The following is an 83904-nucleotide window of genomic DNA, read 5'->3' as shown; positions in this document are numbered from 1 at the left end:
TGCCCTGCACACCGTGCGGAATCAGCTTGCCCGCGTCGGACTTGTCGGCCTGCACCACCGCGGCCGGCTTGGCATCCACAGGGGTGGCGGCGTGCGCGGCGACGGGCCCGGCGAACACACCACCGGCGAAGGCGAGACCAGCAACGGACAGCATGCTCTTACGGATGATCGTGTTCATGGGGGTAGCTCCTTCGGGGGTAGGAAACACCCACACACCAATTCGGGGGTAACAGCGTGTGGGGTCAGCACCTCGTCCGGCGCTTGCGTTCAGAGGGAGGAAGTCTTGGTGACCTGCGGGCCACGGGCCGAGGCCTCTCGTGGCGCCGGGTCTGTAACGACCGTCGGGCCGGGGTCATTCCGGGGGCCGGGCCCATCCGCGAGCACCCCTGGGAAGCGGGTGCTGGTGCGGTCGTTCGGGGTGGTGTAACGACCGAGCGGGGGCCGGCATTCCGGGGCCCGGGGGCCGGGGAAGCGGCCAGCCGTCGGGGGGCCGGCCGTGCTGCGATCGTCAGGGTATGTAACGACGGCCGGCCGGCCCCGATTCCGCCACGAGGATGCCACCGGTCACAGCCCAAAACGCCCACACCGGGCGGTGAGTGCGGGCCGGACCGGAAACCTGACCTCGCATACCGGACACACCGACCAAACGGGGCCGACCGCAAGACCCGGCGGTGATCCACTCGGCTTCCTGCAAGTCGGGGCATCCCCGCCACCCGGACACCCCGACATCAAGGAAACCGAGTCGATCATGGGGACCGGTCGCCAAGCGCCAACCGGTGCGCCGGGCGCAGTACCCATGCCTGGGCGATGCCGGCGCCCACGCGACGCACCTGCTGACCAGACGTAACGCCGACCACCGACCACCTTCGGTCACCGCACGGCACCCAGCACCGTAAGGGGTGGGGCCCGCCCTGCCCGGCGTAGGGATCAAGCCTGACCGCCCGGAGCCGGGCACGGCGGGCCCCACCCCGCCCCCGATGCGCCGGCCGGTCGATGCCCCGCCGGAAAGGGGTCGGGCGCTGCCGCATTCCCGTCGATGCCGGCGATACCTCGCCATCGGCCCAGCCGCGACAGGCGGACCGGAGGAGACATCGACCGGATCACCGGTGCTGCTCCGGCCGTCGGGGCCTTTCCGCAGCTCTCCCCGCCTTCGGGTGGACACGTGACGGCAACGAGGATTTCTCATTTTCACCGGATCGAGGCCCCAACGCACCTAGTGTTGGGCACACCGGTGCTAGTCACGGAGTTGGCCACCCGAACGACGTCCCACGCAGTCAGCGGACGAAAAGTGAGGGAAGACGCGTATGAAGGCTAAGACAGTTCTCTGCTCGGCGGCGCTCGGCGTGGGCCTCGGCACGCTCCTGCTGCCAGGCGCCGCACTGGCCGACACCACCGTGTCACCGGCCAGCACGCCGGTCGGCGGGACCGTCGTGCTCACCGCGACGACCTGCAACCCGAAGTCGGGCGACGCCATCTTCCGGGTCACCGGCCCCAACCGCGACCAGAACGTCCGGTCCACCACGGCCGCCGCCGGCGGCGGCCTGAGCGCCGAACTCTTCACCGCCGGGTTCACCCTGGGCACATACACGGTGACAGCCACCTGCGGCGACGGGAGTTCCGCCGGCAGCGCGACGTTCACCGTCACCGCGATCGGCGGCGCACCGGCCGGCGCCCCGGCCGGCGCCCCCGCTGGCGGCGCCCCCGCTGGCGGCGCCCCCGCCGGCGGTCCCCCGGTCGGCGGCGCACCGGCCGGCTCCGGCGGCAGCACCCGCGACAACGGGACGCTCGCCGCAGGCGGCACGCTGCTGGGCACGGCGGCGCTCGGAGCGGTCGTCCTGTTCCGCCGCCGACGCCCGGCGTCCATCGTCGCCTGACCGGCGGCTGCTCCATCCCTGAGGACGGGTGCCCGCACCGGTGACACCGGCGCGGGCACCCCGACTGACCATGTACGGAGGTGGGCTCGTGTGGCGGCGTACCGGACCGGCCGTGGTGGCCCTGCTCGCCGTGACCGGGCTGGGGCTGATCACCGCCGGCCTCACCACGACACCGGAGCTTCCGCCGCAGCCGCCGCCGGCCGCCGCGCCCACGCGCACAAGCGCGGCACCGGATCTGCCGCCGCTGCCCCGGGCCGCGCCCGTCGCGGTCCGGATCCCGGCCATCGGCGTCCGCGCCGAGGTGGTGCCGGTGGGCGTGGACGCCGCCGGGGTGCTGGAGGTGCCACCGCTGGACCGGCCCACGATCGCCGGCTGGTACCGGCACGGGGTGAGCCCGGGTGAGACCGGCAATGCCGTCCTCGTCGGACACGTCGACTCCCCCGCCGGCCCGGCGGTCTTCTTCGACCTCGGCCGGCTGCGACCCGGTCAGGAGATCCACGTCACCCGCGCCGATGCGCGGATCAGCACCTTCACTGTGGACGCCGTCAGCGCGTACCCGAAGGACCGCTTCCCCACCGACCTGGTCTACGGCGCGGCGGACGTCGCCGGCCTGCGGCTGATCACCTGCGGCGGCCGATTCGACGCGCGCAGCGGCAACTACGTCGACAACGTCGTGGTCTTCGCCACCCGCACGGCCTGACCCGAGCCGTGGCACGATCCCCTCCGGACGCCGTCAGTGGGGCGCGCGCCGACGGCGGAGGTGAGCGGTGGATCGGCGAACCGAACGGAACCCGGCTGGCCTGCGTGCCCTGGCCCGCCGGCTGCTCGGTCGCGAGGAGGACGCGCACTCCCCCGCACCGCGCCGGTCCAACCCGGACGCCGTGGTCGACTGCGCGGTGTACGTCAACGGCCGGCGCGAGCCGGGCCACCCGCACTACGCCGACGCGTACGCCCGCAGCCGGCGCGGTCGCAACACGTTCGTCTGGCTGGGGCTGCACGAGCCGGGCCCGGCGGTGCTGGCCGGCGTCGGCCGGACCTTCGGCCTGGACGAACTCATCGTCGAGCAGGCGCTCGCCGACGGGCACCGCCCCGCGGTGCAACGGCACGGGTCGGTGACCCTGCTGGTGCTGCGTACCGCCGGTTACGTGGAGCACGTCGAGCTGACCGACACCTCCGAGGTGATCGACACCGGGGACGTCATGGTGCTGCTGGGCGACCGGTTCGCGATCACGGTGCGCCACGGCGCGGCCGGGGCGCTGCGCAGCGTCCGCGCCGACATCGAGCGCCGCCCGACGCTGCTGGCCGAGGGCCCGTGGGCGGTGGCGTACGCGGTCTGCAGCCGGATGGTCGACCTCTACCTGGAGGTGGCCGGGCACGTGGAGCGGGACCTGGAGCGGGTGGAGGAGTTGGTGTTCGCCCGCGAGCGCTCCGCCGACATCCAGCACATCTACCAGCTCAAACGGGAGGTGGTGGAGTTCAAGCGGGCGGTACTGCCGTTGCAGGCGCCGCTGCGCACGCTGCTTGACCCGGGCACCGACGGGCCGCCACGCACCCTGCACCGCTGGTTCGCCGACGTGGACGGCAGGCTGAGCCGGGCGGTGGACCGGGTGGCCGCGTACGACGACCTGCTCACCTCGATCGTCCAGTCCCGGCTGGCGCAGCTCGCCGTAGAGCAGAACAACGACATGCGCAAGATCGCCGCCTGGGCCGCCATCGCCGCGACCCAGACCGGCATCGCCGGCATCTACGGCATGAATTTCGCCGACCTGCCGGGGCTCAACTGGCGCTACGGCTACGCGATGGCGCTGGCCCTGATGGCCGTCACCGCTCTCGTGCTGTACCGCCTCTTCCGCCGCTCCGGCTGGCTCTGAGGCACCTCGCCCGCCGCACCCCGATCGCGGTGCGGCTAACCTCGCTCGCGTGATGTGGCAGCGGTACGTGGCGATCGGTGACAGCACCACCGAGGGGCTCGACGATCCGGACGACAACGGCGGCTACCGGGGTTGGGCCGACCGGTTCGCCCTGGCGGTGGCCCGCGCCCAGGGTGGCCTGGAGTACGCGAACCTGGCCATCCGTGGCCGCACCACCGCCCGGATCCGCGCCGAGCAGCTGCAACCCGCCCTGGACCTCGCCCCCGACCTGGCCACCGTGGTCGCCGGCATGAACGACGTGCTGCGCCCGTCCTTCGACGCGGACGCCGTCGCCCGCGACGTCCGGGAGATGCAGCGGGCCCTGGTCGGGCAGGGCGCCACCGTGCTGACCTTCACCATGCCGGACCCGGTGCCGGTGATGCCGCTGGCCCGCCCGTTGCGCGGCCGGCTGCTGGCGCTCAACGCGGCCCTGCGGGAGGTCACCGAACGCACCGGGGCCACCCTCGTCGACTTCGGCGCATACCCGGTCGCCTCCGACCCTCGGCTGTGGAGCGACGACCGGCTGCACGCCAACAGCGCCGGGCACGAGCGGATCGCGGCGGCGCTGGCGTACACCGCGGGTCTGCCCGGCACCGACGACTCCTGGACCCGGCCGTTGCCGCCGGCGCCGCGACGGCGCCGCGGTGAGGTGCTCGGCGCCGAGCTGGCCTGGACCCGCCGGCACCTGCTGCCGTGGGTGGCCCGGCACCTGCGTGGCCGGTCGTCCGGCGACGACCGGGTCGCCAAGCGGCCGGTGCCGCTGCCGGTCGAGCTGGACTGATGCGGCAGGATGGGGTCGTGGGCAAGGCTGCGGGGCGACGGCGGGCCAGCGGGGACACGCGGGCCTGCCCGTGCGGCTCCGGCCGGGCGTACGCCGACTGCTGCGCCCCGCTGCACGGCGGCGCGGCGCAGGCCCCGACCGCCGAGGCGTTGATGCGCTCCCGGTTCAGCGCCTTCGCCGTCGGCGACGCCGGTTACCTGCTGCGCAGCTGGCACTCCTCCACCCGCCCGGCGCGCCTCGACCTCGACCCGGGGCAGCGGTGGACCCGGCTGGAGATCGCCGACACCGAGCGGGGTGGCCTGCTCGACAGCACCGGCACCGTGACGTTCCACGCGCACTACCGCGACGCCGGCCGGCCGGGCACGCAGAGCGAGCGCAGCCGGTTCGTCCGGGAGGACGGCCGCTGGGTCTACCTCGACGGCGAGCGACCCTGACGCGGGCTCCCCGAGGAGCACTGCCGGGCGTAGGATGGCTTCGGCGTAGTCCTGCGCCACACCTCCCTCCCGGTGCCCACGCCACCGGCCTCGCGGAGGCAAAGGGGGCCTGAGCCCTCGGGAAATGTGCCACATGCCCCACTCCGGCGGGGTCGACGGGAGCGTGGGTTCCTGCGACCGTGCCGTTGACCGGGAGCATGCGATGACCAACCAGAGATCGTTCAAGGCCCGGGTCCGGGCCCGGATGGGCAAGACCGGCGAGAGCTACACCACGGCGCGTCGGCACCTGCTGGCCCGCGCCACGAGCGAAACCACCGCACCGCCGGCCCAGGCCGCTACCACCGTGGCGTCCACCGGCGCCGCCGAGCAGACCGAGCGGATCGCCGACGAGTTGCTGCGGGCGCGTACCGGCCGCGGGTGGGCCGACTGGTTCGCCCTGCTCGACGCGTGGGACGCCACCTCCCGCACGCACACCGAGATCGCCCGGTGGCTGGCCGGCGAGCACTCCGTGCCGGGGTGGTGGGCACAGACCATCACCGTCGGGTACGAGCAGGCCCGCGGCCTGCGGGCGCCCGGCCAGCGGCGCGACGGCGGCTACTCGGCCAGCGGCAGCCGGACGGTGGCGGTGCCGGCGCCGCGGCTGTTCGAGGCGTTCGCCGACGAGGCGATCCGCGCGCGCTGGCTGCCGGACGCCCAGGTGCGGCTGCGGACGGCCACCGCGCCGCGCAGCTACCGCGCTGACTGGGCCGGTGGACCCAGCCGGATCGTGGTCGGGTTCGACGCGGTCGGCGAGTCGAAGTCCCGCGTCAGCGTGCTGCACGAGAAGCTGGGCGGGGCGGAGCAGGCGGCCGAGTTGAAGGCGTACTGGCGGGAACGGTTGGCCGCGCTGAAGGCGTTCCTCGAGACGGACGGAGACTCCCGGTGAACCCCACGACGTTCATCAACCTGCCGGTGCGCGACCTGCTCACGGCCGCGGAGTTCTACCGGGCACTCGGCTTCACCACCGACCAGCAGGACCTCGGCGCCGGCACGCTGCTGCTCACCGTCAACGACAGCACCCGGCTGATGCTGCACGTCCGGTCGGCCTTCGAGGCGTACACCGGGGTGGCGGTGACCGACACCGCGACCAGCCGCGAGGTCATCGTCGGCCTGGCCGCCGACACCCGGGAACGGGTCGACGACCTGGTCGACCGCGCGGTGGTGGCCGGCGGCGAGGCGCTCGGCCCGGGGATGGAGACCGGTCCGCTCTACATGCGCGGCTTCCGGGACCTCGACGGCCACCAGTGGTCGTTCCTGCACCTGGGCGGCTGACCCGGGCCCTCGGCGGCGGTCGGTCCGACCGCCGCCGAGGCCGCCGCCGTCAGCGCGGGCGGACGGCCGAGCGTCGACGACCGGCCAGCAGCACCAGGGCGAGGATCAGGTACGGCACGGCCGCCACCGCGAACGCCACCGCGTTGCCGGCCGCCGTGGCGACCAGCCCGTACCCGAGGTAGCCGAGGATGATCGTCACGTCGGTGGCCATGCCGGCCAGCGAGGTGACCGTGGCGCGACTGGTTCCGCTGATCCGCGCCTGGAGCCGGGCGTCGGCCAGCACCGTCGCCAGTTGCGCGGCGCCGAACGCCACCGCGAGCACGACGAACCCGACCGGGTGCCCGGCCAGGGCACCGGCGGCCAGCCCGACGGCGACCAGCCCGAGCAGTCCGGCGTACCCCCGGCCGCCCAGCCGCTCCCCTGCCGGGGCGAGCAGCCCTCCGACGGTCACCGCGGCACTGAGCAGCAGGAGCAGCAGCGGCACGGCCGCCGCGCCGACGCCGGTGTCCCGGGCCAGCAGCGGGGTGTACTCATCCAGGGCACCCCAGTCGGCGGCCACCAACGCCACCAGCAGCACGGCGGCGCGGACCGGGCGGCTGATGCGCACCTGCGCCACCCCGGCCCGCAGGTTGCCCCACCAGCCGAGCTCCGCCTCGTCGTCGACGGGTGGCGGCGCACCGTCCCGGAGCGCCGGGGCCGCGCGGTGCTCCGGGAAGCGGGCGGCCACCGCCGCGGCGAGCAGGCAGGCGAGCACGCTGGCCGCGCCCACCGCCGGGTAGCCGCCAGCGGCGAGCACCGGACCGGCCGCCGCGCCGGCGACCAGCACACCCAGTACGCCGGCCGTCTTCGCCCGGCCGAGCAGCCGGGCGTACCGGCCGGCCGCGCCGACGCGGTCCAGTTCGGTCCAGACCAGCGCCTCCAGCGCGCCGGAGACGAGCGCCCCGCCGGCGCCCCAGAGCAGGAACCCGACCGCGAACGCCGGGTACGAGGGCAGCAGCACCCAGAGCGCGTACCCGGCGGCGGTCACCAGCGGCGCGAGGCGCAGCAGCAGACGTCGGGACACCGCGTCGGCCCAGGCGCCCGAGGGCACCTCGAGCAGGATGCCCCCGACCGACCAGATGACGAAGAGCGAGGAGATCTGCCCGACCGACAGGCCGGTGTCGGCGAAGAGCAGCGCGTACACCGGGTAGAGCAGGACGAGGTCGCTGAGGAACGCGTACCCGTAGAGGGTGGTCGCCAGCCGGCGGACCCCCTGGTCGGACGCGCGTGGGGCGATCTGGGTCATGGGGCCTTCCCGTGTGGGTCGAAACGGACACCGGACGTGCGGTGCCCGCGGCGGCCCACGGGAGCGGCCTACGGCGCTGGATCAATGTCGCCAGGTCATGCCGCGATGTTAGACCCGCCGATGGTCGGCGGCCAGCGCTTTGGACGCGGCCGTACGGCGGACGCCAACGGGGCGGGATCCGTACGGATCCCGCCCCGCTGAACGCGCGGTACGTCAGCGCCGGTCGCCCGGCGGGATGACGGTGGTGGTGTCCTCGCTGTCGTCGCCGGTGCGCTGGCTCGGCGCCGGGGTGGCGCGCGGGATCGCCCGGGTGGTCGCGTCCGGGTCGGTACGGGTCGTCACCGCCTGCGTGACGTCCGCGCCGCTGCTGACCACCTGGGTGGTGTCCGAGTCGGCGGGCCGGGTCACGACCTGGGTGGCCTCCGGATCGGAGGACGGGGTGACCACCTGCGTCGTGTCGTCGGTGGACCGGGGCACCACCTGCGTCGCCTCCGAGTCGGACGATCCGCCGGGCACCCGGGTGGTGTCCGGGTCCAGCGGCCGGAACACCACCTGGGTGGCGTCCGGGTCGCCGCCGGCCGTCGACGGGCGGGCCATCTGGGCCTCGGCGTCGCGACGGCCGGCCCGGTAGGCGCGGGCGTGCGTGGCGATCACCTGCGACTCCTGCTCGGCGCGGGTCAGCCAGGACTCCCAGCGGCTCTGCATCGGGCGGATCAGGCCGCCACCGACCCCGACGACGAAGATGCCGCCGATCGTGGCCAGTACGGCGATGAGCACCGGCGTGGTCACCGCGGTGGCGACCCCGATCTGGGTCAGCGCGGCGATGACGCCGAGGCCGAGGATGAACACCGAGGCGGTGGTGGCCAGCACCCGGCCGTACGACAGGCCACCCAGGGCGCCGCCGATGATGTCCTTCACGGCGTTGGCGATGGCCGCCGCGACCACCACGATCACGATTGCCACGAACGCCCGGGGCAGCCAGGCGATCACTCCGGCGATCAGGTCGGAGACCGGGTTCGGGCCCCAGATGCCGAAGGCGATCTGGAGGGTGACCAGCAGCAGGCCGTAGTAGGCGAGCTTGGCGACGATGTCGCTGGCGTCGTACCGGGAACGGCTCAGCGCCCGGCGGATGCCGCCGCGCTCGACGGCGCGGTCGAAGCCCACCCGCTCCAGGATCTTGTCCACGATCTTTCGCACGGCCTTGGCGATGAGCCAACCCGCCACCAGGATCGCCACGAAGGCGACCGCCTTGGGCAGGAAGAGCATCACCGAGCGCAGGGCGTCGCCCACCGCGTCGCTGACATTGTCTTTCATCGGGTTTTCCTCCACGCGAGGCAGCCGGGACGGTCGGCTCCCGACCTACCCCCGGCGCCGCGTGCGGAAACGCCGCCGCTCAGCCCTGCGGCGCCTCCCGGTCGCGGTCAACCGGCTCGGCGGCGGCCGCCACGGCCTCGGCCACCGGCCCCAGGTCGGGTGCCTCGGTCGCGGCCGGTGCCCCCGGCGCGGGGGCACGGCCGGCCATCTGGTCGAAGAAGCGCAACAGCTCCACCGGGAACGGCATGACCAGAGTGCTGTTCTTCTCCGCCGCCACGTCCACCACGGTCTGCAACAGCCGCAGCTGGTACGCGCCGGGCGTGGCCGCCATCGCCCGGGAGGCGTCGGCGAGCCGGCGGGACGCCTGGAACTCGCCGTCCGCGGCGATCACCCGGGCCCGGCGTTCCCGTTCCGCCTCGGCCTGGCGGGACATCGACCGCTTCATCCCCTCCGGCAGCGAGACGTCCTTGACCTCCACCCGCTCGATCAGCAGGCCCCACGGCTTCTCGGTGGGCGCGTCGATCACCGACTTCAGCTCGGCGTTGACCCGCTCCCGGTCGCCCAGCACGGTGTCCAGGTCGGCGCGGCCGATCACCGAGCGCAGCGCGGTCTGCGCCACCTGGAGCACGGCGGAGGGGTAGTCGTGCACGTTCACCAGCGCCTTCACCGGGTCGACGACCCGGTAGTAGACAACCGCGTCCACGGTGAGCGTGACGTTGTCCCGGGTGATCGCGCCCTGCGGCGGTACGCCGATCACGGTGGTCTGCATGCTAACCCGCACCATCCGGTCCGCGACCGGGATGATCAGTTGCAGGCCGGGTTGGCGAACCCCCTCCAGCACCCGGCCGAACCGGAACACGATGCCCCGCTGGTACTGCTGCACCAGCCGGACGCTCAGCGTCAACACCAGCAGCACGACCACGATCACGATGACCAGGCCGAGGACGATGGCGGCTCCCATGACATCCCGCTCCCCCGGAGGCGCCCGCCTCCCGCCGGCGCCGGGTACCCGTTGCGTCGGCGACCATGCCACCGAGCCGGTCACCCATCGGCCGAGTGCCGGCGGGCACATTCCGCGAAGATGGGCGGTACGCGTGGCGGGCTACCGGCGCCACGGCGTCCACCGGCGCCGCTCACCGGCGTCGTCGAGCGGCAGGACGACATCGACCACGGTGCCGGCGCCGGGGGCGCTGGTGATCGTGAGCGTGCCCCCTACCTCCCGGACCGCCTCACCGAGCAGCCGCAATCCGAGGTGGTCCGGCTGAGGGGGATCACCCGGGTCGAAACCGACACCGTCGTCGGCGATGGTCAACCGGACCTGAGCATCGACGGCCTCGACGGCAACGTCGATCCGGTCGGCTTCGGCGTGCTTGTCGATGTTGCGGAATGCCTCGCGGGCGCTGCGGTAGAGCAGTTGACGGACGCGGACCGGCAGCTCGTTCGTCTCGGCGACGCGCACATGACAGACCTTTCCCGTCGTGCGCAACGGTGCCGCCAGCTCGTCCAGAGCGGCCGGAAGCCCGGTCACGGACAGGTCCGGCGGCTGGATGTCGACCATGGCCCGCCGCAGCGCCCGCACATCCCGCTGGACGGTGGCGGCGAGCCGACGCACGTTTGCGCGCAGGGGCTCCAACGCGCCGGACAGGTGCAGCTCCACCGCCCCCAGCGAGTAGCCCACCCCGGCCAGGTCCTGGATGACCTCGTCGTGCAGGTCGCGGGCGATCCGTCGCCGTTCGAGGTCGGAGGCGGCGATGGCGTGTTCCAGCAGGCGCCCCCGTTCGCGGTGGGCGTCGTCCAAGCGGCGGGCCAGCACCAGGGCGAGCGGAAGCTGGAGCAACTGCAGGGCGACAATCGTCAGCAGCGCCAGCGGTGCGAGCCCCCGGCCGATGTACCGCGCGTCGGCCTCCAGCCGGTCCGCCGGAAAGTACGCCTCGAACAGCACGGGTTCCCCGTCGGTGCCCCGCAGGCTCAGGTAGACCTCGACGAGCCGATCGGTCTGCCGTTCGTACTCGTGCTCCGCGCGGTCCAGATCGCTGATCTCCGCCGACACCCGGTCGGTGCCGGCGAGCGCACGGTCATCCGCGGAGAGCTCATAACGGCGTCCGATCAGCTCGGACTGGTCGGAGTAGAGCACCCGTCCGTCGAAGCTCCACACCTTGACCCGGATCACCGAGCCGTCCCGCATCCGGGGTCGCACCGCCTCGTCTAGCGCGCGCAGCGCCGCCGGATCGCCGGTCCGCAGGCTCGACGTGCAGTGGGGAGCGATCAGCCACTCGGCCATGCCACGCGCGCTGCGCTCGGCGAAGTGCACCGCCTGTTCCCGCGCCAGATGGACGCTCGCCAGAGACACCGCGACGGCGACCGCGATGATGGCGAGCGCGTTGAGGCAGAGGAAGTAGCGGACCGCCCGACGCAGTTCGGGCCGCGGCGTGGATCGGCGCTCCGCGCGGCGCACGGTCAGGACACCGCGGACAGGGCCGGTCGGGTGGGGGTTTCGGCCAGCTCCGTCGCCTCCGTCAGCAACTGCACCAGTCGGTGTGCCGAGGTGCCGGCGCCCTCGCCGACCGCCCGCAGGTCACCCACCATCGCGAGTTCGCGTGCCACGGCCCGGATGGCGGCCACGGTCCCGTCCACGCAACCGGCGGGCGCGTCCTGCCGGAGCAGCTCGAGGAAGAGGTGCCGCAGCTCCGCTGACGGCTCCACACCGAGCTCCTGGCCCAGCAACCGCCGGCACTCGTCGTACGCGCGGAGCGCCGCGGTTCGGTCGCCGTCGGCCCGGTGGGCCGCCACCCGCAGGTGCCAGCCGCGCTCCACCAGGGGGTCCCACAGCAGGGCCCGCCCGGCGAACTCCAGCGCGGCAGGGGCATCGCCGACAGCGAGGGCGTGACTCGCGGCGCCGAGCAACGCGTCGACGACCCTCTTGCGGTATCGCTCACGGGCGTCCACGGCCCAGGTGGCCCACGGTTCGTCGGCCAGCAACGGCTCATTGGCCAAGGTCAAGGCGTCTCGCAGCAGAGGCAGGGCCTCGGCAGGACCGCGCCCGGCGGCGGCGGCGAGCAGGGCGTCGAAGCGGGCCACGTCGACGCTGACCCGGCCATCGTCGAGGCGGTACCCGCCGCTGCGGGTGAGGATCACCGAACGACGCGGCGAACCCTGCGGTTCGAGACGGCGCCGCAGCACGGAGACGTAACTCTCCAGGGTGGCCACGTGGTTCGCCGGAGGACGGCCCTGCCAGAGCAGCTCTGCCAGCTCGTCCTTGTGCAGGACGCTCCGCAGGGCGAGCAGCGCCAGGATCTGGCGGGGCTTCACACCCCCGAAGTCACGGCCCGACAGCACAGCTCGGCCGGCCCGCACCCGGACCGAGCCGAACAACTGGATCTCGTCCATCAACCCTCCCCCCACCCCGTGGCCCTTCCCACCATGACTGTGCAGGTCGGCGACTACCCGGCGGTAGCCACTTACGTCGCCAGTGGACCCCCGAATCTGCGGGGGGTGTCGTGACGGCTCGGCGCCGGCCGGCCATCGCTCAGCCGGCATCTCACGCCGGTCGGGCTCGCCTGCGAGACCGACCGGCGTCGGCGGTGCCGGATGGGAGACGACGCTGGCTCCCGGACATCATCCAGCCGTCACCGTCCGGTCGAGAAGGGCAGGCCGTTAGGACGGACCGACAACGTCATGTCAATTTCTAGACTGCAGGCGTGGAGGAACACGGGGCGGTGCGCAGCGGGGGGGAGGCCGGGATGTCGCCCGTCGGGTCGTCGGGGCCCGAATCCGACCCGGCGATCCGGGTGCTGGTGGTCGACGACCACCAGACCTTCGCGGACCTGCTCGCCCTGGCGCTCGACGGGCAGCCCGCCCTGACCTGTGTCGGCCGCGCCAGGACCGCCGAGGACGCGCTGCGTCTGGTTGACGAGCTCCGACCGGACGTCGTGCTCATGGACGTCGGGCTGCCCGATCTCGACGGCATCTCGGCCACCGAGCGCATCCACCGGCGGCATCCGGACGTGCGGGTGGTGGTGCTCACCGCGCGTACCGAGCCCGCGCTGCTGGGTCAGGCGATGGCGGCCGGCGCCGTCGGCTTCCTGGCCAAGGACGGCGCGCTCAATGACGTGCTGCACGCGCTGCGGGCCGCGCACCACGGCACGACGACCGTCTCCGCCCACCTGCTCGCCGGCCTGCTCGCCACCGCGCCGGCCCCGGCTCCGGAGGCCGCCGCACCGGGAGGGCTGACCGGCCGGGAGTACGAGGTGCTGCGGCTGATGAGCCAGGGTCGCGACGTACGGGCCATCGCCCGGGCACTGGGCATGACCCCGCACACCTGCCGGGGCCACGTGAAGCGGCTGCTGTCCAAACTGGACGCGCACAGTCAACTCGAGGCGGTGGCCATCGCGACCCGCCGCGGAATGCTGCCTCCATCCGGGTCCGCCTGACCCTGGGCCGCCCGCTAGGACCCCGCCGACCAGGACCCTGAACGCGTGGTGGATTCTGCGCTCCACGTGGCAGGGCCCGGGCCGGCGGGGCTGGTTCGGCCAAGCGGCGCCTATCCTGCCGTCACGGCGTAGTTGAGCACTCGGGAGCCGGCCTCGCTGACCGCGTCGATGCGCAGGTTCGCGGCGTTGCCGGTCACTCCGGCGGGAAGCGCTCCGCGGTACTGCCAGTCCCCGAACTGGTCGACGGGGACCGGGCCGAGGGTCCCCGACGCGCTGGTCGCCGTGTTGCGGACCGTCAGCGTGACCTTGTTGGTGCCGGTAGTCACGCTCGAGGTGCCCCGCACCCTCAGGTCGGGCGCACCGTACGCGGCCGAGACGATGGCCAGGTTGTCCACGACCTGGAAGACCTGCACGGTGACGTAGTGCGTCGTGCCGTCACCACCGCTGACGACCAGCCGGAAGTTCAGCGGCACGTTCGGGTCGGGCAGCCGCGGCATGGTGAACGTTGCCTTCGCCGAGAGCGAGTTGGCGAGGGTCACTGTCGGGTTGCTTCCCATCTGAACCTGCACCCACCGGTAGCGCACCACGTTGAGGCTGCCGGAACCGTCGAGGGTGACGGTGCTGCCGATCTGCCCGTCGAGGCGGCCGACCGCGACCGCCAGCGGGGCGGCGGGGGCGTCCACCGCCACCTGGAACCGGACCGTGGCGTTCAACCCCGTCTGGTCGGCGACCTTGAGTGCGAGGTGGACCGTGCCGGGATTGAGCGGCGCGAGGAAGCTCGTCACGGGCTCGGACGGTGCGGCGATGACGACCCGGTCCTGGCCGAGACCGGTGCGGAACGGCGTGCCGTCGGCGTTGACCTGGGACCAGGCGTAGGTGAGCGCGCCCATTCCGATCGACCTGGTGGCGTCGAGTCCCACCGAGGCGCGCGGCTGCACGTTGGTCGGGTGGATCGGCGCCGCGGTGGGCGGGAGGATCGGCGTCGGGACGACCGTCGCCTTCACCGGTGCCTCGATCGAGCCGCCCTTGTCGGAGCGTACGGTGACCTTCAGCGGTGGGGCCTTCAGGTCGAGGATGCGGGCCAGCCCGGTGGAGTCGACGGCGGCCGTGGTGCCGGCGGGGCCGTGGACGGTGAGCTTGGCCACGGGGTCGGTGCTGCCCGCGCGTACGGAGAGGACCGGCCGTCCGACCGCGTTGAGCATCCAGGTCGCTGCGGTGACGGTCACCCCGTCGACGACCTTGACGGTACGGGTGGCGACCGGAGTGTCGCTGAGGTTGCGGATGGTCAGCGTGGCCGGTGGGGCCTGCCCGGCGTAGGACACGTTGGCGACGTAACGGCCGTGGCTGCCGTACATCTGCCGGCGGGCCACGTGCCCCGGGTCGCCGAGGGCTCCGTTCTCCACCACGATGGCCTCGCCGTCGTCGGAGGTGGCGTGGACGAGGATGGTTCCGCCGTCGGTGCCGTCGGTGTTGCGGGTGTAGATCGCCGACTCCGGCGCCACGTCGGCGTTGACCGCCTTCCTGCCCATGATCGACCACTGGGCCTGCTGGACGCAGTCGGTGGCCGCGACCCCGACCGGCAGGGGGTCGCACAGCGCGTTCGACGGCGCGCCGGCCGCCACGTTCGGCCCGATGAGCTGGAAATAGTTGGTGTTGTAGGGGCTGCCGGTGAACGTGTGCTCGACGTTCGGGTCACCGATGTACCCCTCCGGTGGGGCCGGGTTGCGGGTGTCCCAGCGCAGGAAAGGCCCGAGCCGGCTGTTCAGCGCGCCGCTGAAGTTGTTGGTTCCGACGCCGATGTCCTCGGTGAAGTTGATCTCCTCCTCGATGTTGCTGAACACCTCCTCGCCGTACGGGTGGATGACGCGGTACGTCTGCCCGCTCTGCAGCCCGTCGACCCGGATACGGATCCGGCCGAACGTGATCTGGTCGCCCGCCCGGACCGGCCCCGTCGAGAACGCGCCCTCCAGGGCCGCCTCGACGGTCGCGGTTATGCCACCGCTCTCCAGCTCTCCCACGCCGGCGCTGTAGAAGAACTCGTCCGGGAAGTGGTCGGGCATGGACGGTGTGCCGCTGAAGCCGTTGGCCAGCAGCGTGCACAGGTCGGCGGGGGCGGTGTCCAGACACGGTTCCAGGCGCAGGCCGGTCTTGTCCGAGTACCAGGCGGGGAAGCCGTGCTCCGCGATCGGACCCATCGCCTGCAGGCCGGCGTTCTCCGGCACCGCCGCGCTGGCCGGCACGGTGAGCAGGGCGGCTGCGGTGAGTGCGGCTACCGCGGCCCCCAGTGCCTTGCGTCGTCGATTCATCGTCATCCTCGTTTCTCGGTGGCGGCCGGGGACGCGGCAGTCGGTCCGTCGTGGCCGGCGGGGCCGTGGCCGGCGGGACCCGTTTCGTGACTGGCGGGAGTTCCGGCCGCCTCGGGCGGCAGGACCACCTCGGTGTTGCCGCCGCCGTCGTAGGCGAGCACGCCGGTGGCGGCATCGACGGGTACGTCGAAGATGAGCGTTCCCGACAGCTGGGTCCCCGCCGGCAGGCGCGTGCCGGGTAGGACCGACCGGTGCGGTTTCCGGGCCTTCCCGCCGGGGACCGCCAGGGAGAACCGGTCGACGGCGTACGCCTGCGGCTGGTCCGCCGACGCCCGCAGGGTGACGTCGATCGACACGCGGCGGTCCCCGTCGGCGACCGGGTCGGCGTCGGTTCCCATTCCCGGCATGGCGTGTGCGGGTCGGGCGGCGGAGAGGACCTGGCCGACGGCGACCACGCCGCCGTCGGGCAGAGCGAGCCGGCCGGGCCCGGCATCCGCCGGCGGAGCGGAGGCCACCGCCCATGCCGCGCCGGCGAGTACCGCGACCACACCGGCCGCGACGGCGGTCAGCCGCACCAGGCGCCCCATCATCGGTTCACCGCCGTCACCGTGAGCTGGTCGACCGACAGGTCGAACGGGTACGCCAGGTCGCCGATCACCCGGATCCGAACCGTTCCGTCCGCCGCGACGGCACGGGCCGGTGCGGCGAGGTCGACGTCCACCCGGGCCTCGTCCAACCCCTGGGTGTACGTCCCGAGCACACGCCAGGTCGTGGTCGCGGCGTCGTACCACTGCAACCGGACCCGGGTGTTGCGCATGCTCGAACGAAGGGACACCGACACGTTGAGCGCTGCGGCCGACCGCAGGTCGGTCGGTACCGGCACCGTCGCCGTCACGTCCGACGTCGGACGCCCCGCCACCGGGGCGGACGCGACGACCAGGTAGCGCCCGTCGTCGGCCGCGGTTTCCGCCACGTCGCCACGGACGCTGCCGGTGGTCGCCGACCAACCGGACGGTGTGAGCACCGCTGTCCGGCCGGTCCACGGCAGGTCGTACGCGACCGCGAGGTCGGCCGACACGTTGCCGGCCGCGTCGATCGCCACGGCCCGCAGCACCCGGTCCATCGAGATCCGCACCGGAGCGGTGTAGAGCATGCCTCTGGTGGCCGTCGGCGTCGTGCCGTCCAACGTGTACCGGATGCTGGCGCCGGCCTCGGCGGTCAACGTGACCGAGGTCGGGTCCGCCAGTGCGCCGGCCCCGGGGTTGGCGCTGGGCGGTTGCGGCGCGGTGCGGTCCACGGTGTGGTAGTGACCCACCTCGACGCTCGCCTGGCCGCCGTCGGCCGGCGCGGTCACCGGCACCCGGGCGACGACGGCGCCGTCGGCGACCGGGCCGGTGACCCGCCAGCCCGTCGGCACCGACACCTCGACGCCGTACCCGGTGCCGGCCTTCGCCGGGAAGGCCACCCGGCCGGTGCCGTCGGTGATGGCGGTGCCCAGTACCTGACCGGCGGTGTCGAACAGCCGGACGGTCCGCTCGGCGAGGGGATCCTCGCCGGCCTCCTGCACGCCGTCTGAGTCATGGTCGTGGAACACGCCCACCGAGACCGAGCCGGGCTGAACCCAACCGCCCGCCGCGCGTGCGTTGCGGGCGCGGGTGACCTCGACGTCATAGCTGCCGTCGGTGTTCACCCAGGCGACCGACGACACGGGCGGCATCGGCATGATCTCGTACCGTCCGGGCGGCACGACGGCACCGGCGCTGCCGGTTTCGTCGGTGGTCGTGCGCGCCACCTCGACGTGCTTGTCGGCGGTCACCACGGCGACCGGCCAGTCGGCGAGGGGTGCCTCTCCGGCGTCGCGCCGGCCGTCCCGGTCGGCGTCGTCGAACAGCGTGGAGGTGATCACCCCGTCGGCGAACCCGCCCAGCACGACGACCTCGGTCGCGCCCGCGGGCACCTCGACGGCCCCGTCCGGTCCGCAGTCCACCGGGGTCACCCCCGCGGGGGTGGTGACGAGTGCCTTCGCGCACCGCCACGGAAGGCCCGAGTCGGGGCGCAGCACCTGGATCCGCGCGGCCGCGCCCGCCGGGTCGACCACGGCGCCGTCGTCGGCGGTCCTGGCCGAGGCGATGCGGTCCCCAGCCGTCAGCTTCACCATCAGGCCGCCGATGGTCGGCTCGCCATCGTCCGCCGCGGCGTTGCCGTTGGCGTCGTCGACCGGCCGAACCAGCAGGCCGGGCACGCGTGCGGCGCCGATCGCCACGCTGACGGGGCCGGTGCCGACCGTCACGGCGGCGGGCAGCGCGGTGGTCGTCCGCCAGCCGGTACGCGGCTGCAAGCTGGCCGACCAGCCACCGGCGGTCACGCCGGTGAAGGTCGCCGCACCGTCGGCGCCGGAGGTGACCGGTGCCAGGGCGCTGGCACCGTCGAGCGTGACGGTCCAGCCGGGCAGGCCGATCTCGCCGGAGTCACGGACACCGTCGGCGTCCTGGTCGTCGAAGACCAGGGCCTGCACGGTCGCGAGCGCCGAGAGACCGACGGCCACCTCCGCCCGTCCGTTGTCCTCCGACAGATCGATGCGCCGCTTGGCGAGCCCCACGACCGCCGTGCCCGAGGGTGCCTCGACCACGACGTCGTACGCGCCGGAGGCCGGCGAGAACGTCACGGTCCCGTCGGCGGCAGTGGTCGCCGCCGCGACCTCGGCGCCCGCCGGAGTGAGCAGGCGCACCCGCACACCCCGTCGGGCCGGCTCGCCCGCGTCCCGCACCCCGTCGACGTCCGCGTCGTCGAACACCCGCACCGCCGCGTAGCTGCGCTCCAGGGGCATGAGCGGCCAGTACGACGCCGCGTACGGGTTGTCGCGCGGCGCGCGCGGGCTCGGCTGGAAAGCGGCGTCGGCCGGCCGCTTGGCGTAGACGCGCGCCATGCCCCAGATCCCGTCCGGCAGGGCCATGCTGGTCGGCGAGGACCACAGGTGGTCGCCGACGGCGGGCAGTCGTACGTGGGCGTTCACCGCCTTGCCGGCGGCGATCCCGCCCTGGACGCCCACGAGTTCGGTCTGCGCGTCGTACGGCTCCTGCCGCCAGAGCGCGCCGTCGAGCTGGAAGCCGGTCTGCCGCGGCTTGCTGCCGCCGAGCACGCGCACCCGCACCTGGTCGTTGGCGTAGGCGCGGATGATCGGGGTCTTCGGATCGCCGTAGGTGACGGAGCTGAACACGTTGGCCCAGCCGGAGCTGGTGGCGCCGGTGGCGAAGCCGCCGGGGGTGGCGCCGAGGCGTCGGTGCAGCGGGGCGTTGGTGTAGTTCACGCCCTTCTCACCGCCGTCCTCGGTTTCGCCGGCGTACACGTCACCGCCGTCCGGCTCCGGGAACGGATCGGCGCCCGCCGCCTCGTCCGGCTTGTCCTTGATCTCCGCGCCGGTGACCGTTCGCAGGTCCATCCCGTCCTGGTAGATCAGCGCGGAGTCGCGGAAGTCCTCCCGGCCCGGCACCCGGATGTCGGCGGCGGTGCCGCTGCGGATCTCCGCGCCGCTCACCGGGTCGTGGTAGGTGGCGTACCGCGGCTCGACGATCAGAGCGCCGGCCAGGCCGTGCTGGCGGTGCCCGCGCACGTCGCCGTAGTCGACCAGGTTCGTGGCGCCCAGCTCGCTGTCGGCGAACCACTCGTAGCTGACCGTCTGCCCGATCCCGGCGGTCGAGTCAGGGTTGAACCCGATCGCCGCACCGTCGGACAGCCGCACATCGTGGCGGAGCAGCTGCGGGTGCATCGACACGCGGGTGCCCATCGGCGTGCCGGTACGCGGTTCGAGGATCTGCGGCACGTCACCACCCACGCCGTTGCGGTGGTTGGCGTACTCGGGCGGCAACGCGTTGCGCAGGTTGACCCGCACGCAGTCCCCGCTGTTGGCCCGGATCACCAGCGGCTCGGGCTTCTTCATCCCGGACCGCACGGCCTGCTCGTCCTCGGCGAGGACGTACATGAGCGCTTTCGGGTCGTTGTCGCCGTACTCGTTGTAGGTGACACCGCGGTTCAGCGCGACCACGTCGAAGGTCCGCACGGGAGCGGTGGGCGGGCAGGCGACGCCGGGCCGCTGCGCGGGCGGCGGCGCCTGCCGCGACGCCGGGGCAGGCGCCGGGCCGGCCGTACCGGTCGGCTGGTTGTCGGGCAGCGCGCGCAGACCCGGGACGGGCGCCCCGTGTACCCGCATGATGCCCCACATGCCGCGCCACAGGTCATCGACGGAGGTGCCGCCGTACAGGTAGTCACCGCGGCACGGAGTGTCGGTGCTCTTGCAGTCGAACCCGGGCAGCTCGGCGTTGAACGCCTCCGAGATGCCGATGGTCTGGGCGTTGACCAGCGGGGAGTCGGGGTCGTCCGGCTCCTCGCGCCAGCGCAGCCCGTTGACCTGGAACAGGTGCTGCTCCTCCTGCGAGCCCTGAATGACCCGCAGCTTGACGTTGTCGCGGGCGTAGCCTTGCAGCAGCGGAGTCATCGGGTCGCCGAAGACCCACGAGCTGAACCTGTGCGCGGGATCGACGGGTCTACCGTCCCGGTTCTGCCGCTCACTCAGCGGGGCGTTGCGGTAGTTGATGGCGAACGTGCCGGGATCGCGGTCCGGGTACGCTTCCGGCGCGCCGGGCGCGTTCACCACGTCGTGCGAGTTGCGCGGATCGCCGCCCTTCTTCACCAGGGGCACGAAGTCCGCGATGGCGATGCCGTACTCGCGGTAGTCGTCGTTGGCGCCCGGGCCGATCAGGTCGACGCTCTCCCCGACCGCCCCGCCGACGCAGCTGGCTCCGCACGGGGTGCCGTGTGCCGGGTTGTTGATGGGCTGCACGAACTGGCCGGTGGCCGGGTCCCGCACGTCGAAGCCCTGGGGCTCGACGATGAGCGCGCCGTAGTGCCCGCGGTGCTGCACGATGGCCGGGAAGTGGTGGTCGTGGGTGAAGGCCGTCCGCAGCTCGTAGTCGGCGTACCAGCGCTCGTGCAGGGTCTGGCCCCACAGCCCGCTGGAGTCGGCCGGTGGTGTCCACTCGTGCCGTTCGTCGATGCGGCAGCCGGTGCTCTGCCCGCCGAAGAAGGTGGCGCTCGGTTTGCAGGCCACCTCGCCGGACGCCTGCCTGGCGGTGAGCGCCGCCTGCTCGGAGGTGAAGGCGGCCTGCTGGTAGTTCCAGCCGTTGGAGCCGCCGTCGGAGGCGGTGACGTCGAACTTGACCAGGTGGACGTGCCCACCCGCCATGTTCGTCTGTTCGACCTGCTGGAAGGCGTCCCCGCCCACCCAGTTGGGTGCCATGTTGGTCAGCGAGAAGTTAATGCAGTCGCCGGCGTTGACCCGGATGAACAGCGGCTCGACCTTCTTGCGTCCCGCGAGGATGTCCGACACGTCCTTGGTCAGCACCATGACCCGGGCCTGCGGATCGTGGTGGCCGACCTCGTTGTAGACCAGGTCGCGTTGCAGGACGGTGACGTCGTAGTCGATCTCGCGTGCGCCGTCCGGGCAGGGGTCGGCGTACGGCGCGCCACGAGGGGCCGTACCGCCCCCGTTGTGTCGCGCGATCACGGCGCGCTCGACGGCGAGCTTCGCCTCCTCGATGGTCCTGCCGCCGACCAGCCGGGGTGCGGCCCGCTCCGGGGTCCCGTCGACGCCGCCCTCGGTCACCGAACCGGGTGGCTGCGGCGCGCGGAATCCGTACGTCCCCGGGATCATGCCGGGGAAGCCGGGGTTGTCCGCGGTCGGTGCGGGCGGGGTGGGCCTGCCCTGCAACGGGATCAGCGGCCGGACGTTCACCCCGTCGGGCGTGGCGGTGGAGCCGTCCAGGCGGACGTCGTGCGTGCGCATGATCGCCCAGTAGCCCTCCGCGAAGTGCGGGTAGAGGTGGCAGTGGAAGATCGAGTCGCCGAACGTGCGGTTCTGCGACCCGGCACCGTAGAGCAGCTCCGCGGTGTAGGCCTCCCCCGGCCCGTAGCTCTGCGAGTCGAGGGTCGACGAGCCCGGCTTGTAGCCCGGCCCCTCGCCACTGGCGCCGTCCTCGCGTGGGTCGGCCAGCCACTGATGGGCGTGCAGGTGGAAGACATGGGTCTGGGTGACCCCGGCCAGGCCGAAACGGATCTTGGTGGCGTCCCCGGCGTAGGTGTGGAAGACGTTGGACACGAAGCACGACTCGGGTAGGCCGCAGTCCTCGGCCTCCTTACGGTCGCCGCTCCCCCTGGGCTGCCACGGTCCCCTGCCGCTGGCCAGCTTGATCAGCGCCGGGTCGCCGTACGGCCACGACGACAGCCACGTCTCCTCCCCGATGCAGTCCGGGCACGCCTTGGCCTCCCGGTCCTCCATCGGCTCCGAGCCGTAGTTGAAGCCCATGCCGATGGTCGGGATCTCGTCCTGGGCGAGCTGGATGCTCTCCCGGAACGAGGGCGCGCCCGGCGGGTGGATGTCGGCCTCGACGTACAGCTCGCCGCTCTGGTTCCTGGCGGCGGTGTAGGCGGTGCTGGGGTTGCCGTTTCCGGACAGCACGGCGCCGCTGCGCGGGTCTGTCCAGACCGAGCCCTTGGGCTCGACGGCGAGCCCGCCGTAGAGCCCGATTCCCCGGGAGCCGGCGTCATGCTCGGCGCCGGCCGGGGTGGCCATGTCCTGGAACATGAACAGTCCCTCCTGGGCCGGAACGCGCCAGAAGTAGGTGATCGACTGCCCGATGCCGATGGTCGGGTCGGCGTTGTAGCCCACCCGCGCGCCGCCGTCGCCGCGAACGTCCAGGACCACACCGGTGGCCTGGATGCCGACCCGCGGCGCGGCGGGCAGCCCGTGAACGGGGTCGGACGAGAGCTTGTTGGTGAGGGTGACCCTGACGCATTCGCCTTCGTTGGCCCGCAGCACCAGGGGACGCGGGCGCAGCCGGCGGTTGCCGGCGGGATCGTCCGCCGCATTCGCCGCCAGCGGCCGCCACCAGTTGGTGATGGCGGCGACGTCCTGGTCGAGGGCGAAGACGCGGGCGCTGCGCAACGTCTTCCCCCACCGGTTGAACGGCACGTCCACAGTGATCGCCGACATCGCGTAGTTGCGCTGCTGCTGACCGGCGACGCAGGGGGCGACCTCCGCCGGGTCCGCGGCGGCCGCCGGCTGCGCGGGCACCCCCAGCAGGCCGCCGACCACCACGGCGGCCAGCGCCGGGCGCGACGCGGCACGGATCAGCCGTACCGGCCTCGGCCGCCGCCAGCGGGCCAGCGCGGCCCCGGTCACCACCAGCATTGCCGCCGCGGCCTGCACCGGCACCTGTCGCAACGCCCCCGGCACGGACACGCCGGCGGCCCACGCCAGTGATGCGGCGGCCGCGCTGCCCGTGGCGAGGACCGCGGCGGCCGCGGCCAGCCCCGCCGGGATCGGACGCGGTGTCCGCCACGACAGCAAGGCCGCCAGCGCGACGGCCGTGACGGCGACCGGGACGGCCGCCAGCAGCCGCGGCATCCAGGGCAGGCCGCCACCGGAGAATTCCGGGACCACGGCCAGTGCCAGCCCCGCCGTCGCCGCCGTGACGGCCAGCGCGGCCGGCGACGGCCGATGCGAATGGACCATGCTCTTCATTCGTTCTCCCCGTGCATTCAGGGTGGCGACGTGGACGGTTGCGGACGCAGCACCGGGTTTCACGGCGGTGGCGCCGAGACGAGCAGCGCCGCGGCGAGGACGGTCGCGACGCCGAGGACGACCTCGAGAGAGACCACACCGAGCAGCGCCGTCGCACGGTCGTCCAAGCGGGCGCGGGACCTGGCCCGGTCCAGCCGGCCGATCAGCACGTAATGGTTCGCCACGCCGGCCGCGACGATGACCAGGACGAGCAGGAGCTTCGTCACGGCGGCGGCGCCCCAGGTGGTGCCGGGCAGCGACCGGAGGTCGACGTCGGCGACGAAGGGCTGCGCGACGCCGGTGACGACGGCGATCGCGACGGCCAGGACGGCGAGTCGGGAGAAGGCGGCCGCGCACGACAGCAGTACCTGGCGGCGCCGGTCGGCGGTTCCGGCGCGCAGCGCGAGGGGAACGACGACGGCGAGGGCCAGGACGCCGGCGAGCCAGACCGCTCCGGATGCCAGGTGCAGCAGGTCGACAACGATTCCGAGGGCGTTGGTGACGCCGGCGTGGCTGGTCATCGGCAGGCTGACGGCCAGTACGACGGCCGGCGCCGCCCAGCTGAGCCAGCCGGCCGACGAGGGTGCGGTGAGGGCGGTGGCGACCACGAACCAGAGCACGACGGCCGCCGGTACGCGCATGGCGGTCCAACTGCCGACCTGACTCGACAGGGCCTGCCGCACGGTGTCACCCGCGTCGTTGGTGCCGGAGGCGGCTTGGAGCTGGTCGGCCAGGTGCCAGACGGTGAGCACCGCCGACGCGCCGACGGCGACGGCGGCGCACCGCAGGATCCGGCGGAGGCGGACGAGCGCACGCGGGACGTCCCGCTGCGCGGCGGCCCCCAGCGACCGCAGGAACAGCATCGACACCGGCAGCGCGCCGAGCAGGAGCAGTGCGGACCCGAGGGTGATCGACCGCAGGGCGAGATCGACGGGCAGCGAACCGATCATGATTCGTCCCTCATCACTGCGGGAGGGCCGCGGCGGCGGCCGGCGAGCACCGCCGAGCCAGCCCCGAGAAGCACGACAGCCAGGGCCACCAGAACGCCGGCCGGAACCATCCCGCGCTCCGACGAGACAGTCACACCCGCCTGCTGCGGCCCGGTGACGTCAGCCGCGGCGGCGACGCTCGGGCTGTTGTCGGGGCCGGCGGACGGCGGGGCGGACGCGGCGCAGGTGGCCGTACCGGCCACGGTGAAGGGCACCTCGCCGGAGATGGCGTGCCCGTCCGAGCTCACCGCCCGCCACCGGACGGACCACGAACCGCTGGCCCGTGCCTGCTCGCCGGCCCGAAGCGTGGCTCGCAGGTCGCGCTTTCGGACAGTCAGCTCGGCCGGCACGGTGCGATCGCACCCGTCGGTAACGGTCAACGACGCCGACAGGATGCCGCGACCGAAGACCAGCGACACGGAGGCCGGCGCGGCATCGTTCACCGAGCCGGCTGCCGGGCTGGCGGACGTCAGCGCGCTGTGAGCGACGGCCGGGGCCGATCTCACCACGTCCACAGCCAGGAACGCGACCATGACCATGGCCGAGATGAGCAGGCCCGGCACAGAGCCGGCCGCACGCATCCGCGCTACGCCGAGACGACTGTTCCCCAATGTCCTCATCCCCCAGGTGTGCTGGTACGCAGAACGGTGCAGGGCCGACCTTGGGAAAAGCTTGGGAACCACGTCGATCAGGGCCGTCCGGGCGGGGGCCAGGGGGTGGGGATTGGTCGTCGCAGGGGTGCGGGTGGACGGCCCTACGATGGCGGCCCGGGCGGTCCGGGCGGGGCTGGAGAGGGGGTCGAGATCGGTCTGCCGGTGTTCAGCTACGGCAGTTGTCCGCTGGGGCCACTGCGGGTGGACGCTCACGGGTCGGCGGTGTCGGCCAGCGCCCGGGTCGGCGATGACGAGGTGGGTCGGGGCGACGTGGTGTTCGGTGACGACGACGGGGTGCTGTTCGTACCCGCCGAGCAGGTCGGGCCGGTGCTCGCCGCGGCGGCGGAGATCCGCCGGGTGGAGCGGGACCAGGCCGCGCGGATCCGGGCCGGTGCGACGCTGCGCGAGCAGACGTCGTTCGTGGACTACCTGGCCCGGCGCGACGCCGATCCGGCGTACACCTTCCGTCGGCAGCTGCGGCGGGTCGGCGGTGCGATCGAGGAGTGAGGACCCTCTAGCGCCGGACGGTGTCTTGGCAATATCCTCCGGAGCACGTGCGGCCATTGGAGCTAGTTTTCACACCCCCCCCACCGCCGCGGCCGCAGAAGGAGAAGCCATGCACGTCGACCATTCCGAAGTGGATCGCCGGACGCTGCTGCGGGCCGGTCTCGGCGCCGCCACGGTCGCCGTGGTCGGGAGCCAACTGGCGTTCCCGGGCGCCGCGCAGGCCGCGCCGGGCGCCGACCTGGACTGGATCATCAGCTGCGACGAGTGGGCCGCCCGCCCGCCGAAGGACCCGCTGTCGATCAGTGCCATCGCCACCAACAAGATCATCGTGCACCACATGGCGTTCCCGAACGTCACCGACTACTCCCGGGAGCAGGCGGTCAAGCTGGCGCACGACTGCCAGGACTTGCACATCGACGGCAACGGGTGGTCGGACACCGGCCAGCACTTCACCGTCAGCCGGGGTGGCTACGTGCTGGAGGGGCGCCGGGGCAGCCTGGAGCGGCTGGAGGCCGGCGACCGGCAGATGATCTCGGCGCACTGCCCGGGTGAGAACGGGCGGGCCATCGGGATCGAGAACGAGGGCACCTACGTCACCGAGACGCCGCCGGAGGCGCTCACCGACTCGCTGGTCAAGCTCTGCGTCACCATCTGCCAGCAGTACGGGCTGCACGCGCACGACATCTTCGGCCACTGGGACTTCCGCACCACCCAGTGTCCCGGTGCCGCCTTCTACCAGCAGTTCCCCACGCTGCGCCGCCGGGTGGCCGCCGCACTCGACACCGACCTCGCCGACGTGCCGGCGCGCCGCTGGCCGGACCTGTGGCGCTTCGTCAGCTCCCCGTCCGTGCGGGTGGTGCAGTACCTGCTCGCGCACCGCGGCTACCCGGTGACGGTCACCGGCGCGTTCGACGCCGCGACCGTGGCCGCCGTGCAGGACTGGCAGGCCCGCAACGGCATTCCGGTGGACATCGACGCCACGCTCACCCCCGCCACCTGGGAGACCCTGGTGCCGGAGCTGGACCAGCACGCTACCGGCCTGCCGGTCAGCGCGGTGCAGGAGATCCTCAACTTCAAGGGGTACGCCGACGTCGCCGTCACCGGCACCTACGACTACGCCACCCGTAGTGCGGTGAAGCACGTCCAGGCCCTGCACGGCCTGCCGGACAACGGCAAGCTCAGCACGAGCACCTGGTGCACGATCGTCGGCGGCGTGGTGCGGCAGTCGTTCCGCGACTGATCGACGGCGGCCGCCAAGGTGGTGGCGAGGCGGTGGCGGGGGGCGCCCCCCGCCACCGCCTTCGCACTGCTTCACCGGGAGCAACAGTGTCGGGCCGTTTGCGTTGCGCGGGTTGAAGCAGAGCGAAGATGGCCCGACGGGTACGGCACCAGGGGAAACGCGGGCGAGTTCGTTGTCCACCCTCCGTCGGTCTGCGACGATGGCGACGGCCAACGACGAGGGGGCGGCAATGACGTCGCAGCTCAACCCGTACCTCAACTTCTCCGGCAACGCCCGCGAGGCGATGGAGTTCTACCACCAGGTGTTCGGCGGCGACCTGTCGCTCACCACGTTCCGCGAGTTCGGCACCGAGGACCCGGCGATCGCCGACCAGATCATGCACGGCCTGCTCCGCACCACCAGCGGCTACGTGCTGATGGCGTCGGACATGCCGCCCGGCGAGGAGCTGCGGCGGGGGAACGACAACACGATCAGCATCAGCGGAAACGACGGCGACGAGCTGCGCGGCTACTGGCAGCGGCTCTCCGAGGGCGGCATCGTGTCGATGCCGCTGGAAAAGCAGATGTGGGGCGACGAGTTCGGTATGTGCGAGGACCGCTTCGGCGTCCCCTGGATGGTCAACATCACCGAGGCCCAGCTCTAGCACGCGACGGACCGGTTTGGCCGACGACGCGGGCGGAAAGAGTGGCGGGCATGAGATGGGCCCGTGGAGCCGTACCCGTCGCCGCGGCCGCCGTGGCGGCGCTCGCCGCGCGCGACCTCCTGCAACGCGACCACGCGCTGCTGCGCAACTTCCCGGTGCTCGGGCGCGCCCGGTACCTGCTGGAGGCGATCGGCCCGGAGCTGCGGCAGTACATCGTGGCCGGCAACAACGAGGAACGGCCGTTCACCCGCGACCAGCGCCGCTGGGTGTACGCGTCGGCGAAGCAGGAGAACAACTACTTCGGCTTCGGCACGGACAACGACATCGAGTACACCCCCGGCTATCCGATCATCAAGCACCGCACGTTCGGTCGCGCCGTGCCGCCGTCGGCACCCGGCGCCGGGCACGACGTCCGGCTGCCCTGCGCCAAGGTGCTCGGCGCCGCCCGCGGCCGGGCCGGCGCGTTCCGGCCGGAGTCGGTGGTCAACATCTCCGGGATGAGCTTCGGCTCGCTCTCCGGCAACGCCATCACCGCGCTGAACCGGGGGGCGGCGCTCGCCGGCTGCCTGCAGAACACCGGCGAGGGCGGGCTGTCGCCGTACCACCGCAACGGCGGTGAGCTGGTGTTCCAGCTCGGCACCGCGTACTTCGGCTGCCGGGACGAGCGGGGTCGGTTCAGCCTGGAGCGACTCAAGGACCTGGTGGCCGGCGCGCCGGTGCGGGCGTTGGAGATCAAGCTCAGCCAGGGCGCCAAGCCCAGCCTCGGCGGGCTGCTGCCGGGGGCGAAGGTCTCCGCCGAGATCGCCGCCACCCGCGGCATTCCGGCCGGTGAGGACTGCGTGAGCCCGTCCCGGCACGCCGAGTTCTCCGACTGCGACAGCCTGCTCGACTGGGTGGAGCTGCTGGCCACCGAGACCGGCCTGCCGGTGGGCATCAAGTCGGCGGTCGGCGAGCTGGGGTTCTGGCAGGAGCTGGCCGAGCTGATGCGCGACACCGGCCGGGGCGTCGACTTCGTGACTATCGACGGCGGTGAGGGCGGTACCGGGGCCGCGCCGCTGATCTTCACGGACTCGGTGTCGCTGCCGTTCCAGCAGGGCTTCTCCCGGGTGTACAAGGTCTTCGCCGGACGCGGCCTGCACGAGCAGGTGGTCTTCGTCGGCGCCGGCAAGCTCGGCCTGCCGGACAACGCGATCGTGGCGTTCGCCCTGGGCTGCGACATGGTCAACGTGGGCCGGGAGGCGATGCTGTCGATCGGCTGCATACAGGCGCAGAAGTGCCACACCGACACCTGCCCGACCGGTGTGGCGACCCAGAACGCCTGGCTGGCCCGCGGGCTGGACCCGGCCCTGAAGTCGGTACGGGCGGCCAACTACCTGCGTACGTTGCGCCGGGACCTGATGAAGGTGGCCGAGGCGTGCGGGGTGGAGCACCCCGGTCTGATCGACACCGGCGCGGTCGAGATCCTCGACGGCCGCACCGGCTCGACCCCACTGCACGAGGTGTACGGCTACCGGCCGGAGTGGGGGCTGCCGGCACCGGCCGACCGGGCCGAAATCGTCCGGTTGATGACCGGCGAGGTTCCGCAGGGTGGCAGCGCCCCGCCCTCCCCCACCGCGGTCGGGTGACCAGAGCCGGTCACCGGGCCGATAATCCGTGGAGGCGACGTCGGGAGCCACCGTATCGTGGCGCGGTGCTGATCAGACGTGAGACAGCCGCCGACGTCGACGCCATCCGCGCGGTGCACGCCGCCGCCTTCACCCCGCCGGACGCCGGTGGCGTACCCGTCGAGGCGACACTGGTCGACGCGCTGCGCGCCGACGAGGGCTGGCTGCCCGCGTACTCCCTGGTCGCGGTCGCCCCGGACGGCCAGGTGGTGGGGCACGTGGTGGCGACCCGCGGTCGGGTGGCCGGCGAGCCGGTCGCGCTCGGCCTCGGACCGCTCGGCGTGCTCCCGGGCTGGCAGCGGCGCGGCGTCGGCTCGGGGCTGATGCACGCGGTGCTCGGCGCGGCCGACGCCCGCGACGAGCCGCTGGTGATCCTGCTCGGGCACCCCGACTACTACCCGCGCTTCGGGTTCCGGCCGGCCGTCGAGGTGGGCGTCACCCCGCCGCAGCCGTGGGGGCCGCGGTACTTCCAGGCCCGCCCGTTGAGCGCCTGGCGGGAGTCGATCCGGGGCGAGTTCCGCTACGCGGCCCCGTTCGAAGGGCTGTGAGCCCGCCACACGTCCGCCGTCGACGGCCCGCCGACCTCGACGGGTGCGTCACGGCACTCGCCCTGGTGCACCGGGCCGACCGCTATCCGCTGAACTGGCCGGCCGACCCGCAGCGGTGGCTGCGCGACGCCGAACCGGCCTGGGTGGCCGTCGACGACGCCGCGACGATCGTCGGGCACGTGGCCGTGCGCCCGCTGCCCGCCCCGGCGGACGGCCCACCCGCCCGCCCGTCGGCCGAGGTGAGCCGGTTCTTCGTGGTTCCGACCGCCCGCGGGTCGGCGCTGGGTGGCGTGCTGCTGGCCGAGGTACGCCGGTGGGCCGCCGAGCGCGGTCGCGACCTGATCCTCGAGGTGGTCGCCGAGAACGCCGCGGCCATCGCCCGCTACGAGCAGGCCGGTTGGCGGTACGCCGGCACCACCACCGCCGACTGGACCGCCCCGGACGGCCGCCCGGTGGCGCTGCGGCACTACCGGCAACCGGCGGACCCCGCGCCACCACGGTAGCCGCCCGGACGTACCGGTCACGCACGTCCGCCCAGGTCAGTGCGCTGAGGTTGGCCGCCATGCGAACATGTGTTCGTGTCGACCGAGGCCACCATCCTGCACGCCGACCTGGACGCCTTCTACGCGTCGGTCGAGCAGCGCGACGATCCTCGGCTGCGCGGTCGGCCGGTGATCGTCGGCGGCGGCGTGGTGCTGGCGGCCAGCTACGAGGCGAAGGCCCGAGGGGTACGCAGCGCGATGGGCGGCCAGCAGGCGCGGCGGCTCTGCCCGGACGCGATCGTGGTGCCGCCGAGGATGTCGGCGTACACGGCGGCCAGCCGCGCGGTGTTCGAGATCTTCCGGCGGACCACCCCGCTGGTCGAGGGGCTCTCCATCGACGAGGCGTTCCTCGACGTGGGCGGTCTGCGGCGGCTGGTCGGGGCTCCGGTCGGGATCGCCGACCGGCTGCGCCGCGAGGTACGCGAGCAGGTCGGCCTGCCCATCACGGTCGGGGTGGCGCGGACGAAGTTCCTGGCCAAGGTGGCCAGCGGGGTGGCCAAGCCCGACGGGCTGCTGGTCGTCGCGCCCGAACGCGAACGGGACTTCCTGCACCCGCTGCCGGTCGAGCGGCTGTGGGGCGTCGGGCCGGTCACCGCCGCCAAGCTGCGCGAGCGGCGGATCCACACCGTGGGCGACGTGGCGCGGCTGGGCGAGGCGGCTCTGGTGTCGCTGCTCGGCGGGGGTGCCGGCCGGCACCTGCACGCGCTGGCGCACCACCGCGACCCGCGGTCGGTGCAGGTGGGCCGGCGGCGCGGGTCGATGGGCGCACAGCACGCGCTGGGCCGTGCCCCGCACACGTCGGCCGACCTGGACGCCACCCTGGCCGGCCTCGTCGACCGGGTCACCCGCCGGATGCGAGCCGCCGGCCGGTCCGGGCGCACGGTGACGCTGCGGCTACGGTTCGGCGACTACGCCCGGGCCACCCGCTCGCACACCCTCGTCAAGGCCACCGCGGACACCGTGCCGCTGCTGGCCGCCGCACGGGCGCTGCTGGGGGCCGCGCTGCCTGACATCGACCGGCGGGGCGTCACGCTGATCGGCGTCTCGGTCGCCAACCTCGACGACAACCCGGTCCAGCCGGAGCTGCCCTTCGACCGCGATCCGGGCGCCGAGCTGGACGCGGCGGTCGACGCCGTCCGGGACCGGTTCGGCTCGGCCGCGCTCACGCGCGCGGTACTGCTCGGCCGGGACCCGGGCGTCGAGATGCCGCTGCTGCCGGACTGACGCACATCCACGGCCCCGGCACACCGGCGGCGACCTGAGCTGAAAGGCACATCACAGCAGGTGGCGGGTTTAGCCCCGGGCATGTTGGGTGACTGTGCAGGGAATCAGCCTGACAGGGGGGACCACCATGTCCGAGGACAGCAGCAATCGACCGAGCCGCCGCACCGAGCGTCCCGCGGACGTGACGGACCCGCTGCTCTGGCAGCTGGCCGTGGACGTGCTGAGCGCCCACGAGCCGGACGAGAACGGCGCCTGCCGCAACCTGCTGTGCGCCGGCCAACCCTGGCCGTGCGCCGCCCGCAGCAGCGCCGAACAGTCGCTCCGGTTGGCACGCGGCTCGACCGAGACACCCGCGACGGCCGACGGGGGCGAGGGCGCCGCCACCGGCTCCGGCTGGTCGGCGGAGTCGGTGCCGGCGGCACGACGCAACCGGGCGGCCGGCTCCGCGTCGTCGCGTCGCGGGTCCGGGGCGACCGCCTCGGCGGCCTGACGCCGCAGACCGCGCCCACCACACGGGCGCGTCCGACGTCGTCGCACACACGAAACGCCCGACCGGTATCCGGTCGGGCGTCCGTGTGCCGTGCGTCAGAGGCTGAGCCGCTGACCCGGGAAGATCAGGCCCGGGTCGGCGCCGATCAGCTTCTTGTTCTGCTCGTACAGCGCCTGCCAGCCGCCGGCCACCCGCTGCGCCTGAGCAATCTGCGACAGGGTGTCGCCCGGCTTGACCAGGTACGTCGAGCCGCCGGCCGGCGCGGTGCGCCGGTGACTGCGGGTCGCCGGCTGGTCGTCGCGCGAGGACCGCTCCTTCGGCTTCGAGGTCGAGCCGGACTTCGACGTGGACTTCGACGACGAGCCGGAGCTGGTCGACGACCTACCGGACGAGCCGGACGTCGACCCGCCCTTCTTGCCGCAGGTCGGCCAGGCACCGATGCCCTGCCCGTCGAGCACCTTCTCGGCGATCGCGATCTGCTCGCCACGGGTGGCCAGGTCGGCCCGGGCGGCGTACTTCTTGCCGCCGTAGCCGGCCCAGGTGCTCTGCGAGAACTGCAGACCGCCGTAGTAGCCGTTGCCGGTGTTGATGTGCCAGTTGCCGCTGGACTCGCACTGGGCGATCGCGTCCCAGTTGACGCCCGCCTGGGCCGGGGCGGCCGGGCCGAACAGGGCGACGGCGCCGGTGACCGCGCCGACGGCCAGGGCACCGACGGCGACGCGGCGGGTGGTGACCCGTCGGTGACGGGGAACGTATTCAGTTGCCATCTGAGCTTCCTCCACGCCGGCGAGGTCAGCTGTCGGGTTCGGGCCGAGGAGCCCGGCCGCGCGATGGCGGCTTCACCCCGAGGTGACGTGCACCGAGGAACTTGGGTCCCCCGCTCCTGCCCGGTTGACTGGGTTCCGACGGCCGGCGGCAGGATTTGGCGTTACCGGTCGCGGTGTCCACGTTGGCGGACCCGACCGACGTTAGGCACCGTCGGTGACGGTCGCCCACTGCCTGTGAACTTCTTCACCAGCCCCCGCGCGGAGCCCGGCGTAGCGGTTGCGGACCGCGCGGGACTGTGCAGTGACCACGATGGACCGATTCTGATCAGGCCCGCTGCGGCCCACCCGTCCGTCGTCGCGGAGGCGTTCCGGTTCACCCGACCCGGGCACGAGAACGTCGCCGGAGTGCGCCACCTGGCCCGCCGTCGAGGGCTCCGGCCGAGTTGGCATCGGCCGGCGGGAGGCGCTCCCCCGCCGGCCGATACGTCTGGATCAGAGGGTGCGGGCCAGCCGGTCGGCGAGCGCCCGGGTGAACCGGGCCGGGTCGGTCAGCTCGCCGCCCTCGGCGAGCACCGCCAGCCCGTAGAGCAGCTCGGCGGTCTCGGTCAGCGAGCCGGTGTCACCGCCCTGCTCGTGAGCCTTGCGCAGGCCGGCGATCAGCGGGTGTCCGGGGTTGACCTCCAGGATGCGCTTCACCTGCGGGATCTCGTGGCCCATCGCCCGGTACATCTTCTCCAGGGTCGGGGTGAGGTCCTGCGCGTCGCCGACGACGCAGGCCGGCGAGGTGGTCAGCCGGGACGAGAGACGGACCTCCCGGACCCGGTCGGCCAGGGCGGTGCCGAGCCAGCCGAGCAGCTCGGCGAAGTCCTGACGCTGCCGTTCCCGCTCGGCCTCGGCCTCCTGCTTCTCCTCCGCGGTGTCCAGGTCGACCTCACCCTTGGCGATGGAGCGCAGCGGTCGGCCCTCGTACGCGCCGACGCGCTCGACCCACACCTCGTCGACCGGGTCGGTGAGCAGCAGCACCTCGTGGCCCTTGGCGCGGAACGCCTCCAGGTGCGGGGAGTTCTCGATGGTGGTGCGGGACTCGCCGGTGGCGTACCAGATGTCGCTCTGGCCGTCCTTCATCCGCGCGACGTAGCCGGCCAGATCGGTGGGCTCGGCCAGGTCGTGGGTGGAGGCGACCGACAGGATCTCCAGCAGGGTTTCCCGGTTGTCGGTGTCGTCGATCAGCCCTTCCTTGACCACCGCGCCGAACTCGGTCCAGAAGGTGCGGTAGCGCTCGGGGTGGTTGGCCTTCAGGTCCTTGACGGTGGTGAGGACCTTCTTCACCAGGCGACGGCGGACGATCTGGATCTGCCGGTCCTGCTGGAGGATCTCCCGAGAGATGTTCAGCGACAGGTCGTGCGCGTCCACCACGCCCTTGACGAAGCGCAGGTAGTTGGGGACCAACGCCTCGCAGTCGTCCATGATGAACACCCGCTTGACGTAGAGCTGCACGCCGCGGCGGCCCTGCGGGGAGAACAGGTCGAGCGGGGCGTGGTTGGGGAGGAACAGCAGCGCCTCGTACTCGAAGGTCCCCTCCCCCTTCATGTGCACGATCTCCAGCGGGTCGGCCCAGTCGTGGCTGACGTGCTTGTAGAACTCGTGGTACTCGGCCTGGTCGACCTCGTCGCGGGGCCGCGCCCAGAGCGCCTTCATCGAGTTGAGCGTCTGCACCTCGCTGGTGGCGTCCGCGCCGTCGGCGCCGGGGCGCTCGACGCGCATCCGGATCGGCCAGGCGATGAAGTCGGAGTACCGCTTGACGATCTCCCGGATCGTCCACTCGGCGGTGTAGTCGTGCAGGTTGTCCTCGGCGTCGGCCGGCTTGAGGTGCAGGGTGACGGCCGTGCCCTGCGGCGCGGTGTCGACCGCCTCGATGGAGTACGTGCCCTCGCCGGTGGACTCCCAGCGGGTACCGCCGCTCTCGCCGGCCTTGCGGGTCAGCAGGGTGACCCGGTCGGCGACCATGAACGCGGCGTAGAAACCGACCCCGAACTGGCCGATCAGCTCCTGCGAGGCACGGGCGTCGGCGGACTCGCGCAGCTGGCGCAGCAGCTCGGCGGTGCCGGACTTGGCGATGGTGCCGATCAGCCCGACCACCTCGTCGCGGGTCATCCCGATGCCGTTGTCCCGCACGGTCAGCGTGCGGGCGTCCCGGTCCACCTCGATGGCGACGTGCAGGTCGTCGGTGTCGGCGGCGAGGTCCTTGTCGACCATCGTCGCCAGCCGCAGCTTGTCCAGCGCGTCGGACGCGTTCGAGATGAGTTCCCGCAGGAAGACGTCCTTGTTCGAGTAGATCGAGTGGACCACCAGCTGGAGGAGCTGACGCGCCTCGGCCTGGAACTCCAACGTCTCGGTCCGGTTGCTCACACCGTCTCCCTTCTCGGCTCATGCGGATGTTCGCGGAAAGGATACGAGCCGTCACGGGGTGGGTCGCGTCCGCGTCCGGGTCGTATTCCCGATCCGGGTCGCACGACGGGTGATCTGGCTGACTTTGCTAAACAGAAGTCAGACGGATACGGTTCCGGTCATGAAGATCGCTGGAACCACCGCCCTCGTCACCGGCGCCAACCGTGGCTTCGGCCGGCACCTGGCCGCCGAACTCCTCGCCCGCGGCGCGACCGTCTACGCCGGCGCCCGGAACCCGGACAGCGTGGACCTGCCCGGCGTGACGCCGGTGCGACTGGACATCACCGACCCCGCCTCGGTGGCCGCCGCCGCCGCGCTCGCCGGGGACGTGACGCTACTAATCAACAACGCCGGCACCGAGACCGGAACCGACCTGCTGGAGGGTGACCTGGAGCTGGTTCGGCTGGAGATGGAGACCCACTACCTGGGCACCCTGTCGATGGCCCGGGCATTCGCCCCGATCATCGCCGGCAACGGCGGCGGCGCGATGCTCAACGTGCTCTCCGCGCTGTCCTGGGTGAGCTTCCCGGCGGTCGGCGCGTACAGCGCCGCCAAGTCGGCCGAGTGGGCGCTGACCAACGCGCTGCGCGTCCAGCTCGCCGAACGCGGCGTCCGGGTCGCCGGCCTGCACGTCGGCTACATGGACACCGACATGACCGCCGGGGTCACCGCCCCGAAGTCCGACCCGGCGCAGATCGCCCGGATCGCCGTGGACGGCATCGAGGCCGACGCGTACGAGATCCTCGCCGACGACGTCAGCCGGCAGGTCCAGGCCGGGCTGGCCGGCGGGGTGGCGGCGCTCTACCCGCAGCTTCCCTGACCCCGGGCTTGAGGGATCTCCACCGCTGACGGTCCTGGTCGGACGGGGTGGGCGTCCGCGCCCACCCCGCCCGACCGCCCGGATCAGCTGGCCTGCAGCGTCACGTCGTCCACGACGAAGCTGGTCTGCAACGAGGAGTCCTCGGTGCCGGTGAACTTCAGGACCACCGTCTGGCCGGCGTAGCCGGCCACGTTGAACGTGCGCTGGACGTAGCCGGCGGCGGCGTTGAGGTTCGAGTACGTCGCCAGGGTGGTGCTGCCCACCTGCACGGTGAGCTTGTCGTACGCCGTCGAGCCGGTGGTCTCGGCGGTGTCGATGTGCAGCCAGAACGACAGCGTGTAGCTGGCGCAGCCGGCCGGCACGGTCACCGACTGGGACAGCGTGTCGGTGTGGGTGCTGCCGTACCCGTCCAGCCACGCCTTGTACGACCCGGTCCGGGCCGGCTGGCTGCTGGAGTTGGTGATCACTCCGGAGCTGGCGGTCCACGGGGCGCTGCCACTCTCGAAGCCGCCGTTGCCGATCACCTGGCCGCCGGCGCAGCCTCCGGTGCCGGTCACGGTGAGCGTGAAGGTGGCGCTACGGGTGACCGAGCCGGTGCCGGTGACCGTGATGGTGAAGGTGCCGGTGGCCGCGGTCGACGACGCGCTCACGGTCATCGTGGCCGAACCGCCGGAGGTCACCGACGAAGGGCTGAACGACACGCTCACGCCGCTGGGCGCGCCCGAGGCGGAGAGCGCGACCGACTGAGCGGAGCCGGCGGTGGTCGCCGTGCTGACCGTGGCGGTCGTGCTGGCGCCGCGCGCGACGCTGCGCGAGGTGGGGCTCACCGCGACGGAGAAGTCGTTGGTCGGCGTACCGCCGCCCACGGCGAGCTGCCACAGCGCGTACGCGACGCCGTCGGCGGACCGGTTCAGCACCGTCGCGCTGACGTTGGCCGTGGTGTCGCACGAACGGTGGTAGCAGGGGTCGTAGGCGGAGTTCGCCGTGCCGCCCCACTTGGCCGCCTGCGCGCTGGTCTTGCGGGCGCTGGCCCCGGCGGCGTAGCCGGAGGTGGGGATGCCGCCCTGCTGGAACGAGTAGTCGTCGGAGCGGCCCTGGCCCTCGACGTTCTCCTCCGGTTGCAGGCCCAGCGAGTCCCAGTACGCCTTCAGCGGCGCCGCCGTGGTGGAGGTGACCCGGTTGATGAAGTAGCCGCCGTTGGTCGAGCCGACCATGTCGAAGTTGTAGTAGCCCTTGATGTAGCCGCGCTGGGTGGCGCTGAGCGAGTTGACGTAGAACTCGGAGCCGTTGAGCCCCTGCTCCTCGTCGGTCCACCAGGCGAACCGGACCCGCTTGGTCATGGTGGGGTTCTGCGCGGCCAGGACCAGCGCGTTCTCCAGCAGGGTGGCCGAGCCGGAGCCGTTGTCGTTGATGCCCGGACCGGCCGAGACGCTGTCCAGGTGGGCACCGAACATGACGACCTGGTCGGCCGGGCCGCCGGGCCACTCGGCGATGAGGTTGTTCGACGGGTACGTGCAGGAGGAGCAGTACTGCTCGGTGATCGTGTAGCCGGCGGACTGGAGTCGGGTCTTCACGTAGTTGACCGAGGCGGTGTAGCCGGCGGAGCCGGCCCGCCGGTTGCCGCCGTTGCTGGTGGCGAGGGAGTTGAGTTGGGTCAGGTGCGCCTGGACGTTGGTGACGGAGATGTCCGGCGCCGCCAGGGCGACGGCGGGCGCGGCGATCGGCCTGGCCACTGCCGTACCGGCCGTGGGTGACGCGACCACCGGCTGGGCGGCCAGCGTCACCGTCATCCCGGTGAACACGGCGAGCGCGATGCCCGCGCTCAGCGTTCTGCCTCTCATGGGGGCTCCTCGGGGTCGGAGAGAACCAAACACTCGCAGGTATCGATGTATTGGCCATCGGTCGTTCGTCCGGAACCCGGGTCGGTTCGGCGGCGATCCGCTCCGGGACCCAGAGGTGACCCCGGCAACACCGGCCGAGCGGAATATCCCGTTTCGTCACTCTGGCTCCGTACGCTGGGCCGACGCCGCGAACGGCGCCGGCCCGCACGGGTGCCGGCGTCGGCACAGGTGAGTCGAGGTGCCAGGATGGGTAGGTAATGCCAGCAGGGGTCGTCGGGCCCAGAACGGGGGGCTTGCGATGGGGCCGGGTCGAGCGTGACACGACCCAGCACGGAGCTGTTCGCCGGCGGCGGTGACATCGGTCGGTTGATGGCCGAGCTGGACTGGTCCGGCATCCCCCTCGGCCCGGTGACCGACTGGCCGCAGAGCCTGCGCGCCGCGGTGCGGATGGTGCTCTCCTCCCGCTACCCGATGCTGCTGCTCTGGGGCGACCAGTTCACCCAGCTCTACAACGACGCCTACTCCGCGCTGATCGGCGACAAGCACCCGGCCGCGCTCGGCGGCGACGTACGGGTGACGCTGGCCGAGGGCTGGGACGTCCTCGCCCCGCTGATCCACGAGGCCATGGCGACCGGGGTGGCCAGCTGGGTGCCCGCGCTGCAACTGCTGCTCGACCGGGCCGGCTACCGCGAGGAGGCGTACTTCAGCGTCTCGCACGCCCCGGCCCGCGACGACGAGGGCCGCACCGTCGGTGTGCTGACCGTGTGCAGCGAGGTCACCGAGCAGGTGGTCGGCGAACGGCGGCTGCGGCTGCTGCGCGAGCTGGCCGTACGCGGCGACGGGCGCACCGTCGACGTGGACGCCACCTGCGCCCGGCTGATCGACGCGATCGGCGGGCATCCGCTGGACGTGCCGTTCGCCGCGGTCTACCTGTGCGACGGCACGGCGCTGCGGCGGGTCGCCTGCGTCGGCGGTGAACCCGGCACGGTGGCCGCGGCGCTGCCCGACGCCGTCGATCTGACCCACCCGAGCCCGGCGGCACGCGTCTGGGGCCTACCGGACGCCGCGACCGGCCGGGCGGCCGAGGTGAGCGGGGTCACCGACCTGCTGCCGCTGCCGGCCGGTCCCTGGGACGACCCGGTCCACACCGCGCTCGCCCTGCCGCTGCCCTCGGCGGAGAAGGACCAGCCGCTCGGCGTGCTGCTGGTCGGGGTCAGCCCGAGTCGGGGCCTGGACGAGGCGTACCGCTCCTTTCACCAACTGCTGGCCCAGCAGGTCTCGGTGGCCGTCCGCAACGCGCAGGCGTACGAGGAGGAACGGCGCCGGGCCGAGGCGCTGGCCGAGCTCGACCGGGTCAAGACCGGCTTCTTCACCAACGTCAGCCACGAGTTCCGGACCCCGTTGACCCTCATGCTCGGTCCGCTCGCCGACGCCCTCGCCGACACCACCGCGCCGCTGCCGGCGGTGCAGCGGGACCGGGTGGACGCCGCCTGGCGCAACGCCACCCGGCTGCTGACCCTGGTCAACAGCCTGCTCACCTTCTCCAGCCTGGAGGCCGGTCGGGCCCGCAGCAACGCCCGCGCGGTCGACCTCGCCGCGCTCACCATCGAGCTGGCCGGAGTCTTCCGGGCCGCCGTCGAGCGGGCCGGGCTGCGGCTGGAGGTCGACTGCCCTCCGCTGCCCCGGCCGGTCGCGATGGACCCGGTCAACTGGGAACGGATCGTCACCAACCTGCTCTCCAACGCGCTGAAGTACACCTTCGTCGGCCAGATCCGGGTCGGCCTCGACGCCGACGACGAGGAGGTACGACTCACCGTCACCGACACCGGCATCGGCATCGCCGAGCAGGACCTGCCCCGGCTGTTCGAGCGCTTCCACCGGGTGCAGGGCGCCCGTTCCCGCAGCCACGAGGGCACCGGCATCGGCCTGGCCCTAGTGCACGAACTGACCCGGCTCGAGGGTGGCGAGGTCCGGGTGGCGAGCCGGGTGGGCGCCGGCAGCACCTTCACCGTCGCGCTGCCCTGGGCCGCGCTGCGCCGCGCCACGCCGGCCGGGCCGGAGCCCGACGGACGGGGCGAAGCGGCCCGGGCCGCCGCCCTGGAGGCCGCTGGCTGGCTGGCCGACCCGGACGCCGCCGAGGTGGAACCCGCCCCGGTCCCGGACGAGCTGGCCGGGGCGCGGATCCTCGTCGCCGACGACAACAGCGACCTGCGGGCGTACCTGAGCCGGCTGCTCACCGAGCAGGGCTGGCGGGTACGGACCGTCGGCGACGGGCAGCAGGCCCTCGACGCCATCCACCGGGAGCCGCCCGACCTGGTGCTGACCGACGTGATGATGCCGGTGGTCGACGGCTTCGAGCTGGTCCGCCGGCTGCGCGCCGACCCGGGGACCCGGGCGCTGCCGGTGCTGGTCCTCTCCGCCCGCGCCGGTGGGGAGGCCAGCGTCGAGGGGCTGAGCCTGGGCGCCGACGACTATGTGGTGAAGCCGTTCGCCGCAGCCGAGCTGATCGCCCGGATCCGCGCCGCCATCCAGCGCTCCCGCGCCCGCAGCGCCCCCACCACCTCAGCCACCGCCCCGGCGGTCGAAGCGGCTCCGGCCGGCGTTCCGCTGGCGACCGGCGGCCCCGAGCCGACCGGTCACCCCGTGCCGTCGAGCCTCGCGGCACCGTCCGGCGTCGCGGCACCGTCCGGCGTCGCGGCACCGTCCGGCAGGGCCGAGCCGACCAACGGGCGGCTCGCCTCGACGGTGCACCGGGCCGGCGGCGCGGTGCTCGCCGACGAGCGGGCCGGGAGCGAGCTGGACAGCGAGTGGACCTACCCGTCCGCGCCCACCGCCGCCGCGGCGATGCGCCGCGACGTCCGGACTCGGCTCGAGGCCCGGAGGGTCGACCCGGACGTGCTGCAGGACCTGCTGCTGGCCGCCTCCGAGGCGGTGAACAACGCGGTCGAGCACGCGCAGCGGCCCACCCGGCCCGAGGTGCGGGTCCGGGTTCAGATCGGCCACGGGTCGGTCCGGATCTCGGTGCGTGACTTCGGCACCTGGCGCCACCGGCGGCCGGCGATGGACCGGGGCCGGGGCGCGCTGCTGATGAACGCCTACGGCGACGTGCGGATGGTCTCCACCGGCGAGGGGACGACGGTGACCATCGAGCGCCGGCTGACCGCCCGGGCCTGACCGGCGGGTCGACCCGCCTCAGGACCGGCGGCTGCGCTCCTGTTCGAGCCGCTCGTCCAGCCGGCCCAGCTCGTAGATGGCGTTGAGGTTGGTCGGTAGCCGGCTGACGTTGTCGGGCACCGGGCCGGGATCCGGCGCGGGGCCGGGCGTCGGGGTCGGCGCCGGCGCGCTGGCCGCCACCGGTGTGGGGGCCACCCCTCGGCGGCGCAGGACGAGCAGCCCAAACACCGCGAGCGCTGCCAGTGCCAGCAGGTACAGGGCCGGGTGGAACGGCGTGCCCGCCCGGCGACTGCCGGCGTCCGCCACCGTCGCCGGCACGTTCGGCGTGGTGGTCTTCTGGTTGGGCGACGGCACCTGCGCCTCGCGCGCGCCCGCCTCGCGCGCGCCCTGACCGGTCCGGGTGCGGCCCGGACCGCTGGACGCCGCCGGAAGCGGCGCGGCCGACGACGCGGTGGCGGCGGGGAGCGGCCCGGGTGCCGCTGGGCCGGGTGGACCGGGCGGGCCCGACGGGCCAGGCGGGCCGGACGGGCCGGACGGGCCAGGGCTCGGTGGCTGGCTCTGGGTCGGGGTGGGCGCCGGCTTGGCGCCACCGCCGTCCAGCAGGTCGTCGACGATGCTGCCGACGCCGCCGAGGAGGTCGCCCACGGGACCACCGGTGGCCGAGGGCGACGGCGCGGGCGCCAGCGCGAGGGTCAGGATCAGCGCGGCCACGGCAGGCATAGTCCACCTCGGAGGGCTCGATGTGAACGGCACGTTACCGCAGTTGGACGGGCCCGGGCGACCCGGCGGTGTCGAGGCGGTGACCGTGCGGAAGCGGGGGACGCCGCCGCGTCCCCCGCCGTGCCGTATCCGCAGCACTCAGGCGGGCAGCCCGCCGACCTGGGTGTTGATCCAGGAGCGGATGGCCGTCAGGTCGCTGTAGATGGACGGGCCGGTGGCGCAGGTGGAGTTGTTGTTGCCGGCCCGGCTGGTCGCGCCGATCAGGTTCCACACCCCGTTGATCCGGCGCACCTGCGGACCGCCGGAGTCGCCGTAGCAGGCGCCGGACGTGCCGTTGGTGTTGTTGGTGCAGATCTCGTACGGGCCGTTGATGCCGGAGCAGCGGCTGTCGGCCACGATGGACGTGTCCAGCTCGTTGGCGACCGCCGGGGCGGAGCCGCAGCCGGGGCGCGGGCAGGTCTGACCCCAGCCGATGATCCGGGTGGCGGTGCCCACCGCGCCGGAGGTGGTCGGGATCGGGGCCGGGGCGTAGCTCACCGAGCTGGCCAGTTGCAGCAGCTTGACATCGATGCTCGGGTGGTTGACCGCGCGGGTCACCCGGACCACGGTGCCACCGCTGGTGCGGTTGACGCTGCCCACCCGCACCGAGGACGGTGTCGAGCAGTGCTTGGCGGTGACCGCCCAGTTGGCCTTGATCAGCGTGCCGGTGCAGCCGGAGACGTACACCATGAACGGGTAGTTCTCCGAGGCCGGCCGACCGCCCACCACCATCGGCCCGACGTCGCCGGCGGTCCCGGCGCCGTTCCAGGTGTACGCCGCGCCGGTGGCCGGCGCGGTCAGGCTGCCGGCGAACAGCGAGTTCACCCGGCTCGCCTCCGCCGAGCTGGGGTACGCGTTGCGGCAGGAGACCGGGGCGCTGCTGCCGGACATCAGGTCGGAGCAGAGACCGGTACGCCGGTCCGGCAGGCCGAGAATGTGGCCGAGTTCGTGGCTGGCGATGCGGGTGCGGTCGTAGCCCTGGTTGACGGCGGTCCAGCCCATCCAGATCCGGCCGGAGCCGAGCGCGGTGACCTGCGCGCGCGGCCATCCGCTGTCGACGTAGATGGTGACGCTGGCCGGGCTGCCGGCGACAAGCCGGACGTTGCCGACCCGGCTGTTCCAGATCGCCGCGGCCTGGTCGAAGTTGGTGCGGAACTCGCCGGCCCGGCTCGCGTCGTAGTAGACGGTACGTGCGGCGGACGCGGCGGCGCCGGTGGCGACCTGCACCCCCGCCGCAGCCAGGACCGTCGCCAGCGCGGCTACCGCCGCACGCAGCAGTTGTCGTCGGAACATCACGCACTCCCCTGCGGTTGTCCGGCGGTCCAGCCGACCGCCGGTCATCGATGTACGTGAATGCTAGAGCGACGGCGGTCGATGTCCGGCATAACGGATGCGTCATACCGGCGAGCCGGGGCGACGGCTGTTACGTGCCCGTTACGCCTCGGCGAAGTGGCAGTGGCCGGGCGGGACGACGGTCGGTGCGAGGGCCACCGGCAGCGCCGCCACCCGTGGCCCCGGGACAGGAGATGGAGGAACCACCATGAGGATCAGGAGCGCACTGACGGTACTGACGATCGTCCTCGCCGGGCTGGTCGCCGGCACGGGCACCGGCACGGCGGCCCCCAGCACGGCCACGGCAACCGGGTCGCCGTACTGCGGGATCACCTGGGGCAGCGCGGAGAAGACGGCCGGCGCGCTGAGCAGCGCCCCGCTGGTCGACGTGCGGACCGGTCGGCACGACTGCTACGACCGGGTGGTGTTCGAGTTCGCCGGGCCGGTGAACGGCTACGCGGTCGGCTACGGCGAGACGTGGACCGAGGGCGAGGGGCTGGCGTTGTCGCCGTACACCGCCGGGGACGCCCTGCTGCGGGTCTCGCTGCGGGCCCCGGCGTACGACGACGCCCACGTGGGCACCGTGCCGTACCGCGTCGGTGAGCACGCCGCGAACGTGTTGCGCTACGCGACGCTGCGCGACGTGGTCTTCGGCGGCAGCTTCGAGGGCTACACCACGTTCGCCGTCGGCGTGCGGGCCCGGCTGCCGTTCCGCGCCTTCGTGCTGGCGGGCCCCGGCACGCACAGCCGGATCGTGCTCGACGTGGCCCACCAGTGGCAGGAGTGACCCGTACGGAATCGGGGGTCCGGCACCGGCCGGGCCCCCGACACCGGCCGTTCCGCCAGGGCTGCGCACCATCGTCGCGGGTCTACCCTCAGGTGGTGGAGGGCCGGGTACTCCTCGTCGAGGACGATGCCTCCATCCGGGAGGTCACCGCCCTCGGTCTGCGCCGCGCCGGCTTCCGGGTCGACACCGCCGTCGACGGGCGGCAGGCCCTGGCGGCCTGGCGGGCCCGACCGCCTGACCTGATCGTGCTCGACGTGATGCTGCCCGGCCTGGACGGGCTGGAGGTGTGCCGGGAGATCCGGCGGACCAGCCAGGTGCCGATCCTGATGCTGACCGCGCGCACCGACACCGTCGACGTGGTCGTCGGTCTCGAGTGTGGCGCGGACGACTACCTGCGCAAGCCCTTCGACCTGCCGGAGCTGGTGGCCCGGGTCCGTTCGGTGCTGCGCCGGGCCAGCGGGCCGGTCGTCGCGACCACCATCGTGGTCGGTCCACTGGAGATTGACCCGGCCGCCTTCGTGGTCCGCCGGGACGGGCGGGAGGTGGCGCTGACCGCCACCGAGTTCCGCCTGCTGCTGGAGCTGGCCCGCCGGCCCGGCCAGGTGTTCACCCGGGAGCTGCTGCTGGACCTGGTCTGGAACCACGGCTTCCTGGGCGACTCCCGGCTGGTCGACGTGGCGGTGCAGCGGCTGCGGGCCAAGGTGGAGGACGACCCGGCGCACCCTCGCCTGATCCGTACGGTGCGCGGCGCCGGCTACAAGTTGTCCCCTGGCTGAGGAGCGTGACGCGATGGCCGGACGCGCGGTGCCACCGGGCCGCCTGCGGCGCCGGCTGACGATCGCCTTCGTGCTGGTCGCCGGGGTCTCCGCCGGGCTGCTCGCCGGCGGGTCCTGGCTGCTGCTGCGCCAGGCCCGCCTCGACGCCTCGCTGCACCAGGCCGCCGCGGACGCGCGCTACCAGCTCCTCCTCGCCGGCCAGTTCCTCCCGCTGACCGACCAGCGCCGCACCGAGCTGCTCACCAGCTTCGAGGGCAGTGGGCGGCACGTGGTGCTGGTGGACGGGGCGGTCCGCCCGTCCCACCCGGCGTACGCGCCGACGCTGGACGCCCCACTGCGGGCCACCGTGGCCGCCGGAGAACTCGGCTACCAGCGCAGCGCGCCCGCGACCCGGCCCCGGCTGCTGGTGGTCGGCGGCCGGATCCCCGGCTCCACCGCCGAGCTGTACGTGCTCACCGTCGAGGACGACATCGCCGCCGACCTGGCCCAGTTGCGTACCGCGCTGCTGGCCGGCTGGGTGCTGGTGGTGCTGCTGGCGGCCGGGGTGGGACACCTGTTGGCCCGTCGCACGCTGGAGCCGGTGGGCCGGGCGAGCCGGGCGGCGAAGGCGCTCACCGAGGGGCTGCTCGCCACCCGCCTGCCGGTACGCGGGCGCGACGAGTTCAGCGTCTGGGCGGAGTCGTTCAACGAGATGGCCGCGGCGCTGGAGTCGAAGATCGCCGCCCTCTCCGCGGCTCAGGAGCGGGAGCGGCGGTTCACCGCCGACGTGGCGCACGAGCTGCGTACTCCGGTGACCGCCCTGGTGGCCGCGGCCTCGCTGCTGCGCGAGCACCTGGACCAGCTGCCCGGCGACGCCCGACCGGCCGCGCGGCTGCTGGTCGGAGACGTGGTCCGGCTGCGCCGGCTGGTCGAGGACCTGATGGAGATCTCGCGGCTGGACGCCGGGCAGGAGCGGCTGGCCGTCGGCGAGGTCGACGCGCCCGCTCTGCTGCACGCGATCGTCGCGGCCCGGGGCTGGTCGGCGCGGGTGCGGGTGGACACCACCCCGGTCCGGCTGCGCACCGACCCGCGCCGGTTGGAGCGGGTGCTGGCCAACCTGATCACCAACGCGGTCGAGCACGGCGGCGGTGAGATCCGGACCACCGTCGGCCGCGCCGGGTCGCTGATCGTCTTCGAGGTCACCGACCAGGGGCCGGGCATCCCGCCCGAGCACCTGTCGCGTCTGTTCGACCGTTTTCACCAGGTCGACCCCGCCCGCTCCGGGCCGGGCAGCGGGCTCGGCCTGGCCATCGCCCGCGAGCACGCCCACCTGCTCGGTGGGGCGCTGAGTGTGCGCAGTGAGCCGGGCGCGGGCACCCGCTTCCGGCTCGCGCTGCCCGCCGACGCCCCGGCCCAGCCGCCACCCGTTGACGCCGGGCGGTCGGTCGGGACGGCGGCGCGGCCGAATCCGACCGGGACGCCGCCGCGGCAGCGACCGGCGGGCGGTGGGCGATGAGCCGGAGACGTACCCTGGCCGCCTCCGCGCGCCGGCGGGGCGCGGCCCGGCTGACCGCTCCGGTGCTCGTCGCAGCAGCCCTACTCGTCGGCGGATGCGCGCCGCCCCGGTCCGGCGCGCTGGGGCCGGCGCCCACCGCGCCGTCGTCGACCGCCGCGCCGTCGTCGACCGGCGCGCCCACCAGCGGCCCGGGCCCGGTGCCGGTTCCGTCGGCGGCGCCGCGACCCTCCCCCACCGCTTCCGCCTCCCGGCCGCCGCTGGTGACCACCGCGCCGCGCCGGCCGGACACCGTGACGATCGAGCTGTGGTACGTCCGGGCCGGGCGGATCGTGCCGACCCGGCGGACCCGCCCGGCCACGGTGGCGACGTCCCGGCTGGCGCTGACCGAGTTGGCCGCCGGCCCCACGACGGTGGAGGCCGCAACCGGGCTGAGCACCCTGGTCCCGGGCGGCACCGAGGTCACCCGGATCACCGACGGGGTGGCCACGGTGCCGCCCGGGCCGGCCGACGGCCAGCCGGCGAGCCGGCGGCTGCGCGAGGCGCAGGTGGTCTGGACGCTCACCCAGTTCCCCACCGTGCGGCAGGTCCGCTTCGGCGCCGCCGCCCCGGTGAGCCGGCCCGACTACGCCGACCTGCTGCCACCGATCGTGGTGACCGGCCCGACCGCCGGCCAGCCGGTCACCAGCCCGCTCACCGTCACCGGCACCGCCGACGTGTTCGAGGCGACGGTCAGCGTCCGGGTCCTGGACGCCACTGGGCGGGAGCTCGCCACCGGTTTCACCACCGCGAGCTGTGGCAGCGGCTGCCGGGGCGACTACCGGGTGGTGATCACCTGGCGGAGCACCCGGGAGCAGCGCGGCACGATCGAGGTGTACGAGGTGTCCCCGCGCGACGGTTCCCGGGTGCACACGGTTGCCGTCCCGGTGACGTTGCTCCCCGACTGAGCAGCCGGTTTACGCGACGACGCCCGCACGAAACGAAACCGTTCCCCGCCTCGGGTGCGACGTAACTCATAAGTACCTGCGGCTGCCGGTACGAGTTGGCTAGTGTCGGTACGACATCGTTTCGTGGGGGGTCAGATGCAGGGTGGGCAGCAGGTGGGCGCGGGCCAGGGGGTGCCGGCCGCACGGGGCGCGCGGGACACCGACCTGTTCACCGTGGTCATCGACCTGCTGCGCGAGGTCGGCTACGACCGGCTGACCATCGACGCGGTCGCCGCCCGGGCCCACGTCAGCAAGGCCACCATCTACCGGCACTGGGACGGCAAGGCCGAGCTGGTCGCCGCCGCCCTGCGCGAACGGCACGTCGGCGTACACAACCCGCCGGACACCGGCTCGCTCCGTGGCGATCTGCTGGAGCTGCTGCGGGCCACCGCCACCATCTGTGTGGCCGATTCCGACCTCATCCAGGCAATGATCTTCGCCATGCGGACCAGCCCGGAGCTGGAACGCCTGGTGCGGCACCAGGTGCTGCCCGCGGAGCGGGTGGCCAGCACCGCCATCCTGGTCCGCGCCGCCGCCCGGGGGGAGATCCCGCCCGAGGCCGGCGAACGGGACCTGTTCCACGACCTGGCACCCGCGCTGACCATGTCCCGCATCCTGGCGCACGGGCTGCCCGTCGACGACACGTTCCTCACCCAGGTCGTCGACCAGGTGCTGATCCCGGTGCTCCGCTACTGCCCGGATCGCCCCTCAGAAGACTGATTCGAACCGCCGACATACGCACACGGAAGGCTTCACCATGCCCGGAAGTACCTCGACCGTTCCCGGCGGGCCCAACGCCGAGGTGTCGACCAGCACGCCGCACCCGCGGCGCTGGATCGCCCTCGCGGTCATCGCGGTCTCGCAGCTGATGGTGGTGCTGGACGCCACCATCGTGAACATCGCGCTGCCGCAGGCCCAGGCCGACCTGGGAATCAGCGACGCGAACCGGCAGTGGGTGATCACCGCCTACACGCTTGCCTTCGGTGGCCTGCTGCTGCTCGGCGGCCGGATCGCCGACTACTGGGGTCGCAAGCGCACCTTCATCGTCGGCATGGTCGGCTTCGCGCTCGCCTCCGCGTTGGGCGGCCTGGCCACCAACGGCGAGATGCTCTTCGCCGCTCGCGCGTTGCAGGGCGCCTTCGGCGCGCTGCTCGCCCCGGCCGCGCTGGCGCTGCTCACCGTCCTGTTCACCGAGGCGACCGAGCGGGCCAAGGCGTTCGCGGTGTACGGCGCGATCGCCGGCGGCGGCTCGGCCGTCGGCCTGCTGCTCGGCGGTGTGCTCACCGAGTACGCCGACTGGCGCTGGTGCCTGCTGGTCAACATCCCGGTCGCGGCCGTCGCGATCGTCTTCGCGCTCCCGCTGGTGCCGGAGAGCCGGGCACACGGCAACACCCGCTACGACGTGCCCGGCGCGGTCGTGGTCACCGCCGGTCTGGTCTCCCTGGTGTACGGCTTCACCAAGGCCGCCGAGGACGGCTGGGACGCCACCGCGACGATCGGTTTCATCGCCGCCGGCGTGCTGCTGCTCGCCGCCTTCGTGGTGATCGAGCTGCGCTCCAGCAACCCGCTGCTGCCGCTGCGGATCATCCTGGACCGCAACCGGGGTGGGGCGTACATCACCTCGACGCTGATCGGCGCGGGCCTGTTCGGCGCGTTCCTCTTCCTGACCTTCTACTTCCAGGTGGTGCTGCAGTACAAGCCGCTGGAGGCCGGGCTCGCGTCGCTGCCGGTCACCGCGGGTGTGCTGATCGCCGCCGGTGGCGCCAGTCAGCTGATGCCCCGGGTGGGCGCCAAGCCGCTGATGCTCGCCGGCGCGGTGCTCGCCGCGGTGGGCATGCTCGTGCTCACGCAGATCGACGTGGACACCTCGTTCCTCACCCACCTGCTGCCGGCCCAGGTCATCCTCGGCATGGGCCTCGGCTTCACCTTCGTGCCGCTGTCCAGCCTCGCCCTGGTCGGCGTGCCCGAGCACGATGCCGGCGCCGCCAGCGCCACGCTCAACGCCACCCAGCAGATCGGCGGCTCGCTCGGCACCGCCCTGCTGAACACCTTCTACACCAGCGCGGTCGCCGCGTACCTGACCTCCCGGGTGCCGGACCCGGCCACCCAGGTGCAGGCGCTGGTGCACGGCTACCGCGTGGCGTTCGCCTGGGGCGCGGCTCTGATCCTGCTCGCCGGCCTGGCCACCCTGGTGCTGGTCAAGGTGCGCAAGGAGGACGTCCCGGCCGGCAACGCCGTGCACATGGGCTGAACCCTGCCGACAACGTGGCCGCCGGCCTACCCTGCTCGACAGGGGCCGGCGGCCACACTGGCTTCGTCACCGTTTCCGCAACTTCGAGGAGTGCCATGTCCACCGATGCCGATCGGATCATCGCCGTCCTGCGCGCGGGCCACGAGGAGCTCGCCGCGCTGGTGCGCGACCTCAAGGAGGACGACCTGCTGCGCCCCTCGGGGGCCAGCGAGTGGCAGGTGTCGCAGGTGCTCAGCCACCTGGGCAGCGGTGCGGAGATCAACCTGGCGGCGCTGACCGCCGCCCGGACCGGCGCGCCGGGGCCGAACAGCGACGCCAATCGCGCGGTCTGGGCGCGGTGGGACGCGATGCCCCCGGCCGAGCACGCCGCCGGGTTCCTCGCGGCGAGCGAACGACTGGTCCAGGCGTACGAGGCGATGGACGCCGAGAGCCGGGCGCAGCTGCGGATCGACCTCGGCTTCCTGCCCGAGCCGGTGGACGTGGCCACCGCCGGCCGGTTCCGGCTCACCGAGTTCGCGCTGCACCAGTGGGACGTCGAGGTCGCGTTCAACCCGTTCGCGGCGGTCACACCGGAGGCGGTGCCGCTGTTGCTGGACCAGATCGCCGGGATGCTGGCCTGGACCAGCCGGCCGCAGGAACTGGCCGGCCGGCAGGCCACGCTGCTGCTGCGGCTGCACCAGCCCGAGCGGACGTACGGGCTGCGGTTGGGCGAGCGCGTGGAGCTGACCGACGCGCCGGAGCAGCAGGACGGTGAGCTAACCGCGCCGGCCGAGGCGTGGCTGCGGCTGGCCACCGGCCGGCTCGGCCCGCAGCACACCCCGGACGGGGTGCACGTGACCGGCCCGGTCAGCCTCGACGACCTGCGCCGGGTCTTCGCCGGCTTCTGAGCCCCCGCCCCGGGCCCGCTCAGCTGGCGGTGGCCGCCGCGCCGCCACTCGCGGCAGACGGCTTGCCACCACGTCCGGCCGAGCGGGCCCGGTACGCCGCGACGTTCGCGCGGTTGCCGCAGTACTCGTAGGAGTGCCAGCGGCGGCTACGGTTGCGGCTGGTGTCGTAGAACGCCGCGGCGCAGACCTCGTTGGCGCAGAGCCGCAGCCGCGACCAGTTGCCCTCGGCGACGAGCGCGGCGACGTGCCGGACGATGTCGCCGACCACCGGGTCGCCGGTGACCTGTCGCAGCTCCGCCCGGCCGGGGGCGGCGAAGTCCTGCCGGAACGTGATGGACGACGTGCGCCCGGAGAGAGCAGCCCAGTGCCCGGCGGCGTCGGTGGTGTCCGGTTGGTCCACCACGTCCAGCAGGTCGGCGCGCACGGCGCGGACCAGCTCCAGACGCTCCGCGGATGGCACGCCCTCCTGACCGAAGGGCCGTAGCACCTCCGCGGCCAGCTGCGGATCGTCGAGCTTGTCCGGAATGCCGGCGTACGTGCGCGAGTTCAGCAGCTCCACCACCGCCGCCGCCCCAGCGGGGACCGAGCCCTCGTCGCCGGTGCGTGCGCTGCTGGTCGCCATTCCGCAAGCATACGTTGCAGGGGTAAAACTCTCACACCCATTACACTTGCCAACGGCGACTGCTAGTGTCGTAAGGGTCAAACGCCATACGCTCATTACGTACCGGCGAAGCCTTTCGACAGGAGCCTGACACAGATGTCCACCTACCGTGCGTACGAGGTCAGTGGGGCGGAGAAGTTCGCCCTCGTGGAGCGGACGCTGACCGAGCCCGCAGCCGGGCAGGTACGGCTGCGCGTGGAGGCCTGCGGCGTCTGCCACAGCGACTTCCTGGCCGCCAACGGCGTGCTGCGGCCGGACCCGTCGACCCCGATCGTGCCCGGGCACGAGGTCGTCGGAGTGATCGACGCCCTCGGCGCCGGCGTCACGACATGGCAGGTCGGTGACCGGGTCGGCGTCGGTTTCCTCAACGGCCACTGCGGCACCTGCGAGCAGTGCCGTCGCGGCGACTTCGTCAACTGCGCCGACCAGCCGATCACCGGCACCACCATGGACGGCGGGTACGCCGAGGTCGCCTACGCCCGGGCCAGCGGGCTGGTGCGCATCCCCGACGGCATGAGCGCCGTCGACGCGGCACCGCTGCTCTGCGCCGGGCTGACCGTGTTCAAGGCGCTGCAGCAGATCGACGCCCGCCCGGGCGCGCTGGTGGCCGTGCAGGGCATCGGCGGCCTCGGTCACCTCGGGGTGCAGTACGCCAACCGGCTCGGTTTCCGGGTCGCCGCGATCGCCCGGGGCACGGGCAAGGCGGAGCTGGCGGCACAGTTGGGCGCCGAGCACTACATCGACAGCACCAGCGAGGACCCCGGTGCGGCGCTGCAGCGCCTCGGTGGCGCGGCCGCGATCGTGGCCACCGCGGCCAGCGGTGAGTCGATGTCACCGCTGGTCCGGGGCCTCGGGCCCCGCGGCCGGATGATCGTCCTGGGCGCCGCGCCCGACCCGATCTCGCTGCAGACCAGCGACCTGATCTTCGGGACGCGGACGGTCAGCGGCAGCCTGACCGGCAGCTCCATCGAGAACGAGGACAACCTGGCGTTCAGCCAGCACCAGGGTGTCCGCTCGATGACCGAGGTCATGCCGCTGTCCGAGGCGCCGAAGGCGTACGGCCGGATGATGGCGGGCGAGGCCCGCTTCCGGATCGTGCTGGACACCACCGCCTGAGGTCGTACCCCGGTGTGCGCCGCCGCGTTCCGGCGGCGGCGCGCACCGGGGGCACCTCAGCCCTTCACGCAGACCACCTGCTTGAGGTGCGCCACCACCTCGACCAGGTCCTCCTGCTGCGCCATCACCTCGGTGATGTCCTTGTACGCGGCAGGGATCTCGTCGACCACCCCGGCGTCCTTGCGGCACTCCACCCCGGCGGTCTGCGCGGCCAGGTCGGCCGTGCCGTACGTCCGCTTGGCCTGCGCCCGCGACATGCGCCGCCCGGCCCCGTGCGAGGCCGAGCAGTACGCGTCCGGGTTGCCCCGGCCCCGCACGATGTACGACCCGGTGCCCATCGACCCGGGGATGATGCCCAGGTCCCCTCGACCGGCCCGGATCGCGCCCTTGCGGGTGACCAGCACCTCCACCCCGTCGTAGGTCTCCTCCGCCACGTAGTTGTGGTGGCAGGAGATCGGCTCGTCGTAGCGCACCTGCGGCAGGTGCTCGCGCACCACGTTGCAGAGCAGGGCCAGCATCACGGCCCGGTTGCGCCGCGCGTACTCCTGCGCCCACCACAGGTCGCGCCGGTAGGCGTCCATCTCCGGCGTGCCGGCGAGGAACACCGCCAGGTCCCGGTCGGGCAGGTCGACGTTGTGCGGGAGCTTCCGGGCCACCGCGATGTGCCGCTCGGCCAGCTCCTTGCCGATGTTGCGGGACCCCGAGTGCAGCATCAGCCACACCCGTCCCTCGTCGTCACCGCCCTGCTCCAGGCAGACCTCGATGAAGTGGTTGCCCCCACCGAGGGTGCCCAACTGCCGCTGGGCCCGGGTCTCCAGCTGCGCCACCCGCCGGTCCAGCCCGGCGAACCGGCCCCAGAAGTCGTCCCAGCCAGCCTGCTCCAGGCCCCGGACCCGACGCGGGTCGACCGCCCGCTCCCGCTGGGCGAATCCGACCGGGATGGTGGCCTCGATCGCCGAGCGCAGCCCGGCCAGGTCGTCGGGCAGGTCCGCGGCGGTCAGCGAGGTGCGGACCGCCGACATGCCGCAGCCGATATCCACGCCGACCGCGGCCGGCGAGACGGCCTGCCGCATGGCGATGACCGAGCCGACCGTGGCGCCCTTGCCGAAGTGCACGTCCGGCATCACCGCGACGCCCTGCACCCAGGGCAGCGCGCCGATGTTGCGCAGCTGCCGGGCGGCCTGCGGCTCGATGGCGTACGGGTCGGTCCAGACCCGGACCGGTGCCCGGGTGCCGGCGAGGGGGGTGAACATCGTTCGTCTCCTAGCTGTGGTGGCTGGTTCACCGCCGAACGGTGACCGGAAAGTCGTCGCGGATCCGCCGCAGAGGGCCGGCGCCGCGGAGGTGACCGGATACGAAGAGGCCGCCGACCCTCACGCAGTGGGCGGCGGCACCTGAGCGCGTTGGCGTCAGGGTTGGCGCCGCCCGAGGACTGGCCGATTGAGGTGGCGGTACCGCGCGCCGGAGGGCGACGTGGCACCCGCACCTGGCGTACGCCAGGTGGCTTCGGTGCGGTCGCGCTGCGGCACGGCGTACTCCTCGGGGGTCTGGATCGGTCGATCTTGCGCCGACGACGCTAGGCGGGCTCGGGCCGGTCCGCAATGGATATTGCCGACCGGCCCGGTGCCTCCGGCTACCGGCCGGTCACCCGACGGGCGACGGCCAGCAGGTATTCCTTGCGGTCCAGCGGGTTGTGGTCCCAGCGGGGCCGGACCGGGGCCCGACCCCGGACCGGCCGGTACCTGTCGAACTCCGTCTCCAACACGCCCTCGCCGTGGGCCAGCCCCGGTAGCCGGCGCTTCAGCGCGTGCACCCGACCGGCCGGGACCTCCCCCCGCACCAGGTACGACCCGCCGTGCGCGGTGGTGCTGACCGGCACCGCGTCCAGCCGGGCCAGCGCCGGCAGCAGCGCGCCGAGCACGTCGGCCGGCGCCTCCAGCCGGAACCGGTGCACCGGCTCGTGCACCCGCGTGCCCGCCTCGGTGAGCGCGGCCATCAGCACCAGCGGCGTCAGGTTGCGGAAGTCCCCGGCGGTGCTGGACATGCTCTTGTCGAAGGTGCCGTGGGAGTGACTCTGCCGGGCCCAGTACCCGGAGTGGGTCATGGTCACCTCGCAGTCGGGGATCTGCCAGCCGTGTGGACCCTGGCGCAGCGTGCGGTGCACGGTCTCCTCGACGGCGGCGAAGAAAGCCGGCGGCATCGACCCCAGCTCGACACCGAGGCGGAACCGGACCCCGGCGCCCGCCGGGGCCGGCGCCACCCGCAGGCCGACGGTGGCCAGGAACGGATTCGGCGGTACGCCGATCAGCTCGACGGCCGCCCCGGTGCCGGCCAGCCGCTCCACACAGACCGTCGTGGTCTCCTCGAAGCCGACGGCCAGCCCGAAATCGTCGGCCAGGGTGGCCTCGATGACCTCCTTCTGCACCTCGCCGTAGAGCGAGACGGTGAGCTGCTGCTGACGGTCGTCCTGGCGCAGGTTGATCAGCGGTTCCTGCTCGGCGAGCTGGCTCAGCGCGGCGTGCACGGCGGCACGGTCGGCGGCCCGGGTCGGCACGACGACGGTCTCCAGCGTGGGCGGCGCGAACTGGCGATCCAGACCGGCCCGTCGCGGCGGCACACCGACCGGGTCGCCGATCCGGGCATCCGACAGCCCCCACAGCCGGGCGATGTGGCCCGCGCCGACCGACGGCACGGCGACGTCCGTCCCGTTGGCGACCACGCGCACGGCGGTGACCAGCGCCAGGTGCGCGCCCACGGGGAGTCGATCGCGGACGCGGATGGTGCCGGCGAAGAGCCGGACCAGGGCGATCTTCTCCCCGGCGGGGCCCCGCTCGATGGCGAAGACGGTGCCGGAGACGGGAGCGTCGGCGTCGCCCCGGCCGGCGGGCAGCAGCCCGGTGATCCCGCCGATCAGTTCGTGCACGCCGGCGCCCGTGATGGCGGAGCCGGCGAACACCGGCTGGACCAGCGCTCGCGCGGTCTGCGCGGCCAACGCACGGCGCAGCCGGGGGTACGGCAGTGCCGATTCGTCGGCCACCCAGGCGGCGAGCAACGCGTCGTCCCGCCCGGCGAGCAGGTCGAGCAGCCGGTCGGTGAACGTGGTGTCCCCACGGCCGTACGGCGTGCAGACGGCGTCGCGGGTGTCGGGCGCTCGCACCGCGCCCATCGCCACCACCGCCGGGCTCAGCTTCTCCGCGACGTCGCGGAGCACCCGCTCGGGGTCCGCGCCGGCGCGGTCCACCTTGTTCAGGAAGATCAGGGTGGGGATGCGCAACCGCCGCAGCGTACGCATCAGCACCCGGCTCTGCGGCTGGACGCCCTCCACCGCGGAGATCACCAGTACCGCGCCGTCGAGCACGCCGAGCACCCGTTCCACCTCGGCGATGAAGTCCGGGTGACCGGGTGTGTCGATCAGGTTGACCGTCACGTCGTCCACCACGAAGGAGACGACGGCGGACCGGATGGTGATCCCGCGTTGGCGCTCCAGCGCCAGCGAGTCGGTGCGGGTGCTGCCCGCGTCGACGCTGCCCAGCTCGTCGGTGACGCCGACGGTGTGGAGCAGCCGCTCGGTCAGGCTGGTCTTACCGGCATCGACGTGGGCCAGGATGCTGAGGTTCAAGGTCTTCACGCAGCGTCGTGTCCTTCGGGTTGATGACAGCTCCCTCGTGGTCGGACATCGACGTTGCGCGCATTGCCGCTCCTGAAGCCTCGTGGGTCGTTTCGAGCAGTTCAGCAACCCGCCGTGCGGGCCGGCAACCGATTTACCGCAGGCCCGGTGGCGTGTGACGATGCGGCGCATGCGAGCCGTGATCGTCGACGAGTTTGGTGCCCCACCCGAGGTACGGGAGGTTCCCGACCCGGTGCCGCCGCCCGGAGGTGCGGTCATCCGCGTCGAGGCGACGGGATTGTGCCGCAGCGACTGGCACGGTTGGTTGGGACACGACCCGGACATCCGCCTGCCGCACGTCCCGGGCCACGAGTTCGCCGGCGTCGTCGAGGCGGTCGGTGCCGGTGTGCGCGGTTGGCGGCCCGGCGACCGCGTCACCGCGCCCTTCGTCTGCGCGTGCGGGCAGTGCCCGCCGTGTCTCACGGGGGACCAGCAGGTGTGCGAGCGGCAGTCACAGCCGGGGTTCACCCACTGGGGCTCGTTCGCCGAGTACGTGGCGGTGCGCAATGCCGACGTCAACCTGGTCCGGCTCCCCGACGAGCTGGATCACCCGGCCGCCGCGGCGCTCGGCTGTCGCTTCGCCACGGCGTTCCGCGCCGTGGTCAGCCAGGGGCGGGTCGCCGCGGGCGAGTGGGTGGCGGTGCACGGCTGCGGTGGGGTGGGGCTCTCCGCCGTGATGATCGCAGCGGCGGGCGGCGCGCAGGTGGTGGCGATCGACGTCGCCCCCGGCGCGCTCGACCTGGCCGCACGCTTCGGAGCCACGGTCTGCCTGGACGGCAGCACCCGCACCGAACCCGGCACGGTGGCCGCGGCCGTTCGGGAGGCGACCGGCGGCGGGGCCCACCTGTCCCTCGACGCGTTGGGCAGCCCCGCCACCTGCACGGCTTCCATCGAGAGCCTGCGACGGCGCGGTCGGCACGTTCAGGTCGGGCTCCTGCCCGCCGCCCAGGGCCACCCGGCCCTGCCGATGGAGCGGGTGATCGCGTTCGAGCTGGAGCTGCGGGGCAGCCACGGGATGGCGGCGCACGCCTACCCGGAGCTGCTCCGGCTGGTCACCGCCGGGGTGTTGCGCCCCGCCGAACTGGTCACCCGCAGCATCGGCCTCGACGAGGTGCCCGACGCCCTGGCCACCATGGACCGACCGGCAGCCGGCGGGATGTGCCTCGTCCGCCCCCGGTGAACGGTACGGCCGCGGCGGTCCACGCGACGGTCAGCGTCAGCGGCCGGCAAGGAGGACAGTGAGCAACAACGGTAGGAGCAGTGCGGAAACCAGCAGCAGCACTCTCAGGCGGCCCGCACGCAGTTCGACCACGCGTCGCACCGGGCCGCCGAGCCGGGACGACCTGGATCTTGCTGCATGGGTCGCGGAGGACTCGGTAGCGGGGACGGGGCCGACGGCCATGGCGTTCCTCTCCTGATCGTCGATGTGCCCGCCGGGACGGCTGACGGTCAGCACGGTGTCCCGGTCCGGAGCTGGTCCAGGGATCGCTTCAACAGCCGGGAGACATGTATCTGCGACATTCCGACCTCGTTGGCGATGCCCCTCTGCGTCATGTGGCCGTAGAAGCGCAGCACGAGGATTCGACGCTCTCGCCGGGGCAGAGCAGCGAAGAGCGCTCGAAGCTCGTGGCGATCGTCCACCTGGTCGAAGCCAGGATCGACCCACCCGATGCGCTCGGAGGTGTCGAGGTTGTCGGCCCCGGGGCGCGGCGCGTCGAGAGACGCCAGACGATAGACCTGCGCGGCGGCGACGGCGGTCCGAATCTCTTCGACGCCTACCTCAAGGTGATCGGCGAGTTCCGCGACGCTCGGGTGGTGACCCTGCCGCTGCTCGAGCTCTCCGGTCACGGCACGGAGCCTGCCGTTCAACTCCTGGTCTCGGCGCGGCACCCGCATCGCCCAGGCCGCGTCGCGGAAGTGCCTGCGGAGAGCACCGAGAATGGTCGGCACCGCATAACTGTGGAACGGCACGCCTCGGTCGACGTCGAACCCGTCCACGGCCTTGACGAGCGCGAGAGCCGCGACCTGCGCCAGGTCGTCGTACGCCTCCCCGCGCCCGGCGTACCGCCCGGCCAAGCGGCCGGCCATCGGCAGGTCGTTCTCGATGATGCGGGCCCGCAGCGTGGCACGACCGGGATCATTGCAAGTCAGGGTGGCGAGCCGACGGAACAGCTGTTCGCGGGTCGCCGATACGTCGCCCTGGGAGCGGAGACGGGAAAAGGTGGTCGCGGTCGTGACAGGGATGACCATTGTGAATGCCCCTCAAGGGCCGGCGGCGGCGGAGATGGCGGCCACCGGGGGCTTGGGCGACAACCCCACCGTACGCCTGTTTCCCGGGGCGCGAACCGCCAGCGGTCGACCGGCGGGGCCCGATCACCGCAGGAGCACGCGTCGACACCGGCCTGAGCCGGCGGTCAGCCGAGCCGCCTGGCTGACGCTTCCGACACGAACTGCTCGGAACCATCGACGATCGCACGAGCCACGTCGGACAGCCGCCGGTTGTGGCTGCGGGCGGTGCCGCGCAGCAGCACGAAGGCTTCCCCCACGTCAACCTGGAGGCGCTCGGCGAGCACACCCTTGGCCTGCTCGATCAGGACCCGGCTGTTGAGTGCGGTCTGCAACTGTTCGGTGAGGATGTCGCGGCGGTGGATGGCGCGTTGCTGGAGCAGCCCGATGGTGGCCACGTCGGCCAGGGCCTGACCGATGCGGAGCCGGCCCTCGTCGAGAGCACCCGGCTGGACGTCGAAGAGGTTCAGTGCGCCGATCACCTCGGATCTCAGGCGCATGGGCAGCGCGTGTACCGACGCGAACCCCGCCTCGGCCGCGGCGGCCGTGAACCGGGGCCACTGGCCGGCGGCAGGCAGGTCGGCGACCGACACAGGCTGACCGCTGCGGAAGCAGTCCACACAGGGCCCCTGGTCGGTCTGCAACTGGAACAACTCCAGCAGCCGGGTGCGTTCGGAGGAGGCGGCCACCACCTGCAGGGTCCTCTGCTGGTCGGTCAGCAGCAGCCCGACCGCCGAGACGCCCAGCAGTTGGACACATCGTTCGGTCAGCACATGCAGGAACTCGATCACGTCGAAATCGTCGACGAGTGTGTCGGCCATCTCCACGAAGACGTCGGACAACTGAATCTCGGCCATGTCAATCACCCTCGTCGTAGCGTAAGTCCGTCGAGTCGAAACGCAGTCGACGGGCGACGACGTCCCCGGCCACATCCCGCAGGCGCCGGTCGTGCGAGTAGGCGAAGGCGCGTAACCGGATGAGCGCCACCGCGGCGGTCACTCCCAGCTGGACCGTGATCATCCCGGTGGCCTGGTGCACCTCGGGATGCTGCAGACCGACCCGCTCCGGCCGGCCCTCGCCCTGGGTCGCCCGGTGGCGCCGACCTCCGTCGAGCAGTACCGCGCAGGCCGTGTCCGCCAGCACCAGCGCGTCGGCCAACTGATCGTCGTCGAGCCCGCCGGCGCGCGTTCGGTAGAGGTCCAGCACACCGAGGCGGATCCCGCCGACCTGGAGCGGCAGTGCGAACACCGCGTGGATTCCGGCGAGCAGCGCCGCCGGGGCGAACACGGGCCAGCGGGCCAGACATTCTGGTGCTGCCAGGTCGACCACCAGATCCGCACAGCCACCGGTGATCGCGTCCACGCACGGACCCTCACCGAGGGTGAGCGTCAACTCCTCCAACTCCGACGCGGTCGGGTCGCTGGCGCACAGCACCTCCCGTGGAGTGGCGTGCAGCGTCACGGCGACGGCTGCGGAGTTGACGCCGGTGGCCGAGACCGACGCGGCGCAGACGTGGTCGACCTCGATCGTCCCGCCACGGGCCACGTCGACGACCAGCGTCCACAGCCGGGCCCTGCGGGTGGAGTTCATCGATCCGCCGTACCGGCCGCGGTCCCGCGCTCGTGCACAGCTGGCTCCGACCCGACCGTCCTGCGCGGACATTCGTTCTGCGGCCAACCGGAAACCCGGGCGACACCCCAGACCCTACTCCCGGCCGGCCCGGTCTCCCCCCGCCGGCGTGGAGCACGAAGGCCTTGGCCGGCGCGATCGCCGCCAGGGCAGGCTGAGGCGTACGATGACAGTTGTCGCTCGAGACCCCGGTGGCTGACATTTCGCCACGTGCGGGCGAGCCCGCCGACCGAGCCGCCGGTCAATCGCCCGTCGACCCGCATCGACCGCTCCGAGGTCCCCTCCCGTCGCACCGACGTTCCGGGCCGCGGCACCTCGTCACACGCCTGCCATCGCCCATGCCTGCGCTGGCTCCCCACGGCATCCAGGCATGTCGGCTGTTGGAAGGCGGCGGGCTGTGCTGACCCCACCGGAGAACCACCCTGACCCGGCTCCCCCGCCCGCCACGGCACCCGCGACAGCCGATCGGGGCATGACCACCGCCGCCGACCCGACCGGCCTCAGGCACGCACCCGACGTACGCACCGCCGCACCGGCCCCGCGGGGCCCGACCACGGCGACCGGCTCCGACGTGTACGAGGTGTGGGACAACGAGGGCGGCAGCCCCGCGTCAGGTGGCGCTCACCAGAGCCACCACGAAGTCAGCACCGGTGCCCACCCGGTCGTGGAGACCGTGACGATGCCAGCCGTCCGACGCGTCACCGACGAACCCGAACCCGGGGCCACGCCGATGCCCGTGCGCTGACCGCGCGGGACCCCGCGTCGGTCAGTCGGTCGCCGTGCGGGAGAACGTCTCGAGTTGTACCGGCGGCTCGGCTCCCAACGCGACGGCGAGTTCGTGACCGAGGTGAGCGTCATAGGTGCAGTGAAGATTCGGCGTGGGACCGTTGATCTCGCGGAGCCGTTCCGCGGCCCGGCGGGCGGCGATCGCGCTCACCCAGGCCATGCCGTCGGGATGGCGGCAGCCGGAGACCGGCGCGAGCCGCCACACCTCGACGAACACCGCCCGGGTCACCGCCACGGCGAGCGCCGGGCTGCCGAGGCTCGCACTCACCTGGGCGAAGACAGCGCGAACGAGACGCCGGTAGAAGCGCCGGAAAGCGGCCTGGTCGCGGGCGGCGATCCGCGTGACGAGATCATCGACGGATTCCGGGCCCGGCACGACGCAGATGGGCTGAACAGGCATCCGATGCTCCTGGTGGTGTGCCTGCGGTCGGGGCACCACCGGGGACCAGGGCGGCTGCTACGTCTCTCACCCTACGCCACCGGTCAGGTCACGGAGCGCATGGAGCCGTCCGCATTTCACCGCCGGCAACGCTGCTGGATCCAGTGCGGCCCCCCGCGACCTGGCGCGGCCCCACCTGTGGCTCCGGTGGGGCCGCCTTCTGCCAAAGCCTGGCCGGTCCTACCTGAGCCAGGCGGCGCGTCGCACCCACGGGATCCGGTCCCAGACCGCGCCGAGTCCGAGGGTGCGGCCGGCACCCAGCAGGGCCAGGACGATCAGCACGGCGGCATAGATGAGATGGTCGTCCAGGAACGGATTGCTGGCCGGCGGAAGGACCGCGGTCCACATCATGAGGGTCAGCAGCGCGCCGCCGCCAGCCGCAAGCCGCATCGCGACGCCCAGGATCAGCGCGCCGCCGATGGCGAGCAGAGCGCCCATGAACAGCAGGTCGGTCAGGCCGGTGCCGGCGATCGAGTGGTAGAACCCCGCGAACGGGCCCTCAGTGGCGGACCCCAGGAACCCCTGTGTCGGGCTGCCACCGTTGATCCAGGACTTCGCGGCGGTCGTCTCATGCCCCAGGCCGAACGCCTTGTCGAGAAACGCCCACAGGAAGATCCAGCCCAACGCGAGCCGGATGCCCCCGAGCAGGTAGCGCACCGGCGCGCTCAGGTGTGGGCCAACGTCTGTCCTGGCGGTCGGTGCCGATCCATGGTGGGTGGCGGTGCCCGTCGGCGTGACCGGCTCTCGCGGAAGGTGGCGCCCGGTGATGTCCGGTGCGAGCCCGGCGCTCGGCGCTGAGGTGCGAATGGTGCCGTTGTGGTCCTTGGCGATGTAGGCCATCGCGCTCACATTCCTTCGGATGCTCATGGAGCAGTCCCACGGCGGGAAGGGCCATGGGCTCTTCAGGGGGATCTGATCGGCTCGAGGGCGGATCGGCGGTGGCGGGCGGTCAGCCACCGGGGGCCCGAGCGACGTCCTCATCTTACGCGCGGTCAACAGAAAAGGCGCCGCACGTGCGCCGTCCGCCGGCGGCTCTCAGGCAGGCTGGAGGTCGACGGCTGCGGCGCCGACGATGGCCCTGGCACCGTCGTGCTGCACGTAGCCGACCACCGAGGCCTGTCGATGATCAAGATCGGGCGGCACCTCCACCTCCACCCGCCCACGATCGGCGTCCAGACCCACCGACGTGAAGGCGCGCACCACGTTGTCCTGACGCAGCGTCCGGCCGGCGTTCTCACCCCGGGCGATCTCGCTCACCAGGCCGCGTTGCACCACCGCCACGTTCAACACCGCCTTCTCCGGCGGTGGACCGGTCCGATAGTCAACCGCCACCCGGTGTGCACCGGCGCCGGCGTCGAGCGACAGTTCCAGCGGCGTGGTGGCCACCGACGCGAGGGCCGCCACGATCGCGCTCGTCGCCTTTCCACGATCGGAACCGACGAACTCCACGCTGCCGTTGACGACCATCTGCGGGGTGTACAGGCCCCCCAGGCCGAAGGCGCGGGCGTACGCGTCCTGCCGAGCGCTGTACGCAGCGTCCGCGAACCGGTCCGGCCAGCCCAGGTAGTCCCAGTAGTCGACGTGGAAGCCGAGCGCGAAGACCGGTTCTCCCCGCTGTCGGGCGTCCTGCTCGATATCGGTCAACGCCTCCTCCGCGGGCGGGCAGCTGTTGCAGCCCTGGGAGGTGAACAGCTCCACGACGGCGAAGCCGCCGTCCGCCGAGCCGGCACTCGACCCGCTGCGCGCTGGTTCCGTCATGGCGCGTCGTCCCTCCGTCGGTCCTGCTGGCCGCTCTGCGATTCCCGCTCCGGCCGCGACCATGCCCGGCGATCCGAGGTCACGCCAGCGGCGGTTGATCACGACGGGCGCCGGGATTCGGGGAGGATGTCCAGATAGTGCGGGTTCGACATGACGCCGAGGATGTTGCCGAACGGGTCGATCACCGAGGCGGTGACGAAGCCGGTCCCCGAACCGCGCTCGGTGATCGGCTGGTGCTCGCGGGCGCCGGCGGCCAGCAACTCCCGTACGGCGGCGGCCAGGTCGTCCACGTGCCAGTAGAGGATGCTGCCGCCCGGCGCCTCCGGCACGTCGCCAGCGTAGCGACGGTCGATGAGGCCCAGCTCGTGCTGGTAGTCGCCGAGGCGGAACTCGTAGTACGCCGGGCGGCCCTCGCCGTCGCGGACCACGAAGTAGGGCTCGACGCCGAGCAGGTCGGCGTACCAGTTCTTCGCGGCATCCAGGTCGGCGGCCCAGAAGCTGACGGTGGCCATTCCACGCAACTGCATGATCTCGTCCCCTCGTCGGTGTCGGTGTCGAACGGAACGCTACGGGCGATTGCGGAAGGCTTGCTTCCGCAATGCCTGACAGACTTGTCGGCATGCTGGAGACCTCGGTGCGACTGCTGCGCCTGCTCGCCCTGTTTCAGGGCCGCCAGGACTGGTCCGGCGCCGACCTGGCCGAGCGTCTGGCGGTCAGCACGCGCACCGTGCGCACCGACGTCGAACGGCTGCGCGTCCTCGGCTACCGGGTCGAGTCACGGCCGGGTGCCGCCGGCGGCTACCGGCTCGGCGCCGGGTCCGCGCTGCCGCCGTTGCTGCTCGACGACGACGAGGCCGTGGCGGTGGCCGTCGGCCTGCGGGCGGCCGCGTCCGGCTCGGTGCGTGGCATCGAGGAGACCTCGCTGCGCGCGCTGGCCAAGCTGGAGCAGGCGCTGCCGGCCCGACTGCGGCACCGGGTGGACGCGCTGCGCACGGCGACCGTCTCCGCCGCGGCCGGCGGGCCGACCGTGGACGCCGGGACGCTCACCGCCGTCTCCACGGCGGTGCACCGCCGGGAGCGGCTGCGCTTCGACTACGCCGGACACGACGGCAGGGCCACCGTCCGCGACGTCGAGCCGTACCGACTGGTGTACACCGGACGGCGCTGGTACCTGCTGGGCTGGGACACCGACCGGGACGACTGGCGTACCTTCCGCGCCGACCGGATCCGGCCCCGGGTACCGACCGGTCCCCGCTTCACGCCCCGGGAGCCGCCGGGTGGCGACGCGGTCGCGCACGTGCTGCGCGGCGTCGGCTCGACGGCCTGGCGGCACCCCGCCCGGGTACGCCTGCACGCCCCCGCCGCGCGGATGGCGGAACGGATTCCCACCACCGCCGGCCTGCTGGAGGCGGTCGACGAGCGGACCTGTCTGCTGCACACCGGCGGGGAATCGCTGGCCAACCTGGCCGGCTTCCTCGGCACCCTGGACGTGGACTTCGACGTGCTCGACCCGCCCGAGCTGGGCGCGCTGCTGCGTGACCTGGCCGCCCGCTACGCGCGGGCGGCCAGGTCGACACCCTAGGGCTGCTGGACCAGGCGGAACGACTGCGCCGCGGTTCCGTTGCAGGCGTACTGGATGAGTTGGACGCTGTCGGCGGTGGATGCCCCGGGCACGTCGAGGCACTTGCCGCTGTGCCGGTTGACCAGCCGGTAGTAGCCCCCGCCCTCCGCATCGGCCCGCCACTGCTGGTTGGCGCCGCCACTGTAGGACCAGAGCTGGATGCGCGCGGAGTCGGCGGTCGACACGTTCGTCACGTCGAGCACCTGGGCACTGTTGTTGCGGTTGTTGATCCGCAGGTAGCCGCCGCTGGTCGGCGCGAACTGGTACTGCTGGGCAGCGCTGTTGTTGCAGGCGTACTGCTGGATGACGGTGCCGTTCGCGCTGCCCGCGGCCCGCGCGTCCACGCACTTGCCGCTGCCCCGGTTGACGACGGTGTGCCAGGCGGTCGGCGAGATCGGGCCGCCGGTGGCGGTCGGCGTGGGCGTCGGGGTGGCGCCGGCCCCGGCGAGCCAGTGCAGCCCGTCGATCAGCAGCCGGTTCTGCTGCTCGCTGTCGAAGGTGGACGACAGCCCGGTGTTGCTGCCGTAGTCCATCGCGTTGTGGCCGAAGTTGGCGTAGAGCATCTTGTAGCGCTTGTTGCTCCACACGATCGGGTAGTAGCCGCCGTACCAGGACTGGTTGGGGTCGGTGCCGACCGGGAAGCTGGACGCGTCGATCGAGGCGAGGATGTCGATGTCGGGGTTCTGCCGCAGGTCGTTGTTCCAGGAGTACCACTCGCTGATCGACGAGGCGAACGTCGCGGGCAGCGCGCGGGTGGCCGGGTGGGTGCGGTTGTCGGTGCGCAGCGTGACCCGGGTGGGGCCCCAGGTGTTGGACCGGAAGGCGCCGGTGCCGAGGAAGGTGTTGTAGTACCAGCTCCAGCTCGACGGGTCGGTGTTGAACGCCGTGACGTGGAAGCCCAGCCACGCCCCGCCGTTCTGCACGTACTGCTGGAACGCGGCACGCTGCGCGGCGGGCGGCGCGTCGTCGAGGAACATGACGACCTGGTACTGGGCCAGGTTGGCGGTGTTGAGCAGGCTCCAGTTGGTGGTCGACTCCCAGGAGAAGCCGTACTGGGCGGCCGCCTTCGGGAACCACGCCCGGGCGTCCTTGACGAAGTCGATGTGCGCGGCGTCGTAGGTGCCGTTGTAGAAGGCCAGGACCCGGAACGTCGGAGCGGCCTGCGCCGTGCGGGTGGCGTTGACGGCGAGGCCGGCGGTCACCGCGACGACCAGGGCGACCAGCAGCGAGATGATCCGTCGGGTACGGGAGGAGAGTTGTGTGATCACCTGATCGCCCTTCGGTGGTGGCGTGGGGACGCACGTCGACCCGAAACCTTCTGTTCACAAGGTTTACAGATTGATGAAAGGTTATGTTCCTCGGCTGTGCGCGTCAATCACGAGCCCACGGCTGCGGTGGGATCGGCGCAGCAGCGGGTACCCGGATGAGATGACCAGCCCGGACACGGTGGACGTCGACCAGCCACTCGCGGTGGACGTGCCGGCGGCGCCGCACGACGCCAGCGGGGAATGGGTCGCGACCCGGGACCTGGCCGGGCTGGCCCCGGCGGCCCGACCCGCACGCCGCTGGACGCCGGGCCGGGTGGTCGCCACCCCGGCCGCGCTGGAACATCCGCACGGCCAGCGGATCGTCGACCGCGTGCAGGCGCTGGGCATCGAGGTGGAGCGGCTGCGCGCCAACCGACTCACCGGCGTGCGGGGGCGCACCGACCGGGAGACGTACGCGCGCGCGAAGGGGACCATGGCGATCGTGGTGAGCCCGCCGTCGCGGCGCGACCTGCAACCCATCGCGCCCAGCGCGGACTGGCGGGTCGATCTCGCCGAGGGCTGCCCAGCGCACTGCCAGTACTGCTACCTCGCCGGGTCGCTGTCCGGCCCGCCCGTGACCCGGGTGTACGCGGACCTCGACGACATCCTGGCCGGGCTGGCGGCGTACGCCGGACGGGGCACGGTGACCAGCCGCAACGCGCGACGCGCCGACGAGGGCACCACCTTCGAGGCGTCCTGCTACACCGACCCCCTCGCGCTGGAGCACCTGACCGGGAGCTGGCGACGGGCGGTGGAGCACTTCGCCGGCTGGGACGCGCCGGTACAGCTGCGCTGGACCACCAAGTACGCCGACGTGGCGGGCTTCGTGGGGCTGCCGCACGCCGGGCGGACCCGGGTCCGCTTCAGCGTCAACTGCGCCCCGGTGGCCGAGCGGTTCGAGGGCGGCACGGCCCGGGTGTCGGACCGGTTGGCCGCGTTGCGCCGGCTCGCCCTGGACGGCTACCCGGTCGGGCTGACCATCGCGCCGATCATGGCGGTGCCGGACTGGCCGGAGCGCTACGGCGACCTGCTGGACCTCGTCGCCGCCGCGGTCAACGGGGTGCCCGCGCTGGACCTGACCGCCGAGCTGATCACCCACCGGTTCACCCCGGGCAGCAAGGAGGTGCTGCTCGGCTGGTACCCACGGACCCGGCTGGAGATGGACGAGGAGTCCCGCAGCCGCAAGTACGGCAAGTTCGGGGCGGTCAAGTACGTCTACCCGCGCGACACCATGGCCCAGCTGCGCGGCTGGTTCGAGGCCGAACTGGCGGCCCGGGTGCCGGCCTGCCGGATCCTCTACTGGACCTGACGTCCCCCACCGGTGGCCTCAGACGCCGACGGTGCCGTCGATGCCCTCGCGCAGGAAGTCGGCGTGGCCGTTGTGCCGGGCGTACTCGTGGATCAGGTGCAGCATCACCAGCCGCAGCGACACGTCCTCGCCGGAGCGGGCGTTGTGGCCGGTCACGTCCAACGACGGCGCCGCCCGCTCGATCCGGCGGGCATGCTCGACCTCGCGCTGCCAGGCGTCGAACGCCTCGGCGCGCGTGGCCGAACTGGCGTCGTACGCCCGCTGGAAGTCGCCGCTGTCCGACCAGACCAGTCCGATGTCCTCGCCGTCGATCACCCGGCGGAACCAGGCGCGTTCCACCTCGGCCAGGTGCCGGACCAGGCCGAGCAGGGACAGCGTCGAGGGCGGCATCGACTGCCGGCGCAGCTCCTCGTCGGAGAGGCCCTCGCACTTGAGGGCCAACGTCGCGCGGTGGAAGTCGAGGAAGGCGCGCAGCGTCTCCCGCTCGTCGCCCGTCACCGGTGGGCCGATCCGTTCGGTGGTCACCGCACTCCCCCTCCGCCTCGGCGGCACCGGTCGTCCGCCGACCTGATCATGCCTGACGCCGGGGCGCCACCGACCGGGGCGTCAGCCGATCGAGGAGCGGGCCACCGGCGCGGCGAAGTAGGTGTCCGGGTACGTCTCGTCGCGCAACTTGTAGTGCCACCACTCGCGGTCGTAGTTGACGAACCCGGCGTCGGCCATCAACCGTCGCAGCAGATGCCGGTTGTCCCGGGCCGCCCCGGTGATCCGCGGGTCGTCGGTGTGCGCCCGCGCGTCGAAGCAGTCGAAGCCGGTGCCCATGTCGATGCTGTTGTCGGGGAAGCGCTGCCCGCGTGGCGCGGTGCAGGCGACCAGCGGCTGCCCGGCGACGTACGGGGGTTGGCTGGCGGCGGGTTGGTCGACCAGGGTCAGGTCGACGGTGCCACCCCGGCTGTGCGAGGTGGGCGCACCGATGTAGCCCTCGGCGAAGAGCCGGCTCTTGGCCACGTCCGGATAGAACTCCGCCTTCGTCTGCTGCTCGCCGGGGCGCTTCGCCCAGGCCACGAAGTCGTCCACGGCCGGCTGCGGGCGGTAGCAGTCGTACACCTTGAGGCTGTGCCCGCCGGCCAGCGCGGCGTCCTGCACCCGGCGCAGCGCCTGCGCCGCCTTCCGGGTGAGCAGGCAGAGCGGTTCGGCATACCCGGTGATCGGGCGGCCGACGAAGTTGTGCGCAGTGGCGTACCGGATGTCGGCCTGGATGCGCGGGTCGAACTCGGTGAGCACCACGAACCCCGGCAACCTGGCGGCGCCGGAGGCGCGCGGGCTCGGGCTCGGACTGGGGCTCGGGCTCGGGCTCACCGGCGCCGGCCGGGAGACGGCCGACGCCGGCTGCGAGCCGACCGGCGCCGGTCGGGGTTCCGGCTGCGAACAGCCGCCGAGCAGCGCGACGAGCGCGAGCACGGCGGCGCCGCCCACTTGCCCTGACCTGCGCACGCGTCCTGTCTATCAGCCCCGGCCGGGCCTCCGCGTCGGATCAGGCCGGCCCGGCGACGCTGAGCAGCGGATGCATCCGCCGGGTGTGGTCGACCCGGCGCACCGGCCCGGTCAGCGCGACGGTCGCCACCAACCGGGGTTCGGTGCTGGACGAGGCCAGGCGCAGCTCCAACTCGCCCGGCTCCACCACCCGCCGCCCGTCGCGCCCGGTGAACGAGAACACGTCGGCCGGTACGGTCGCCTCGATCCGGCAGGACGCGCCGGGATCCAGCGGTACCCGCAGGTAGCCGATCAGTCGCTGCACCGGTTGCACCACCGAGGCCACCGGGTCGTGCGCGTAGAGCTGCACCACCTCGCTGCCCCACCGGGTGCCGGCGTTGCACAGCGTGAAGGCCAGCCGCAGCTCGCCGTCGGTCTGCGTCACCGCCCGCTCCACGATCAGCTCGGACCAGTCGAAGCGGGTGTAGCTGAGCCCGTGCCCGAAGCCGTACGCCGGGGTGGGGTCGAGGTTGGAGACGTCGCTGGCCTGACCGAGCCGGGCAGCGAGGTACGTGGTGGGCTGGCCGCCGGGGCTGCGGGGCACGCTCACCGGCAGCCGCCCCTGCGGCTCGACCCGCCCGCTGAGCAGCCCGGCGAGCGCCGAGGGGCCCTCCTCGCCAGGGAAGAAGGACTGCACGATGGCCGCCGCCTCGTCGACCGCCCGGCCCAGCGCGTACGGCCGGCCGGCGATCAGCGTGACCACCACCGGCGTGCCGGTGTCCAGCAGGGCATCGAGCAACCGCTGCTGCGCGCCGGGCAGGGCCAGCGACTCGGCGTCACAGCCCTCGCCGCTGGTGCCCCGGCCGAAGAGCCCGGCCCGGTCACCGAGGGCCGCGATCACCACGTCCGCTTCCCGGGCCGCCGCGACGGCAGCGGCGAGCCCGGCGGTGTCCGGGCTGTCGATCCCCACGCCCACCTCGACGACCACCTCGCTGGCCGGGAACTCGCCGGCCAGCGCCTGCGCCAGGGTGGGCAGCTCGATCCCGACCGGCTCCCGCGGGTGGCGGGAGCCGACGTGCACCGGGAACGAGTAGCAGCCGAGCGCCGCCGTCGGGCTTGCGCCCTGCGGGCCGATCACCGCGATCCGCGCCGGCCGGACCAGCGGCAGGGTGCCGTCGTTGCGCAGCAGCACGACGGCCCGCTCGGCCACCTCGCGGGCGAGCGCCCGGTTGACCGGTGGGTCCAGGTCGACGGTGCCGCGCAGCGCGTCCGGGTCGGTGAGGTCGGCGCCGCGCAGTGCCGGCGGCACCGGATTCCACTCCGGGTCGAGGAGCCCGAGCTGCGCCTTCTGCAGCAGCACCCGGCGCACCGCCCGGTCCACCAGCGCCTCCGGTACCTGCCCGGCCGCGAGCGCGGCGTGCAGCGGCGGCCCGAAGGTCTTCACCGTAGGCAGCTCGACGTCCACCCCGGCGGCGAGCGCCGTCCCAGCCGCCTCGCCCCAGCTGCCGGCCACGCCGTGCAGGGTGTGCAGGAAGGCGATGCCGAAGTAGTCGGCGACCACCGTGCCGGTGAACCCCCAGGTGTCCCGGAGCAGGCCGGTAAGCAGTTGCTCGTCGGCCGCCGACGGCATCCCGTCGGTGTCGGTGTAGGCGTGCATCACCGACCGGGCACCGCTCTCGCGGACCGCCATCTCGAACGGCACCAGCATCACGTCGGCGCGCTCGCGCGGGCCCATGCCGACCGGCGCCAGGTTGCGTCCGGCCCGCGAGGCGGAGTAGCCGACGAAGTGCTTGAGGGTGGCCACCACGCCCGCCGACTCCAGCCCCTGGATGTACGCGGTGGCGACGGTGCCCACCAGGTAGGGGTCCTCGCCGACGGTCTCCTCGACCCGGCCCCAGCGGGCGTCGCGGACCACGTCGAGCACCGGTGCCAGCCCCTGGTGCACGCCGAGGCGACGCAGGTCGGCGCCGATGGTGGCGGCCATCCGCCGGATCAGTTCCGGGTCGAAGGTGGCGCCCCAGGACAGCGGCACCGGGTACGCGGTCGCGCCCCAGGTGGCGAAGCCGGCCAGGCACTCCTCGTGGGCCAGCGCCGGGATGCCGAAGCGGTTCGCGGCAGTGATGCGCTGCTGGGTACGCAGCAGCGACAGCGCGCCGAGCGCCGGGTCGACCGGCGCGGTGCCGAACGGCCGGGTGAGCTGCCCGAGCCCGGTCTCCAGCAGGGCGTCGAGGTCGACCGGTTCCTCCATGTCGTGCTGGTACGGGGCGACCTCACCCCCGTCGGCGGACGCACCGACCCACACGCCGTAGAGCTGCGCCACCTTCTCCGCCAGCGTCATGGCGGCGACCAGGGCGTCGACCCGGGTGGTGAGGTCCCGGGTCGGGTCCTTCCAGATCGCGCTGCCTCGTTCGATGTCCAGGGTCACGTTGTCGGTCACTTTCCTCCGACGCCCATCAGCCCCTGCACGAGGGCCCGGCGCGCGAACAGGTAGACGAGCAGGACGGGCACCATCGACAGCACCACCGCGGCGAGCAGCCCGGGGATGTTGATGCCGTGCTCCGTTTGGAAGTTGTAGAGGCCCAGCGTGATGACCTTGGTGGAGTCGGACTGGGTGAGGATCAGCGGGAAGAGGAAGCCGTTCCAGGCCTGCAACGCGGAGAACACCGCGATGGTGGAGACACCACCACGCGACAGCGGCAGCACCAGTCGCAGGAACACCCGCCCGGGTGAGGCGCCGTCGATGGCCATCGCCTCGTACAGGTCGGGGGTGATGTCCCGCATCACGCCGCTGAGGATCAGCGCGCAAACCGGCAGGGAGAACGCGGCGGTGGGCAGGATGACGCCGATCAGGTTGTCGTAGAGGCCGGCCTTGCTGATCAGGTAGAAGATCGGCACGACGACCGCCTGCGCGGGGATGGCCAGGCCGAGCAGGAAGAGCCGGAACACGCCGCCGGTGAGCCGGCTGCGGCTGCGGACGATGGCGTACGCCAGTGGCGGCACGAGCAGCAGCACGATCGCCACCACGCTGACCGTCACGACGACGGTGTTGAGGAAGTACCGGCCGAAGCCCTCGGAGAAGGCGCCGGTGTAGTTGTCCAGGGTGAAGGTGTCCGGCGGCGAGAGTGGGCCGTTCTGGCTGTAGCCGGCGCGGGTCTGCACCGTGATGGCGACCATCACGAGGATCGGCAGGCCCACCAGCAGCAGCCAGAGCGCAGAGCCCATGCCGGCGATCCAGTTGGGACGGTGCCGGGTCACAGGCCCTCCATCGTGCTGCGCATCTTGTCGTATCCGGAGACCCGCACGACGACCAGCGAGATGAGCGTGGCGACCAGCACGAGCAGCAGCGCGATGGCCGCGCCGGCGCCGAAGTCGAAGCTTCGGAACGCCTGCTCGTACATGTAGTAGGCGGTGATCGTGGTGTCGGTGCCCGGCCCGCCCTGGGTGAGGATCAGGACGGTGTCGAAGGTGGTCAGCCCGCCGACCACCATGAGCACCACCGAGGTGATCATGGCGTTGCGCAACTGCGGCAGGGTCACGTGCCGGAACTGACCCCACCGCCCAGCCCCGTCGACCTCGGCCGCCTGGTAGAGCACCGCCGGGACGGCCCGGGCCGCGCCCTGGTAGATCAGCGCGTGGAACGGGATGAACTGCCAACTGCCGACGAAGACCAGCACGGCGATCGCCCCGGTCCGGCTGCCGAAGAGGTTGCCGTCACCGAACAGCCAGCGGGCCTGCCCCGGCACCCCGAAGTTCGGGTCCAGCAACGCCCGCCAGAGCACCGAGACGGCGGTGGCGGACAGCAGCAGCGGCAGGAAGTAGATAGCGGACAGCACCGCCCGGTTGCGCTGGCGCCCGGCCGCCCAGACCCCGATGAGCAGACTCATCGGGGTCTGCACGGCGACGCCCAGCGCGGTGAGCAGCACGCTCAGCCAGAGACTCTGGATCATCGTGGGGTCGGCGGCGAGGCGCCGCCAGTTCGCCAGGCCGACGTACTCGGCCGACCCGATCCCGCTCCAGCTCATGAAGGAGAGGGCCACGACGAGCACCAGCGGCACGATGGCGAAGAAGCCGAAGAAGAGGGTGGCGGGCAGGGCCCAGGCGAAGCCCGGGCGGCCGTGGGTGGCGCCGCCCGAGCGTCGTCCGGACCGGCGCTCCCCCGCCACCAGGCGGGGAGCAACGGTGGTGGTGGCCATGGGTGCTCCGCCGTCAGCCGGCCTGCAGGGACTGCATGGACGTGATGAAGCCCTTCGCGTCCAGCCGGCCGTTGAGGTACTGCTGCACCGCCTGGTGGATGGTGGTGGTCGCGGCCGGCGGGTAGGCCTGGTCCCAGGAGAGCTGGAACGACGGCGCCTGCTTGACCAGGTCGAACTGGAACTTCGAGTACGCCGGGTTGGTGGCGGTGTCGAGGAACTTCTCGGTGTTGGTGGTGGTGGGCAGGTTGCCGATGGCCAGCTGCGCCTTGACGAACTCGTCGGAGTACTGCAGCTTCAGGAACTCCGCCACCGCCTCCGGGTGCTTGGTCTTCTTCAGCACCGAGTAGAAGTTGTTGGTGTTGCCGACCACGTTGCGGGGGTCGCCCTTGCCACCGGGGACGCTCGGGAAGGCGGTCCAGCCGAGATCCTTGGCCGCGAAGGCGGGGTTGGCGTCGTTGTGGGTGGAGTAGTTCCAGGAGCCCATCAGCTCGAAGCCGGCCTTGCCGCTGGAGATCAGCGCGGGCGAGCCACCGTCGGTGAACTTCACCGAGTCGAAGTTGGTGCCGAAGGCGCCGGCGTCGACCAGTTGGCGCAGCAGCTCCAGCGCCCGCCGGCTGTCCGGGCTGTCCCAGGCGCTCTTGTCGCCGCCGAGGGCCTTGGCGAACAGCTCCGGCCCCGCCACCCGGTCGTAGAGGTACTGGTACCACATCTGGGTGGGCCACTGGTCGCCGCCGCCGAGGGCGATCGGGGTCTTCCCCTTGCCCTTGAGGGTGCGCACCGCGGCGAGCAGCTCGTCCCAGGTCTGCGGCGGGGTGATCCCGGCATCGGCGAGCACCTTCTTGTTGTGGAACAGCAGCACCGGCTGGGTGCCGCGCATCGGCACCCCGTACGCCTTGCCGTCCACCACGCCGGTGTGGAAGACCGAGGGCAGGAAGTTGTCCTTCAGGCCGGGGTCCTTGGCGATCATGTCGTCGAGCGGCATCAACAGGTCGGCCTTGACGAACGGCGTGATGCTGCCGCCGCCCCAGTTGAAGAAGATGTCGGGCGCCTGGTTTGTGTTGATGATGGTCTGCAGCTTGGTCTGGTAGTCGGCGCCGGGGATGGTGTCCAGCACGGCCTTGACCTTGGAGGTCTTGTTGAACGTCTCGACCAGCTGCGTCTCCACCTTGTTGGTGGCGTCGCCGTAGACCAGGACGTGGATCTCGTCGGCGTCACCGGCGGAGTCACCGCCGCCGCAGGCGGCCAAGGGCAGCGCCAGGGCGAGGGCGGCGCCGACCGCGACGGCCCGGGCGAGCCGGGTGCGAACTGTCATCATCGAGCCCTTTCGTGGTGGGGGAGGTGGTGGGGGACGCCGGTCGCCGGGCGGCGACGGACAGGGTGTCGCGCACCGCCTGGTACGCGACCGGGCTGGAACTCCCGGCGCGACAAGGCAGCGAAAGGTGACCGATAACTTCCGGAACATTTCCGTAACTGTGGCGAACGCTAGAACCGACCTGCCGTGTCGTCAACCCCCGTCGGTGGGGCAAGATGGCGCATGGAACGGGCACGCCGTTCCGAAACACTGGGTTGGCGACGACGGGCGGTCGCACTTCCCGAGCGGTGAAGGAGACGCGGGTGGACGCGGACGACGGACGCAGGGTGACCATCACCGCGATCGCGCGGGAGGCCGGAGTTTCGGTGCCCACCGTGTCGCGGGTGCTCAACGGTCGCTCCGACGTGGCTCCGGGCACCCGGGAACGGGTCGAGGAACTGCTGCGCCACCACGGCTACCGACGCCGCAACAGCCGCAGCGTCCACCGCGCCGGCCTCGTCGACCTGGTCTTCAACGACCTGGACAGCCCCTGGGCCGTGGAGATCATCCGGGGGGTGGAGGACGTCGGGCACGGCGCTGGTGTCGGCACCGTGGTCTCCGCGATCCACCGGCAGCCCACCGCCGCCCGGCAGTGGCTGCAGAACCTGCGCACCCGGGCCACCGACGGCGTCATCTTCGTGACCTCGCACCTGACCCCGCCGCTGCACGCGCAGTTGCGCCGCCTGAACGTGCCGGTGGTGGTCGTCGACCCGGCCGGCGTGCCGGCCCTCGACGTACCGACAATCGGCGCCACCAACTGGGCCGGCGGGCTCGCCGCCACCGAGCACCTGCTCTCGACCGGGCACCGGCGCATCGGGTTCGTGGCCGGGCCGACGCACCTGCTGTGCAGCCGGGCCCGGCTCGACGGCTACCGGGCCGGGTTGGAGGCGGCCGGGGTGCCGGTGGACGACGCGCTGGTGCGCCCCGGCGACTTCTACCACGCCTCCGGGTTCGCCGCCGGCGCGGCGCTGCTCGACCTGGAGGATCCGCCGACGGCCATCTTCGCGGCCAGCGACCAGATGGCCTTCGGCGTCTACGAGGCCATCCGGCGTCGGGGCCTGCGGGTCCCGGACGACGTCAGCGTGGTGGGCTTCGACGACCTGCCCGAGGCCCGCTGGGCGTCACCGCCGCTGACCACCGTGCGTCAGCCGCTGGTGGAGATGGGCCGGCTGGCCGCACGGACCGTGCTGCGACTGGCCCAGGGCGAGGGTGTCGACTCGCCCCGGGTCGAGCTCGCCACCGAGTTGGTCGTCCGCGACAGCTCCGCCGCCCCGCCGATCGGGTCACCGGGCCGGCCGTGACGGTCGGAGCCGGGTCGGACAGCGTTGCACCGCTTCCGGTGCGGCTCCGAAACTTTCGGCGATCGCCGACCGGCGGCAGTTATCAGCCGGTTGGCGGGGCTCGGCCGAGGATGTCACCCGCACGGTCTCGGTAGCGCCGCCTCCGGCGGGCCCGGTGGCGCGATGAGCGGCCACGGGGCCGCTCACCGCACCCGAGCGTCAGTGGTGGTGGTGCAGGCGGATGGCCTTGCGGATCTCCACCGGCAGGGCCGGGGCACCGTCGACCGGAGCCGGGTCCTCGGCGGTCGGCGCCACTCCCCCGGCGGCGATCCGGTCCAGGGTGGCCAGCCCGGCCGCGTCGACCTCGCCGAAGATCGTGTAGTTCGGGCGCAACGCGGAATCGGCGTAGACCAGGAAGAACTGGCTGCCGTTGGTGTCCGGACCGGCGTTGGCCATGGCCAGCACACCCCGGGCGTAGAGCCGGCGTACCCCGGTCGGGTCGGTCGGCGCCGGCGGCAGGTCGGTCGGCAGCTCGTCGCGGTACCGGTAGCCCGGGCCGCCCTCGCCGGTGCCGGACGGGTCACCGCACTGCAGCACGCTCAGCGTCGGGTACGCGGTCAGCCGGTGGCACGGGGTGCCGTCGTAGAAGCGCTTGCGGACCAGGTGCAGGAAGCTCTGCACCGTGCACGGCGCGGCCTCTCGGTCCAGGGTCAGGCCGATCGGGCCCTGGTTGGTCCACAACTGCACACGGACGGTGCCCCGGTCCGGCGTCCGCCGCGGGTCGGGCGGCAGCGGCACCGGCCGGGCGGCCGGCTCCTCGGGAGTCTCGGTGTAGGCGCACGGGCCGTGCGTGGTACGCGGCGGACGGGTCGCCTCGCCGCTGGCGGCGGCCGGCGCGGACGCGGCGGACGCACGGGCCGGGGACGCGGTGGGCGCGGCCACGGCGGCGGCGGACGCGCCGGCGACCAGCGCCCCGGCGAGCGCCGTCACCCCCGCGAGGCGGGTCAGCACGTGCAGCGGTCGGGGTTCACTCGACACGGGGATCCTCCTGGACTCGTGGTGCCAGAAAGGCCGGAGTCTATGGACCCCGTCGCCAGTTGTCGATCCGCTCGGGTCGCTCGGGTCAGGACAGTGGGCGGCGGGCGCGGCGGCGCCACAGCAGCCCGGCCAGCAGCAGACCGCCCGCGCCGACCAGCGCGGCCACCGACCAGATCCGGAGCGTCCCCGGCTCGACCGGTCCGCTGGCGGCTGCCGGCCGTGGGGTGCCGGGCGCGGCCGGTTCGGACGGTACGGCCGACGGCGTGGCGTCCAGCTCCCCCGGCTCGACCAGCCGGCCGACGCTGGCGTCCCGGGGCAGGGTGAAGCCCCAGTCCAGCAGGGCGGCGCCCTGCTCCCAGCCCCGCATCGGCGCCGGCTCGGCACCCAGCAGGGTCACCACCAGCCGCCGCCCGTCGCGTTCGGCCGCCCCGACGTAGGTGTGCCGGGCCAGGTCGGTGAAGCCGGTCTTGCCGCCCAGCGCGCCCGGGTAGCGGTAGATGAGCTGGTTCTCGTTCTGGATCTGGAAACCCTTGGTGCGCAGGGTGCGCTGAGCCGGGATCTGCGCCTGCCGGGTGAGGGCGTACCGGCGGAAGGCCGGTTCGGCGAAGCAGGCGCGGGCGATCAGCGCCAGATCGTACGCGCTGGTGAACTGGCCCTTCCCGTCCAGACCGGAGGGGGTGACCGCGTGGGTCTGCAGCGCGCCGAGCTGCTGCGCCCGCTCGTTCATGGCGCGCACCCCGGCGGCCGCTCCGCCCTCGCCGGCACCCAGCCGGGCCAGCGCGTTCGCCGCCTCGTTGCCCGAGTTGAGCAGCAGGCCCAACCAGATCGTCTCGATGGTGTACCGGCCGCCCTCGACCAGGCCGACCGCGGAGGAACCGGGTTCGATGTCCATGTCCTCGGCGGTCACGGTGACCACCTGCTTCGGGTCCAGCCGGGGCAGCATGGTGGCCGCCAGCAGCAGCTTCTGCACGCTGGCCGGGGTGCCGTACTCGTGCGGGCCGCAGCCGCCGAGCACCTGCCCGGTGTCCAGGTCGGCGACCAGCCACGACGTGGCGGTCAGCGCCGGCGGCCGCGCCACGCCGGCCGGGACGACCAGGCCGGCGGTGTCCAGTCCCGCCCCGCCGACGACCCGCTGCTCGGGCACGGCGGGCGGGGGCACGGGCCGGGGCGGTCGGGAGACCTTCGGCGCCGGCACCCGTGGGCACGGCGGCGCGGGCACGGCGGCGCTCGCCGGTCGCGCGGCGAGCGGTCGGGCCGCTGCCGGTCGCGCCGCTACCGGAGCCGGACCGAGCAGGACGGCGACGGCCGCCACCGCCGCCAGGATCGGAGCTTCCATGGCCGCCACCCTAGCCAACAAGATCGCGTTGCGGCGTTCGTTCGGCGCCGATCCGGGCCGCCGTGCGCGCCTGCCGAGGATGACAGCGCGCACGTCGCTGTGACTCACCTGCCGCACCGACCTCTCCGAAACCGCCTTGCTGTCCTGCTGGCCCGTATCTACGGTGCGGTGATGCTCTCGCGATTGTTGACGGTGACCTTCGATGCGCACGACCCGGCTCGCCTGGCGCAGTTCTGGGCCGGAATGCTCGGCCGGGAGGTCGTCGAGGACGCCGGTAATGCGCTCCTGCCTGGCGATGACACTCAGCCCAGCCTCCGGTTCGTCCCGAGCCGCGCGAAGAAGGTGGGGCCCAACCTCATGCACCTGCACCTGACCAGCACCAGCCACGCCGACCAGCAGCACACGGTGGCGACGGCGCTGGATCTCGGCGGCGGCCACCTCGACGTCGGACAGCTCCCCGAGGAGGAGCACGTCGTCCTGGCCGACCCCGAGGGCAACGAGTTCTGCGTGATCCCGCCGGGCAACTCGTTCCTCGCCGGGTGCGGTCTGCTCGGGGAAGTGGCCTGCGACGGCACCCGGGAGGTCGGCCTCTTCTGGAGCGAGGCGCTGGGCTGGCCGCTGGTGTGGGACCAGGACCAGCAGACCGCGATCCAGTCCCCGCACGGCGGCACGAAGGTCGCGTGGGGAGGCCCGCCGTTGAACCCGAAAGAGGCGAGGAACCGGCAGCGCTTCGACCTCACCCCAGCCGGTGGCGATCAGCAAGCGGAGGTCGACCGGCTGGTCTCCCTCGGGGCCGCCCGGCTCGAGGTCGGCGCGGACGGCGCCGTCGTGCTGGCCGATCCCGACGGCAACGAGTTCCGCGTCAGAGGAAACTGACCACAGCGGCCGGGTTGCCCGGTGCGGTCTCTATGCGCACGCCATGCAGCAGCGAGCGAACGGCAGCGCGGCGAGCCGTTCCTCGGCGATCGGCTGCCCGCATCGTTCGCAGACGCCGTAGGTCGCCGCGTCCACCCGGCGCAGCGCGTCGTCCAATGCGGCGATCCGCTCCCGCGCGCCGGCCAGCAGCGCGGTCAGCTGGGCGCGTTCGAAGCCGATGGTGGCGCCCTCAGGGTCGTGCTCGTCGTCGGCGTTCGAATCCCGCGATGCCGCGAACAGCGCCTCCAGGCCCCGAGCCAGCGTCGCCGCCTCGGCCTCCGCGCTCGCCCGCAGCCGCAGCAGCTCATCCCGGATCATCTCCGCAGCCTACGACGATCCAGAACGACATAGACAAACATGAGGCCTGAGCAGCGCTTCCCCTGGTCAGGGCCTCACCCTGAGCTGCCTGACGGAATCGAACCGTCGACCGATGCATGACGGGCGCGCGGGTCAACGCCCGGTCGACTCCCGCCAGCGCAGGTAGTCGTGCAGGGCCGCCGAGGCACGTAGCCGCCGCAGGCTGCGCGCGTGCAGGTCCTGCTCGCGCCGGCCCAGCTCGGCGCGCACCCGCTGGGCGCTGCCGGTGGTACGCAGCTCACCCAGCACGGCCTCGATGATCTCGAACGGGTAGGCGCCGCGCCGCAGCAGCGCGACGACCTGCGCGGCGCGCACCTCGGCCTCGTCGTACACCCGGTAGCTGGTGCCCGGCGTGCGACCGGGGCGCAGCAGGCCGCGCTGCTCCCACAGCCGCAGCTGCGAGCTGCGGACCCCGACCAGGGCCGCGACCTCCCCGATCCGGACGCCTCGGCGCGGCACCGGCCCGCCCGCCGACGGCGCGGCCAGCACGGTCTCGAAGGCGCCGAGCGCCCGCCGGATGTCGGCCCGCTCCCGGTCCAGTTCGGCGTGACCGCCGTCGAGCGCCGCCAGCGCCGCCGGCAGGTCGCCGCGGTGCACCGCCGCCATGATCTCCCGGGTACGCGCCCAGCCGTGCCCCTCGGCCATCCGCCGTGCCACGCTCAACGCCCGGGTGTGCTCGCCGGTGAAGATCCGGTAGCCGCTCGCGGCGCGCTGGACCGGCGGCAGCACCCCGAGGTCGACGTAGTTGCGCACCTGCTGCACCGAGATGCCGACGCTGGCCGCCACGTCGACTGCCCGCAGGCGACCCCGCTCCTCCACCACCGCGTCCACGCCGACCACCGTACCGGTTACGACGTGATTTGAGACTTTCCCGGACGTTGCGCCGCCTCGTCCGGTCACTATTCACTGAAACCCTCCACAGGAGGATGAATGAGACAATGTAATCCGCCAGGTCGCCCCGGGAGTTCGTGCGGGGGTGGCGTCCACCATCGCGTAGAGGGATCGCATGCCGCAGCCAGCACTGTCCGCCGCCGACAGCCACGACATGATCGAGGTACGCGGGGCCCGGGAGAACAACCTCACCGGCGTCTCGGTCGACATCCCCAAGCGCCGGTTGACGGTCTTCACCGGGGTCTCCGGCTCCGGCAAGTCGTCACTGGTGTTCGGCACCATCGCCGCCGAGTCGCAGCGCATGATCAACGAGACGTACAGCGCCTTCCTCCAGTCGTTCATGCCCAACCTGAGCCGCCCGGACGTGGACTCGCTGCGCAACCTCAGCGCGGCCATCGTGGTCGACCAGGAGCGGATGGGCGTCAACTCCCGCTCCACCGTCGGCACCGCCACCGACGCGTACGCGATGCTGCGCATCGTCTTCAGCCGGCTCGGCGAGCCGTCGGTGGGCGGGGCGGGGGCGTTCAGCTTCAACCTGGCCGAGGGGATGTGCCCCACCTGCGAGGGGCTGGGCCGGGTCTCCGACCTCGACCTGCACGAACTGGTGGACGTCGAGCGGTCGCTCAACGACGGCGCCATCACGGTGCCCAACTTCGCGGTCGACTCCTGGTACTGGCAGACCATCGTCGGCTCCGGTCTGTTCGACCCGGACGTCAAGCTCCAGGACTACACCCCGGAGCAGTGGGAGGACTTTCTCCACAAGCCGGCCACGAAGATCAAAATGGGGAGCAACAACTGGACGTACGAGGGCCTCGCGGTGAAGGTCAAGCGGCTCTACCTGGCCAAGGACCGGGAATCGATGCAGCCGCACATCCGCGCCTTCGTCGACCGGGCGGTCACCTTCACCACCTGCGCCGCGTGCGGCGGCACCCGGCTCAACGCCGCGGCCCTGTCCTCGCGCATCGCCGGCCGTAACATCGCCGACTGCTCCGCCATGCAGATCAGCGACCTGGCCGAGTTCGTCCGCAGCATCGACGCGCCGGCCGTGGCGCCGCTGATCGGCAACCTGCGCGAGACCCTCGACTCGCTGGTCGAGATCGGGCTGGGCTACCTCAGCCTGGACCGAGAGTCCGCCACCCTCTCCGGCGGGGAGGCGCAGCGGGTGAAGATGGTCCGGCACCTCGGCTCCAGCCTCTCCGACGTCACCTACGTCTTCGACGAGCCGACCGTCGGCCTGCACCCGCACGACATCGCCCGGATGAACGACCTGCTGCTGCGGCTACGCGACAAGGGCAACACCGTGCTCGTGGTGGAGCACAAACCGGAGACCATCGCCATCGCCGACCACGTGGTCGACCTCGGGCCCGGCGCGGGCACCACCGGCGGCCGGATCTGCTACACCGGCGACGTCGACGGGCTGCGCCGATCCGGCACCCTCACCGGCCGGCACCTCGACCACCGGGTGCACCTGCGCAACCAGGTCCGCCAGCCGACCGGCCAGTTGCCCATCCGCCGCGCCGACCTGCACAACCTGCGCGACGTGGACGTGGACATCCCGCTCGGCGTGCTCACCGTGGTCACCGGCGTCGCCGGATCGGGCAAGAGTTCCCTGATCCACGGATCGCTGCAGCGCCGCGACGGGGTCGTCATCGTGGACCAGGCCCCGATCCGGGGGTCTCGGCGCAGCAACCCGGCCACCTACAGCGGGCTGCTCGACCCGATCCGTACCGCGTTCGCCAAGGCCAACGGGGTCAAGGCCGCGCTGTTCAGCGCCAACTCCGAGGGTGCCTGCCCGGCCTGCAAGGGCATCGGCCTGATCTACACCGACCTGGCGATGATGGCCGGCGTGGCCACCGTCTGCGAGCGGTGCGAGGGCCGCCGGTTCACCCCGGAGGTGCTCACCTACACGCTGCGCGGAAAGAACATCAGCGAGGTGCTCGCCATGTCGGTCACCGAGGCACATCAGTTCTTTCCCAGCGGGGCGGCGCACGTCATCCTCGGCCGGCTGGTCGACGTCGGGCTCGGCTACCTCAGCCTCGGCCAACCGTTGACCACCCTCTCCGGCGGGGAGCGGCAGCGCCTGAAGCTGGCCATCCACATGGCCGAGAAGACCAGCACGTACGTCCTCGACGAGCCGACCACCGGCCTGCACCTGGCCGACGTCGACCAGTTGCTGGCCCTGCTGGACCGCCTCGTCGACGCCGGTAACACGGTGATCGTCATCGAGCACCACCAGGCGGTGATGGCGCACGCCGACTGGCTCATCGACCTGGGGCCGGGAGCCGGGCACGACGGCGGGCGGATCGTGTTCACCGGCACCCCGGCCGAACTGGTCGCCCAGGGTGACACGCTGACCGCGCGGCACCTGCGCGAGTACGTCGACCGGTCAGCCGCCGTTCACCGCTGAGTGATCACGCGACGGTAGAGTCGCAGCGCCGCACCCGGCGGCACCGCAGACCGGTAGGGACGTCCGATGCAGCAGACCCGCGCCGCCGACCATTCCGGCGCCGAAACCGGCCCGGCCGAGGGCCCGTCGGTCGCCGGCGGGTCGACGGATGCCGCCGGGTCGACGGATGCCGGGTTGGGCGCGCCGGATCGGCTCGCGGCCGTGCACCGCTACGAGGTGCTGGGCGCGCCCCGCGACGCCGCGTTCGACCGGGTCACCCGGATTGCGGCCAGCGTCTTCGGCACCCCGATCGCCACGGTCACCATCGTCGACGCCGACCGGGTGTGGTTCGCCGCCACCCGGGGGCTCGACGGTGTGGAACACGTTGGCACCGAGCCCGGTCTCTGCGCCTCCGCGGTGCTGCACGACGGCCCGTACGTCATCAACGACGCCGCCGTCGATCCGCGGGCGCTGCACCACCCGCTGGTCCGCGGGGAGTTGGGGCTGCGGTTCTACGCCGCGGCTCCGATCGTCACCCCCGACGGGTTCCGGCTCGGCACGGTCAACGTCATCGACCGGGTCCCGCGCGAGGTGACCGCGGCGCAGACCGAGACGCTGACGGAACTGGCCGGCCTCGTCGCCGACCACCTCGAACTGCGGCTGTCCGCCGCGCGTACCGTCGCCGCCGAACGGCGACTGCGCGACGTCGCCGACCTCCGCGCGGCCCGCAGCGACCAGCTCGCCGCCCGGCTGCGCGCCGCGATGGCCGCGGTCCGCGACCGCGAGCACCCGGACCGGTGCCAGCTCGGCGGCCGGCAGTCCTGCGCCAGGCCGGCCGAGCTGAAGGTCGCCGACTCGTGGGGCGACTCGGCCTGGGCCTGCCCCGACCACGCCGAGGAGGTCATCCTCCAGGTCTCCTCGGTCTTCATCGCCGACGAGTCGCTCGGCGGCCTGGCCGCCTTCCAGCAACGCTGACCGCTCCCCCACGACCGGCCCCGGACAACGGTCCCGCACCCTCGCCTCGGTCGGTTACGGCACCCCTCGCTCACCTGGATGCGCCGCCGTCTCGGTGCGTGTCGACAACCCTCGCTCGCCTGGCTGCGTGCCGGGTCAGGTGAGCCGGCGCAGCCAGCGTCGCTGCCAGGGTGTCTCTACCGCGCGCGGGTGATAGCCCGCCCGTACCCACGCCACCGCCCGCTCGGCCGGCAGGCCGTCCAGGATCGCCAACGCGGCCAGCGCCGTCCCGGTACGCCCCATCCCGCCCCGGCAGGCCACCTCGACGCGTTCTCCGTCGCGGGCCCGCCGCAGCGCCGCCCGCAGGGCGTCCAGGGCGTCCGCCCGGTCCAGCGGAATCCAGAAGTCGGGCCACCGGATCCGCCGGTGCGGCCAGTCCGGCCCAGGGCCGGGCGCCAACAGTAGCGCGAAGTCGGCCGGCGAGGCCGCGTCGCCGATACGACGTCCGCGCACCGCCGCTCCGCTGGGCAGTACGACCACACCCGGCTGCTCAGACCACGACAGCGCCGCGCTCATCCGCGCATTGTGCCAGCCCGTCCGGCGCCGGTGGGTACGCACAGCGCCGCCCCCGGCCCGGCTGGGTCGGGGGCGGCGCTGGGTGTCGGTGTGCAGGTCGCCTCTCGGCGAGTGGCGCGACGCGGCTCCAGCCGAACGGTATTCCGCGACGGCAATATTAGGTGAGGCCCGGGGACACTGAGTCACACCGACACTGTCCACAACCAGCCCCCACCCCACCTTGTTCCCCGCGCGCCTTTCGGCGCTCACAATGCGGGCGGGTGTGGATGTGCCGCTGGCCGGCACCCCGGTGTTGGGGGTGCCGGCCAGCGATCATGTCGTGCGGTCGTGTCGTGCTCTGGTGGGTCAGTTCCAGTGCTTGGCGACGAGGTCGGCGGCCTGCTGCTCCCACTGGGCGTAGGCGTCCGGGTAGGCCGAGACCTGCACGGTCTGCGCGGCGTCGGTCAGCGGCATGTCCTGCCAACCGTCAACCTGGCGCAGGCCCTTGAGGAACGC

Annotated in this window: 70 protein-coding genes, 1 pseudogene and 1 riboswitch; of the genes and pseudogenes, 33 read left to right on the top strand and 38 right to left on the bottom strand. The window is 72.9% G+C overall.

Annotated features, from left to right (window positions below; genetic code table 11):
- Positions 1–1304 precede the first annotated feature (1304 nt).
- The 7 genes from ACFOW4_RS27080 (at position 1305) to ACFOW4_RS27050 (ending at position 6310) form a co-directional block, all read left to right on the top strand.
- Positions 1305–1874, top strand: a complete 570-nt coding sequence (locus tag ACFOW4_RS27080; protein WP_377532885.1) for a hypothetical protein — start codon at positions 1305–1307, stop codon at positions 1872–1874.
- 70 nt (positions 1875–1944) lie between these two features.
- On the top strand, positions 1945–2574 hold the full coding sequence (locus ACFOW4_RS27075) for a class F sortase (RefSeq protein WP_377532892.1): 630 nt from the start codon (positions 1945–1947) through the stop codon (positions 2572–2574).
- Between the two features lie 67 nt (positions 2575–2641).
- Positions 2642–3745, top strand: coding sequence for a magnesium and cobalt transport protein CorA (locus ACFOW4_RS27070; RefSeq protein ID WP_377532883.1), 1104 nt, complete (start codon positions 2642–2644; stop codon positions 3743–3745).
- A 52-nt stretch (positions 3746–3797) separates the two neighbouring features.
- On the top strand, positions 3798–4565 hold the full coding sequence (locus tag ACFOW4_RS27065) for an SGNH/GDSL hydrolase family protein (protein WP_377532890.1): 768 nt from the start codon (positions 3798–3800) through the stop codon (positions 4563–4565).
- A complete protein-coding gene (locus ACFOW4_RS27060; protein WP_377532881.1) occupies positions 4565–4999 on the top strand; it encodes a YchJ family protein in 435 nt (144 codons plus the stop codon). Before ACFOW4_RS27065 ends, ACFOW4_RS27060 begins: the two co-directional genes overlap by 1 nt.
- Positions 5000–5201: 202 nt before the next feature.
- Complete coding sequence (locus ACFOW4_RS27055; protein WP_377532879.1) at positions 5202–5924, top strand: DUF4287 domain-containing protein; 723 nt, start codon at positions 5202–5204, stop codon at positions 5922–5924.
- Positions 5921–6310, top strand: a complete 390-nt coding sequence (locus ACFOW4_RS27050) for a VOC family protein (protein ID WP_377532877.1) — start codon at positions 5921–5923, stop codon at positions 6308–6310. Before ACFOW4_RS27055 ends, ACFOW4_RS27050 begins: the two co-directional genes overlap by 4 nt.
- Before the next feature lie 49 nt (positions 6311–6359).
- Here the strand turns inward: ACFOW4_RS27050 and ACFOW4_RS27045 are convergent, their stop codons facing one another.
- The 5 genes from ACFOW4_RS27045 to ACFOW4_RS27025 form a co-directional block, all read right to left on the bottom strand.
- A complete protein-coding gene (locus tag ACFOW4_RS27045; RefSeq protein ID WP_377532875.1) occupies positions 6360–7595 on the bottom strand; it encodes an MFS transporter in 1236 nt (411 codons plus the stop codon).
- 213 nt (positions 7596–7808) lie between these two features.
- Positions 7809–8909: a hypothetical protein gene (locus ACFOW4_RS27040; protein ID WP_377532873.1), complete on the bottom strand. Its 1101-nt coding sequence runs from the start codon at positions 8907–8909 to the stop codon at positions 7809–7811.
- Positions 8910–8988: 79 nt separating this feature from the next.
- A complete protein-coding gene (locus ACFOW4_RS27035) occupies positions 8989–9870 on the bottom strand; it encodes an SPFH domain-containing protein (protein WP_377532871.1) in 882 nt (293 codons plus the stop codon).
- 141 nt (positions 9871–10011) lie between these two features.
- A complete protein-coding gene (locus ACFOW4_RS27030; protein ID WP_377532869.1) occupies positions 10012–11364 on the bottom strand; it encodes a sensor histidine kinase in 1353 nt (450 codons plus the stop codon).
- 2 nt (positions 11365–11366) lie between these two features.
- A complete protein-coding gene (locus tag ACFOW4_RS27025; RefSeq protein WP_377532867.1) occupies positions 11367–12296 on the bottom strand; it encodes a BTAD domain-containing putative transcriptional regulator in 930 nt (309 codons plus the stop codon).
- 311 nt (positions 12297–12607) lie between these two features.
- Between ACFOW4_RS27025 and ACFOW4_RS27020 the strand changes: the two genes are divergently transcribed.
- Positions 12608–13339, top strand: a complete 732-nt coding sequence (locus ACFOW4_RS27020; RefSeq protein WP_377532865.1) for a response regulator — start codon at positions 12608–12610, stop codon at positions 13337–13339.
- Between the two features lie 110 nt (positions 13340–13449).
- Here the strand turns inward: ACFOW4_RS27020 and ACFOW4_RS27015 are convergent, their stop codons facing one another.
- From ACFOW4_RS27015 to ACFOW4_RS26995, 5 genes are read right to left on the bottom strand one after another with little or no spacing between them, the layout of a single operon-like run.
- Positions 13450–15645, bottom strand: coding sequence for a hypothetical protein (locus ACFOW4_RS27015; RefSeq protein WP_377532863.1), 2196 nt, complete (start codon positions 15643–15645; stop codon positions 13450–13452).
- A gap of 2 nt (positions 15646–15647) precedes the next feature.
- The gene (locus tag ACFOW4_RS27010; protein WP_377532861.1) at positions 15648–16235 is read right to left on the bottom strand and encodes a hypothetical protein; all 588 of its coding nucleotides are present in this window, start codon (positions 16233–16235) and stop codon (positions 15648–15650) included.
- The gene (locus tag ACFOW4_RS27005) at positions 16232–23221 is read right to left on the bottom strand and encodes an SdrD B-like domain-containing protein (protein WP_377532859.1); all 6990 of its coding nucleotides are present in this window, start codon (positions 23219–23221) and stop codon (positions 16232–16234) included. The genes ACFOW4_RS27010 and ACFOW4_RS27005 overlap by 4 nt, the downstream gene beginning before the upstream one ends.
- A 59-nt stretch (positions 23222–23280) precedes the next feature.
- A complete protein-coding gene (locus ACFOW4_RS27000; protein WP_377532857.1) occupies positions 23281–24210 on the bottom strand; it encodes a CopD family protein in 930 nt (309 codons plus the stop codon).
- Positions 24207–25115: a copper resistance protein CopC gene (locus tag ACFOW4_RS26995; RefSeq protein ID WP_377532855.1), complete on the bottom strand. Its 909-nt coding sequence runs from the start codon at positions 25113–25115 to the stop codon at positions 24207–24209. Before ACFOW4_RS26995 ends, ACFOW4_RS27000 begins: the two co-directional genes overlap by 4 nt.
- A 9-nt stretch (positions 25116–25124) precedes the next feature.
- Between ACFOW4_RS26995 and ACFOW4_RS26990 the strand changes: the two genes are divergently transcribed.
- The 8 genes from ACFOW4_RS26990 (at position 25125) to ACFOW4_RS26955 (ending at position 31760) form a co-directional block, all read left to right on the top strand.
- Positions 25125–25409 carry a hypothetical protein gene (locus ACFOW4_RS26990; protein WP_377532853.1) on the top strand — a complete coding sequence of 95 codons (285 nt, stop codon included), beginning with the start codon at positions 25125–25127 and terminating at the stop codon, positions 25407–25409.
- Positions 25410–25518: 109 nt separating this feature from the next.
- Entirely contained in the window at positions 25519–26649 is a 1131-nt protein-coding gene (locus tag ACFOW4_RS26985; protein WP_377532851.1) for an N-acetylmuramoyl-L-alanine amidase, read from the top strand.
- Positions 26650–26878: 229 nt separating this feature from the next.
- The gene (locus tag ACFOW4_RS26980) at positions 26879–27292 is read left to right on the top strand and encodes a VOC family protein (protein WP_377532849.1); all 414 of its coding nucleotides are present in this window, start codon (positions 26879–26881) and stop codon (positions 27290–27292) included.
- Between the two features lie 50 nt (positions 27293–27342).
- Entirely contained in the window at positions 27343–28917 is a 1575-nt protein-coding gene (locus ACFOW4_RS26975) for a glutamate synthase-related protein (protein ID WP_377532847.1), read from the top strand.
- A gap of 65 nt (positions 28918–28982) precedes the next feature.
- Positions 28983–29504 carry a GNAT family N-acetyltransferase gene (locus ACFOW4_RS26970; protein ID WP_377532845.1) on the top strand — a complete coding sequence of 174 codons (522 nt, stop codon included), beginning with the start codon at positions 28983–28985 and terminating at the stop codon, positions 29502–29504.
- Complete coding sequence (locus ACFOW4_RS26965; RefSeq protein ID WP_377532843.1) at positions 29501–30007, top strand: GNAT family N-acetyltransferase; 507 nt, start codon at positions 29501–29503, stop codon at positions 30005–30007. The genes ACFOW4_RS26970 and ACFOW4_RS26965 overlap by 4 nt, the downstream gene beginning before the upstream one ends.
- A gap of 75 nt (positions 30008–30082) precedes the next feature.
- Positions 30083–31270 carry a DNA polymerase IV gene (gene dinB, locus ACFOW4_RS26960; RefSeq protein ID WP_377532841.1) on the top strand — a complete coding sequence of 396 codons (1188 nt, stop codon included), beginning with the start codon at positions 30083–30085 and terminating at the stop codon, positions 31268–31270.
- A 127-nt stretch (positions 31271–31397) separates the two neighbouring features.
- Positions 31398–31760 (top strand): hypothetical protein, encoded by a 363-nt coding sequence (locus ACFOW4_RS26955; RefSeq protein ID WP_377532839.1) that lies wholly within the window; start codon positions 31398–31400, stop codon positions 31758–31760.
- A gap of 95 nt (positions 31761–31855) precedes the next feature.
- Here ACFOW4_RS26955 and ACFOW4_RS26950 read toward each other — a convergent pair whose 3' ends face one another.
- Positions 31856–32527: a transglycosylase family protein gene (locus ACFOW4_RS26950; protein WP_377532837.1), complete on the bottom strand. Its 672-nt coding sequence runs from the start codon at positions 32525–32527 to the stop codon at positions 31856–31858.
- A riboswitch (cyclic di-AMP (ydaO/yuaA leader) is annotated at positions 32527–32698 on the bottom strand. Its footprint overlaps the gene before it by 1 nt.
- A 321-nt stretch (positions 32699–33019) precedes the next feature.
- Positions 33020–34936: a molecular chaperone HtpG gene (htpG, locus tag ACFOW4_RS26945; RefSeq protein ID WP_377532835.1), complete on the bottom strand. Its 1917-nt coding sequence runs from the start codon at positions 34934–34936 to the stop codon at positions 33020–33022.
- 160 nt (positions 34937–35096) lie between these two features.
- Between htpG and ACFOW4_RS26940 the strand changes: the two genes are divergently transcribed.
- Positions 35097–35795, top strand: coding sequence for an SDR family oxidoreductase (locus tag ACFOW4_RS26940; RefSeq protein ID WP_377532833.1), 699 nt, complete (start codon positions 35097–35099; stop codon positions 35793–35795).
- A gap of 83 nt (positions 35796–35878) precedes the next feature.
- On the opposite strand, the gene ACFOW4_RS26935 is transcribed toward ACFOW4_RS26940, so the two are convergent.
- Positions 35879–37636, bottom strand: a complete 1758-nt coding sequence (locus ACFOW4_RS26935; RefSeq protein ID WP_377532831.1) for a M28 family peptidase — start codon at positions 37634–37636, stop codon at positions 35879–35881.
- 315 nt (positions 37637–37951) lie between these two features.
- Between ACFOW4_RS26935 and ACFOW4_RS26930 the strand changes: the two genes are divergently transcribed.
- Positions 37952–40810: an ATP-binding protein gene (locus tag ACFOW4_RS26930; RefSeq protein ID WP_377532829.1), complete on the top strand. Its 2859-nt coding sequence runs from the start codon at positions 37952–37954 to the stop codon at positions 40808–40810.
- An 18-nt stretch (positions 40811–40828) separates the two neighbouring features.
- Here the strand turns inward: ACFOW4_RS26930 and ACFOW4_RS26925 are convergent, their stop codons facing one another.
- The 3 genes and pseudogenes from ACFOW4_RS26925 to ACFOW4_RS26915 form a co-directional block, all read right to left on the bottom strand.
- Positions 40829–41530, bottom strand: a complete 702-nt coding sequence (locus tag ACFOW4_RS26925; RefSeq protein ID WP_377532827.1) for a hypothetical protein — start codon at positions 41528–41530, stop codon at positions 40829–40831.
- 138 nt (positions 41531–41668) lie between these two features.
- Positions 41669–42370, bottom strand: coding sequence for a S1 family peptidase (locus tag ACFOW4_RS26920; protein ID WP_377532888.1), 702 nt, complete (start codon positions 42368–42370; stop codon positions 41669–41671).
- 18 nt (positions 42371–42388) lie between these two features.
- Positions 42389–42862 (bottom strand): annotated as a pseudogene (locus tag ACFOW4_RS26915) (snapalysin family zinc-dependent metalloprotease); the annotation flags it as partial.
- A gap of 247 nt (positions 42863–43109) precedes the next feature.
- Between ACFOW4_RS26915 and ACFOW4_RS26910 the strand changes: the two are divergent.
- The 7 genes from ACFOW4_RS26910 to ACFOW4_RS26880 all read left to right on the top strand — a co-directional run bounded on the left by ACFOW4_RS26910 (position 43110) and on the right by ACFOW4_RS26880 (position 50080).
- Positions 43110–43688, top strand: a complete 579-nt coding sequence (locus tag ACFOW4_RS26910) for a hypothetical protein (protein ID WP_377532825.1) — start codon at positions 43110–43112, stop codon at positions 43686–43688.
- Between the two features lie 95 nt (positions 43689–43783).
- Complete coding sequence (locus ACFOW4_RS26905; RefSeq protein WP_377532823.1) at positions 43784–44464, top strand: response regulator; 681 nt, start codon at positions 43784–43786, stop codon at positions 44462–44464.
- A gap of 13 nt (positions 44465–44477) precedes the next feature.
- A complete protein-coding gene (locus tag ACFOW4_RS26900; protein ID WP_377532821.1) occupies positions 44478–45959 on the top strand; it encodes an ATP-binding protein in 1482 nt (493 codons plus the stop codon).
- Positions 45956–46903 (top strand): Gmad2 immunoglobulin-like domain-containing protein, encoded by a 948-nt coding sequence (locus ACFOW4_RS26895; RefSeq protein WP_377532819.1) that lies wholly within the window; start codon positions 45956–45958, stop codon positions 46901–46903. The genes ACFOW4_RS26900 and ACFOW4_RS26895 overlap by 4 nt, the downstream gene beginning before the upstream one ends.
- Positions 46904–47026: 123 nt before the next feature.
- Entirely contained in the window at positions 47027–47662 is a 636-nt protein-coding gene (locus tag ACFOW4_RS26890; protein WP_377532817.1) for a TetR/AcrR family transcriptional regulator, read from the top strand.
- A gap of 37 nt (positions 47663–47699) precedes the next feature.
- Positions 47700–49193 carry a DHA2 family efflux MFS transporter permease subunit gene (locus ACFOW4_RS26885; protein WP_377532815.1) on the top strand — a complete coding sequence of 498 codons (1494 nt, stop codon included), beginning with the start codon at positions 47700–47702 and terminating at the stop codon, positions 49191–49193.
- A gap of 95 nt (positions 49194–49288) precedes the next feature.
- Positions 49289–50080, top strand: coding sequence for a maleylpyruvate isomerase family mycothiol-dependent enzyme (locus ACFOW4_RS26880; RefSeq protein ID WP_377532813.1), 792 nt, complete (start codon positions 49289–49291; stop codon positions 50078–50080).
- Positions 50081–50099: 19 nt separating this feature from the next.
- Here ACFOW4_RS26880 and ACFOW4_RS26875 read toward each other — a convergent pair whose 3' ends face one another.
- The gene (locus ACFOW4_RS26875) at positions 50100–50702 is read right to left on the bottom strand and encodes a CGNR zinc finger domain-containing protein (RefSeq protein ID WP_377532811.1); all 603 of its coding nucleotides are present in this window, start codon (positions 50700–50702) and stop codon (positions 50100–50102) included.
- A gap of 135 nt (positions 50703–50837) precedes the next feature.
- On the opposite strand from ACFOW4_RS26875, the gene ACFOW4_RS26870 reads away from it, so the two are divergent.
- The gene (locus ACFOW4_RS26870; RefSeq protein ID WP_377532809.1) at positions 50838–51857 is read left to right on the top strand and encodes an alcohol dehydrogenase; all 1020 of its coding nucleotides are present in this window, start codon (positions 50838–50840) and stop codon (positions 51855–51857) included.
- Between the two features lie 56 nt (positions 51858–51913).
- Here ACFOW4_RS26870 and ACFOW4_RS26865 read toward each other — a convergent pair whose 3' ends face one another.
- Both ACFOW4_RS26865 and ACFOW4_RS26860 read right to left on the bottom strand, forming a co-directional pair.
- Positions 51914–53110 carry an RtcB family protein gene (locus ACFOW4_RS26865; RefSeq protein WP_377532807.1) on the bottom strand — a complete coding sequence of 399 codons (1197 nt, stop codon included), beginning with the start codon at positions 53108–53110 and terminating at the stop codon, positions 51914–51916.
- A 380-nt stretch (positions 53111–53490) separates the two neighbouring features.
- Entirely contained in the window at positions 53491–55485 is a 1995-nt protein-coding gene (locus tag ACFOW4_RS26860) for a GTP-binding protein (RefSeq protein WP_377532805.1), read from the bottom strand.
- 169 nt (positions 55486–55654) lie between these two features.
- Here ACFOW4_RS26860 and ACFOW4_RS26855 point away from each other — a divergent pair, with 169 nt between their 5' ends.
- Positions 55655–56704, top strand: coding sequence for a zinc-dependent alcohol dehydrogenase family protein (locus ACFOW4_RS26855; protein WP_377532803.1), 1050 nt, complete (start codon positions 55655–55657; stop codon positions 56702–56704).
- Between the two features lie 269 nt (positions 56705–56973).
- Here ACFOW4_RS26855 and ACFOW4_RS26850 read toward each other — a convergent pair whose 3' ends face one another.
- The 7 genes from ACFOW4_RS26850 to ACFOW4_RS26820 form a co-directional block, all read right to left on the bottom strand.
- Positions 56974–57774, bottom strand: a complete 801-nt coding sequence (locus ACFOW4_RS26850; protein WP_377532801.1) for a SigB/SigF/SigG family RNA polymerase sigma factor — start codon at positions 57772–57774, stop codon at positions 56974–56976.
- Positions 57775–57938: 164 nt separating this feature from the next.
- Entirely contained in the window at positions 57939–58667 is a 729-nt protein-coding gene (locus tag ACFOW4_RS26845) for a GAF and ANTAR domain-containing protein (protein ID WP_377532799.1), read from the bottom strand.
- 1 nt (position 58668) lies between these two features.
- Positions 58669–59400: a GAF and ANTAR domain-containing protein gene (locus ACFOW4_RS26840; protein WP_377532797.1), complete on the bottom strand. Its 732-nt coding sequence runs from the start codon at positions 59398–59400 to the stop codon at positions 58669–58671.
- A gap of 805 nt (positions 59401–60205) precedes the next feature.
- Complete coding sequence (locus tag ACFOW4_RS26835) at positions 60206–60625, bottom strand: hypothetical protein (protein WP_377532795.1); 420 nt, start codon at positions 60623–60625, stop codon at positions 60206–60208.
- A 219-nt stretch (positions 60626–60844) separates the two neighbouring features.
- Positions 60845–61531, bottom strand: coding sequence for a hypothetical protein (locus tag ACFOW4_RS26830; protein ID WP_377532793.1), 687 nt, complete (start codon positions 61529–61531; stop codon positions 60845–60847).
- A 168-nt stretch (positions 61532–61699) separates the two neighbouring features.
- Entirely contained in the window at positions 61700–62422 is a 723-nt protein-coding gene (locus ACFOW4_RS26825) for a DUF1223 domain-containing protein (RefSeq protein WP_377532791.1), read from the bottom strand.
- 98 nt (positions 62423–62520) lie between these two features.
- Entirely contained in the window at positions 62521–62949 is a 429-nt protein-coding gene (locus ACFOW4_RS26820; protein ID WP_377532789.1) for a VOC family protein, read from the bottom strand.
- Positions 62950–63041: 92 nt separating this feature from the next.
- Between ACFOW4_RS26820 and ACFOW4_RS26815 the strand changes: the two genes are divergently transcribed.
- Positions 63042–64004: a helix-turn-helix transcriptional regulator gene (locus ACFOW4_RS26815; protein ID WP_377532886.1), complete on the top strand. Its 963-nt coding sequence runs from the start codon at positions 63042–63044 to the stop codon at positions 64002–64004.
- On the opposite strand, the gene ACFOW4_RS26810 is transcribed toward ACFOW4_RS26815, so the two are convergent.
- Positions 64001–65311: an RICIN domain-containing protein gene (locus ACFOW4_RS26810; RefSeq protein WP_377532787.1), complete on the bottom strand. Its 1311-nt coding sequence runs from the start codon at positions 65309–65311 to the stop codon at positions 64001–64003. The two genes, ACFOW4_RS26815 and ACFOW4_RS26810, sit on opposite strands and share 4 nt — an antisense overlap.
- A 160-nt stretch (positions 65312–65471) precedes the next feature.
- On the opposite strand from ACFOW4_RS26810, the gene ACFOW4_RS26805 reads away from it, so the two are divergent.
- On the top strand, positions 65472–66659 hold the full coding sequence (locus ACFOW4_RS26805; protein WP_377532785.1) for a spore photoproduct lyase family protein: 1188 nt from the start codon (positions 65472–65474) through the stop codon (positions 66657–66659).
- Between the two features lie 18 nt (positions 66660–66677).
- On the opposite strand, the gene ACFOW4_RS26800 is transcribed toward ACFOW4_RS26805, so the two are convergent.
- From ACFOW4_RS26800 to ACFOW4_RS26775, 6 genes are all read right to left on the bottom strand, one after another.
- The gene (locus ACFOW4_RS26800; RefSeq protein ID WP_377532783.1) at positions 66678–67184 is read right to left on the bottom strand and encodes a DinB family protein; all 507 of its coding nucleotides are present in this window, start codon (positions 67182–67184) and stop codon (positions 66678–66680) included.
- Between the two features lie 81 nt (positions 67185–67265).
- Complete coding sequence (locus tag ACFOW4_RS26795) at positions 67266–68135, bottom strand: M15 family metallopeptidase (RefSeq protein WP_377532781.1); 870 nt, start codon at positions 68133–68135, stop codon at positions 67266–67268.
- Between the two features lie 58 nt (positions 68136–68193).
- Positions 68194–70569 carry a glycoside hydrolase family 3 N-terminal domain-containing protein gene (locus ACFOW4_RS26790; protein ID WP_377532779.1) on the bottom strand — a complete coding sequence of 792 codons (2376 nt, stop codon included), beginning with the start codon at positions 70567–70569 and terminating at the stop codon, positions 68194–68196.
- Positions 70566–71387, bottom strand: a complete 822-nt coding sequence (locus ACFOW4_RS26785; RefSeq protein WP_377532777.1) for a carbohydrate ABC transporter permease — start codon at positions 71385–71387, stop codon at positions 70566–70568. Before ACFOW4_RS26785 ends, ACFOW4_RS26790 begins: the two co-directional genes overlap by 4 nt.
- Positions 71384–72325: a carbohydrate ABC transporter permease gene (locus tag ACFOW4_RS26780; protein WP_377532775.1), complete on the bottom strand. Its 942-nt coding sequence runs from the start codon at positions 72323–72325 to the stop codon at positions 71384–71386. The genes ACFOW4_RS26785 and ACFOW4_RS26780 overlap by 4 nt, the downstream gene beginning before the upstream one ends.
- Before the next feature lie 13 nt (positions 72326–72338).
- Complete coding sequence (locus ACFOW4_RS26775) at positions 72339–73637, bottom strand: ABC transporter substrate-binding protein (RefSeq protein WP_377532773.1); 1299 nt, start codon at positions 73635–73637, stop codon at positions 72339–72341.
- A gap of 302 nt (positions 73638–73939) precedes the next feature.
- Between ACFOW4_RS26775 and ACFOW4_RS26770 the strand changes: the two genes are divergently transcribed.
- Positions 73940–74977: a LacI family DNA-binding transcriptional regulator gene (locus ACFOW4_RS26770; protein WP_377532772.1), complete on the top strand. Its 1038-nt coding sequence runs from the start codon at positions 73940–73942 to the stop codon at positions 74975–74977.
- A gap of 198 nt (positions 74978–75175) precedes the next feature.
- Here ACFOW4_RS26770 and ACFOW4_RS26765 read toward each other — a convergent pair whose 3' ends face one another.
- Together ACFOW4_RS26765 and ACFOW4_RS26760 are read right to left on the bottom strand one after the other, a co-directional pair.
- Positions 75176–75994, bottom strand: coding sequence for a peptidylprolyl isomerase (locus ACFOW4_RS26765; protein WP_377532770.1), 819 nt, complete (start codon positions 75992–75994; stop codon positions 75176–75178).
- A gap of 85 nt (positions 75995–76079) precedes the next feature.
- Positions 76080–77330 carry a D-alanyl-D-alanine carboxypeptidase family protein gene (locus tag ACFOW4_RS26760; protein WP_377532768.1) on the bottom strand — a complete coding sequence of 417 codons (1251 nt, stop codon included), beginning with the start codon at positions 77328–77330 and terminating at the stop codon, positions 76080–76082.
- A gap of 171 nt (positions 77331–77501) precedes the next feature.
- On the opposite strand from ACFOW4_RS26760, the gene ACFOW4_RS26755 reads away from it, so the two are divergent.
- The gene (locus ACFOW4_RS26755) at positions 77502–78206 is read left to right on the top strand and encodes a VOC family protein (RefSeq protein WP_377532766.1); all 705 of its coding nucleotides are present in this window, start codon (positions 77502–77504) and stop codon (positions 78204–78206) included.
- A 30-nt stretch (positions 78207–78236) separates the two neighbouring features.
- Here ACFOW4_RS26755 and ACFOW4_RS26750 read toward each other — a convergent pair whose 3' ends face one another.
- Complete coding sequence (locus ACFOW4_RS26750) at positions 78237–78563, bottom strand: TraR/DksA family transcriptional regulator (RefSeq protein WP_377532764.1); 327 nt, start codon at positions 78561–78563, stop codon at positions 78237–78239.
- 132 nt (positions 78564–78695) lie between these two features.
- A complete protein-coding gene (locus tag ACFOW4_RS26745) occupies positions 78696–79433 on the bottom strand; it encodes a MerR family transcriptional regulator (protein WP_377532762.1) in 738 nt (245 codons plus the stop codon).
- 175 nt (positions 79434–79608) lie between these two features.
- On the opposite strand from ACFOW4_RS26745, the gene ACFOW4_RS26740 reads away from it, so the two are divergent.
- Positions 79609–81900, top strand: coding sequence for an ATP-binding cassette domain-containing protein (locus tag ACFOW4_RS26740; protein WP_377532760.1), 2292 nt, complete (start codon positions 79609–79611; stop codon positions 81898–81900).
- Positions 81901–81966: 66 nt separating this feature from the next.
- Positions 81967–82854 carry a GAF domain-containing protein gene (locus ACFOW4_RS26735; RefSeq protein WP_377532758.1) on the top strand — a complete coding sequence of 296 codons (888 nt, stop codon included), beginning with the start codon at positions 81967–81969 and terminating at the stop codon, positions 82852–82854.
- Positions 82855–82989: 135 nt separating this feature from the next.
- Here the strand turns inward: ACFOW4_RS26735 and ACFOW4_RS26730 are convergent, their stop codons facing one another.
- Positions 82990–83409: a protein-tyrosine phosphatase family protein gene (locus ACFOW4_RS26730; RefSeq protein ID WP_377532756.1), complete on the bottom strand. Its 420-nt coding sequence runs from the start codon at positions 83407–83409 to the stop codon at positions 82990–82992.
- Positions 83410–83904: the final 495 nt, after the last annotated feature.

Origin of the sequence: Micromonospora sp. GCM10011542 (assembly GCF_042650685.1) — a bacterium.
GTDB lineage: Bacteria > Actinomycetota > Actinomycetes > Mycobacteriales > Micromonosporaceae > Micromonospora.
Note: the sequence above shows the minus strand (reverse complement) of the source record. Positions and strands in the feature narration are given on the sequence as shown.

What these genes read in the sequence shown, in the direction of transcription:
- ACFOW4_RS26750 (WP_377532764.1), bottom strand. Translation starts at nt 78,563, where the DNA reads ATGATCCGGGATGAGCTGCTGCGGCTGCGGGCGAGCGCGGAGGCCGAG.
- ACFOW4_RS26780 (WP_377532775.1), bottom strand. Translation starts at nt 72,325, where the DNA reads ATGGCCACCACCACCGTTGCTCCCCGCCTGGTGGCGGGGGAGCGCCGG.
- ACFOW4_RS27045 (WP_377532875.1), bottom strand. Translation starts at nt 7,595, where the DNA reads ATGACCCAGATCGCCCCACGCGCGTCCGACCAGGGGGTCCGCCGGCTG.
- ACFOW4_RS26985 (WP_377532851.1), top strand. Translation starts at nt 25,519, where the DNA reads ATGCACGTCGACCATTCCGAAGTGGATCGCCGGACGCTGCTGCGGGCC.
- ACFOW4_RS27035 (WP_377532871.1), bottom strand. Translation starts at nt 9,870, where the DNA reads ATGGGAGCCGCCATCGTCCTCGGCCTGGTCATCGTGATCGTGGTCGTG.
- ACFOW4_RS27015 (WP_377532863.1), bottom strand. Translation starts at nt 15,645, where the DNA reads ATGAATCGACGACGCAAGGCACTGGGGGCCGCGGTAGCCGCACTCACC.
- ACFOW4_RS26740 (WP_377532760.1), top strand. Translation starts at nt 79,609, where the DNA reads ATGCCGCAGCCAGCACTGTCCGCCGCCGACAGCCACGACATGATCGAG.
- ACFOW4_RS27025 (WP_377532867.1), bottom strand. Translation starts at nt 12,296, where the DNA reads ATGGACGAGATCCAGTTGTTCGGCTCGGTCCGGGTGCGGGCCGGCCGA.
- ACFOW4_RS26830 (WP_377532793.1), bottom strand. Translation starts at nt 61,531, where the DNA reads ATGAGCATCCGAAGGAATGTGAGCGCGATGGCCTACATCGCCAAGGAC.
- ACFOW4_RS26980 (WP_377532849.1), top strand. Translation starts at nt 26,879, where the DNA reads ATGACGTCGCAGCTCAACCCGTACCTCAACTTCTCCGGCAACGCCCGC.
- ACFOW4_RS26735 (WP_377532758.1), top strand. Translation starts at nt 81,967, where the DNA reads ATGCAGCAGACCCGCGCCGCCGACCATTCCGGCGCCGAAACCGGCCCG.
- ACFOW4_RS26850 (WP_377532801.1), bottom strand. Translation starts at nt 57,774, where the DNA reads ATGGTCATCCCTGTCACGACCGCGACCACCTTTTCCCGTCTCCGCTCC.
- ACFOW4_RS26845 (WP_377532799.1), bottom strand. Translation starts at nt 58,667, where the DNA reads ATGGCCGAGATTCAGTTGTCCGACGTCTTCGTGGAGATGGCCGACACA.
- ACFOW4_RS27005 (WP_377532859.1), bottom strand. Translation starts at nt 23,221, where the DNA reads ATGAAGAGCATGGTCCATTCGCATCGGCCGTCGCCGGCCGCGCTGGCC.
- ACFOW4_RS26875 (WP_377532811.1), bottom strand. Translation starts at nt 50,702, where the DNA reads ATGGCGACCAGCAGCGCACGCACCGGCGACGAGGGCTCGGTCCCCGCT.
- ACFOW4_RS26885 (WP_377532815.1), top strand. Translation starts at nt 47,700, where the DNA reads ATGCCCGGAAGTACCTCGACCGTTCCCGGCGGGCCCAACGCCGAGGTG.
- ACFOW4_RS26910 (WP_377532825.1), top strand. Translation starts at nt 43,110, where the DNA reads ATGAGGATCAGGAGCGCACTGACGGTACTGACGATCGTCCTCGCCGGG.
- ACFOW4_RS26955 (WP_377532839.1), top strand. Translation starts at nt 31,398, where the DNA reads ATGTCCGAGGACAGCAGCAATCGACCGAGCCGCCGCACCGAGCGTCCC.
- ACFOW4_RS26755 (WP_377532766.1), top strand. Translation starts at nt 77,502, where the DNA reads ATGCTCTCGCGATTGTTGACGGTGACCTTCGATGCGCACGACCCGGCT.
- ACFOW4_RS26975 (WP_377532847.1), top strand. Translation starts at nt 27,343, where the DNA reads ATGAGATGGGCCCGTGGAGCCGTACCCGTCGCCGCGGCCGCCGTGGCG.
- ACFOW4_RS26900 (WP_377532821.1), top strand. Translation starts at nt 44,478, where the DNA reads ATGGCCGGACGCGCGGTGCCACCGGGCCGCCTGCGGCGCCGGCTGACG.
- ACFOW4_RS26820 (WP_377532789.1), bottom strand. Translation starts at nt 62,949, where the DNA reads ATGCAGTTGCGTGGAATGGCCACCGTCAGCTTCTGGGCCGCCGACCTG.
- ACFOW4_RS27075 (WP_377532892.1), top strand. Translation starts at nt 1,945, where the DNA reads ATGTACGGAGGTGGGCTCGTGTGGCGGCGTACCGGACCGGCCGTGGTG.
- ACFOW4_RS26775 (WP_377532773.1), bottom strand. Translation starts at nt 73,637, where the DNA reads ATGACAGTTCGCACCCGGCTCGCCCGGGCCGTCGCGGTCGGCGCCGCC.
- ACFOW4_RS27000 (WP_377532857.1), bottom strand. Translation starts at nt 24,210, where the DNA reads ATGATCGGTTCGCTGCCCGTCGATCTCGCCCTGCGGTCGATCACCCTC.
- ACFOW4_RS26855 (WP_377532803.1), top strand. Translation starts at nt 55,655, where the DNA reads ATGCGAGCCGTGATCGTCGACGAGTTTGGTGCCCCACCCGAGGTACGG.
- ACFOW4_RS26815 (WP_377532886.1), top strand. Translation starts at nt 63,042, where the DNA reads ATGCTGGAGACCTCGGTGCGACTGCTGCGCCTGCTCGCCCTGTTTCAG.
- ACFOW4_RS26835 (WP_377532795.1), bottom strand. Translation starts at nt 60,625, where the DNA reads ATGCCTGTTCAGCCCATCTGCGTCGTGCCGGGCCCGGAATCCGTCGAT.
- ACFOW4_RS26760 (WP_377532768.1), bottom strand. Translation starts at nt 77,330, where the DNA reads ATGGAAGCTCCGATCCTGGCGGCGGTGGCGGCCGTCGCCGTCCTGCTC.
- ACFOW4_RS26925 (WP_377532827.1), bottom strand. Translation starts at nt 41,530, where the DNA reads ATGCCTGCCGTGGCCGCGCTGATCCTGACCCTCGCGCTGGCGCCCGCG.
- ACFOW4_RS26950 (WP_377532837.1), bottom strand. Translation starts at nt 32,527, where the DNA reads ATGGCAACTGAATACGTTCCCCGTCACCGACGGGTCACCACCCGCCGC.
- ACFOW4_RS26940 (WP_377532833.1), top strand. Translation starts at nt 35,097, where the DNA reads ATGAAGATCGCTGGAACCACCGCCCTCGTCACCGGCGCCAACCGTGGC.
- ACFOW4_RS26895 (WP_377532819.1), top strand. Translation starts at nt 45,956, where the DNA reads ATGAGCCGGAGACGTACCCTGGCCGCCTCCGCGCGCCGGCGGGGCGCG.
- ACFOW4_RS26730 (WP_377532756.1), bottom strand. Translation starts at nt 83,409, where the DNA reads ATGAGCGCGGCGCTGTCGTGGTCTGAGCAGCCGGGTGTGGTCGTACTG.
- ACFOW4_RS27040 (WP_377532873.1), bottom strand. Translation starts at nt 8,909, where the DNA reads ATGAAAGACAATGTCAGCGACGCGGTGGGCGACGCCCTGCGCTCGGTG.
- ACFOW4_RS26880 (WP_377532813.1), top strand. Translation starts at nt 49,289, where the DNA reads ATGTCCACCGATGCCGATCGGATCATCGCCGTCCTGCGCGCGGGCCAC.
- ACFOW4_RS26935 (WP_377532831.1), bottom strand. Translation starts at nt 37,636, where the DNA reads ATGAGAGGCAGAACGCTGAGCGCGGGCATCGCGCTCGCCGTGTTCACC.
- ACFOW4_RS27065 (WP_377532890.1), top strand. Translation starts at nt 3,798, where the DNA reads ATGTGGCAGCGGTACGTGGCGATCGGTGACAGCACCACCGAGGGGCTC.
- ACFOW4_RS26825 (WP_377532791.1), bottom strand. Translation starts at nt 62,422, where the DNA reads ATGACGGAACCAGCGCGCAGCGGGTCGAGTGCCGGCTCGGCGGACGGC.
- ACFOW4_RS26870 (WP_377532809.1), top strand. Translation starts at nt 50,838, where the DNA reads ATGTCCACCTACCGTGCGTACGAGGTCAGTGGGGCGGAGAAGTTCGCC.
- ACFOW4_RS27080 (WP_377532885.1), top strand. Translation starts at nt 1,305, where the DNA reads ATGAAGGCTAAGACAGTTCTCTGCTCGGCGGCGCTCGGCGTGGGCCTC.
- ACFOW4_RS26805 (WP_377532785.1), top strand. Translation starts at nt 65,472, where the DNA reads ATGACCAGCCCGGACACGGTGGACGTCGACCAGCCACTCGCGGTGGAC.
- ACFOW4_RS27055 (WP_377532879.1), top strand. Translation starts at nt 5,202, where the DNA reads ATGACCAACCAGAGATCGTTCAAGGCCCGGGTCCGGGCCCGGATGGGC.
- ACFOW4_RS27060 (WP_377532881.1), top strand. Translation starts at nt 4,565, where the DNA reads ATGCGGCAGGATGGGGTCGTGGGCAAGGCTGCGGGGCGACGGCGGGCC.
- ACFOW4_RS26865 (WP_377532807.1), bottom strand. Translation starts at nt 53,110, where the DNA reads ATGTTCACCCCCCTCGCCGGCACCCGGGCACCGGTCCGGGTCTGGACC.
- ACFOW4_RS26840 (WP_377532797.1), bottom strand. Translation starts at nt 59,400, where the DNA reads ATGAACTCCACCCGCAGGGCCCGGCTGTGGACGCTGGTCGTCGACGTG.
- ACFOW4_RS27010 (WP_377532861.1), bottom strand. Translation starts at nt 16,235, where the DNA reads ATGATGGGGCGCCTGGTGCGGCTGACCGCCGTCGCGGCCGGTGTGGTC.